The sequence below is a fragment of the Winslowiella sp. 2C04 genome, assembly GCF_050037805.1.
In the GTDB taxonomy this organism is placed as follows: domain Bacteria; phylum Pseudomonadota; class Gammaproteobacteria; order Enterobacterales; family Enterobacteriaceae; genus Erwinia; species Erwinia toletana_A.
Genome location: NZ_CP188300.1, coordinates 3682672 through 3798014 on the forward strand (window position 1 = coordinate 3682672; position 115343 = coordinate 3798014).

105 protein-coding genes, 4 tRNA genes, 3 rRNA genes and 1 pseudogene (2 of these 113 only partly in view) are annotated in these 115343 nt (G+C 52.0%); 34 read left to right on the plus strand and 79 right to left on the minus strand.

Annotated features, from left to right (window positions below; genetic code table 11):
* The 6 genes and pseudogenes from ACP3TC_RS16720 to ACP3TC_RS16745 form a co-directional block, all read left to right on the plus strand.
* A protein-coding gene (locus tag ACP3TC_RS16720) for an AI-2E family transporter (RefSeq protein WP_313855986.1) crosses the window boundary here: on the plus strand, window positions 1-3 show its 3' end. Its footprint begins 1107 nt before the window's first position; only the last 3 of its 1110 coding nucleotides appear in the window; its start codon lies beyond the left edge, outside the window; the stop codon is at window positions 1-3.
* Window positions 4-215: 212 nt separating this feature from the next.
* A complete protein-coding gene (locus ACP3TC_RS16725) occupies window positions 216-578 on the plus strand; it encodes a GtrA family protein (RefSeq protein ID WP_426816867.1) in 363 nt (120 codons plus the stop codon).
* Window positions 575-1492, plus strand: coding sequence for a glycosyltransferase family 2 protein (locus ACP3TC_RS16730; protein ID WP_426816868.1), 918 nt, complete (start codon window positions 575-577; stop codon window positions 1490-1492). Before ACP3TC_RS16725 ends, ACP3TC_RS16730 begins: the two co-directional genes overlap by 4 nt.
* Window positions 1492-2913, plus strand: a complete 1422-nt coding sequence (locus ACP3TC_RS16735; protein WP_426816869.1) for a glucosyltransferase domain-containing protein — start codon at window positions 1492-1494, stop codon at window positions 2911-2913. Before ACP3TC_RS16730 ends, ACP3TC_RS16735 begins: the two co-directional genes overlap by 1 nt.
* Window positions 2914-3011: 98 nt before the next feature.
* Window positions 3012-3686, plus strand: coding sequence for an SDR family oxidoreductase (locus tag ACP3TC_RS16740; RefSeq protein ID WP_426816870.1), 675 nt, complete (start codon window positions 3012-3014; stop codon window positions 3684-3686).
* Between the two features lie 229 nt (window positions 3687-3915).
* Window positions 3916-4272, plus strand: a pseudogene (locus ACP3TC_RS16745) (type II toxin-antitoxin system death-on-curing family toxin).
* A 77-nt stretch (window positions 4273-4349) separates the two neighbouring features.
* On the opposite strand, the gene ACP3TC_RS16750 reads toward ACP3TC_RS16745, so the two are convergent.
* From ACP3TC_RS16750 to proB, 3 genes are read right to left on the minus strand one after another with little or no spacing between them, the layout of a single operon-like run.
* A complete protein-coding gene (locus ACP3TC_RS16750) occupies window positions 4350-4976 on the minus strand; it encodes a LysE family translocator (protein WP_426816871.1) in 627 nt (208 codons plus the stop codon).
* Window positions 4977-5002: 26 nt separating this feature from the next.
* Window positions 5003-6256: a glutamate-5-semialdehyde dehydrogenase gene (gene proA, locus ACP3TC_RS16755; protein WP_426816872.1), complete on the minus strand. Its 1254-nt coding sequence runs from the start codon at window positions 6254-6256 to the stop codon at window positions 5003-5005.
* Window positions 6257-6266: 10 nt separating this feature from the next.
* Entirely contained in the window at window positions 6267-7370 is a 1104-nt protein-coding gene (gene proB, locus ACP3TC_RS16760; protein ID WP_313857605.1) for a glutamate 5-kinase, read from the minus strand.
* A gap of 245 nt (window positions 7371-7615) precedes the next feature.
* Between proB and ACP3TC_RS16765 the strand changes: the two genes are divergently transcribed.
* Window positions 7616-8716 (plus strand): porin, encoded by a 1101-nt coding sequence (locus ACP3TC_RS16765; RefSeq protein ID WP_313855982.1) that lies wholly within the window; start codon window positions 7616-7618, stop codon window positions 8714-8716.
* Window positions 8717-8801: 85 nt separating this feature from the next.
* Here the strand turns inward: ACP3TC_RS16765 and crl are convergent, their stop codons facing one another.
* The 3 genes from crl to gpt form a co-directional block, all read right to left on the minus strand.
* Window positions 8802-9203, minus strand: coding sequence for a sigma factor-binding protein Crl (gene crl / locus ACP3TC_RS16770; RefSeq protein WP_313855981.1), 402 nt, complete (start codon window positions 9201-9203; stop codon window positions 8802-8804).
* Between the two features lie 57 nt (window positions 9204-9260).
* Window positions 9261-10508 carry an esterase FrsA gene (frsA, locus tag ACP3TC_RS16775; RefSeq protein ID WP_313855980.1) on the minus strand — a complete coding sequence of 416 codons (1248 nt, stop codon included), beginning with the start codon at window positions 10506-10508 and terminating at the stop codon, window positions 9261-9263.
* 133 nt (window positions 10509-10641) lie between these two features.
* The gene (gpt, locus tag ACP3TC_RS16780) at window positions 10642-11100 is read right to left on the minus strand and encodes a xanthine phosphoribosyltransferase (protein ID WP_313855979.1); all 459 of its coding nucleotides are present in this window, start codon (window positions 11098-11100) and stop codon (window positions 10642-10644) included.
* Between the two features lie 253 nt (window positions 11101-11353).
* Here gpt and pepD point away from each other — a divergent pair, with 253 nt between their 5' ends.
* The gene (gene pepD, locus ACP3TC_RS16785) at window positions 11354-12808 is read left to right on the plus strand and encodes a beta-Ala-His dipeptidase (protein ID WP_313855978.1); all 1455 of its coding nucleotides are present in this window, start codon (window positions 11354-11356) and stop codon (window positions 12806-12808) included.
* Window positions 12809-12844: 36 nt separating this feature from the next.
* Here the strand turns inward: pepD and ACP3TC_RS16790 are convergent, their stop codons facing one another.
* Both ACP3TC_RS16790 and dinB read right to left on the minus strand, forming a co-directional pair.
* The gene (locus ACP3TC_RS16790) at window positions 12845-14284 is read right to left on the minus strand and encodes a catalase (RefSeq protein ID WP_313855974.1); all 1440 of its coding nucleotides are present in this window, start codon (window positions 14282-14284) and stop codon (window positions 12845-12847) included.
* Window positions 14285-14459: 175 nt separating this feature from the next.
* Window positions 14460-15515, minus strand: a complete 1056-nt coding sequence (gene dinB / locus ACP3TC_RS16795) for a DNA polymerase IV (RefSeq protein ID WP_426816873.1) — start codon at window positions 15513-15515, stop codon at window positions 14460-14462.
* A 258-nt stretch (window positions 15516-15773) separates the two neighbouring features.
* On the opposite strand from dinB, the gene dpaA reads away from it, so the two are divergent.
* Window positions 15774-16514, plus strand: coding sequence for a peptidoglycan meso-diaminopimelic acid protein amidase (dpaA, locus tag ACP3TC_RS16800; RefSeq protein ID WP_313855971.1), 741 nt, complete (start codon window positions 15774-15776; stop codon window positions 16512-16514).
* Here dpaA and ACP3TC_RS16805 read toward each other — a convergent pair.
* Window positions 16485-17252, minus strand: coding sequence for a class II glutamine amidotransferase (locus ACP3TC_RS16805; protein WP_313855969.1), 768 nt, complete (start codon window positions 17250-17252; stop codon window positions 16485-16487). The genes dpaA and ACP3TC_RS16805 overlap by 30 nt on opposite strands.
* Window positions 17253-17305: 53 nt before the next feature.
* Entirely contained in the window at window positions 17306-17884 is a 579-nt protein-coding gene (lpcA, locus tag ACP3TC_RS16810) for a D-sedoheptulose 7-phosphate isomerase (RefSeq protein WP_313855968.1), read from the minus strand.
* 227 nt (window positions 17885-18111) lie between these two features.
* Here lpcA and fadE point away from each other — a divergent pair, with 227 nt between their 5' ends.
* On the plus strand, window positions 18112-20556 hold the full coding sequence (fadE, locus tag ACP3TC_RS16815) for an acyl-CoA dehydrogenase FadE (RefSeq protein WP_426816874.1): 2445 nt from the start codon (window positions 18112-18114) through the stop codon (window positions 20554-20556).
* A 53-nt stretch (window positions 20557-20609) separates the two neighbouring features.
* Here fadE and mtnK read toward each other — a convergent pair whose 3' ends face one another.
* Complete coding sequence (gene mtnK, locus ACP3TC_RS16820) at window positions 20610-21809, minus strand: S-methyl-5-thioribose kinase (protein WP_426816875.1); 1200 nt, start codon at window positions 21807-21809, stop codon at window positions 20610-20612.
* A 122-nt stretch (window positions 21810-21931) separates the two neighbouring features.
* Here mtnK and mtnA point away from each other — a divergent pair, with 122 nt between their 5' ends.
* Window positions 21932-22957, plus strand: coding sequence for an S-methyl-5-thioribose-1-phosphate isomerase (mtnA, locus tag ACP3TC_RS16825; RefSeq protein WP_313855963.1), 1026 nt, complete (start codon window positions 21932-21934; stop codon window positions 22955-22957).
* A gap of 36 nt (window positions 22958-22993) precedes the next feature.
* On the opposite strand, the gene ACP3TC_RS16830 is transcribed toward mtnA, so the two are convergent.
* From ACP3TC_RS16830 to ACP3TC_RS16870, 9 genes are all read right to left on the minus strand, one after another.
* The gene (locus tag ACP3TC_RS16830) at window positions 22994-23536 is read right to left on the minus strand and encodes a 1,2-dihydroxy-3-keto-5-methylthiopentene dioxygenase (RefSeq protein WP_313855962.1); all 543 of its coding nucleotides are present in this window, start codon (window positions 23534-23536) and stop codon (window positions 22994-22996) included.
* The gene (gene mtnC / locus ACP3TC_RS16835) at window positions 23533-24222 is read right to left on the minus strand and encodes an acireductone synthase (protein WP_426816876.1); all 690 of its coding nucleotides are present in this window, start codon (window positions 24220-24222) and stop codon (window positions 23533-23535) included. Before mtnC ends, ACP3TC_RS16830 begins: the two co-directional genes overlap by 4 nt.
* A complete protein-coding gene (locus ACP3TC_RS16840; RefSeq protein WP_426816877.1) occupies window positions 24219-24833 on the minus strand; it encodes a methylthioribulose 1-phosphate dehydratase in 615 nt (204 codons plus the stop codon). Before ACP3TC_RS16840 ends, mtnC begins: the two co-directional genes overlap by 4 nt.
* A gap of 132 nt (window positions 24834-24965) precedes the next feature.
* A complete protein-coding gene (locus ACP3TC_RS16845) occupies window positions 24966-26588 on the minus strand; it encodes a Wzy polymerase domain-containing protein (protein WP_426816878.1) in 1623 nt (540 codons plus the stop codon).
* 12 nt (window positions 26589-26600) lie between these two features.
* The gene (locus ACP3TC_RS16850) at window positions 26601-27128 is read right to left on the minus strand and encodes a fimbrial protein (RefSeq protein ID WP_426816879.1); all 528 of its coding nucleotides are present in this window, start codon (window positions 27126-27128) and stop codon (window positions 26601-26603) included.
* Between the two features lie 10 nt (window positions 27129-27138).
* Window positions 27139-28116 carry a fimbrial protein gene (locus ACP3TC_RS16855; RefSeq protein ID WP_313855953.1) on the minus strand — a complete coding sequence of 326 codons (978 nt, stop codon included), beginning with the start codon at window positions 28114-28116 and terminating at the stop codon, window positions 27139-27141.
* Window positions 28117-28128: 12 nt separating this feature from the next.
* Entirely contained in the window at window positions 28129-28875 is a 747-nt protein-coding gene (locus ACP3TC_RS16860; RefSeq protein WP_313857604.1) for a fimbrial biogenesis chaperone, read from the minus strand.
* 33 nt (window positions 28876-28908) lie between these two features.
* Window positions 28909-31404, minus strand: coding sequence for a fimbria/pilus outer membrane usher protein (locus ACP3TC_RS16865; protein ID WP_426816880.1), 2496 nt, complete (start codon window positions 31402-31404; stop codon window positions 28909-28911).
* A gap of 185 nt (window positions 31405-31589) precedes the next feature.
* Entirely contained in the window at window positions 31590-32099 is a 510-nt protein-coding gene (locus ACP3TC_RS16870; protein ID WP_426816881.1) for a fimbrial protein, read from the minus strand.
* A 1120-nt stretch (window positions 32100-33219) separates the two neighbouring features.
* Between ACP3TC_RS16870 and ACP3TC_RS16875 the strand changes: the two genes are divergently transcribed.
* Both ACP3TC_RS16875 and ACP3TC_RS16880 read left to right on the plus strand, forming a co-directional pair.
* The gene (locus ACP3TC_RS16875) at window positions 33220-34380 is read left to right on the plus strand and encodes a pyridoxal phosphate-dependent aminotransferase (RefSeq protein WP_313855950.1); all 1161 of its coding nucleotides are present in this window, start codon (window positions 33220-33222) and stop codon (window positions 34378-34380) included.
* On the plus strand, window positions 34368-35135 hold the full coding sequence (locus ACP3TC_RS16880) for an amidohydrolase (protein ID WP_313855949.1): 768 nt from the start codon (window positions 34368-34370) through the stop codon (window positions 35133-35135). The genes ACP3TC_RS16875 and ACP3TC_RS16880 overlap by 13 nt, the downstream gene beginning before the upstream one ends.
* Window positions 35136-35663: 528 nt before the next feature.
* Here the strand turns inward: ACP3TC_RS16880 and ACP3TC_RS16885 are convergent.
* From ACP3TC_RS16885 to hpxU, 10 genes are all read right to left on the minus strand, one after another.
* Window positions 35664-36989 (minus strand): nucleobase:cation symporter-2 family protein, encoded by a 1326-nt coding sequence (locus ACP3TC_RS16885; protein ID WP_426816882.1) that lies wholly within the window; start codon window positions 36987-36989, stop codon window positions 35664-35666.
* Window positions 36990-37089: 100 nt separating this feature from the next.
* The gene (uraH, locus tag ACP3TC_RS16890) at window positions 37090-37425 is read right to left on the minus strand and encodes a hydroxyisourate hydrolase (protein WP_426816883.1); all 336 of its coding nucleotides are present in this window, start codon (window positions 37423-37425) and stop codon (window positions 37090-37092) included.
* Complete coding sequence (gene uraD / locus ACP3TC_RS16895; RefSeq protein WP_426816884.1) at window positions 37422-37916, minus strand: 2-oxo-4-hydroxy-4-carboxy-5-ureidoimidazoline decarboxylase; 495 nt, start codon at window positions 37914-37916, stop codon at window positions 37422-37424. The genes uraH and uraD overlap by 4 nt, the downstream gene beginning before the upstream one ends.
* Complete coding sequence (gene hpxK, locus ACP3TC_RS16900; protein ID WP_313855941.1) at window positions 37913-39220, minus strand: allantoate amidohydrolase; 1308 nt, start codon at window positions 39218-39220, stop codon at window positions 37913-37915. The genes uraD and hpxK overlap by 4 nt, the downstream gene beginning before the upstream one ends.
* Window positions 39220-40458 (minus strand): pyridoxal-phosphate-dependent aminotransferase family protein, encoded by a 1239-nt coding sequence (locus ACP3TC_RS16905; protein ID WP_313855940.1) that lies wholly within the window; start codon window positions 40456-40458, stop codon window positions 39220-39222. The genes hpxK and ACP3TC_RS16905 overlap by 1 nt, the downstream gene beginning before the upstream one ends.
* Before the next feature lie 31 nt (window positions 40459-40489).
* Window positions 40490-41227, minus strand: coding sequence for an amino acid ABC transporter ATP-binding protein (locus ACP3TC_RS16910; RefSeq protein ID WP_426816885.1), 738 nt, complete (start codon window positions 41225-41227; stop codon window positions 40490-40492).
* Window positions 41208-41867, minus strand: a complete 660-nt coding sequence (locus ACP3TC_RS16915) for an amino acid ABC transporter permease (protein ID WP_426816886.1) — start codon at window positions 41865-41867, stop codon at window positions 41208-41210. Before ACP3TC_RS16915 ends, ACP3TC_RS16910 begins: the two co-directional genes overlap by 20 nt.
* Window positions 41864-42529 carry an amino acid ABC transporter permease gene (locus tag ACP3TC_RS16920; RefSeq protein ID WP_313855936.1) on the minus strand — a complete coding sequence of 222 codons (666 nt, stop codon included), beginning with the start codon at window positions 42527-42529 and terminating at the stop codon, window positions 41864-41866. The genes ACP3TC_RS16915 and ACP3TC_RS16920 overlap by 4 nt, the downstream gene beginning before the upstream one ends.
* A gap of 10 nt (window positions 42530-42539) precedes the next feature.
* Entirely contained in the window at window positions 42540-43325 is a 786-nt protein-coding gene (locus ACP3TC_RS16925; protein ID WP_313857602.1) for a transporter substrate-binding domain-containing protein, read from the minus strand.
* A gap of 193 nt (window positions 43326-43518) precedes the next feature.
* A complete protein-coding gene (gene hpxU, locus ACP3TC_RS16930) occupies window positions 43519-44358 on the minus strand; it encodes a MurR/RpiR family transcriptional regulator HpxU (protein ID WP_426816887.1) in 840 nt (279 codons plus the stop codon).
* A 140-nt stretch (window positions 44359-44498) separates the two neighbouring features.
* Here hpxU and ACP3TC_RS16935 point away from each other — a divergent pair, with 140 nt between their 5' ends.
* Genes ACP3TC_RS16935 through hpxZ form a run of 4 tightly spaced genes read left to right on the plus strand, consistent with a single transcriptional unit; the run spans window position 44499 to window position 48062 of the window.
* Window positions 44499-46085: a gamma-glutamyltransferase family protein gene (locus tag ACP3TC_RS16935; RefSeq protein ID WP_313855933.1), complete on the plus strand. Its 1587-nt coding sequence runs from the start codon at window positions 44499-44501 to the stop codon at window positions 46083-46085.
* A 9-nt stretch (window positions 46086-46094) separates the two neighbouring features.
* Entirely contained in the window at window positions 46095-46283 is a 189-nt protein-coding gene (hpxX, locus tag ACP3TC_RS16940; protein WP_426816888.1) for an oxalurate catabolism protein HpxX, read from the plus strand.
* Window positions 46280-47677: an AtzE family amidohydrolase gene (locus tag ACP3TC_RS16945; RefSeq protein ID WP_426816889.1), complete on the plus strand. Its 1398-nt coding sequence runs from the start codon at window positions 46280-46282 to the stop codon at window positions 47675-47677. Before hpxX ends, ACP3TC_RS16945 begins: the two co-directional genes overlap by 4 nt.
* 1 nt (window position 47678) lies before the next feature.
* Entirely contained in the window at window positions 47679-48062 is a 384-nt protein-coding gene (gene hpxZ / locus ACP3TC_RS16950) for an oxalurate catabolism protein HpxZ (protein WP_313855930.1), read from the plus strand.
* A gap of 65 nt (window positions 48063-48127) precedes the next feature.
* On the opposite strand, the gene puuE is transcribed toward hpxZ, so the two are convergent.
* Genes puuE through ACP3TC_RS16965 form a run of 3 tightly spaced genes read right to left on the minus strand, consistent with a single transcriptional unit; the run spans window position 48128 to window position 50573 of the window.
* Window positions 48128-49081, minus strand: coding sequence for an allantoinase PuuE (gene puuE / locus ACP3TC_RS16955; RefSeq protein ID WP_426816890.1), 954 nt, complete (start codon window positions 49079-49081; stop codon window positions 48128-48130).
* Window positions 49082-49116: 35 nt separating this feature from the next.
* On the minus strand, window positions 49117-49854 hold the full coding sequence (gene hpxA / locus ACP3TC_RS16960) for an allantoin racemase (protein ID WP_390902529.1): 738 nt from the start codon (window positions 49852-49854) through the stop codon (window positions 49117-49119).
* 2 nt (window positions 49855-49856) lie between these two features.
* Window positions 49857-50573 (minus strand): GntR family transcriptional regulator, encoded by a 717-nt coding sequence (locus tag ACP3TC_RS16965; protein WP_313855926.1) that lies wholly within the window; start codon window positions 50571-50573, stop codon window positions 49857-49859.
* 145 nt (window positions 50574-50718) lie between these two features.
* Between ACP3TC_RS16965 and ACP3TC_RS16970 the strand changes: the two genes are divergently transcribed.
* Complete coding sequence (locus tag ACP3TC_RS16970; protein ID WP_426816891.1) at window positions 50719-52209, plus strand: NCS1 family nucleobase:cation symporter-1; 1491 nt, start codon at window positions 50719-50721, stop codon at window positions 52207-52209.
* Between the two features lie 183 nt (window positions 52210-52392).
* Here the strand turns inward: ACP3TC_RS16970 and ACP3TC_RS16975 are convergent, their stop codons facing one another.
* Window positions 52393-55242 carry an autotransporter outer membrane beta-barrel domain-containing protein gene (locus ACP3TC_RS16975; RefSeq protein ID WP_426816892.1) on the minus strand — a complete coding sequence of 950 codons (2850 nt, stop codon included), beginning with the start codon at window positions 55240-55242 and terminating at the stop codon, window positions 52393-52395.
* 362 nt (window positions 55243-55604) lie between these two features.
* On the opposite strand from ACP3TC_RS16975, the gene ACP3TC_RS16980 reads away from it, so the two are divergent.
* Window positions 55605-55742, plus strand: a complete 138-nt coding sequence (locus ACP3TC_RS16980) for a hypothetical protein (protein WP_313855923.1) — start codon at window positions 55605-55607, stop codon at window positions 55740-55742.
* Window positions 55743-55817: 75 nt separating this feature from the next.
* Here the strand turns inward: ACP3TC_RS16980 and ACP3TC_RS16985 are convergent.
* A tRNA-Asp gene (locus ACP3TC_RS16985) sits at window positions 55818-55894 on the minus strand.
* A 134-nt stretch (window positions 55895-56028) separates the two neighbouring features.
* Complete coding sequence (gene dnaQ / locus ACP3TC_RS16990; protein WP_313855922.1) at window positions 56029-56760, minus strand: DNA polymerase III subunit epsilon; 732 nt, start codon at window positions 56758-56760, stop codon at window positions 56029-56031.
* Between dnaQ and rnhA the strand changes: the two genes are divergently transcribed.
* Window positions 56714-57280, plus strand: coding sequence for a ribonuclease HI (gene rnhA / locus ACP3TC_RS16995; protein WP_162231030.1), 567 nt, complete (start codon window positions 56714-56716; stop codon window positions 57278-57280). The two genes, dnaQ and rnhA, sit on opposite strands and share 47 nt — an antisense overlap.
* Here rnhA and ACP3TC_RS17000 read toward each other — a convergent pair.
* Window positions 57265-58002: a methyltransferase domain-containing protein gene (locus ACP3TC_RS17000; protein WP_313855920.1), complete on the minus strand. Its 738-nt coding sequence runs from the start codon at window positions 58000-58002 to the stop codon at window positions 57265-57267. The two genes, rnhA and ACP3TC_RS17000, sit on opposite strands and share 16 nt — an antisense overlap.
* A 42-nt stretch (window positions 58003-58044) precedes the next feature.
* Here ACP3TC_RS17000 and gloB point away from each other — a divergent pair, with 42 nt between their 5' ends.
* Together gloB and mltD are read left to right on the plus strand one after the other, a co-directional pair.
* On the plus strand, window positions 58045-58800 hold the full coding sequence (gloB, locus tag ACP3TC_RS17005; protein ID WP_426816893.1) for a hydroxyacylglutathione hydrolase: 756 nt from the start codon (window positions 58045-58047) through the stop codon (window positions 58798-58800).
* 70 nt (window positions 58801-58870) lie between these two features.
* Window positions 58871-60250: a murein transglycosylase D gene (mltD, locus tag ACP3TC_RS17010; RefSeq protein WP_313855917.1), complete on the plus strand. Its 1380-nt coding sequence runs from the start codon at window positions 58871-58873 to the stop codon at window positions 60248-60250.
* An 84-nt stretch (window positions 60251-60334) separates the two neighbouring features.
* On the opposite strand, the gene ACP3TC_RS17015 is transcribed toward mltD, so the two are convergent.
* From ACP3TC_RS17015 to gmhB, 16 genes are all read right to left on the minus strand, one after another.
* Window positions 60335-61102, minus strand: coding sequence for a class I SAM-dependent methyltransferase (locus tag ACP3TC_RS17015; RefSeq protein ID WP_313855915.1), 768 nt, complete (start codon window positions 61100-61102; stop codon window positions 60335-60337).
* A gap of 83 nt (window positions 61103-61185) precedes the next feature.
* Window positions 61186-61989, minus strand: a complete 804-nt coding sequence (locus ACP3TC_RS17020; protein WP_313855913.1) for an endonuclease/exonuclease/phosphatase family protein — start codon at window positions 61987-61989, stop codon at window positions 61186-61188.
* Window positions 61990-62152: 163 nt separating this feature from the next.
* Window positions 62153-63064: a tagatose-bisphosphate aldolase gene (locus ACP3TC_RS17025; protein ID WP_426816894.1), complete on the minus strand. Its 912-nt coding sequence runs from the start codon at window positions 63062-63064 to the stop codon at window positions 62153-62155.
* 42 nt (window positions 63065-63106) lie between these two features.
* Window positions 63107-63640: an AAA family ATPase gene (locus ACP3TC_RS17030; RefSeq protein WP_426816895.1), complete on the minus strand. Its 534-nt coding sequence runs from the start codon at window positions 63638-63640 to the stop codon at window positions 63107-63109.
* Complete coding sequence (locus ACP3TC_RS17035) at window positions 63637-64074, minus strand: PTS sugar transporter subunit IIA (protein WP_426816896.1); 438 nt, start codon at window positions 64072-64074, stop codon at window positions 63637-63639. Before ACP3TC_RS17035 ends, ACP3TC_RS17030 begins: the two co-directional genes overlap by 4 nt.
* A gap of 6 nt (window positions 64075-64080) precedes the next feature.
* Window positions 64081-64353, minus strand: a complete 273-nt coding sequence (locus ACP3TC_RS17040; RefSeq protein WP_313855909.1) for a hypothetical protein — start codon at window positions 64351-64353, stop codon at window positions 64081-64083.
* Window positions 64354-64415: 62 nt separating this feature from the next.
* Window positions 64416-65753 (minus strand): PTS sugar transporter subunit IIC, encoded by a 1338-nt coding sequence (locus tag ACP3TC_RS17045; protein WP_313855908.1) that lies wholly within the window; start codon window positions 65751-65753, stop codon window positions 64416-64418.
* Between the two features lie 14 nt (window positions 65754-65767).
* The gene (locus tag ACP3TC_RS17050) at window positions 65768-66058 is read right to left on the minus strand and encodes a PTS sugar transporter subunit IIB (RefSeq protein WP_313855907.1); all 291 of its coding nucleotides are present in this window, start codon (window positions 66056-66058) and stop codon (window positions 65768-65770) included.
* A 9-nt stretch (window positions 66059-66067) separates the two neighbouring features.
* The gene (locus tag ACP3TC_RS17055; protein ID WP_313855905.1) at window positions 66068-67048 is read right to left on the minus strand and encodes a 6-phosphofructokinase; all 981 of its coding nucleotides are present in this window, start codon (window positions 67046-67048) and stop codon (window positions 66068-66070) included.
* Between the two features lie 550 nt (window positions 67049-67598).
* A tRNA-Asp gene (locus ACP3TC_RS17060) sits at window positions 67599-67675 on the minus strand.
* Window positions 67676-67761: 86 nt separating this feature from the next.
* Window positions 67762-67877: ribosomal RNA gene (gene rrf, locus ACP3TC_RS17065) — 5S ribosomal RNA — on the minus strand.
* Between the two features lie 140 nt (window positions 67878-68017).
* Window positions 68018-70926: ribosomal RNA gene (locus ACP3TC_RS17070) — 23S ribosomal RNA — on the minus strand.
* Window positions 70927-71121: 195 nt separating this feature from the next.
* A tRNA-Ala gene (locus ACP3TC_RS17075) sits at window positions 71122-71197 on the minus strand.
* Between the two features lie 150 nt (window positions 71198-71347).
* A tRNA-Ile gene (locus ACP3TC_RS17080) sits at window positions 71348-71424 on the minus strand.
* Window positions 71425-71498: 74 nt separating this feature from the next.
* Window positions 71499-73041 (minus strand): 16S ribosomal RNA (locus tag ACP3TC_RS17085).
* Together the 16S, 23S and 5S rRNA genes with 3 tRNA genes alongside form the textbook arrangement of a ribosomal RNA operon.
* 402 nt (window positions 73042-73443) lie before the next feature.
* The gene (gmhB, locus tag ACP3TC_RS17090) at window positions 73444-74004 is read right to left on the minus strand and encodes a D-glycero-beta-D-manno-heptose 1,7-bisphosphate 7-phosphatase (RefSeq protein ID WP_426816897.1); all 561 of its coding nucleotides are present in this window, start codon (window positions 74002-74004) and stop codon (window positions 73444-73446) included.
* Between the two features lie 191 nt (window positions 74005-74195).
* Here gmhB and metN point away from each other — a divergent pair, with 191 nt between their 5' ends.
* The 6 genes from metN (at window position 74196) to proS (ending at window position 79812) form a co-directional block, all read left to right on the plus strand.
* Complete coding sequence (gene metN / locus ACP3TC_RS17095) at window positions 74196-75227, plus strand: methionine ABC transporter ATP-binding protein MetN (protein WP_313855903.1); 1032 nt, start codon at window positions 74196-74198, stop codon at window positions 75225-75227.
* A complete protein-coding gene (locus ACP3TC_RS17100) occupies window positions 75220-75873 on the plus strand; it encodes a methionine ABC transporter permease MetI (protein WP_313855902.1) in 654 nt (217 codons plus the stop codon). Before metN ends, ACP3TC_RS17100 begins: the two co-directional genes overlap by 8 nt.
* Before the next feature lie 35 nt (window positions 75874-75908).
* Entirely contained in the window at window positions 75909-76724 is an 816-nt protein-coding gene (locus ACP3TC_RS17105) for a MetQ/NlpA family lipoprotein (protein WP_313855901.1), read from the plus strand.
* Window positions 76725-76874: 150 nt separating this feature from the next.
* Entirely contained in the window at window positions 76875-77282 is a 408-nt protein-coding gene (rcsF, locus tag ACP3TC_RS17110; protein WP_426816898.1) for an Rcs stress response system protein RcsF, read from the plus strand.
* Window positions 77279-77986 carry a tRNA (N6-threonylcarbamoyladenosine(37)-N6)-methyltransferase TrmO gene (gene tsaA / locus ACP3TC_RS17115; protein WP_313855897.1) on the plus strand — a complete coding sequence of 236 codons (708 nt, stop codon included), beginning with the start codon at window positions 77279-77281 and terminating at the stop codon, window positions 77984-77986. The genes rcsF and tsaA overlap by 4 nt, the downstream gene beginning before the upstream one ends.
* A 107-nt stretch (window positions 77987-78093) precedes the next feature.
* Window positions 78094-79812 carry a proline--tRNA ligase gene (proS, locus tag ACP3TC_RS17120; RefSeq protein WP_426816899.1) on the plus strand — a complete coding sequence of 573 codons (1719 nt, stop codon included), beginning with the start codon at window positions 78094-78096 and terminating at the stop codon, window positions 79810-79812.
* Between the two features lie 52 nt (window positions 79813-79864).
* On the opposite strand, the gene arfB is transcribed toward proS, so the two are convergent.
* Window positions 79865-80281, minus strand: a complete 417-nt coding sequence (arfB, locus tag ACP3TC_RS17125) for an alternative ribosome rescue aminoacyl-tRNA hydrolase ArfB (protein WP_313855894.1) — start codon at window positions 80279-80281, stop codon at window positions 79865-79867.
* Window positions 80278-80832, minus strand: coding sequence for a YaeQ family protein (locus ACP3TC_RS17130; protein WP_313855893.1), 555 nt, complete (start codon window positions 80830-80832; stop codon window positions 80278-80280). The genes arfB and ACP3TC_RS17130 overlap by 4 nt, the downstream gene beginning before the upstream one ends.
* Before the next feature lie 135 nt (window positions 80833-80967).
* On the opposite strand from ACP3TC_RS17130, the gene ACP3TC_RS17135 reads away from it, so the two are divergent.
* Complete coding sequence (locus ACP3TC_RS17135) at window positions 80968-81168, plus strand: YaeP family protein (protein WP_313855892.1); 201 nt, start codon at window positions 80968-80970, stop codon at window positions 81166-81168.
* A complete protein-coding gene (gene rof, locus ACP3TC_RS17140) occupies window positions 81155-81418 on the plus strand; it encodes a Rho-binding antiterminator (protein WP_313855891.1) in 264 nt (87 codons plus the stop codon). Before ACP3TC_RS17135 ends, rof begins: the two co-directional genes overlap by 14 nt.
* Window positions 81419-81452: 34 nt before the next feature.
* On the opposite strand, the gene ACP3TC_RS17145 is transcribed toward rof, so the two are convergent.
* From ACP3TC_RS17145 to rpsB, 22 genes are all read right to left on the minus strand, one after another.
* Complete coding sequence (locus tag ACP3TC_RS17145) at window positions 81453-81767, minus strand: c-type cytochrome (protein WP_426816900.1); 315 nt, start codon at window positions 81765-81767, stop codon at window positions 81453-81455.
* Window positions 81764-83080 (minus strand): tRNA lysidine(34) synthetase TilS, encoded by a 1317-nt coding sequence (gene tilS / locus ACP3TC_RS17150; protein ID WP_426816901.1) that lies wholly within the window; start codon window positions 83078-83080, stop codon window positions 81764-81766. The genes ACP3TC_RS17145 and tilS overlap by 4 nt, the downstream gene beginning before the upstream one ends.
* 47 nt (window positions 83081-83127) lie before the next feature.
* Entirely contained in the window at window positions 83128-83517 is a 390-nt protein-coding gene (locus ACP3TC_RS17155) for a VOC family protein (RefSeq protein WP_426816902.1), read from the minus strand.
* A gap of 65 nt (window positions 83518-83582) precedes the next feature.
* Window positions 83583-85742 carry a lysine decarboxylase LdcC gene (locus tag ACP3TC_RS17160; RefSeq protein ID WP_313855885.1) on the minus strand — a complete coding sequence of 720 codons (2160 nt, stop codon included), beginning with the start codon at window positions 85740-85742 and terminating at the stop codon, window positions 83583-83585.
* 138 nt (window positions 85743-85880) lie between these two features.
* Window positions 85881-87008 carry an ABC transporter substrate-binding protein gene (locus tag ACP3TC_RS17165; protein WP_426816903.1) on the minus strand — a complete coding sequence of 376 codons (1128 nt, stop codon included), beginning with the start codon at window positions 87006-87008 and terminating at the stop codon, window positions 85881-85883.
* 241 nt (window positions 87009-87249) lie between these two features.
* Window positions 87250-88209 (minus strand): acetyl-CoA carboxylase carboxyl transferase subunit alpha, encoded by a 960-nt coding sequence (gene accA / locus ACP3TC_RS17170; protein ID WP_313855883.1) that lies wholly within the window; start codon window positions 88207-88209, stop codon window positions 87250-87252.
* A gap of 12 nt (window positions 88210-88221) precedes the next feature.
* A complete protein-coding gene (dnaE, locus tag ACP3TC_RS17175) occupies window positions 88222-91704 on the minus strand; it encodes a DNA polymerase III subunit alpha (RefSeq protein ID WP_313855882.1) in 3483 nt (1160 codons plus the stop codon).
* Between the two features lie 106 nt (window positions 91705-91810).
* Window positions 91811-92422, minus strand: a complete 612-nt coding sequence (gene rnhB, locus ACP3TC_RS17180) for a ribonuclease HII (protein ID WP_426816904.1) — start codon at window positions 92420-92422, stop codon at window positions 91811-91813.
* Window positions 92415-93563, minus strand: a complete 1149-nt coding sequence (gene lpxB / locus ACP3TC_RS17185) for a lipid-A-disaccharide synthase (protein ID WP_426816905.1) — start codon at window positions 93561-93563, stop codon at window positions 92415-92417. Before lpxB ends, rnhB begins: the two co-directional genes overlap by 8 nt.
* 3 nt (window positions 93564-93566) lie before the next feature.
* Window positions 93567-94355 (minus strand): acyl-ACP--UDP-N-acetylglucosamine O-acyltransferase, encoded by a 789-nt coding sequence (lpxA, locus tag ACP3TC_RS17190; RefSeq protein ID WP_313855877.1) that lies wholly within the window; start codon window positions 94353-94355, stop codon window positions 93567-93569.
* A gap of 3 nt (window positions 94356-94358) precedes the next feature.
* On the minus strand, window positions 94359-94814 hold the full coding sequence (gene fabZ, locus ACP3TC_RS17195; protein ID WP_007893924.1) for a 3-hydroxyacyl-ACP dehydratase FabZ: 456 nt from the start codon (window positions 94812-94814) through the stop codon (window positions 94359-94361).
* Between the two features lie 157 nt (window positions 94815-94971).
* A complete protein-coding gene (lpxD, locus tag ACP3TC_RS17200) occupies window positions 94972-95994 on the minus strand; it encodes a UDP-3-O-(3-hydroxymyristoyl)glucosamine N-acyltransferase (protein ID WP_313855875.1) in 1023 nt (340 codons plus the stop codon).
* 3 nt (window positions 95995-95997) lie between these two features.
* Complete coding sequence (gene skp, locus ACP3TC_RS17205) at window positions 95998-96495, minus strand: molecular chaperone Skp (RefSeq protein WP_313855873.1); 498 nt, start codon at window positions 96493-96495, stop codon at window positions 95998-96000.
* Between the two features lie 119 nt (window positions 96496-96614).
* Window positions 96615-99020, minus strand: a complete 2406-nt coding sequence (gene bamA / locus ACP3TC_RS17210) for an outer membrane protein assembly factor BamA (protein ID WP_313855870.1) — start codon at window positions 99018-99020, stop codon at window positions 96615-96617.
* Between the two features lie 54 nt (window positions 99021-99074).
* Window positions 99075-100424, minus strand: coding sequence for a sigma E protease regulator RseP (rseP, locus tag ACP3TC_RS17215; protein ID WP_313855867.1), 1350 nt, complete (start codon window positions 100422-100424; stop codon window positions 99075-99077).
* A 14-nt stretch (window positions 100425-100438) separates the two neighbouring features.
* Window positions 100439-101296, minus strand: a complete 858-nt coding sequence (gene cdsA / locus ACP3TC_RS17220) for a phosphatidate cytidylyltransferase (protein ID WP_426816906.1) — start codon at window positions 101294-101296, stop codon at window positions 100439-100441.
* An 18-nt stretch (window positions 101297-101314) separates the two neighbouring features.
* Window positions 101315-102067, minus strand: coding sequence for a (2E,6E)-farnesyl-diphosphate-specific ditrans,polycis-undecaprenyl-diphosphate synthase (gene ispU, locus ACP3TC_RS17225; RefSeq protein WP_313855863.1), 753 nt, complete (start codon window positions 102065-102067; stop codon window positions 101315-101317).
* A gap of 186 nt (window positions 102068-102253) precedes the next feature.
* Window positions 102254-103456: a 1-deoxy-D-xylulose-5-phosphate reductoisomerase gene (gene ispC / locus ACP3TC_RS17230; protein ID WP_426816907.1), complete on the minus strand. Its 1203-nt coding sequence runs from the start codon at window positions 103454-103456 to the stop codon at window positions 102254-102256.
* 159 nt (window positions 103457-103615) lie between these two features.
* Window positions 103616-104173 carry a ribosome recycling factor gene (frr, locus tag ACP3TC_RS17235; RefSeq protein WP_313855861.1) on the minus strand — a complete coding sequence of 186 codons (558 nt, stop codon included), beginning with the start codon at window positions 104171-104173 and terminating at the stop codon, window positions 103616-103618.
* A gap of 187 nt (window positions 104174-104360) precedes the next feature.
* Complete coding sequence (gene pyrH / locus ACP3TC_RS17240; protein ID WP_313855860.1) at window positions 104361-105086, minus strand: UMP kinase; 726 nt, start codon at window positions 105084-105086, stop codon at window positions 104361-104363.
* A 220-nt stretch (window positions 105087-105306) separates the two neighbouring features.
* Window positions 105307-106155 carry a translation elongation factor Ts gene (tsf, locus tag ACP3TC_RS17245; RefSeq protein WP_313855859.1) on the minus strand — a complete coding sequence of 283 codons (849 nt, stop codon included), beginning with the start codon at window positions 106153-106155 and terminating at the stop codon, window positions 105307-105309.
* 222 nt (window positions 106156-106377) lie between these two features.
* Window positions 106378-107103, minus strand: a complete 726-nt coding sequence (gene rpsB, locus ACP3TC_RS17250) for a 30S ribosomal protein S2 (RefSeq protein ID WP_313855858.1) — start codon at window positions 107101-107103, stop codon at window positions 106378-106380.
* Between the two features lie 380 nt (window positions 107104-107483).
* On the opposite strand from rpsB, the gene map reads away from it, so the two are divergent.
* From map to ACP3TC_RS17270, 4 genes are all read left to right on the plus strand, one after another.
* On the plus strand, window positions 107484-108278 hold the full coding sequence (gene map, locus ACP3TC_RS17255) for a type I methionyl aminopeptidase (protein WP_313855857.1): 795 nt from the start codon (window positions 107484-107486) through the stop codon (window positions 108276-108278).
* 106 nt (window positions 108279-108384) lie between these two features.
* Window positions 108385-111039: a bifunctional uridylyltransferase/uridylyl-removing protein GlnD gene (gene glnD, locus ACP3TC_RS17260; RefSeq protein WP_426816908.1), complete on the plus strand. Its 2655-nt coding sequence runs from the start codon at window positions 108385-108387 to the stop codon at window positions 111037-111039.
* 117 nt (window positions 111040-111156) lie between these two features.
* Window positions 111157-111981: a 2,3,4,5-tetrahydropyridine-2,6-dicarboxylate N-succinyltransferase gene (gene dapD / locus ACP3TC_RS17265; protein WP_313855854.1), complete on the plus strand. Its 825-nt coding sequence runs from the start codon at window positions 111157-111159 to the stop codon at window positions 111979-111981.
* A 341-nt stretch (window positions 111982-112322) separates the two neighbouring features.
* Window positions 112323-112715 (plus strand): DUF3461 family protein, encoded by a 393-nt coding sequence (locus ACP3TC_RS17270; protein ID WP_313855852.1) that lies wholly within the window; start codon window positions 112323-112325, stop codon window positions 112713-112715.
* 54 nt (window positions 112716-112769) lie between these two features.
* Here ACP3TC_RS17270 and ACP3TC_RS17275 read toward each other — a convergent pair whose 3' ends face one another.
* Window positions 112770-113927, minus strand: coding sequence for a CdaR family transcriptional regulator (locus ACP3TC_RS17275; protein WP_313855851.1), 1158 nt, complete (start codon window positions 113925-113927; stop codon window positions 112770-112772).
* Window positions 113928-114113: 186 nt separating this feature from the next.
* Window positions 114114-115343: the 3' portion of a serine endoprotease DegP gene (gene degP, locus ACP3TC_RS17280; RefSeq protein WP_313855849.1), read on the minus strand. Its footprint extends 216 nt past the window's final position; only the last 1230 of its 1446 coding nucleotides appear in the window; the start codon falls outside the window, past its right edge — the gene reads right to left on this strand; the stop codon is at window positions 114114-114116.

A 115343-nucleotide genomic window follows, 5' to 3' on the forward strand; every position in this document is an offset into this window, starting at 1 on the left:
TAAATTGAGAATTTAAATAATTAGCGTTAAAAATCGGCCTTTAACCGGGCCAATTTTTATAAATATATTGCGCATTTTATCTGCACTAAGCCAAGATCAGCGTTAGCCGTAACAAGATGACAAGCCCCTCTCACCAGGCTAACTTAGCCCAGCGTGTCGATAAACGATGTCCAAGATGATAGACTTCAGTTTTCCAGAAACCATTGTTTCAAATAATGTTAAAACTATTTGTCCGATATACTTCGATAGGCGTTCTAAACACGCTGTTGCATTGGCTGATTTTTGCAGTATGTCTCTATGGCTTTCATACAAATCAAGCGCTGGCAAATCTCGCCGGGTTTGTCGTAGCTGTCAGTTTCAGTTTCTTCGCTAATGCCAAATTCACATTTAATTCATCAACAACTACCATACGTTACGTCATGTACATTGGGTTCATGGGAGCGTTAAGTGCTACCGTGGGCTGGACGGCTGATAAGTGCGCCTTGCCGCCACTGGTTACTCTGGTTACCTTTTCCGCTATCAGTCTGGTATGTGGTTTCATCTACTCAAAGTTAATTGTCTTTAGGAATGCGAAATGAAAATTTCTCTGGTCGTTCCGGTTTTTAATGAGGAAGACGCGATACCCATTTTTTATAAAACGGTTCGGGAATTTGAAGAGTTAAAGCAACATGATGTGGAGATCGTCTTCGTTAATGATGGCAGTAAAGATGCGACAGAGTCCATTATTAATGCACTGGCTGTTTCAGATCCCTGTGTGGTTCCTCTTTCATTTACGCGCAACTTTGGCAAAGAGCCTGCGTTGTTTGCCGGGCTTTCTCACGCAACCGGTGACGCGGTCATCCCAATTGATGTTGACTTGCAAGACCCCATAGCAGTGATTCCACGCTTGGTTGAGAAGTGGCAGGCGGGTGCAGATATCGTGCTGGCCAAACGCTCTGACCGTACAACTGATGGAAGACTAAAGCGTAAAACTGCAGAGTGGTTTTACCGGCTGCATAATAAAATCAGCAATCCGAAAATCGAAGAGAATGTTGGTGACTTTCGTCTTATGTCCCGGCAGGTGATAGAGAATATTAAGCTTATGCCGGAGCGTAACCTTTTTATGAAAGGCGTGCTGTCCTGGGTAGGTGGAAATACTGAGGTCGTTGAGTATACCCGCGCAGAACGTGTTGCCGGCAACACAAAATTCAATGGCTGGAAACTGTGGAATCTTGCGCTGGAAGGGATCACTAGCTTCTCAACATTTCCACTTCGTGTGTGGACTTATATTGGCATGTTCGTCGCCGGGCTATCGTTCATGTATGGTGTATGGATGATTTTAGATACTCTGGCGTTCGGCAATCCGGTGCGAGGCTATCCGTCTCTTATTGTATCGGTTTTGTTTCTCGGCGGCATTCAACTTATTGGTATCGGTGTGCTGGGAGAGTATATTGGCAGAATTTATATAGAGATAAAGCAAAGGCCGCGTTACATCCTTAAGGAAAATAAATAATGATTAGGATAGATAAGAAAGAAATTATCATTTATTTCAGCCTGGCAATGTTGTTCTTTATGCCATTATTGATGGCAGGTGTATATTACAGAGACGATCTGGACAGAGCCACGACGGGAATTTTCGGCTGGGGCGTTTTAGGTAGACCCCTTGCCGATCTTATTCTGGCATTTATGGCATCGTCATCACATCGTGCCGTAGATATATTTCCTTATTCCATTATTTATTCCTCTATATGTATAGCACTGGCTTGCATTATGCTCGGGATTTATTTAGCAAGAAATAATGTCAAACATTATCTGCTGATATCAGCAATGCTTATTTTCAATCCTTTTTTCTTACAAAATATCGCGTATCGATTTGATAGTCTAGGTATGTCAGCTGCGTTAAGTTTGGCAGTTTTTGCTTTTGCTTATACTGAAAAAGGTAAAATCAAGTCTTTTTTCATTCCTGTTGCGGCACTGGTTGCCTCACTCAGTACATACCAGACATGTTCAAATATTTTTATCGCTTTAGTAGCATTAGAAGTATTGATCCTGTCAAAAAATAGCACTTTTAAAAAAATAGCATGTAATCTGTCATTCAGATCGTTGCAGTACGTGGCATCCTATATTGCTTATATGACTATAGTGGCTCCCTTTTTTGGTGGCAGCAATGCCAGAGCAGAATTAATTTCAGTACATGACTTTCCATTACTCTTTGCGAACCTTTCAAAAATGAACTCATTTATCATGAGTTATTTTGAAGGTGTTACGTTATGGTACTATCTTTTGCCTGCGTTAATCGCCATAGTAGGTTTTATTGTTGCAGGAAAAAGGAATAATTCAATCGCAGTTTCTGTGATATCTTTATTTTTGTCTGCGTTTATTTTCTATGTATCACTACTTGGGCCTGCCATTTTATTGAAATTACCGCCAATTTCGCCTCGTTCGTTTGTTGGATTTGGTATTTCAGGTGTTATTTTAGCCTTTATGATTTCATCCTCTTTTGCTAAAGCAAAGTGGATAATTTCTCTTCCTGTAATAGCGTCACTCTCTTTCAGCGCACAAATTGGTAATGCAATGAATCTGCAGCGAGAGTACGAGAAAAATGTATTGTCATCAATTAGTAACGATTTATTAAATCGCACTGAGATTAAAAGCGTAAGATTTGTTGGAACAATCAATTACAGTCCTATGACATACAGTATTGTCAAAAACCGAAAAATTTTTGATCCTTTTATCAGCAGGGCATCTGAATGGTTAGCGGCGTTTCAGCTCAACGAAATGGGCATCAGGAATGTTGATCTTGGCTATGGCAAAGACCGTGAAAACCGAAAAGCTCTGGAAGGAATGAAAGAAAACCGTGTAACGGAGAACTCCAATTACTCAGTTTATATAAAAGACGCCACAGCAATAGTCGTCCTCGGCGATGAGCGCTGATGTCATCAGAAAGCAATAGAACTCGATCGGTTTATCCCGACGGTAAAATAAGCTCTATGCTTACTGATTACCCATCCCATTAATCAACTGGAGTCTGCATGGCACACACAAAAAATGCTCTGATTATCGGCGCTTCACGTGGTATCGGGTTAGGCCTGGCGAACACGCTGGCTGAACGCGGCTGGCAGGTCAGCGCTACAACCCGTAACAGCATTTCTGAATGTCACGCCGCCATCAACTGGCTGACGCTGGATATCAACGATGCAGCTCAGCTCAGTAGCGTTAAGCAGACGCTGGGCGACAGCCAGTTTGAGGTCATTTTTATTAATGCTGGCGTATTCGGTCCGGATCATCAGAACTTACTCCAGACCAGTGATGAAGCGCTTTTTTCCCTGTTTGTCACCAATACCTTTTCTCCACTGCGCTGCGCTGCAGAACTGCTGCCGCTGTTAGCGCCGGATAGCGGGATTCTGGCTCTGATGTCTTCGCAGCTTGCCAGCCTGAATGAAAATCCGTCCGCCACTTATCCGCTCTACTCCGCCAGTAAAGGCGCGCTGAATATGCTGTCACGCGAGCTGAGTAAGAGTACCGAACAGCAAGGTCAGACGCTGCTGTGCGTGCATCCGGGATGGGTACAGACGGATATGGGCGGAGCCGAAGCCACTCTGACCATCAGTGAAAGTGTCAATGGCATAGCCGACCAGCTGGATAGCTGGCGCGGTAAAGGCGGCCATCATTTTATCGATTATGCCGGTAAGCAGCTTGCCTGGTAGTGTACCAACAGACTGTGCTTTAGTTGTTCAGTAGGTACACCTCTGATGTACATGTAATATGTACATCAGAGGCCATCATGAAGGAGATTAACTTCAGCGAACCCCGCCGGAGGCATTCATCCGCAGTGATTATTAGCGCCAGTGAATTCATGGGTGGCAAACTGCCAAAATGGACCAAGAGTTTGCCGATATAATGAACATGCAGGGTGATCAGAGCGTTAGCTGATCAATAATTATCAGATTTATTTCAGCGGACGAAATGAATGCATTTCATGATCGAATCATGAGTATGACTCCCGATATAGGGGCTGCCAGATACAGCACGTGCAGAAGCATTGACTTATCGGGTGCTTAATCAGCATATTTGTGATGATGTTAACGATATTTTTAAACTGGCGGCAATCCATCTACTGACGATTTCACGTGGTCATATTCTCAATGATGGTAATAAACTACCGCTCTGTTTATTAGCTTACTATTCCTGCGTCGTAATACTATTCAAATTGCCAGTTGCGACTCGCTGGTCGATTTGACGGTTCAGGCGGCAGCAGGAAACGTGAGTAAAGAGACGATTAGCCATGTTTAGCAGTCACTTACTAAAAAGATAACTAATTTATGCGTGTCACTTTGTTTTAATCAATGTGGAACTGTCGCTGACTAACCTTATCTTCTTACATCAATCATCATTCTTACCGCCAGCCCGGCCAATACCGTTGCCATTAACCCGCGCTGCACCCGTTGCCATAATGGGCGGCGAGCAAGAAACACCGCGATGGAACCGGCGGTAAAAATTATTGCGGCGTTAACCAGCATACTGATAACGATCTGGCTAGAGCCCAGCATCAGCGATTGTGCCAATACATTGCCCTGCGACGGGTCGATAAACTGTGGAAGCAGCGAGAGATAAAGTACGGCGGCCTTTGGATTCAGTAGGTTAGTAATTAGGCCCATGGTAAACAGCTTACGCGGACTGTCGGGCCTGAGGGTGCGCAGTTGAAAAGGCGAGGTTCCACTGCGTAGCGATTGCCAGGCCAGCCACAGCAGGTAAAGCGCGCCGGCGATGCGTAATGCGTCATAGGCCAGTGGCACCGCCATCACCAGCGCGGTAATGCCGAGCGCAGCGCACAGCATATAAAATACAAAGCCGAGCGCCACGCCAGCCAGCGAGATCAATCCAGCCTTACGCCCCTGACAAATAGAGCGCGACAGCAGATAAATCATATTTGGCCCGGGCGTCAGCACCAGGCCAAGGGCGATAGCAGCAAAAGGTAACCATTGGCTTAGCGTCATTCGTTTTTCCCTGCCAGCGCTGAAAATTATCCGCGAATCGTATCGTCGCCGTAAGCAATCCATTTGTAGGTGGTCAGTGCTTCCAGCCCCATCGGGCCACGCGCATGCAGTTTCTGCGTGCTGACCGCCACTTCCGCGCCTAAACCAAACTGGCCGCCGTCGGTGAACCGGGTGCTGGCATTCACATACACCGCCGATGAATCGACCTGTTTTACGAAGCGATCGGCGTTCTGGATGCTGCGAGTCAGAATCGCGTCAGAGTGCTGGGTGCCATGTTCGCGGATATGCGCAATAGCCTCATCCATATCTGCGACAACTTTGACGTTAAGATCCAGCGACAGCCACTCGTCGTTGTAGTCGGCATCTTTTACCGCCACCACCTCTGCCGGGCCAGCCTGCAAAGTGGCAATGGATTTTTCGTCGGCGTGCAGTTTAATGCCCTCTTCCGCCATCCGGCGGCTGAGTGCTGGCAGAAAATCAGCCGCAATCGCCTGGTCAATAAGCAGCGTTTCCACCGAGTTACAGGCGCTCGGGCGCTGTTTCTTGGCGTTAACGATCACTTTCATCGCCGCATCCCGCTCAATCGATTGATCGACAAAGATATGGCAGACGCCGATGCCGCCGGTAATCACCGGAATAGTCGACTGTTCGCGACACAGTTTATGCAGCCCGGCTCCGCCGCGTGGGATTAACATGTCGACATAGCGATCGAGTTTCAGCAGTTGATTAACCAGTTCGCGATCCGGGCTTTCAATTGCCTGTACCGCACCCGCCGGTAAGCCATGCTGTTGCAGCGCGCGCTGGATTACCCGCACCGTGGCGGCGTTGGTTCGATAAGTCTCTTTACCGCCGCGCAAAATCACCGCGTTACCGGTTTTCAGGCACAGTGACGCCACATCGACAGTAACGTTAGGACGCGCTTCATAGATCACACCAACCACACCCAGCGACACGCGACGGCGTTCAATGCGCAGGCCGCTGTCCAGCTGGCCGCCATCGATCAGTTCGCCGACCGGATCGGCCAGATTGCATACCTGACGCACATCATCAGCAATTCCTTTCAATCGTGGCGCATTGAGCATCAGGCGATCCAGCAGCGCCTCGCTCATGCCATTCTGCCGCGCATCGGCGAGGTCCAGTTCATTCGCCGCCAGAATTTCAGCACTCTGCGCCTCAAGGCTATCGGCGATAGTCAGCAGTACCTGATTTTTCTGCACGGTGGATAATACCGAAAGTTGGTAAGAGGCGGCTTTCGCGGCTTTACCCATTGCTTCAAGCATCGAAAACTCCTTAACTGACAATCATATCGTCACGGTGCACAGCAACCGGACCGTATTCGTAACCGAGAATTTCACTGATCTGCTGGCTGTGATGTCCGGCAATCATGCGCATCGCGTCGCTGTTATAGCGCGAGACGCCGTGGGCCACATCGCGACCCTGCAAGTTACGGATGCGGATCACTTCACCACGCGAAAAGTTGCCGTCGACCTGGCGAATGCCTTTCGGCAGCAGCGAACTGCCGCGCTCCAGCATCGCCGACAGCGCACCGTCATCAATCACGATTTCACCGGCCGGTGGCGCACCAAAGATCCAGCGTTTACGGTTTTCCAGCGGAGTTTCCAGCGCGTGGAACCGGGTACCGACCGGCTTGCCGGCAATCACATCGCCAATCACTCCCGGACGGCTGCCAGCGGCAATAATCACATCAATACCGGCGCGACAAGCCACATCGGCGGCCTGTAATTTGGTCGCCATGCCTCCGGTACCCAGCCCGGATACGCTGTCACCGGCGATGGTGCGCAACGCATCATCAATGCCGTGCACATCGCTAATCAGTTCAGCCTGTGGATTATTGCGCGGATCGGCGGTAAACAGTCCTGGCTGGTCAGTTAACAGCAGCAGTTTATCGGCTCCGCCCAGCATTGCCGCCAGCGCCGACAAATTGTCGTTATCGCCCACTTTAATTTCAGCGGTCGCGACCGCATCGTTTTCATTGATAACCGGAACGATATGGTTATCCAGCAGCGCACGCAGGGTATCGCGCGCATTGAGAAAGCGCTCGCGATCTTCAAGGTCGGCACGCGTCAGCAGCATCTGCCCGATATGAATGCCATAAATCGAGAACAGCTGTTCCCACAGCTGAATCAACCGGCTCTGCCCTACCGCCGCCAGTAACTGCTTGGAGGCAATCGTCGGCGGCAGTTCAGGATAGCCGAGGTGTTCACGCCCGGCGGCCATCGCGCCAGACGTAACGATTACAATACGATGGCCCGCTGCATGCTGCTGTGCGCATTGGCGAACCAACTCAACAATATGTGCCCGATTCAGTCGGCGTGAACCGCCGGTCAGGACGCTGGTACCCAGTTTTACCACCAGGGTCTGGCTGCCGCTCATCATTTCCTGCCATTGCTATAAAAAGAGTGCAAAGAAACGTTTTAACAGGTGTAACGCGTGATGCCAACAGCCAGCGGTGGAAAAGCACAATTTAGCGCGCTGAAGCCCTGGACCATAAATTCGCCATTAACAAGAAACCAGCAAAAACGTCATAAAACTTTCACCGCTTACAGGTAAAACGTTCCTGCGTTTACAAGAGCCTACGCGGCAAAAAATTTATTTTACCTATTCGGGATGTTGATTAAATGAAGAACAGCGCTTTGGCAATTCTCACAGCAGCACTGGCCCTGACGACCACAGCACAGGCGGCGGAAGTTTATAATAAAGACGGCAATAAACTCGACTTCTACGGCAAAGTGAAAGCCATGCATTATATGAGCGATACCGCGAGCAATGACGGAGATAAGTCATACGTGCGTATCGGCTTTAAAGGCCAGACGCAGATTAACGACCTGATGACGGGTTATGGTCAGTGGGAATACCACATGCCGGCCAGCAATGCCGAAAGCGAGGGCACTGCCGGAACCAAAACCCGTCTTGGCTTCGCCGGCCTGAAGTTTGGTGACTACGGCTCTTTTGACTACGGTCGCAACTACGGCCTGATTTACGACGTCGAAGCCTTTACCGATATGATGCCGGAATTCGGCGCCACCGGTTACACCCGCGCCGACAACTATATGCTCAGCCGAACTAACGGCGTGGCAACTTACCGCAATAACAACTTCTTTGGGCTGGTCGACGGGCTGAAATTCGCCCTGCAGTATCAGGGCAAAAATGAGAGCAGCAGCCGCGCGGCCTCAAGTTCTAATGGCGACGGTATGTCAGCATCACTCGGCTATCAGTTGCTGGATGGCCTGACGCTGAACGGCGCGCTCTCCTCCTCCAACCGCACCCAGGCGCAGAAAGCAGCGGCCTATGGCACCGGTGATAAAGCTGAAGCATGGGCCACCGGCCTGAAATATGACAATAACGGTGTCTATCTTGCGGCGACCTGGGCGGAAACGCGTAATATGTCACCGATTAGCGGTACTGCACAGATTGCCGGCAGCGATGTGCGCGTCAGCGGCTATGCCAATAAACTGCAGAATATCGAGTTAGTCGCGCAATATCAGTTTGATTTTGGTTTACGTCCGTCGCTGGCTTATGTGCAGACCAAGGCGAAAGATATCGAAAATGGTATCGGTGATGCAGATATTTATAAGTTTGCTGACGTCGGCGCGACCTACTACCTCAACAAAAATATGTCGCTGTTTGTTGATTACAAAATCAACCTGATGGATAAAGACAATAAGCTGGCGCAAAACACTGACGACATTGTTGCTGTCGGTATGACTTACCAGTTCTGATTAATCCGCAGCAAAAAAAAGGCCGCTCACGCTGTGAACGGCCTTTCTTGTTTATTCAGTTTTACTCGTCAGTCAAACGGCGAAATCAGGCGGTCAGTTTTACCGGCTGATCGTTGAAATGCTCCGCCGGAACTAATCCCAGCTCCATGCCGGCCAAGAGCTCTTTCAGACGTTCATGGAAGTTGCGCAGCGTCTCTTCCAGTTTCTGATTGTTCTCTTTACCTTTGATTGCCGTCGGCTTCCAGTTACCTTCTTTATCGAACAGGCCAAAATGGTATTCATAGGTAAAGCGATCGGATTGCGCTTCTAACTCCATCCACCAGCCCCAGAACTCACGCTCTTCAGGTGCGGGTTTAACATTGACGCAAACTGCCAGACAGTCGAAGAAAAAGCGATCGTTATCGCATTTATTCTCGCGGATATACGGACCCAGAGCAGCAAAACGTTTCATTAGTCGGCTTTTCGGGTGTCCACTCGGTAACGTCATGGTTTAAACCTCCATTGGTGAAGCGACAGTTTTAGCAAACTGTTGAATAATAGCAACTCACTTCTCTAAATGCCTGGCCAGCCAGTCACAAATTTGTTGCAGCGCCGCGTCGAAGTTCTTCATAACCGGAGAGAAAGTGATCGGCAACAGTTTTCCATCAGCGGAAGAACTGACAATCAAGCGTGAGTCCTCGACCGGGCTAAACGGATCGTTTTCCCAATAGCCGGACAGCATCGGCGTCGGCGTGCGATGCCCCAGCAGCCCCTGAGTTTTTAACGAGTAGCGGCTCAGTTCAGTGCGCAACGAAGAGTCACCGGCGTTACCCATACCAAGACGACTGGCGAGCATATCCATGTACATATCCGGCACCGCATCCTGACGCTGCGCATCGGTCAGCAGACTATGCACCACCGGACCAAGACAAGCCACCGCGCGCAGTCGCGACGATTCAAGATAGGCTAACCGTACCGCCACATTGGCACCAAAGCGATAACCAAAAACCGCCACCCGGGTATGATCGACCCAGGGAACATTTTCCAGGCCACGCAGCACGTGCTGATGCAGGAAACTGGTGTCATGCGTCAGCTTACATTTTGCCGAAAAGCCAACCGACGGCATATCCAGCGTCAGCATCGCGATGCCGCGCGGGGCAAGATAGTCATGGAAAAACCGATAATAATCAGTTTGTAAGGTATCGAGGCCGCCACACATAATCACCGTCGGATACGGGGCAGGGATCTGCTTCGGCATATGCAAAAATCCGGTAACCGCACTGGCGCCAGGAATAGCAAATTCCAGCTCTTTCAGCTCGCCCGCCAGCCGCGGCGTCGCCTCTTCATAAGCGCGGTTAGCCATGATTTGCGCCTGTTCGGCCAGCTCATCGCCTTTAATATGTGGATAGGCGGCAATGCTGTACAGGTTGGCAGCATGCAACCAGCACTCACCTGCTTCGGCGTCATCTTCGGCCTCAATCGCTTTTTGCTGCCACATCGCCGCCTGCTTTGACCACTCGTAAATCCAGTTGCCGCCGCGATAACCAATCACCGTATCGAGATGCCTCTCGTTGGTATGCTCCACATCACTGACGGCAATGCGCGCCAGCACTTCACTGATCTCCTGTAACGGCAAACCGCGCCATGCCCACATCAGGCGGTTAATCATGCGATACCAGCCAGCATGGCTTTCACCATCCAGCGTCGAATGCACATCTGATGTAGGGTGATGACGGCGTTTCACCAGCGAGGAGGTTTCAGGATGCTTAAAGCGCGGCTTGAACAGTTCTTCACTGAGATTTTTCGAAGTCATGGTGACACTTTCCTTCCTGCACGGCGTGACGGAAGTCCAGTTTAGCCTGGTGACAGTCAACACGCGACAGGCATAAACAACAACGCCCGGTAAAACCGGGCGTTGTTTTAATGTGGATCATTAAAGCAGAGGATTAACCTTTAACGATTGGCGGGATGTACATCACGCCCATATCCCACGGCTGCTCGATCCAGGTATCTTGCGGAATGTCGACCACATAATCGTCAACCAGCGGACGACCGGCTGGTTTTGCGAAGATGGTAACAAAGCGCGCTTTTGGATACATATCACGGATTGCCTGCGCGGTGCCGCCGGTATCGACCAGGTCGTCAATCACGATAAAGCCTTCGCCATCGCCTTCTGCGCGTTTCAGCACTTTCATTTCGCGCTGATTATCGTGGTCATAGCTGGAGATACATACGGTATCAACGTAACGGATGTTCAGTTCACGGGCTAACAGGGATGCAGGAACCAGACCGCCGCGGCTGACCGCGATGATGCCTTTCCATTGTTCCACAGGAAGCAGGCGCTGAGCCAGTTTACGGGCATGGATCTGTAACATGTCCCAGGTAACGACGTATTTTTCGCTCATAAAAGGAATCCCGGCCAACTATCTTGGCTTAAAAAGTATGCAGTGGGAAAAGGTTGCGCGAGATTATAAGGATCTGGAGCACTAAAAACCAGCACCTGTGCAGCTGGTTGGAGCTTTTTGCCGCGCCTGATTACGCAAGCCCCGGTAAACGGTGGTATTCTCTGGCATATCACGTCAGATTCGCTGACGGCGATCTTTTACTGGAAACTTTGCGACGCACCGGTTAACCGGTTGCCGAAACAGGAGACTTATCGTGTCTGAACTGTCTCAACTATCACCACAGCCGCTGTGGGATATTTTTGCCAAAATCTGCTCTATTCCTCATCCCTCTTATCATGAAGAAGCGCTGGCCGAACATATTCTGTCCTGGGCCAAAGAGAAAGGCTTCTGGGTTGACCGCGATAAAGTGGGCAATATTCTGATCCGTAAACCGGCCACGCCGGGAATGGAAAACCGCAAGCCGGTGGCGTTACAGGCGCACCTGGATATGGTGCCGCAGAAAAATAACGACACGGTACACGACTTCACCAAAGATCCGATCCAGCCATGGGTTGATGGCGAGTGGGTGAAAGCGCGCGGTACTACGCTGGGTGCAGATAACGGCATCGGAATGGCCTCTGCGCTGGCGGTGCTGGCCGATGACAGCGTCGAGCATGGTCCACTGGAAGTGCTGCTGACCATGACTGAAGAAGCCGGCATGGACGGTGCATTTGGTCTGCAGGCTGGCTGGCTGCAAGCCGATATCCTGATCAATACCGATTCCGAAGAGGAAGGTGAAATCTATATGGGCTGCGCAGGCGGCATCGATTTCATTACCACTCTGCCGGTTGAGCGTGAAGCTATTCCGGCCGGCTACGAGACGCTGAAGCTGACGGTAAAAGGTCTGAAAGGTGGTCACTCAGGTTGCGATATTCATGTCGGCCTCGGTAACGCCAACAAACTGCTGGCGCGTTTTCTGGCTACTCAGAAAGCGCTGGATCTGCGTCTTATCGACTTCACCGGCGGCACGCTGCGTAACGCGATTCCGCGTGAAGCCTTTGCCACACTGGCAGTGGCAGCAGATCAAGTCGATGCGCTGAAAGCGGCGGCAACCGGCTTCCTCGCCACGCTGCAAAATGAACTGAGCGCCAAAGAGAAGAATGTTAATGTGCTGATTGAACCGCTGGCCAGCGAATCTCAGGCGCTGACCAACAGCAGCCGTGACCGTTTCCTTGCGCTGCTGAACAGCACGCCAAACGGCGTAATCCGTAATTCCGACGTGATGAAAGGCGTGGTGGAAACTTCGCTGAACCTCGGCGTGGTATCAATCAATGATAACGAAGCTGAAATCATCTGTTTGATTCGCTCGCTGATCGACAGCGGCAAAGATTACGTGGTGGAAATGCTGACTTCACTTGGTGAACTGGCCGGTGCGAAAACGGCACCAAAAGGCGGTTATCCGGGCTGGCAGCCTGATGCCAGCTCGCCAGTGATGGCGCTGGTGCGTGAAACCTATGAGAAGCTGTTTAACCGCACGCCTAACATTCAGGTGATTCACGCCGGTCTGGAGTGTGGCCTGTTTAAGAAGCCTTACCCGGAAATGGATATGGTTTCTATTGGCCCGACAATCACCGGTCCGCATTCGCCGGATGAGCAAGTGCATATCGAAAGCGTTGGCCTGTACTGGACGCTGCTGACCGAACTGCTGCGCGTAATCCCTGCGAAGTAATGAAAACTGCGGGCGGCGAAAACGCCGCCCTGTAGATTATTTCAGCTGACTTAACGCCTGCTCGACACCCGCTCCGTAGGCCTCATCGACCTGTCTGAACAGCGCAATCTGGCGTTGTTGAATAAACTCCGGCACCTGACTCAGTTCACCCGCGATACGCTGGAACATACGCTGATGCTCCTCATCGCTCAGCAGATTGAACAACGCGCGTGGCTGCGAGAAGTAGTCTTCATCTTCGCGATGATTCCAGTGATCGGCAGCACCTTCCAGCGACAGTGGTGGTTCACTAAAGTCCGGCTGCTCCTGAAAGACGTTAAAGCTGTTTGGCTCATAAGTGGCGCCATTACCGCTGTTACCGTCAATGCGCATTGCGCCATCACGATGGTAATTATGGAACGGGCAGCGCGGTGCATTGACCGGAATCTGATGATGATTCACCCCTAAACGGTAACGATGCGCATCACCATAAGAGAACAGGCGACCCTGCAACATGCGGTCTGGAGAGAAACCAATGCCCGGCACCACATTTGCCGGACTCATTGCCACCTGCTCAACCTCAGCAAAGTAGTTTTCCGGATTACGGTTCAGCTCAAACTCACCCACTTCAATCAACGGATAATCACCGTGCGGCCATACTTTGGTCAGATCAAAAGGATTGTACGGCGTTTGCGAAGCTTCGGCTTCCGGCATCACCTGAATATAAAACTTCCAGCGCGGGAAATTACCGGCTTCGATAGCGTCATACAGATCGCGTTGTGAACTTTCACGGTCTTTACCGATTAACTGCTCGGCTTCATCGTCCATCAGGTTCTGAATGCCTTGCTGACATTTCATATGGAATTTAACCCAGAAGCGTTCCTGCCGATCGTTGATAAAGCTGTAGGTGTGGCTACCGAAACCGTGGACATGACGATAAGAGCTCGGCAATCCGCGATCGCTGGCGTCGATGGTCAGCTGATGCAGCGATTCAGGCAGTTGAGAGAAGAAATCCCATTTATACGTCGGGTTACGCAAGTTGGTGCGTGGATCGCGTTTTACCACGTGATTCAGATCGGGGAATTTCAGCGGATCGCGCAGATAAAATACCGGGGTATTATTCCCGACCAGATCCCAGTTACCTTCTTCCGTATAGAATTTCAGTGAGAAGCCACGAATATCTCGCTCTGCATCAGCACCGCCGCGTTCACCCGCAACGGTTGAAAAACGGATAAACAGGTCGGTTTTTTTACCAATATCAGAGAAAATTTTTGCGCGGGTAAAGCGGGTAATATCATGAGTGACGGTAAAGGTGCCATAAGCGCCGGAACCTTTCGCATGCATACGACGCTCAGGAATCACTTCGCGGTCAAAGTGTGCCAGCTTTTCCAGAAACCAAACGTCCTGTAACAGCATTGGGCCGCGACGTCCGGCGGTCATCGAATTATTATTATCGGCAACCGGTGCGCCTGCAGCGGTGGTGAGGCCTTTTTTGCTCATTGCGGTTTCTCTCTTCTGAATGAAATGGAGAACGGTTTACATAAAGTAATCCTGATAATTAATAGAATTGCTAAGTATCAATACTATTGTCGGCTCTGACCTTGATCTCTGGCAATCTGGCAAAAACTATCACTGCTATTTATGAAATGGATACTGAAAGGGATTGCCTTTAATCTTACAACCCCAGTAACATCTGACGCTCCAGCTGCGGATCAAGTAAAGTGACATGCACGCCCACCAGCCGCACGCCACGTCCACCGCGGCGTTCGTCCCAGGTTTTTTTTGCCAGACCGATAAGATCATCTTTATTCAGAACCGGCCAGACATGCTCCTGGGTGGTCAGCTGAAAATCACTGAATTTCAGTTTAATGCCCTGCCGCGCAATATGTCGATCCGGTTTAATCGCCGTCAGCCGACGCTCCAGCTCTTCGTACAGATAATCGAGGATCTTCAGACAGGCTTCCCAGCTGTGAATATCTTCCGAAAGGGTGCGCTCAACCCCCAGCGACTTACGCTCGCGCTCGGTAATCACTTCGCGATCGTCAATCCCGTTACTGCGCTCCCACAGTACCCGACCAAATTTACCAAAACGTTTGAGCAGCATCGCCAGGTCGCTTTTTTGCACATCAGCGCAGCTGTAAAGCCCCTGCTCTTCCAGTTTCTTTGCCGTCACTTTCCCCACGCCGGGAATTTTAACCAGCGGCAAGGTCTGTAAAAATGCCGGCATCTGTTCCGGAGTAATCACAAACTGGCCATTGGGCTTATTTAAATCCGAAGCGATTTTGGCAAGGAATTTAATCGGCGCGATGCCGGCCGAAGCGGTGAGATTAAGCTCACGCTCAATACTCTGCCGAATTTCCCGCGCCATTAAGGTGGCAGAGCCGTGACAATGCTCACTGTCGGTGACATCCAGGTACGCCTCATCCAGCGACAACGGCTCGATTAATGAAGTGTAACGCGAGAAGATTTCACGAATATGGCTGGAAGCGGCTTTATAAGCGTCAAAGCGGCCAGGAACAACTTTCAGATGCGGGCAGAGTTTCAGCGCCATCGCGGTAGACATGGCGCTGTGGACGCCGTATTTACGTGCCGGATAATTGGCCGTGCTGATAACACCGCGCTGTTTCTGGCTACCGCCAATGGCAATCGGGATATCACGCAAAGCAGGATTGTCGCGCATTTCGACCGCAGCGAAAAAGCAGTCCATATCAACGTGAATGATTTTACGCATATCCCTCCTCCGGCATCACTGTATAAGTATACAGTCAAAAAAACAGGATTCAAGTGGGTAAGATAACCATTCAATTGGCCGAAATACCCGCCGTAAAGGGGATAAGTCTCACAGCTGGCGGGATTATTCTCAGTCAGCATCTTGATAAAAAAATAGACAATGTTAATGTTGCGCAGCGAAAGCGGATTTTTCCGATAATGCATGTACCAGACGTCGCCAGACGTCGCACTTCAAACCCTCTATTTCAAGGGAAAACGAATGGGCAAAATCGCACTGCTGTTTGCGATGATTTTTATGCCAGCCGTCAGCATGGCCACCGTATCTGAACCTGTTCAGCCGTTGGCTCCGGTAAGCAAAGAGTTAAAGAAACAATTAATCGGTACGCCGGTTTATCTGCAAATCTTCAAAGAAGAGCGGATGCTGGAACTGTACGGAAAAATCGGCAACGAATATCGCCTGCTGGATAGCTATCGCATCTGTAATTTTTCCGGCGGGCTGGGCCCAAAGCAGCGTCAGGGCGATTTTAAAAGCCCGGAAGGTTTCTACACCGTTACCCAGCGCCAGTTAAAACCGGACAGTCGATTTTATCGCGCCATCAATATCGGTTTTCCTAATGAGTACGATCGTCAGCAGGGCTATGACGGTAAATATCTGATGATTCATGGTGATTGCGTGTCAGTCGGCTGCTATGCCATGACAAACGCCTATATGGATGAGATCTTTACTTACGTCAATGCGGCACTGCGAAACGGTCAGTCAGAGATTAGCGTCAGTATTTATCCATTCCGCATGACGGAAAGTAATATGCAGCGCCATCGCAACTCATACTTTGCTGCGTTCTGGAAGCAGTTGCAGCCGGGATATGCCTATTTTGTTGAGCATCGCCAGCCGCCCAACGTCAGCGTAAACTCTGGCAAATATGTGCTGAATGGCAGCCCGATAATTAGCGACCCGTCAGCACCATCTGGATCATTCTTCGCGCTCACCAAGACAAAATAGCACCCACTCTCCGGGTTCAATTTTGTTCCAGGTTTCATTGCCGGTTAGCGGCTGTGTCGCGATCACTGTGACCACGTCATTTGGCGTGGTCTGCTTCTGAAAATCAATTTCCACATCCTGATCGAGCAATTTGGCTTTGCCAAACGGCGCACGACGGGTGATCCAGAACAGATTGGTCGAGCAGAACGCCATCAGATAACGCCCATCCGACAGCAGCATATTAAATACGCCTTTCTCGCGCAGTTCCGCCGCCAGTTCAGCAATATAACGAAATACCGCCGGCCAGTTACCCGGCGTACGCGGATAACGGCTGGTCAGCTTATGCAGCAGCCAGCAGAATGCCTTCTCACTGTCGGTCTCACCAATCGGACGGAACTGACCGGTTTCCAGCCCGCGATAGCCTTTCAGTTGACCATTATGGGCATAGGTCCAGTTGCGCCCCCACACCTCACGAGTAAACGGATGGGTATTTTCCAACGAGACTTCACCGCGGTTAGCCTGACGAATATGCGCCACTACCGAGTGTGATTTAATTGGATAGTCCTGCACCAGCCGCGCAATCGGCGAATTATAACTCGGCTGCGGATCTTTAAATGTGCGGCACCCTTTACCTTCGTAAAAGGTAATTCCCCAACCGTCTTTATGCGGCCCGGTCCCCCCACCACGTTGCACCAGGCCGGTAAAGCTAAAGCAGATGTCCGTTGGGACGTTTGCGCTCATCCCGAGCAGTTCGCACATAGTGATGACCTCGAAATCAGTAAATTCCCCCGCATGCGGGGGAAAGGCGTGGCTTACTTGACCATCTCTTTTTCAATTAACAGAATCAGGATATGAATCACTTTAATGTGAATTTCCTGAATACGGTCAGCATAGCCGAAATGCGGCACGCGAATCTCCACGTCTGCTGATCCAGCCATTTTACCGCCGTCTTTGCCGGTCAGGGTGATCACTTTCATCCCCTGCGCCCGTGCCGCTTCAATCGCTTTGATCACGTTCGCAGAGTTACCGGAAGTAGAAATACCCAGCAGCACATCACCGCTGCGGCCTACCGCTTCAATATAACGTGAGAACACGTGATCATAACCGAAGTCATTGCTGACGCAGGAGATATGACTGACGTCAGAAATGGCAATCCCCGGGTAGCCCGGACGGTTGTCACGATAACGGCCGGTCAGCTCTTCCGCGAAGTGCATTGCATCGCAATGTGAACCGCCGTTACCGCAGGAGAGCACTTTGCCACCGGCTTTAAAGGAGTCAGCCAGCAGCACCGCTGCACGCTGAATGGCATGGATGTTGGCATCGTCGCTCAGAAATTTATTAAGGGTATCGGCGGCTTCATTTAGCTCTGAACGAATAATATCCTGGTACATAGGGATGTCCTTTGGAGGAAAGAGAGTCAGCGCCAAGTTTACCGGAATGGGGGGTAAGCGAAAAGCATCGCGCAGCACTAGCGGCAGCTTTGACTTTTGATGCGGCCGGAGTGTGAGCCAGGTTGTAATTATTATGTAAACACATTGCTAACAAACCTTATCTGCTCTAAACCTGTAGTAACGGTTTCAACAGGTCAGACCTCTTACTACTTACGGAGCGGTTCATTATGATGGTTCTCAGTATTATCGCGACGATTGTGCTGACAGGCGCACTCTTCTATCACCGCGTAAATCTGATGCTCAGTAGCCTGATTCTACTGGTGTGGACGGCGGCTATGGCGATGTTATCACTCTGGACGCCATGGCTACTGGTGCCACTGGTACTTATCCTGCTGCCGTTTAATCTGCTGTCGGTACGCCGGGCGATGTTCTCTAAACCGATGCTGCAAACTTTTCAGAAAGTCATGCCACCCATGTCGCGCACTGAAAAAGAAGCCATTGATGCCGGTACCACCTGGTGGGAAGGCGATCTGTTTCGCGGCAATCCTGACTGGGAAAAACTGCACAATTATCCGCAGCCGCGCCTGACGGAAGCCGAGCAGGCATTCCTTGATGGTCCGGTAGCCGAAGCCTGCCGTATGGCCAATGACTTTCAGATCACCCATGAGATGGCCGATCTGCCGCCGGAGCTGTGGGCGTATCTGAAAGAGCATCGCTTCTTCGCCATGATCATCAAAAAAGAGTATGGCGGACTGGAATTTTCCGCTTACGCCCAGGCGCAGGTACTGCAAAAACTGGCCGGGATATCGGGTATTCTGGCGATTACCGTTGGCGTGCCGAACTCACTCGGCCCGGGCGAATTGCTGCAGCATTACGGTACTGAAGAGCAGAAAGATCACTATCTGCCACGGCTGGCGCGCGGTCAGGAGATTCCATGCTTTGCCCTGACCAGCCCGGAAGCGGGCTCCGATGCCGGCGCGATTCCCGATACCGGCGTGGTCTGCATGGGCGACTGGCAGGGCCAACAGGTGCTGGGCATGCGCCTGACCTGGAACAAGCGCTATATTACGCTGGCACCTATTGCTACCGTGCTGGGATTGGCGTTCAAACTGTCGGATCCGCAACACCTGCTGGGTGACAGCGAAGAGCTGGGCATTACCTGTGCGCTGATTCCGACCAGCACGCCGGGTGTGGAAATTGGCCGTCGCCACTTCCCGCTTAACGTGCCGTTCCAGAACGGTCCGACGCAGGGCCGGGATATTTTCGTTCCGATCGATTACATCATCGGTGGGCCAAAAATGGCCGGCCAGGGCTGGCGCATGCTGGTGGAATGCCTGTCCGTCGGTCGCGGTATTACCCTGCCCTCCAACTCAACCGGTAGCGTAAAAACTATCGCGCTGGCAATAGGTGCTTACGCGCATATTCGTCGTCAGTTCAAACTGCCCATCGGCAAAATGGAAGGGATTGAAGAGCCATTAGCGCGCATCGCCGGTAATGCTTACGTGATGGACGCGGCGGCATCGCTGATTACTTATGGCATCGTGCTGGGAGAAAAACCGGCGGTGCTGTCGGCGATTGTTAAATATCACTGTACTCATCGCGGTCAGCGCGCCATTGTCGATGCCATGGATATTGCCGGTGGCAAAGGCATTATGCTCGGCAGCGGTAATTTCCTCGCCCGCGCTTATCAGGGCGCACCGATTGCGATTACCGTTGAAGGTGCCAATATCCTGACCCGCAGTATGATTATCTTTGGCCAGGGGGCGATTCGCTGTCATCCGTATGTATTGCAGGAAATGGCGGCGGCGCAGAGCAATGACGTTAATGCTTTTGATCGCGCGCTGTTCAGCCATATTGGTCACGTTGGCAGTAATAAAATGCGCAGCCTGTGGCTGGGCCTGACCGGCGGGCGCACCAGTAAAACGCCGACCCGCGACGCCACCCGCCGTTACTATCAGCATCTGAACCGCATCAGCGCCAACCTTGCGTTGCTGTCGGATATATCGATGTCGGTGCTGGGCGGCAGTCTGAAACGTCGTGAACGAATTTCGGCGCGACTGGGCGATATTCTCAGCCAGCTGTATCTGGCTTCGGCGGCGCTGAAACGCTATGAAGATGAAGGTCGCAACGAAGCGGATCTGCCGCTGGTGCACTGGGGCGTGCAGGATGCACTGAATCAGGCAGAGATCGCCATTGATGACTTGCTGCGCAACTTCCCGAATCGTCTGGTGGCTGGCGTGCTGCGCGTGGTGATTTTCCCGACCGGCCGTCACTGTCGCGCCCCGTCTGATCGTCTCGATCATAAACTGGCGCGAATTCTGCAACTGCCGTCGGCGACACGCAGCCGTTTAGGTCGGGGTCAGTATCTGACGCCAGGTGAAAATAACCCGGCAGGTCAGCTGGAAGAGGCGTTGCAGGATGTGATGGCGGCAGAAGTGATTCACGACCGCCTGTGCAAACAGCTGAAGAAAAATCTGTCGTTTACCCGGCTGGATAAACTGGCAACACGTGGTTTGCAGGAAGGCTGGATCAATGAACAGGAAGCGCAAACGCTGAATCGTGCGGAGCAGAGCCGTCTGCGCTCGATTAACGTCGATGACTTTGACGCCGAAGCGCTGGCGACTCAGCCGCTAAAGGAAGAAAAACCGGCGAGAAAGATTGAGGCGGCGTAAATACTCCTCCAGGGCGGCGTTCCCGCCGCCCGTTTTAATTATATGTACCCCAATCAACCGTTCTGACGAATCCGGGCAATCAGTGCATCAATATCCTGCACGTGAGGTGCCGCCAGAATCAGCGTTTTACCTAAGCTAATCGCATGACGTAAACACTCTTCACGCATCGGCTGGTGATCGATATTCTTGATATCCGCCACTTGAGAGATACCAACGGTACGACGAATCAGTTCAGTACCACAAAATCCAATCGTGTCCTGCAATACCTTCTGCAAAAACGCCTCGGCATAGCCCGGATACGCCAGAGCCTGGTCGCGAGTTTTCTCTGCCGCCAGCGCGAGGAAACGTGCGGTAAATGCCTGCCACACTTCACGCACATCGGCTAAGCGCTGTTCGCGACCCGCCGCCGCTTCACGCGCAGCCAGCAGGCCCGGCAACGCGCAGTAGTTAATTAGCAGATTGCCCAACGCAGTGCCTACGTCAAAGCCAATCGGGCCATAGAAACCAAATTCAGCATCAATCGCTTTCAGGCTATCCTGCGTAACAAAGATCGAGCCGCTGTGGATATCACCGTGCAGCAGCGCTTCCGCCTGCGACAGAAAACGATGTTTTAGCCCGGCGACGGCTATTCTCAGCTCGGCATCATCCCGCAGCGTGGCAACATACTCCTCCAGCGATGGCGGATAAGCATTACGTTCATGCACCTGATAGGGATCGTTAAAGAACAGATCCTCAGTCATTTCGCACAGCTCGGGATTGGTAAACCGGATCACATCGGCTTTTTTGGCGTGCGGGTGCTGGAAGAAATCAGAAGTGTGGAACAATGTCTGCGCCAGATATTCACCCAGCTGTTTTGCCGCCTGCGGATAATAACCGCCTTTGACCAACTCACCGCGCCAGATGGCATGATCAGAGAGATCTTCCATCACCATAACCGCGAGATCGGTATCGAAATGGAGAATTTTGACGGTGTGCTGCGGACAGAAACTACCGTGCACCTGCAACGTTTCCGCTTCCAACCGCGCACGGTCCAGCGTCAGCGGCCAGGATTCGCCTACGCAGCGCACATAAGGCAGCGCCTGCTTAACGATAATCCGGCTCTGCCCTGCGTTATCGAAAATCTTGAACACCAGGTTAAGGTTACCATCGCCAATTTCCTGTGCGTCCACCAGCGAAGCGGGATCGCTCAGACCGCCAAATTGTCGGGCATATTCCACAGCATCGGTGGCAGTGAACGTACGGTATTGCGACATTGCCTTCTTCCTCTCAACACTTTTTATACTTTTATAATCAGAACAAGCCGTTCAGACGTCTATACATCCGCTTTGCATGTTGGCACAATATGCAGCATTAACGCAACAGGGATTTAAATCACATGCAGACACTCAGCACTACCAGCTTACAAGTCCGTGACAATCAGCTTTGGATCCTTGACCAACAGGCGCTGCCGCAACAAAAGATCTGGTGCCCGACGCCCGACGTTGCCACGCTGGTCGGCCATATCAAGGCGCTGCGCGTACGTGGCGCTCCGCTGATCGGCCTGTCTGCCAGCCTGCTGCTGGCTTTGCTGGCAGAAGGTGGCATGCCACAAAACCAGCTGGCAGACGCGCTGGAAGTGCTGCGTGCATCACGGCCGACGGCGGTGAACCTGATGAATAATCTTGATCGTATGAAACAGGCGCTGGCGCAGAAGAATTTCGTTACTGCCCTGAGCTTTGAAGCATTACGCCTGGTGGAAGAGGATAAAGCGCTGTGCAACAGCATCGCCGAGGCCGGTAACGCGCTGATTAAATCCGGCAGCCGCCTGCTGACGCACTGCAATACCGGCGGATTAGCCACTGCTGGTGTCGGCACGGCGTTAGGCGTGATTGCGCTTGCCCATCAGCAGGGCAAAGTGGCAAATGTCTGGGTCGATGAAACCCGTCCGCTGTTACAGGGCGGCCGTCTTACCGCCTGGGAACTGGGTGAGCTGGGGGTGCCTTATCAGCTGATTTGTGATTCGATGGCGGCCAGCCTGATGGCGCAACAACAGGTTGATGCTGTCTGGGTCGGTGCCGACCGCATTGCCGCTAACGGCGATGTGGCGAATAAGATAGGCACTTACAGTCTGGCGGTGCTGGCGCACTATCACCGCATTCCGTTCTATGTCGCGGCACCGCATACCACGCTCGACAGCCAGTGCCCTGACGGCGCGGCGATTCCCATTGAGCAGCGTGATGCGCGTGAAGTTACCGGCGTCGCTGGCAGCTTTGGTGATGTGCAGTGGGCACCAGAAAATGCCAGCGTCTATAACCCGGCGTTTGACGTCACGCCTGCGGCGCTGATTAGCGGCTGGATACTGGATACCGGTGTGGTGACGCCAGCGCAGGTTACTGACGGAATCTTTCAGCCGCGCGGTTAGCCAGCGGCACGGGCGGCGAAAATGCCGCCCGAAATATTAAGGCAGGCGTGGATAGGCGTCAGCAATATTGTCGCCGGTAAAATTAGCGATCCAGCCTTCGGCATTATCGAAAATACGAATCGCGGTAAAGTGCGGCGAGGAACCCATATCAAACCAGTGCGGCGTTCCGGCCGGCACCGAGATCAGATCGTTCTTCTCACACAGGATCTGATAGATCTTACCGTCGAGATGCAGACAGAACAGCCCCGCCCCCTCAACAAAAAAACGCACTTCATCTTCGCCATGGGTATGCTCGGAAAGAAACTTGGTGCGCAGCACCTCTTTCTGCGGGTTATCCGCACGCATACTGATCACATCCCAACTCTGATAGCCCTTTTCAGCCACCAGCCGATCGATCGCATGCTGATAAGCATTGATCACCGTTTCTGCATCGGGATTTTCACCCAGATCGCGATCGGCTTCCCAGCGCTCGAAGCGCACTTCTTTGGCGTTCAGCTGCTGGCGAATTTCTTCAGCATCAGTACTGTGCCACACCGGCTGCGTGGCTTCGGTATCGGTGAATATAGTCAGTGCACTCATAAGGAAAACAGCTCCAGGTTGATCTGATCAAAACGGTTTACCTGACGATGGATGCTCTCTGCATCCGCCTCGCCGCGAATTAACTGCACGGTGTGCCAGCCTGCCTGCTGTGCGGCATCCAGTTCCTGATGGATATCGGATAAGAACAGCAGTTCACTGGCGGGAAGATCGATCTGGCTGGCGATATTACGATAGGCGTCGACTTCGCGCTTAGCACCAACATGGGTATCGAAATAGCCGCTGAATAGCGAAGTAATATCACCTTCGTCGCTATATCCAAATAACAATTTCTGCGCAGCAACCGAACCGGATGAATAAACGTAAAGTGCAATGCCCTGTGATTGCCACTGTTTAATGGCGGGCAGGACGTCCGGATAGAGATGGCCTTTAAAATCGCCATTCAGATAGCCCTCACGCCAGATCATCCCCTGCAGCGCTTTCAGCGCGGTGGATTTACGATCTTCATCCATAAAGGAAAACAGCGTCTCAGTTAGCTGCTTGATGCTGGCTTCGGGCTGAGCAATCTCCTGACGCAGATCGTTTAACGTGCTGCTGACTGCTGGCTGTTGCTGGTTCTGCACAATAAAGCTTTGCAGATGCTGACGGGCATAAGGAAACAGTACGTTATGGACAAAGCGAATATCGCTGGTCGTGCCTTCAATATCGGTGACAATCGCACGAATCATTTGGCCTCCAGCAGACGGCGTTGCATCTCACATAAGAACAGGAACTCCAGCCCTTCAAGATGGCGCTTAGCCTCGTTGACGTCTTTGCCCCAGCAGGTCAAACCGTGGCCGCGCAGCAGAAAGCCGTAGCGCAGCGGATTGTTCTGGGCAAACTGCTCAATACGTTTTGCCAGCCCATCAATATCCTGATCGTTATCGAACAGTGCAATCGAGACGCTGTCGAGATGTGACTGCTGACCGGCAAGCGTTTTTTGCATTTCATAGCCCTGTAGCACCAGCGCCGCGCCCTTCTCAACCCGTGACAGCACGGTAGAATTGACGGTATGGGTATGCAAAACCGCCCCGGCCTCAGGAAACAGGCGATAAATCAAAGTATGCAGGCCGGTTTCCGCCGACGGCTTACGCCCGGATGGTACCCGGTTATTGGCGATTTCAACCTGAATAAAATCATCGCGGGTCAGACTGCCTTTGTCCTTGCCCGATTCACTGAGTAAACAGCTGCTTTCATCCTGGCGAACAGACATATTGCCACCGGTTGCCGGTGCCCAGCCCTTGGCACCGATCCAGTGACAGGCCTCAACCAGCTGGTCTAATTGCGCTAAAACCGTCATACCTTTCCTTATTTTTCAGGGAGTTGCGGTAGTATACTTTTGATATTTAGACGTCTAAGCGTCTTGATTGCCAAATACTAACATCGGGCTTTGATGAAATGAAGCGAGAAAAAGCGATGTCGCTTAACCGTGTTACCAGAAACGACTGTCTTGCGGATATAATTTCTGAGCCTGCCGCTTTAACTGCGCGGCGCGTGTTAACTGATTCAACACTCTACTGACCTGAATTAAGTTAAAGTAGGTATTGGCATCGGGCCGCACGCGGATTTCATTCTCCGCCCAACGCTGATACCCCTGCAAAATCTCAGGATCCTGAGTTTGCGAGTAATTCATCATCTGGTGAAGCTGAACATCAAAGTCGTAACGAGCTTGCCAGGGGGTTGGAGTCATCACCTTTGACATGGCGTCAAACTGCTGCAAACCCGTTTTTTCTACTGCGGTAATAATTAATGAGCTGTGCAAACCGTTCAGCATATACAGCATTAACAACGCGGCGATGGCACCGATCCCAATGCGCAGAAGCGGCTGGATTTGCAATGGCATCTCATTTTGACGGCGAACATCACACACCCGCAGCAGCAACAATAGCATTACAGCATGAGCGGCAGACTGATACAGCGGATATTCCAACATCATATGCAGCAAAATCGGCAGCGTTGCCAGCCATACTCCCGGGCGAAGCAAGCGAGCACGCATACGACGCAGCAATAACCAGCCGCCCCAAGTGATGACGGCAATCCCTGTCAGGCTTAACAGGCCACCTTCAACTCCCCAATACAGCAACTCATTGTGCGGATGGGAGACGCTCTCAATATTGTAATTAATATTGAAATGATTAATAAAATCATGCTCAAAGTGCCCATAGCCCCATCCCAGCCATGGACGCTCAGCAATCATCCGCAGTGCTTCCTGCCAGTAAATTAGCCGGTACAGCACTGGCGCTGCTGAAGTCACTTCACGCGCGGCACCATTAAGCAGCATCAGTACCACACCGCAGAGCACGCCGCTGGCGATCAGCGCCAGGGCATACATCATGCGGCGTGGGTGACTACGCCACAATATGATCAACTGCAAGGGTGTCAGTAAGATTGCTGCCAGCAACCCTACGCGTGAGAGAATCATCATTAAAAGCAGCGGCGCCAGTACCAGCACGCCAGCAATTAATCCCTGACTGATGCGGCCTTTGGTTTGCCTGCGCCCCAGCAAACAGAGCGCCAGCGCCAGGCCGGATGCCATAAAACTGGCCATCACATTAACCTGCTGGAAAATACCGTAGGGCCGGGTATAGTTCGTATCAAATCCCATCCAGCTGCCACTGTAATTTTGCAGCAGAATATATTGTACCAGCCCTAAAATAGCTTCAATGAAAACGGCTGTCAGAAGCAATAAAAGCAGCCGCTGACGCCAGCGATGATCGAGCGGAATTTGCAACAAAGCAAAGTAGAACAATATACCGCTCAGTAATCCCAGCTGGCGCGGCATCACTTCGCTAAGCCACGGTTCTGCACTCCACAGCGCGGGCAACAGCAAAATCACCCCGCCAACTAACAAAGCGGAAAATAGCCGCGAAGAGAATAGAGGGGAACCAGAGAATCGCATGGTAATTATTATCACCAGCATCATCACTATGATTCCAACCATATTCCAGGGCAGATAAAAACCGCTACCACCACGATTCGGCCAGTGGATATGCATAGCAATCAATAAATACCCTGCCAGAATACAACCTGTCACTCGCGTAATGTTTACTGTCACCGAAAACTATCCCTAATTATAACTAAGCTCAAAGTTAGCCACTGAACTAAATGCCCCTGCCGTCACCGTTTTATCGCGAATAGCGTCCGGATGCCCGATCACATTCGCGGAAAATGAGAGGATAGTTTCACCGGTCTGTAACCCGATCGGAGCTGTGGCAGTTCCCAGATTCAGCGCGGCATTATTTTCGTCAGACAATGCCAGTGCCACACCATTATCGCCTTTATTAATTATTAGTTTTCCGGGCAAAACAGGATCTTCCGTACCGGTAAATGTGACATTAACCGATTGTCTTACATTGGTGGAACAACCAGTAAGTTTAATCTCGAACGGTATTTGCGCAGTGTGACCATCGCGATAAATAATTTTATCGACCACCGAGCCGATGTTCACTTTCTGAGCCTGCGACGCAGGATCGATATTACAGGGAGTGGCGACAACGCTACCGCTAAAGTCTATCTGTAGATCGGCGGCAAATGCAGCCGGCGAAAGAACAGTTCCCATGTTGAACAGGATCGCGCTAATCAATAAATGTTTCATCCTGGCTCCATTACAGATAGTTAATTCGCAAGATTAGGCTCTTACTAAAATCACCTTCCTGACCATCTGCTGTCGCTTCTAACACCGCAGAATAATTCTTGGACACAGAATCACGCCCCGTCATATCGGCAAAAGGCTGAAACTGATTATATTCAATCCACTTTGGATTGCTGTTATCACGGATGCGCATAACCGAACCGTTATCCATATTCAGACCGGTAGCATCCAGCAGGCTGCCATTGACTACAGTGAAGTCGGCATCCAGTTGAAAATCTTCAGAGCAACTGTTTTTGCTGATGCTCAGGTTAAAATCTTTCCGAACGATTTCCCCTTTACCTGCCGCCCAAACTGGCAAGGTGCCAAAATTCACGCCTGAGGGATTATCCAGATTGATTGATACCGCGCATTGAATAACCTCAATTTTCGTCATGCCGGTTAAAAAGAAGCTGTAGTTCTTACCCGGTTGATTATTAATTCCATATTCACCATCCAACTGTAAAGCTTGCACCCTGTCTGTGGTAACGGGGTTGATAGTTCCGCTTTTTTCAAGATAAATTTGAAATCTGATAGTCGCGGTCGTCCAATTGTCCTTATTGGCATATATATCTGTTCGCTTCTTATTATTATTAATCCCCAAATCGGCACCGTTATATATAATCCCCATCTTAATCCCGGGCGCGAAAACAGGCTGGTTCGGCGTTGGATAAAAATAGACATATTCCGCAGGAACATTTTCGTATGCCTTACAAACCACGGTACGGGTCCTCTCTTCAGAGGTCCATAACCGGCTGCCGACTGGCAAGGTAGCCGGTACCTTCAGCGTACCTATATCCACAACTTCTTCCGTTGTACCACCAGGCACATTCATATAGCATTCCAGTGCCTGCGTTTTAAAACTGACACCCAGAAAACACAGTAGAATAAATATCAGCCGCCCTGTGCCCCAGTCAGATTTAATTTTGTTTATTCTCAAGCCAGAAATTCCCATAAGTTTATCCTTTTACTTTTTACTGGCTGGCGTAACGCGGCAAAGTTGGTTACTGCAGGTAAAATGTAACTGCGGGTAACCACCATGATCGTTGATATAACTCACCGTAAAGCTGCTAAGCTTTAAATTGGGTAGCGCCAGGGTTTCTGATGAGTTCGGCGCTATCATTAGCGCTTTAAATTCATCAACCTTTTCCCCTTCCGACTTTTTGGTTGTTTGCTTCATATTAAGCAACGTGACGTAAAACGGTGTCGGATTTTCCACAATCAAACCTGTACTGGTCTGGCGGAATACCAGCTTCTCCTGCCACACTGCATCTTTCGCTGCCACAATCGCTTTTGGTCGATAGAACACTTTAATTTTGGTCTGTAGTGCCAGCTGTAAAGAATTGGGCTGCTCACTTTTTGGCGGTATTTCTCGCAGATTAAAATAGAACAGCGACTCACGATCCTGCGGCAATTGGCTGGCCTCAGGGAGCTGAGTTATCCGCACCACGCTACTTTCACCCGGCTCAACGCGCTGAATAGGCGGCAGAACCATCAATGGGCCGTCAATGGACTGTAACTGAGCATCATCCAGCCACGCCTGGGCAAGGAAAGGATATTGTTTATTCTCATTGGTAATATTTATACTGATAGACTTCTGATCGCTAACATATATAACGCGGGTACGATCCAACGTAATAGCTGCGCTGGCATGTGGAATCACAGTTCCCCACAGCAAGCCTGCGGCGATTAAATTGAGGTTTACCGACTTCATCATACAATTTGACTCCCACGGGTGTGATTTCATTTAAAGTGCATTACAGGGCAGTAACAGCCGGGTAAGAGGCTTTTCGCTTGCAGGCAGGCTAAGGGTGCATTGCGGTTGGCCCTGCCAGAAAAGTGTCAGTTTCTCTCCGGGCTTGATGCCGGTCAGATACGCCACGCCTTTTTCGTTGACTAACGCCGCCTCGCGGCCTTTTGCTGTCATTATTGTGGCGCCAAATGGCGGCTCACTGCCGTCGTCCAGGCGAATGGTGGCAAGCACTTTATATCCCTGAACCACTTCAAAGTGACGGTAGCCAATCGCCCCCTCGGTCAACGTGCTTTGCACTACCGCACGGGTTGCTTCAACATCATCACTCAACTGGTTGACATCAATACGTGTATCAACGTTGTAGTAGCTGCTGACGTCAGAGATCACCGCCAGACCATAACGATTGCTGTACGCGCGCCCATTATTAATCGGTACGCCGGCGACACCATCGGTATCCAGCATCAATCGGCTGCCGCCATTACCGCTATTCTGATGAGCAGCAATGCCGTGTCGGGTGGCCGTTACGCCGCCCCGCAGGGTCGCGCCCAGCGAGGTATAACTATCCTGTTGCCAGCCAACATTGGCATTCAATGTGCCGGAAGGTGCAGAGTGGGAGTACCAGGCGCTCGACATGAGCTTGCCCGTCTGATTGTGGCCGGCCCGCAGCTGCCAGCTGTTATTTAAGTCGCTGAAATCATCCACGGAAGCACTCTGGGTAATTTCATTATTGTTGGTCTGAAGGCTATAACCGATACGTCGATGATCGCCCAGCGGCAGCGTAACGTTTAACATTGCGCTGTCGTCAGTACGCCCCTGATAATCACTGCGATAAGCGGATAACGATGCGCTGATGCCACTAATTCCCGCCAGATTGAACATTCTGCTGGCAGAAAGCCCGTAACGATTGACCGAGCGGGAATCCCAGTAAGTCTGGTGCGAATAACTCAGATAAACCGTTATTGCCTGTGCACTGTCATCTGCCATAAACGTTTTATTGGCAGTGAGGGTATAAAGCTCTTTATCCTGGCGCGTAAACATTTCGTCACGGTAATTTGCCTGCAAAAACTGCTGCATATTCATAAAATTACGTTGCGAAAATCGATAACCAGCAAACGTGATCTGGCTGTTTAATTCTTCAAAACGTTTGGCATAATTCAGACGAAATGATTTGCCAGTGGCTACAGGGGCATTTGGCAAACGTGCATAAGACTGAGTCACATCTGCTGATAACGCACCAAACACATTTAAATCACGCCCCAGGCCTAATGAGGCAGCGTTATAGTCGCCGCCAATCAATGCTCCACCAAACAGCGACCAGGCATTCGTTATCCCCCAGGAAAAATCACTGGAGGAAAAAATCGGCCCGCGAAGTTGATGATCAGGCGTGGAAGGCTGGCCCAGCGCCACGTTATAACGCACATAGCCGGGACGCGTCAGGTAAGGAATGGTCGCTGTATCAATCTGAAAACTGGATATTGAGCCATCTTGTTCTTCTACTTTAACCTCGAGCCGCCCTTGTACCGAACTGCTCAGATCCTGAATCACAAAAGGGCCTGCCGGCACGGTGGTTTCATACAAGGTACGTCCCTGTTGTGAGACGGTCACTTTGGCATTGCTTCTCGCGATACCACGCACTTCGGGTGCATAGCCGCGCAGCTTTGGCGGCAACATCCGTTCATCGCTGGCGACACTCGCCCCGGTGTAACGGAAGCTGTCGAAAACCGCTGAGTTGAGATACGCCTCTCCAACCATCACTTTTGCCGCGTACTCAGGCAAAGCGCGCCAGGCATAAACCTGAGTCAGTGATGAATCCGTATTGCGCTGGCTGCCCTGACGTTGAAGACTGGCCTGATAGTCAGCTCGTAGCCGCCACGGGCCGGCATTACTGCCCAGCGTACCGTAGCTGGTAAGGCTATCCGCGGTAATACTGCTGTCCTGCTGGCGGCTGGTTAACGCATTGATATTGTAATCCAGCAGAATACCCGGCAGACCGTTATCCCACTGCTCTGGTGGCGTCCAGTTCGAGTCGGAATATTTCATCCATGCCTGGGGTACGGTTATCTCCAGCACACCGCGACCAATGCGGTTGGATACCGTAATTCCGGGCAGTGCGCTGATATCAGCACAAGCGTCGTTGTACCAAAGCGTAATTTGTTTAGCCGCTTCCGGCTTCAGTGCCATTTGCTTAATCAGGTCTGGTGGCAGACAGACCCGCGGTTGCCCTGGGTTGTTTGCATCAGTTAAGTACTGAATTGTGCGTTGAGGGAACGTTTGTTGATTTATTTTAATTTCCAGCAAATAACTGCCGGGTAAAACTGAATGCGGCTCGGAAAAACGAGAAAGATCTACTTTGCTACGTTTTCCTGTCGCCAGCACTTCAGTATTAAATTCAGTAACGGAGTAAACAGGAAAACCGCTAAATGCTGAACTTAAAACAATCAGATTTACTATTCTTCGCTTGCGAAAAAAAAACATAATGAACTCAGTCATTCTAAATCCATGAACATCATTAAAAGTCCGTTTCCGTCAGAAAGAATCACAAAGCAGTTAAGGGAAAACTTAAATAAAGTAATTTACTTTATTCATTAACTTCTCCTGCCCGCGATTAATCTGGCTAAGTTCGTTCTCGCCAATCAGAAATAATGAGGATGCCAGTATGACATCCTCATTAAATTTTACTGGTAAGCGACTTCGAAGTTCACAGTACTATTAAAGCGTCCTGGAACCACAGCGGCTGAAGCATTGCTGTGTTTGAGTGAGGCATTAAATGTCAGCGTGGCATTACCATTGCCCAGATTGAGCGGAGCGGTAGCAGTATGCGGTTTAATATCCTTACCAGCTGGGTCAACCAGTCTGATACCCGCGCCGCTTGCGGTACCATTCAGAGCAAATAAATTGGCATTGGCTGGATCGGCCAGTCCATTAAAGGTAAAGGTAATTTGATCATTGGTGGTGTTAACATCACAACCCTGCAGTTCGATGTTAAAAGGCTGCGGCGTGGATTCTCCAACAGTGGTCAGCACCCTGTTACTGACCTGACCCATCGCAATAGTCTGGTCGGTCGTTCCTGGAGAAATACTGCATGGCGCATTAACAATATCGCCCTCGAAAGTCACAGTGCCACTTCCCTGACCAGCTGCATAAGCAACAGAAGAGGTAACCAGAGTCATTGCTGTTGCCAGCATAATTGCATTCAATTTCATTTTTTAAATTTCCTTATTTAATAATAGCCATTACATTGCTTATCGCCCTGACTTTCCAAACTACAGAAATCCAGACGCAAAACATCGGGCTTATTAATAGCCAATGTTATAAGTAATATTTGAGTTTCCATTTCACAGAACGATTATATTGAAGTATCTAAACCCACAATCATATTTTCATCATGATTGACGGGGCGTCATATTCACACACTTGCTTCGCGAGGCAAAGAAAAAAAATCACACAAGCACATAAAAATAATAATAACCCCCACCTCACTACTCGATACAACATAAAACACCAACCAAAATAAAAATAACAGCCATAAAATCTATAAATAGCAAATAACTAAAAACATAGTATCGCAAAATGATTATTACTGTAAATTTAACACCATAATCGCGCATTGTTCAGAAAAATAAATGAAGCCTCAACAGCGTGTATTTAACAATAATAATGTCATCTGCCTTCCGCATAAAGATTTACTTTACCCAATCAAATAAGGGAGTTAGAGATCACCCATAAAAAATTAAATGTCATTGCGATCTTTTTTTTCTGATTATTCTCCCCTGACATTCATCAGAACAGGACTCTACTGTTCTTAATCCTTTAACATCATTAGGTAATAACATAAGAGTAAAATCAGAAGGTTTAAACTATAACTATTAACCTGGCGCACTCAATGCAAAAGGAAGTCAGTTATTAATTATCCTGCTATGCATTAAATTATTCATTAAAAGCTGGAAAACCACTCATTCCTGATAAAGATGAGGGTATCTCGCTGGAAATAACTGGATAAAGGGTAAGTTGCCCTGATAGAGAAAACACTTCAAACATACTGCACTAACGAATTAATTTAATGTTATTCCTAAAAAATGATGTTTTCTCCTGTCATTTAACCCTGACACGCCATCAAAACCTATCGGATTAGTACTAACTTAAGTCGATCCCCCTTAGACGCGGTTTTATAGGGCTAAGGATAATCCCTCAGAATCGGCTTTGCCGTTGTCCCGCTAACCTGAGGCGTCAGGCCAATTCACTATGCTATAGTGGCAATAATCCAGCTTTAACCTCACAGACATCAGCCCGAAAGGTCAACCAGCCATGAGTCAGACACCCTTGATTCCCGAAAGCAAACTTCCGGCACTCGGCACCACTATTTTCTCGCAAATGAGCGCACTGGCGCAGCAGTATCAGGCGATTAACCTGTCGCAGGGTTTTCCGGATTTTGACGGCCCACGTTTTTTGCAGGAGCGGCTGGCATATCATGTCAGCCAGGGCGCCAACCAGTATGCGCCGATGACGGGTGTGCAGCCGCTGCGTGAAGCCATTGCTGATAAAACCGCTGAGCTTTATGGCCACAAGCCTGACGCCAACAGCGATATCACCGTCACCGCCGGAGCGACGGAAGCATTGTATGCCGCGATTACCGCGCTGGTGCGGCCAGGTGATGAAGTGATCTGCTTCGATCCGAGCTACGACAGCTATGCACCTGCGGTGACGCTGGCCGGCGGCGTGATGAAGCGCATCGCGCTGCAACCACCGGGATTCAAGGTTGACTGGCAACAGTTTGCCTCACTGCTGTCGGAGCGTACACGGCTGGTCATCCTCAATACGCCGCATAATCCTTCCGCCAGCGTCTGGCTGAAAAGCGATTTTGCCGCGCTGTGGGAAGCGATTGCTGAGCAGGAAATTTATGTGCTGAGTGATGAAGTGTACGAGCACATCTGTTTTGCCGCAGAGGGCCACGTCAGCGTGCTGGCGCATCCCCAGCTGCGTCAGCGGGCGGTTGCCGTCTCTTCATTCGGTAAAACCTTCCATATGACCGGCTGGAAAGTCGGTTATTGCGTGGCACCAGCGGCGATCAGTGCAGAAATTCGTAAAGTGCATCAATATCTGACCTTTGCAGTCAATACTCCAGCTCAACTGGCCATCGCCGATATGCTGCGTGCTGAGCCGGAACACTATCGTGAGCTGCCGGCGTTCTACCGTGCGCGGCGTGACCGTTTTGTGCAGGCGCTGGCTGACAGCCGCCTGGAGATCCTGCCATGCGAAGGTACCTATTTCTTGCTGGCCGATTACAGCGCCATTTCCGATCTTGATGACGTCAGTTTCTGCCAGTGGCTGACAAAAGAAGTTGGCGTGGCCGCGATTCCGCTGTCGGTATTCTGCGCTGATGAATTCCCTCATAAACTGATCCGCCTGTGCTTCGCCAAACAGGAAGCCACGCTGGACGCTGCTGCGGAGCGACTGTGTCAACTCTAAAACTCACGCTACTGCAACAGCCGCTGGTGTGGATGGATGGCGAAGCGAATTTGCGCCACTTCGCCAGCCTGCTGGCGGATATTAAGCAACGCGACCTGATTATTCTGCCGGAGATGTTTACCACCGGTTTCGCCATGGAAGCGGCGCAGCGTTCACTGCCTCAGGCACGCGTGCTTGAGTGGTTACAGGCGCAGGCTAAGTCGACCCATGCAATGGTTGGTGGCAGTGCAGCAATTCAGACTGCAACAGGGGCGGTTAACCGTTTTATGCTGGTTGAGCCTAATGGCACGCTGCACAGCTATGATAAGCGTCATCTGTTTCGTATGGCGGATGAACATCATCACTATCAGGCTGGCGATCGTCGTATGATTGTTGAATGGCGCGGCTGGCGTATTTTGCCACAGATCTGCTACGACCTGCGTTTTCCGGTGTTCTCACGTAATCAAAATGATTATGACCTGGCGCTGTATGTTGCCAACTGGCCAGCCGCACGCGCGTTACACTGGCAGTCACTGCTGCTGGCGCGTGCTATTGAGAATCAGGCGTATATTGCGGGTTGTAATCGAACCGGTAGTGACGGTAATCATCATCAGTACAGCGGTGACAGCCGCATCATCAGTCCGCAGGGTGAACTGCTGGCGACTGCTGAGCCTCATCAGCCCGCGCGACTGGATGCAGAGCTGTCACTGGAAAATTTGCGTGAATATCGTGAAAAGTTTCCAGCCTGGCGCGATGCCGATGCCTTTCGTTTATAGCTGAATTAATTGGCAGGGAGCGTGCTCCCTGCACATTAGTTATTATTTTAAAGCCTACTGCATCTGCCCTGGTTATACGGTAATCAATAGCACAGCAGCTGCCCAAAGGGGGGGGAGGACCGCTGAAGTGTATTTTCCATAAATAATAATGAATCACACTAAATATAAGGCTTATAGTTTATTACCATATTATATCACCGCGTGCTTTCCATTATTTCTTCCGCTGGTTTGGCCTGAATAACTTTTGCTACCGGGCAATTATGTCAACAAATTCGCCTGATGCAAATCAGCGATCCCCTTCTGTTAGCGGTACAGGCAACTAAGATAAATTATTATATCCACCTTAGTTTTCAATCAGAAAAGTGTCAGAGTGCCAGAAAAGGCCAGTAATAATGGACAGCAATTGGGGATAATAAAGCGATAAATTCCATATAGTGGAAAAATAGACTGAGATTTATTTAGCCATAACTATAACGGAGATGCGTAATGATCGGGGGAAAATTGATTTTTCGCCCCGGACAGTGTTAATTAAGAGCGTATGCTGATGGTCTCGCCGCGTTTCAGGCAGTTAAACAGGATATTCAGGCTGACAGAAACCAGGCAAGCGGCGCTGATGCCGGAATGTAATAACGTGCGCACCCACCCCGGAAACTGGTCATAAAATGCTGGCATCACGATAGGGATCATACCGAAGGCGATTGAGGTAGCGACAATGACCAGGTTCATATTATCTTTATAGTCGACTTTTGCCAGAGTACGAATACCACTGGCGGCCACGGTGCCAAACAGCACCACTCCAGCCCCACCCAGTACCGGCATCGGAATACAGGCCACCACCCGCCCCAGAACCGGCAGCAGACCAAGGATCACTAAAATAACTCCACCCGCCGCCACGACATAGCGGCTCTTGATACCGGTCATCGCCACCAGTCCGATATTCTGTGCAAAAGCGCTCTGCGGGAAAGAGTTAAACAGCGGCGCCAGCGCGCTGGTCAGCATGTCGGCGCGAAGCCCACTGGCTATCCGCTTACCATCGATATCGGTTTCGACAATTTCGCTGACGGCAATTAATCCGGCTGTGGTTTCGGTTAATAACACCAGCACGATCAGCAGCATCGACAGAATAGCGGCGAGATCAAATACCGGCAGGCCAAAACTCATCACGCCAGGCAGCGCGACAAAATCCCCCTGCATCACCGCCGAGAAATCGGTTTTGCCGCTGATAACCGCAAACAGCGTACCCACCAGCATCGCCAGTAATATCGCCAGCCGTTTTAGTCCGCCATTGCCGAGCTTATTCAGCAGCAGGATCACCGCCAGCGTCAGCGCCGCCAGGCCAATATTGGACGGTGCGCCCCAGTCGGCAGCTTTCGCATTGCCGCCCATCGCCCAACGCGCCGCAACCGGCATTAACGACAGGCCAATAATGGTGATCACCGTACCGGTCACCACCGGCGGAAAAAAACGAATGATATGGGCGAAGAACGGCGCAATCAGTAAGCCAATCAGCGAAGAAGCTATCACCGCACCAAATACCACCGGCAGCCCGCCGCCGCCGCTGACAATCGTCACCATGGTCGCCACACCGGCAAAAGAGACACCCTGCACCAGCGGCAGCCGCGAACCAAAGCCAGGCAGACCTAACGCTTGCAGCAGGGTGGCAAAGCCACTGACAAACAGCGCGGCGGTTACCAGCATGCCAATCTCGCTGGCATGCAGGCCAGCGGCGGAGCCAATGATCAGTGGCGGCGCAATAATGCCTCCGTACATGGTCAATACGTGTTGCAGTCCCCAGGCAAAAGTTTTTCCTGCCGGGTAACGCGTGTCTTCAGGCCTGACGGGAGTGAGACTCATGGTGGATGACCTCAACATAACTGTAGGGGAGCGTTTCCGACTCCCGTTGCGATGATTAGCACGCGCGGCGAGAATGCCACCGCTGGACTGATAATCGATTTCAGGAACCGCGATAAGTGGACCACGACCACGGTGAAATCAGAAACGGCAGATGGTAGTGGTTGCCGCTTGCCGGGATAACGAAATCAATTTGCGCGCTGATATACAACGCATCACGCCCGCTGGCGGTGAAGTAGTTGCCGATTGCCGCCGTCAGCCGATAATGCCCCGCGGCCAGTGGCTCAGGCGTTAACGCATTAATGCGTCCATCGCTGTCGGTCTGTCCCTGCGCCAGAGACTGCCAGCCGTCTGCGCACTGTTTCTCCAGCAAAATGGCCACGCCGCTGGCTGGTTTGCCGAGCGCAGTATCAAGGACGTGTGTGGTAATCGTGCTCATTGGAAAATCTCCCGAAGACGCAGCTGAGTGATTTCTCGCAGCTGGATTAGCGCTTCCTGCTGCTCCTGCAAGGGTTCATTCGCCAGTCGACGCTGCAGTTCTGCCAGCATCTGCTCGCCAGTACGCCCTTTGGCACGAATCAGAAACACCTGACCAAAGCGCTGTTCATAGGCGGCATTACCGCTGCGCAACGCCTGTTGCAGTTGCAGATTGTGATGATTGACCGATGACTGCTCCTGGCGAGACAGCGCGGCCTCTTTGCCTTCGCCTTTGGCACGCTCGCCAATGCGAGGATGGGCCGAAAGTGCCTCAAGCAGGTCGGCGCTGTTCCAGCGGCTGGCAAGCGCATCGGCATAATCCAGTAACGCATCCAGTGAAGCATAAGGACGAGCGGCCAGCAGTGCGCTGCTCCAGCCGGGAATCGCGACGCAGTGGGCGATTGCGGCGTGGGCATCGGCGGCGTTAAATTGGTTAAATTGGTCGAGTGTCATCTGTTCTCCTGATGCAAATTTCCGGCACTGGCGCGGAGAACATCGCCTTGACAGGCCACATTGTGAACCACTTGCAGATAGGCCTGGACCGCTTTGGCAACATCACTGCTGGTAACCGATTCTGCCGGATGGTGGCTGATACCGCGATCGCAACGCACAAACAGCATGCCGACCGGCCAGCGTTCGGCTATCGCAATCGCATCGTGCCCGGCTCCGCTCGGCAGCGATAAACTGCGGCCCTGCACCTGCGTTACCGCCTGGGTTATTGTCGACTGCAGCCCAGCGTCGCAGCGGGTAGCGCCAATACGGTAATACTCTTCGGCATGAAACTTTAGCCCACGACGCAGCGCAATAGCCTCCGCCTGCGTCAGCAGAGCAGACAGCAGTTCCGCCAGCGGCTGGTCTTCCGGCCCGCGCACATCCAGCGTCAGATCAACCTCACCCGGAATAACATTGACCGCGCCAGGCGAGCACTGCAGGCTACCGACGGTCGCCACCAGCTGCGGATGATGTTCTGGCGTGCTGGTTTCGATATACAGCATCCACTCGGCGGCGGCGGCCAGCGCATCTTTGCGCTGATTCATCGGCACGGTGCCGGCGTGACCCGCTTCGCCAGTAAAGCGGCAGTTTAGCCGGCGCGCACCGTTAATGGCGGTGACCACACCTAATGCCAGATCGGCTTGTTCCAGACATGGCCCCTGCTCAATGTGCAGCTCCAGATAGGCAACGATTGCATTCACATCACGCGCCGCTTGCGAAATATTCGCAGCATTCAGCCCGACATCAGCCAGCGCTTCAGCCACGGTAATACTGTTGCCGTCCGGATGTGACACCCAGCTTTGCGGCCAGCTGCCGGTGATGCCACGACTGCCGAGCAGGGTAATGCCAAAGCGCGTGCCCTCTTCATCACCAAAACCGACAATCTCAATCGCCAGCGGTAAACGCAGCTGGTGTTGATGCAGATACTGAACGGTTTCGATGGCGGTCAGCACGCCAAGCATGCCGTCGTAACGGCCAGCATTACGCACCGTATCAAGATGCGAGCCCAGCAGCAGCGCGGGGGCGCCGGCTTCCGCCGCTTCGTAACGACCGCAAATATTGCCGACGCTGTCCTGCCAGACCTGCATGCCCGCTGCCTTCATCCACTCACCCACCAGCGCGTTGGCACGCATATGCTCCGGCGACAGGTAGACGCGCGTTAGCTTACCGGTGCTCTCGCTGATTTCGGCCAACGCATCGCAGCGCGCCATTACCCGACTGGCCGCCAGCCCGGCGTCGCTTGCATTCATCAGGCAGTCACTCATCAGCGGCTCCCGTTACTGTAGCTATCCCATGCTGCCTGCATTGCCGCACCCTGGGTGGTGTTAAAGCCGAGGTGATTCAGCACCGCTTCCAGCGCCGCCAGCGTTTGCAATACGCAATCCTTGCGCGCGTTATAACCCATGGTGCCGATGCGCCACACTTTACCCACCAGCGGACCAAACGAAGTGCCGATCTCAATGCCGAAATCTTCCAGCATCAGCTTACGAGCCAGATCGCCATTCACCCCTTGTGGAATGACTACGCCCAGCACGTTATTCATCTTGTGCGACAGATCGCCAAAGGTTTCCAGCCCCATGCCCTGAATACCGGCCAGCATCGCATCACCATGCAATTTATGGCGGGCAATACCGTTATCCAGCCCTTCCTGCAGGATTAATCGTGCACACTCACGGGCGCCGAACAGCGCGGTGGTGGCTTCGGTATGGTGATTAAGACGTTCCGGCCCCCAGTAATCCATGATCATGCCGAGATCAAAATAGTTGGACCAGATCATCTCATCGTCGCCATTCTGATGGTCGGCGGTGCGGATCCCCTCCTCGACGCATTTACGTTTGCGGATCACCGCTTCCATCTGCGGACTGAGGGTGATCGGCGAGGTGCCCGACGGGCCACCCAGACATTTCTGCATTCCGGCCGATACCGCATCCAGCCCCCAGGCATCGGTTTCCAGCGGATTACCACCGAATGATGCGGTGGCATCGGTATAAAACAGCACGTCATATTTGCGGCAGATCTCACCGAGATTTTCCAGCGGCTGCAGCATGGTAGTTGAGGTATCACCCTGCACTGTCAGCAGCAGACGCGGGCGCACGCGCTTAATCGCATCTTCAATCTGATCCGGGGTAAACACTTCTCCCCACGGAACTTCGATGGTGTGCACTTCCGCGCGGCAGCGGCGGGCAATTTCACACAGCAGATGGCCAAAACGGCCAAATACCGGCACCAGCACCTTGTCACCTGGCCGGATCGCCGACAGCAGAATCGCTTCGATACCGGCACGCGAAGTCCCATCAATCAGCAGCGTCCATGGGTTCTCGGTGCGGAATACCGCGCGATACAGCGCCATCACTTCATTCATATAGTGAGTCATCGCCGGGTCATACTGGCCAATCAGTTGGCTCGACATCGCACGCAGCACGCGGGGATCGGCATTGATCGGGCCTGGCCCCATCAGCAGTCGCTGTGGCGGATTGATTTGTGGGTAGTGAGTGATGTCCATATTAGGTTCCTTATTGAATGTTCCTGATGCGTTAGCTCAGACCGCGCACCGAGGAGATAAACTGTTTTAATTCGGCTGTCTGTGGATCAGCGAAAACCTTACGGCTGTCGCCCTGCTCCCATACCCGCCCCTGGTGCATAAACACCACGCGATCGCCGACTTCGCGGGCAAAATTCATTTCGTGCGTGACCAGAATCAGCGTCATGCCCTCTTTCGCCAGCTGCTCCAGCACCTTAAGCACTTCACCGACCAGTTCAGGATCCAGCGCGGAGGTAATTTCATCACACAGCAGTACCTTCGGCGTCATCGCCAGCGCCCGGGCAATCGCCACTCGCTGCTGCTGACCACCGGATAAATTGGCCGGGTAGTAATCGATACGGTCGCCAAGACCGACCTTTTCCAGCATCTGCACCGCCAGCTGGCGACACTCGTCCGGGCGCTTTTTCAGTACCCGACGCGGCGCCAGCATCACGTTTTCCAGTGCGGTCATATGCGGAAACAGGTTAAAACTCTGGAATACCATGCCGACTGAACGGCTGATTTCGCGCGCCTGCGAATCCCGGTCGCTAATGGTGATGCCACCCAGCTTGATGCTGCCTTCCTGATAACCTTCCAGCCCGTTGATGCAGCGCAGCAGCGTGCTTTTACCTGAACCACTACGGCCAATAATCGAGATCACCTCACCCATTTCGATATCCAGATCCACGCCTTTTAACACGTGGTTCTGCCCGTAATATTTCTGCACCTGATTAATGGTGATGAGCGGCATTAAATTTCTTCTCCAGATACTGGCTGTAGCGAGACAGCGGATAACACATCAGGAAGTAGCCCAGCGCCACCAACCCGAAGACTTTAAATGGCTGATACGTCACGTTGTTCAGGATGGTTCCGGCTTTGGTCAGCTCGATAAAACCGATAATCGACGCCAGCGCGGTGCCTTTAATCACCTGCACCGCAAAGCCGACGGTCGGCGCAATGCCAATTCGCACCGCCTGCGGCGCAATCACCCGAAACAGTGTCTGACCAAAACTCAGCCCGAGACAGCGCGAGGCTTCCCACTGACATTTTGGTAGCGCCTTAATGCTGCCGTACCAGATATCAAGCAGAAACGCGCTGGTATACAGCGTCAGTGCCAGCGAGGCGGCGGTCCACGGCGACACATCAATGCCAAACAGTGCCACACCAAAAAACGCCAGAAACAGCTGCATCAGCAGCGGCGTGCCCTGAAACAGTTCAACGTAGCCGCGAATAATACGCAGCGGCCAGCGGCGACCGGTTAAACGCACCAGCAGCAGCGGTATGGTCACCAGCGTGCCGCCAATAAAAGCTGTCAGTGACAGCAGGATGGTCCAGCGCGCTGCCAGCAGCAGATTGCGCAGGATGTCCCAGTCGGTAAAAGTGGTCATCATGGCTGCTCTCCAAACCATTTACGCCCTGCGGCCAGCAGTATCTGACGCATGGCAATCGACAGCGCCAGATACATCAGCGTGGCGACCAGGTAGACTTCAAAACTTAAAAAGGTCCGCGACTGAATCAGGTTCGCGGAAAAGGTCAGCTCTTCATAGGAGACCTGCGACACCACTGACGAGCCGAGCATCACGATAATGCACTGGCTGACCAGCGCCGGATAAATGCGTTTTAGCGACGGCGGCAGCACCACGCGAAAAAAAGTCTGCGAGCGGCTGAGGCCCAGAACGCGTCCGGCTTCCCACTGCCCTTTTGGCGTCACCTGAATGCCTGCGCGAATAATCTCGGTACTGTAGGCGCCAAGATTAATCAGCATCGCCAGCAGCGCGGCCTCGCCAGCGGTGAGTTTCACCCCCATATTCGGCAGGCCAAAAACGATAAAAAACAGCTGAACCACAAACGGGGTATTGCGAATCAGCTCTACGTACAGCCCCCAGATACGGCTCAGCCAGCAAGGTTTGCCGCTGCGCAGCGCCGCGCCGAAAATGCCCAGCCCAACGCCGCCGATAGTTGCCAGCACGGTGAGCTGGATGGTCACCCACAGACCGGACAGCAGTTCCGGCCAGTAGGGCCACAGCGCGGCAAAGTCGAGTTGTCCGATCATCTTCCCGTCCTTACGCGCCTAAGTTGGCTGGCAGAGGGGCTTTCAGCCACAGTTCCGACATGCCATTCAACGTCTTATCTGCTTCTGCCTGCTCAATCAGCGCGTTAATTTTCTCTTTCAGCGCCGGCTGGTTTTTACGCAGGCCGATAAAACACGGGGAATCCTTCAACATAAATTTCGCCACCGGCGCTTTATCCGCGTTCTGGCGTGAAATTGCGGCAACCACCAGGTTCCCGGTCGCGACATACTGCACCTGGCCAGAGAGATAAGCGGACAGCGTGGTATTGTTATCTTCGTAACGTTTAACCTGTGCCTGCTTCGGTGCCACTTCGCTTAACACCATATCTTCCACCGCGCCGCGGGTAACGCCGATCGACTTGCCGTTCAGCTCAGCAGCATCTTTCAGCGCGGTATCTTTCGGGCCAAACACCCCGAGGAAGAACGGTGCATAAGCGCGGGTGAAATCGATCACTCTTTCACGCTCAGCGTTTTTTCCCATGCTGGAGATCACCAGGTCGACTTTGTCAGTCTGCAAATACGGCACGCGGTTGGCACTGGTAACCGGTACCAGCTGCAACTTAAGTTTCATCTGCTTTGCGAGGTATTTCGCCATATCGATGTCGTAGCCCTGCGGCTGTAAATCAGTACCGACTGAACCAAACGGCGGGAAATCCTGCGGCACTGCTACGCGCAGTACGCCGCGTTTCTGGATGTCCTGCAACTGATCGGCCATTACCTGCGTGACCTGACTTAACATCAGCGCTGCGCCCATTGCCGCCATCAATACTTTTTTCATCATCATACCCCGGTTAGTTAATCATGAAACAAAAGATTCTTGTAAATGCATTCTGCAACTAATGTGCCAACGACGCAGCGACGGCAGGATTTAGCTAACCAGCAGATTTAGATGAAGAGTAAGTAAGGAAATACGCAGAAAAGCTAACGGAAGAATGAACCAAAAAGAGGCAAGGCACCAAAATGGTGCCCTGTTATCGTTGTTCCAGCTCGTCCATGTGCTGATAAAGGTCGGCAATCTGATGGATGCGCTGACGTCCCTGCGACAATAATTCGTGCAGCAAGGCGTTGGCCAGCAGGTTGACCACGCTCATCGCCGAACCGTAACTGTCGAAGGCGGAAACGCTGTCCAGCGAGGCGCACAGCTGCCAGCGGGACAGCGCAATTACACCCTGCGCCTGCGGTTCACATATCAGCAATACCGGAATATTATCCTGCTGTAATTGCTGCAGCATCGGCTTGATAATGCGCGGACGGCGGCGAAATGCCACCACCATCACCACATCCTGCGGCGTAATATCCACCAGCTCTTCCGCTAGTGTCTGCCCCGGCTGAGGTAGCAGATACACCTGCGAACGCGCCTGTATCAGCTGCTGACGCAGGTGCAATGCCACCGGATAGGCATTACGCAGGCCGACAATAAATATCCGCTTACCCTGCGCCAGGGCCTGCACAATTTCACCAAACTGTGTCGCATCAATACTGTTAACCCACTGCGTCAGATTGGCCATCTCCTGCTTATAGTGGCGGGCTAACAGCGTATTGCCCTGCACCGCATCACGATTATCGGTTAACGGCATGCCGCTCTGACGTAAAGTGCGCAGTTCATCACGCATATCTTTATATTTTTCATAGCCTAACCGTTTAAACAACCGGCTGACGGTGGCTTTCGATACCCCGCTGAGACGCGCCAGTTCCGCACTGTTATAGCTGATAAGATCGTCAAAATGATCAAAGACAAAGTCCGCAATGCGCTGCTCCTGCGGCGACAACTGCGGGTAATGGCTTTTCAGGCGTTCATCAAGCTGTTTCATGGCGATCTCTTGTAACTTTCGTTTCACTGAACATAGCATACTCCAAATCAGCCTCAGCGCCGCTGACGAAAAATTTGGAAAACTGGAACATCTCTTGCTTCACTGTAGCTCTCTGTTATCCGAAAAAAAAAGAGCCACAGATGATTCAAAGTAATATGGCCCCGCTGGGTATGGCGGTGGCACCTCACCATCTGGCGAGTGAAAGTGCACTGGCGGTGCTGCGCGAAGGCGGCAATGCCATTGAAGCAATGGTTGCCGCTGCCGCGACTATCGCCGTCGTTTACCCGCATATGAATGGCCTCGGCGGTGACGGCTTCTGGCTGATTATGCCACCCAAAGGCGAGCCGATAGCCATTGATGCCAGTGGCGCGGCCGGATCGCTGGCACACTTCGATTACTACAGCGATGAAAAAGTCATTCCGCATCGCGGTCCTAAAGCGGCGCTGACGGTGGCCGGTACCGTTAGCGGCTGGGCGGAAGCGCTGAAGCTGTCGAAAGAGCTGGGCGGTGCGCAACAGCCGGTTGCCCGACTGCTGGCCGATGCGATTCGCTATGCCGCCGACGGTATTCCGGTTACCCAGTCGCAGGCCTCGGCCACGCAGAGCAAATTGAGCGAACTGGTCAATCAACCGGGTTTTGCCCGCACCTTTTTGCCTGACGGTGAAGCACCACGCGCCGGCAGTCGTTTTACTCAGCCGGATCTGGCGAATACGCTTAGTGCGCTGACCCTCGACGGGCTGGACAGCTTCTACCGTGGCCCACTGGCCACTAAGCTGGCGCTGGAGATGTCGCGGCTCGGCATGCCGATCACGCTGGAAGATCTGCACAACCATCAGGCGAAGCGCCGTACGCCGCTGCGCGTTTCACATCAGCAGGGCGAAATCTACAATATGACGCCGCCGACTCAGGGACTGGTATCGCTGGCAATCCTTGGCATCACCGATCGGCTGAATATGGCCGAAGCCGATGATGCGCAAACCGTACATCGCATTGTTGAAGCCACCAAACTGGCATTCAGCCTGCGCGATCAATACATCACCGATCCGCGCCATATCACTGAAGAGATGCAGTCGCTGCTGGATGCCGATCGCCTCGCCACCATGGCGGCGCAAGTTGACGACGCTAAAGCCGCGCCGTGGGGAACCGGGCGCGGGCCGGGCGATACGGTGTGGATGGGGGTAATGGACAGCAGCGGGCTGGCGGTGTCATTTATTCAGAGTATCTATCACGAATTTGGCAGCGGTGTGGTGTTGCCGGATACCGGTATTACCTGGCAAAACCGTGGTGCGGCCTTTAGCCTGCAACCCGATCATCTGCTGGCACTGGCACCGGGAAAACAGCCTTTCCATACCCTTAATCCGGCGGCAGCCAGGCTGCATGATGGTCGCACGCTGGTGTATGGCTCAATGGGCGGCGACGGTCAGCCGCAAACTCAGGCGGCAATTTTTAATCGTCACGTGGTGCAGGGCTTACCGCTCCAGCAGGCGATCAGCGCACCGCGCTGGCTGCTGGGCCGCACCTGGGGGCAGGCATCCGACTCGTTGAAACTGGAGGGCCGCTTTTCCGCTGAAACCGTCGCTACCCTGCGCGCACTGGGCCATGAAGTGGAAATTCTGCCGGATTTCAGTGAAGCCGTCGGCCATGCGGGCGCCATTGTGCGGCATAACAACGGCATGCTGGAGGGGGCATTCGACCCACGCAGCAACGGCAGCGCTGCCGGTTTTTAACAGGAGAAGATGATGACGAGTACCTCTGACTGGGCCGCTTATCTGGCGCAAATGGAACAGCTGCTGGCGCTGGAACTGGACGATGCACGCCGTGCCGAGCTGCACAGCCAATTCAGTCGTATTGCCGCGATGTCGGCACCGCTGATGGCTTATCCCCTCGACGATCGACTGGAAGTGGCGGGAGTTTATCAGGCATGAATCTGGCAGAACTGAGCATTGCTCAACTCCAAAACGCGCTGACGAGCGGCGATCTCAGCGCGCGTGAAATTGCTCAACATACGCTGAGCGCAATTGAACAGCACAATCCGGCACTTAACGCCTGGACGGAAATCACCGCCGACCGCATGTGGCAGGAAGCCGATGTTATCGACAGGCAGCGCCGTAACGGTCAGCCGTTACCGCCACTGGCGGCGGTGCCGTATGCGGTTAAAAATCTGTTTGATGTCGCGGGTTACAGCACGCTGGCTGGAGCCAGCCTGTTCCGCGATCGCCCTGCGGCGCGAGAGGATGCCTGGGCAGTGAACAAACTGGCACAATCTGGCGCAATGCTTTCTGGCATGCTGAATATGGATGCCTACGCTTACGGTTTTACCACCGAAAATAGCCACTACGGTGCGACGCGCAATCCGCGTGATCTCACCCGGATCGCCGGAGGCTCGTCGGGTGGTTCAGCCGCAGCAGTGGCTGCCGGACTGGTGCATTTCTCGCTCGGCACGGATACTAATGGTTCAATCAGAGTCCCTGCCTCACTGTGTGGCGTTCTGGGGTTGAAACCGACCTTTGGCCGCCTGTCGCGCAGCGGCAGCCATCCGTTTGTTGCCAGCCTCGATCATATTGGCCCGTTTGCCCGCAGCACGGCAGACCTGGCATTGGTCTATGACGCCTTACAGGGTCACGATCCCGCTGATGCTTTCCAGGCCAATCAGCCGCCGCAACCGACACTGGCCGCACTGAACAAAGGGCTGGACGGATTGCGCTGCGGCGTGCTCGGCGGCTATTTCCAGCAGTGGTGTAATGACGATGCCCGCAGCGCAGTGGCGACGGCGGCACGCGCACTGAACGCCAGTGATGAGGTGACATTCGCCGATGCCGAAATCGCCCGCTCTTCCGCGTTTCTGATTAGCGCGTCGGAAGGCGGTAATCATTATCTACCGGCACTGCGTGCCACCCCGGAACGCTTTGAGCCACTATCACGCGAACGCCTGCTGGCTGGCGCCATGATCCCGGCCGCCTGGTATATTCAGGCCCAACGTTTCCGCCGTCATTTCCAGCAGCAGGTCCTGCCGCTGTTTGCACAATTTGATGTGCTGATTGCCCCCGCTACGCCCTGCAGCGCCACCACTATTGGCCAGGAGACGATGCATATCAACGGGACAGATCTGCCAACGCGTGCCAGCATGGGCATGCTGACGCAGCCGATCTCCTTCCTCGGCTTGCCGGTCACTACCGTACCGCTGCAAACCGCCGGGGGATTACCGATTGGTCTGCAGCTGATTGCCGCACCGTTTAAAGAAGAGATGGCTCTGCGCGCCGCACGTGCGCTGGAACAGCAGGGTCTGGTTATCGCAAAAGCCGCTACAGTGAGCAGATAAAATGAAGAGTGAAGAGATTAACCGTCCGGCGGTTGTCGCCGAAGTCACCGCGGCATTTTACCGTTATGAACAGGCGCTGGTTGGCAATGATACGGCAGTGCTGGATGAACTGTTCTGGCACGACGACCGCACCGTGCGGCTGGGTGCCGGTGAGAATTTATACGGGATTGAGCAGATCCGCGCTTTTCGCGCCGCGCGTCCCTCCGCCGGTCTGGATCGTCAGTTACGCAATACGGTCATCACCACCTTTGGTGAAGATTACGCGGTGTGCAGTACCGAATTTACCCGCGTGGGTAGCGACAAGATTGGTCGCCAGCAGCAGAGTTGGGTGAAGTTACCCGCTGGCTGGCGGATTGTGGCGGCACAGGTGAGTTTAATGACCTAACGAAGCTACCCGGGTCTTCACCGTAACGGGCGGCAAAAGGGTTAAGCCGCCCGTATAAGTTTCCGCTACGCCACCGGATGCGTTTTAATCCAGTGCTCAGCAATCTGCTGGCGGGTACAGATCCACACCTTCTCATGCTGCTGGATGTAATCGAGAAAGCGCTGTAACGCTCTGAATCGCCCAGGACGTCCCAACAAGCGGCAGTGCATACCGATAGACATCATTTTCGGTGCGCTCTCGCCCTCTTCATACAGCACGTCAAAGCTGTCTTTCAGATAGGTATAAAACTGCTCGGTGTTATTAAAGCCCTGCGGCGTCGCAAAGCGCATATCGTTCGTTTCCAGCGTGTAGGGAATGATCAGATGGGGTTTCACTGAACCGTCCTGACAGGTCACCTGCGTCCAGAACGGCAGATCGTCGCCATAATAGTCGCTGTCATAAGTAAAACCGCCCTGCTCAACCACCAGCCGCCGGGTGTTAGGACTGTCACGGCCGGTATACCAGCCAGTCGGCGCTTTACCGAACAAATCGGTTAACACATCAATCGCCTGCTGCATATGCTGGCGCTCGCTTTTGGCATCCATTGCCTGATAGTGGATCCAGCGCCAGCCGTGGCTGACCACATCGTAATCAGCCTGTTTGATGGCCTCGACGATTTCCGGGTGGCGCGCCAGCGCCATCGCCACGCCAAAAACACTCAGCGGCAAACCACGTTTCTGGAACTCATTATGAATACGCCAGAAGCCGGCGCGTGAGCCGTATTCATACAGCGAATCCATTGACATATGCCGTTCGGGATAGCTGGCCGCGCCAATAATATCTGATAAAAACTGCTCCGATCCGGCATCACCGTGCAGCACATTATTTTCCGCGCCCTCTTCATAATTGAGGACAAACTGCACCGCAATACGCGCCTCGCCCGGCCATGCCGCGTGCGGTGGCTTACCGGCATATCCTCGCAGGTCGCGCGGATAGTTTATATTGAAGCTATATTCTTTCTTTTCTACCGCATCATTCATTATCAGATTTCCTGTCGTCGAGCCGAATCATCCACTCAGTTAAGATGCTGAAAAGCACCGGTTGCGGCTTTTTTCCTCGGGTAGTCGAGGTCGCCATACTTGCTGGTTGATAACCCCAGCGCCACCAGCGATTCAACCATTTTTACCGCTGCGCCGACGCCATCGATAACCGGCAGTCCCAGCTCGTGCGTCAGCTCCTGCGCCAGCGTGGCCATACCGCCGCATCCCAGCACGATGGCACCACTGCCGTCTTCGCGTTTTGCCTGTATACAACGCGCGCGAACTTTCTCTTGTGCAATTCCGCTGCCATCTTCCAGCGCCAGCACCGGTAAATCGATCGCATGCAGCGCTGCGCAGTGATGTTCAAAGCCATACTGGCGCAATAAATGACGGGCAATCACCAGCGTGCGCGGTAAGGTGGTGACGATCGAGAAGCGTGTGGCGACCAGCGTTGCCATATGCATTGCGGCTTCCGCAATACCCACCACCGGCCCACAGGCCAGTTCACGTGCAGCCAACAGCCCCGGATCGCCGAAGCAGGCAATCACATGGCCACTGACGCCCTGTTCACGCCCCAGTTTGATCTGTTCCAGCACGCCAACCGTGGCAATCGCTTCATCGAAATGGCCCTCAATCGAAGGCAGCCCGTGCGAAGGAGACACCGCAACAATTTCAGTATTGGCAGCCGCTACCGCACGCGCCGCCACGGCAATGGTTTCCGTCATTGCCAGGCTGGTATTGGGGTTAATCACCTGAATAATCTGTTTTTGCATCATTAACGCGCCCCCTGCGCAGTAAAAAGGCGGACGAAGTCCGGTAAAGTTTCACCACTGCGTTCAAAGTGCAGGCTTGCCACAATATGGGCGAAATGTTGCTGTAAAGCCTCGGTTAGCGGCTGAAGCGCTCTTTTACGCAGCAGATCAACCAGTTTCTGATGATCGTTACAGCGGCATCCTTGCTGCCAGGGCGCACCGTATGCGGCGACCACTAAAGACGAACGCTGGGTCAGTCGCGTCACCATTTCGGCCAGCACCTGATTGCCGGAAATGGCCTGCAACTGAATATGAAAAGCCGCCGAAAGGCGAATAGCCGCCGGGCCATCATGATCCTCATGTGCCTGCTGCTCCTGGTGTATCAGCTTTTCCAGTGCCGCCAGGTGAGGTGGCTGACAATGCTCCAGCACGAAGGGCAAATTGGCACACTCAATAATTGAGCGACTGCGAAAGATATCCTGCGCCTCTTCGACCGTCGGCGTCGCCACCTGTGCACCACGTTTGGGCGTCAGGGTGATCATTTGCACCGCCGCGAGGCGTTGCAGCACTTTGCGAATCCCGGTGCGACTGACGCCAAACACCTCCGACAGCGCCTCTTCCGGTAATTTGCTGCCTGGCGGCAGCTGATGCTCAACAATCGCCGTCATCAATGCCTGATAGATCGGCTCATCTTTATCATTCAGGTCTGAAGCGGTTTTCAGGCCGTTTTCACTCTTCATTACCGACTCCGGTTAATGTCATTGAATACAGGAATCGTATACATGAAATACAATTGTTGTATACAACAAATCAATTTCTGGCCTGATTCCTGCAATGCCTCATTAACGCAGTTTGTTATTGAATGAATTGAGAGGAGCAGGTTTCATGCCAAATAGTCAACGTGTTAACCCGGCGTCGGCAACCGAAGCCCACGCCAGCTACAGTCCACGGCTGTGTAACGAGGATCTGGCCCCGACGCGCAATCAGAGCTGGAGCTGGTACAACATCTTTTCCTTCTGGATGTCGGATGTACACAGTATGGGAGGCTATGTGGTCGCCGCCAGCTTCTTCACTCTTGGGCTGGCCAGCTGGCAGGTACTGCTTTGTCTGCTGGTCGGCATTTGTATCGTCCAGCTTTGTGCCAATCTGGTGGCGAAACCGAGTCAGATGGCTGGCGTACCCTATGCGGTGATTTGTCGGCAGGCATTTGGCGTATTTGGCGCCAATATTCCGGCGGTGATTCGCGGCCTGATCGCGTTTGCCTGGTACGGCATTCAGACCTGGCTGGCGGCCAATGCGCTGATGCTGGTGCTGCTGAAGTTCTGGCCAGCGCTGACGCCAATGACCCAAAGCGCCTGGCTCGGGCTGTCGCAACTTGGCTGGATCTGCTTTGGCATTATGTGGCTGCTACAGGCGATGGTGTTCTGGCATGGAATGAACGCGATTAAACGCTTTATCGATGTCGCCGGCCCGGCGGTGTATGTGGTGATGGTGGCACTGGCGGGCTGGATTGTGTACCAGACTGGCTTCGAGGGTATCTCCTTTACGCTGGCGAGCAAGCAACTGAGCATCGGCGAACAGAGTTGGCAAATGCTGACCGCTACGGCACTGGTGGTCTCTTACTTCTCCGGCCCGCTGCTTAACTTTGGTGACTTCGCGCGCTACGGCAAAAGCATGGGTGAAATTCGCCGCGGTAACCGCTGGGGGTTACCGTTTAACTTCCTGCTGTTTTCGCTGGTGACGGTCGTGATTGTCTCGGGAACTCAGTCACTGTTTGGCAAAATGATCACCGATCCTATCGAAACCGTCAGTATGGTGGGTAACGATCTGGCAGTGGCAATTGGCCTGCTGACAATGATCACTGCCACCATCGGCATTAACATCGTGGCGAATTTCGTCTCTCCGGCTTTTGATTTCTCAAACTGTTCGCCGCAGAAAATCAGCTTCCGTACCGGCGGCATGATTGCGGCGGTCGGTTCGGTACTGTTGACCCCGTGGAACCTGTTCCAGTCACCTGAGCTGATTCACTACACGCTGGACGTGCTGGGGGCGTTTATCGGGCCGCTGTTTGGAATTTTGCTGGTAGATTTCTATCTGATTAAGCGCGGAACCATTTCGACAGATGACCTGTTTGATGCGACGCCAAAAGGCAAATATTGGTATCGCGGAGGCTTTAACCCGAAAGCGATTGCGGCGCTGCTGCCGGCGGTGGCTATTGGCCTGGCGATCAGCTTTACGCCATCGCTGCATGCAGTCGCCAACTTTAGCTGGTTTATTGGCGTGCTGTTAAGCGGGATTTGCTATCGCTGGATTGCACGTGATGAACGTGCGCCGGTATCGGGCTTAGGCGCTAAGATGATATTGCAGAAGGACTGAAACGACGAAAGCCTGATTCATTTCTGAATCAGGCCTTTTGAATGTTGGCGGAACGAACTTCTGTGTGAAACAGGGGGCGCATAACGAAGATAAACGCCACTGCCCCCGTTAACAAAAGACGTCCGCAGAAGTCTTGGGTAAGCGACCGTTTTGCTTATGCATAAATGGCCGCTTTACGGTGTATCAGAAGCTATATTTGACTCCCAGCATGGCGGCATTATCGCTATAGCCTTTGTCGCCAATGCGGGTTCCAACATTACCCCAGATATTCAGATTGTTGGTGACGGTTCCCTCAACGCCCACGCGGACTTCTCCCATATTACGCGCACCAGCCTGATTAACCGTGCGATCATCCATCCGGGCAGCAAAGGTTTCCGTATTATGTATCCAGTTCGCCTCAATAAAAGGCTGGAACAAACGATCGCGCTGCGCATCCTGGCTGGCGCGGCCGCTCAGGTAAGTTTTTACCCCTAACCGGGTCTGCACATTACCATCGCCTTCGCTTTTTACCTGCGTGCCATTCATTTCAGTATGATTTTTGGCTTTTACACCCATCCACATAATCTGTGCCTGAGGCTGAACATACCAGCTTCGTTCAGTACCAGTGGACGGTGTAAAGTCACGAATTTTTAACGTATAACCGGTTTCAACGGAGGCCGTGATACCTCTGGAATGATAGTATTCCGAGGACAATCCATCGCCTTTAACCGAGTTGTCGAACCAGTTATATTGGAGCCATGTATCAACGTACATGCCGGTTTTAGTTTGCGCATCGGCATACCAGGTACTGTACAGCCCTGCGCTATAACCATTAACGCTGCCTTTGGAGCCATAGCCGGTCAGCGAAGAGTGCGTTCTGCTTTTGCTGTTCGCGTAGCCCACCATAGCGCCTAGGCTCAGACTGTCTGAACCGTTGAGCGTCCATTTTCCAAGATTGCCCCCTAACTGCAGAACATAACGGTTACTTTGCGTTTTCAGCTGACCCGAACCGCTGCGCCAGCGATTATGTCCCCCTTCATTGCGCATCCACAACGAGGTGGTTTTTTGTTCGCCGGTAAGCAGATCGCGATAATGCGTTTCGCCACTGCGATCTTCAAGCCGCGTGTTGAACAAAGTATTTGCGGCCGCAATATTCGCAATGTAGCTGCCGGCCTCCGGACGCTCCCGGCTCACTGACGGCGCAGGATCTACCGGCGGGGTAGACGGTTCGCTCGGTTTTTCCGGTTCCACCGGCGTAGTCGGGTCAGCAGGATCCGTCGGGTTGCTCGGTTCAACAGGATCTGTCGGGGCCGGGGTGCTCGGATCAACAGGGTCTGTCGGGGCAACCGGCGTGTTGTCTTTGCTGGTCAAATACCAGTTACCGCTGTTATTAGCCGCTTTTACCAGAGAGTAATCATAAGCCCCGGCGACAATCCTTCCCCCCTGAGTAAATTGCGCGTCAGAGATGCCGTCGACGGTAATAACATTAAGTCCCTCAATGGTTTGCGCGCCATGACCGCCAATATTGTTAATATAAACGGCGCTTTCACCCGCGGCGTTTCCGGCTATGTGAAGCTTGTCAGTTGTCGAGCTATCGTCGTTGAGCACGCTATTCATCATAATCTGTGAACCGCTGTAGCCCGTATAATTGCCATTGATGGTCAGCGTATTGCCAACGCTGCGCTCGGATGAGGCTAATGAGAGTAACCCGTAATTAGCGATATCGCCGTTAAGCGTGCTATGTACCGGGTCATCATTTTGGCTAACGAGCTGTATACGACCACGGTTAGTAATATCGCCAGTGATATCAGAGCCGTTATAAAAACTGACACGACCAGATTCTTCGTTGATAAATTCACTATTCTGAATATCGATACTGCTGTTTTCACTAATCAGCATCTCCGCGCTGTTAGTCACATCCATACTGGCTTTATTGGTGCCGTTCAGAGTAATGGTGCCGGTGTTTTCTACGGCCCCACCGGTTATAACTACGTTGCTGAGCGTAAGTGCACCGGCATTTTCCATCCTGGTGTCCGTCATATTTACGGTAGCATCAGACAATAAGAAATCACCGTCGTTATTGACAGTTGAATTATCAAGATTAATGTCGCCAGCGAGGTCGAAAGTGCCACTATTTTTGATTGTTGAACCGGTCAGATTCAGAATGCTGGTACCGTAGATGTTGCCCTGATTATTCACATCAGAGCCACTTAAATCTATATCCCCGGAAAGATTGAATTGGCCATCATTATTGAGCGTGATGTTCTGCGCGGTTGTCCCGACAGTATCGGCGCAAACGCTGCTATTGCAGTCACCGATAGTAAATGTCGCATCCGCCCCATTGTTAATTACTGAGTCGGAGATATTATTGCCGAGCGCCGTCAGGGATGCACCGTTAAGGTTGTCGATCGTTACGCCGACGGCATTGTTGTGATAGATATCCATACGCGAGCTGTCGTTGATCAAACCAGCGCCGTTTACCGCATTACCGTCAATAACCATCGTGCTCTGATTTTTGTTGGTTATAGTCGCATCATTCGCATAGTTATTTTTCAATAAAATAAAGGCGTTATCATTGTCAATGATGGCCCCGGAAGCGCTGTTACTGTCGACCAAAAGCGTCGCCCCGTCAGTGGCCGCCAGAGAGATATAGTTCGCGTTATTTTTATAAAAAACGATGGTGGTATTACTGCCGCCGGCAGAAATCGCAGAGCGGTCCTCAGGCGTAGAGATTAAGTTATTTCCCTCGAAGTTGTAGGCCTGAGGCGAAGTAATGCTTTCAGCATTAAAATTATCTCTGTAACTGGATGCCTCCTCGCCAATGGTGCTGTAAACAGGAATCGGGTTTTGCACCGTGCTATTTGGACCAATTAACGAACCGTTTTCATAATCGATATAGGGATTGGTATCATTAAATTTGTCAGGATAATTAAAACCCGTATTATCCGCGTCAGGCGTTTCATTTCCGTATCCATCCAGATCGGCAGCGACTGTGGTAGAAACATAAAAACTGGAAATGATAAATAGCGTTAATATATTTTTCCTAAACTTCATACATAATTCCTTTACGCTGATTCTAAGAAATAAAATTGTCAAACAGTAATATTATTGCGATATTTTAACTACTTACGTACGATGCCCAGTGAGCAATTTTCTTCAAACTTAGCAGCGCAAGTGCACGCCAATATGCAGTGGCTTTGTCGATATTATTAAGCTGTGAAATTTTCCAGCACTAGTTATTATTCAGGTGTTTCTTCATAAAAATGTAATGCGGCTTTGCTGTTACGACATGGTGGGAGATAAAATTAATGGTGCAGTGCCAGTAAAAATATACCCACTGGCCGGGTAATCTAGCACAATACCCACACAAACACCATGGCAAAGTTCTTTCAGAGGGACATAGCTTACGGTCAGCGGTGGATGGTGGCCTCGCGATCAGCTTTACGCCATCGCTGCATGCGATCGCCAACTTTAGCGGGTTTATTGGCGTGCTGTTAAGCGGGATTTGCTATCGCTGGATTGTGCGTGATGAACGTGCGCCGGTATCGGGCTGAGGCGCTAAGATGATATTGCAGAAGGACTAAAACGACGAAAGCCTGATTCATTTCTGAATCAGGCTTTCTGAATGTTGGCGGAACGGACGGGGCTCGAACCCGCGACCCCCTGCGTGACAGGCAGGTATTCTAACCAACTGAACTACCGCTCCGCGCTTTGTTCCCCGTCGGGAACGAGGCGAATATTAATGGCACCGCAATTTTCCGTCAACGCTTTTTAGCAGATAACTATTCGTTTGGTGGTTTTTTCATCGTTGCGCTGCTTTTTTAGCGCATTATGAGACACTTATGCCCGCCACAGGCAGCTGCCGCCCTTCTTCATCACTAAATCCAGCCGCTGTTCATGCGCCATCACTTCTTCATCACTGGCTTGCAACACGCGCAGTGCCGAAAGTGGGCGCGCAATACGCTGAATACTTTCGCTGCCATCGGCTTCCTGGCGCTCGCCTTCCTGCGAAAATGACAGCGAGGTCTGGCCGCCGGTCATTATCAGGAACACGTCAGCAAGGATCTCGGCATCGAGCAGTGCGCCGTGCAGCGTTCGTTTACTGTTATCGATGTCGTAGCGCGAGCAGAGCGCATCCAGGCTGTTACGCTTGCCAGGGAACATCTTGCGCGCCATCAACAGGCTATCGGTCACCTGACAGAAGGTATCGGTTTTCGGGATGTCACGCTTCAGCTTGCTGAATTCGTAATCCATAAAGCCGATATCAAACGACGCATTATGAATCACCAGTTCCGCGCCGCGGATATACTCGAGAAACTCGTCGGCAATTTCACTGAAGGTTGGCTTGTCGGCAAGAAACTCATCGGCAATACCGTGAACGCCAAATGCTTCCGGGTCCACCAGCCGATCTGGCTTTAAATACATATGGAAATTGTTGCCGGTCAGGCGGCGATTGACCACCTCGACAGCACCGATTTCAATAATACGGTGACCTTCATAGTGAACACCGATCATGTTCATACCGGTGGTTTCCGTATCGAGTACGATCTGGCGTGTAATTGCTGTGCTCATAGGGCTCGTTTATGTCAGACTTGGCGTTTTGTCAGAGGGAAGTTTACCAGAGATGCGTAAACAGGTAGAAATTTTCACCGACGGTTCCTGCCTCGGTAATCCAGGTCCCGGCGGTTACGGCGCGATTTTGCGCTATGGGCAGCATGAAAAAACTTTCAGCGCCGGCTATCACCTGACCACCAACAATCGTATGGAAATGATGGCTGCGATTGTCGCGCTGGAGGCATTAACCCAGCCGTGCACCGTTACGCTCAGCACTGACAGTCAGTATGTGCGCCAGGGCATTACCAGCTGGATTCATAACTGGAAAAAGCGTGGCTGGAAAACCGCCGATAAAAAACCGGTTAAAAATGTCGATCTGTGGAAACGGCTCGACAGCGCGTTAAGCCACCATGATATCAAATGGGAATGGGTTAAAGGCCACGCCGGGCATCCGGAAAATGAACGCTGCGACGAGCTGGCCCGTAGCGCAGCCGGTAGCCCGGCATTTGACGATGTCGGTTATCAGCAGGAGTCGTGATCTTTGCTGTCACGAAACTGTCGGGTGGTGGCAGAGACCGCGGGCCGGAGATGCGCTTTGCTGGTCTGCTTTTTCGCTGGCGTCATGGTTAGCGGAAAGGTTCGCTTGCGGGCCACCACAATATTCAGACAGCCAAGAGCCGGTAAGTGTGCGCTGATCATTTTCCCCCCCTGTCGGTTCCACGGCACCACCTGAAATCGGGTGCGGTGTATCACTTCATAGTTCAGCAGACTCAACCAGTCCAGCAGGCGCATCTGGCTAAACATGCGCCCGCTCCACGGCGCACGACGATGTAATCCCGGAATAGCTTTACCGATCCCCAACAGGCTGAACGGATTGAAACCGCTGATAATCATCCAGCCATCATCAATTAATATCCGATCAACTTCGCGTAAAATGCAGTGCGGATCGCTGCTCCATGCCAGCGTATGCGCCAGTAAGCAGGCATCAACCGATTTTGACTCAAACGGCAGGCGCATCGGATCGGCAATCACCTGTAACCGCTCCCCCTGCTTGCCGACATTCACCTGATGTGAAATCGCGCAGGACTGGGTATCAATTTCAGCACTGAGGTTGCCAATTTTTAGCAGATGAAAGCCATACAGCTTAGCGAGGCAAGGCTGCAAATGATGTGAAAGCGCGTCACGAAAATAGTCGCCCCAGGGCATATCCGCCCAGGAGTCTGGCGCATTAAGAATTTGGCGTGTTTTAGCGGGCTTCATGCTTTACCATCTTCATTCCTTTACGGCCTTCGAGAGGTGTCTATGAATCTTACCAGCATTCCCGCACTCCAGGACAACTACATCTGGACGCTAAATGATGAAAGCGGTCACTGCCTGATTGTTGACCCGGGCGAAGCGGCTCCGGTTATCGCAGCGGTACAACAAAATCACTGGCAGCCGGTAGCCATTTTGCTCACTCACCACCACCACGATCACGTTGGCGGCGTAAAAAAACTTCTCGAAATCTGGCCTCAACTGGTGGTGTATGGCCCGCAGGAGACACAAGATAAAGGAGCTACCAACATTGTTGGTGAGGGAGATCGCTTCACTATTTTGGGACGCGAATTTAGCGTGATTTTTACCCCGGGCCATACTTTAGGACATATCTCATATTTCAGTTCGCCTTACCTTTTCTGTGGCGACACGATGTTTTCTGGCGGTTGCGGACGGCTATTCGAAGGTTCACCAGAGCAAATGTTCAATTCTTTTCAGAAACTTAGCAAATTACCTGACGACACACTGGTTTGCTGCGCACATGAATATACATTATCCAATTTGAAGTTTGCGCAGGCGATTTTGCCAACAGATAGTGAAATTGCACGCTATTGCCAGCAAATTAAGGAGTTACGCGCCGAAAATCGCATTACATTGCCAACAAAACTGGCTCTGGAGCGTAAAATTAATTTATTTTTAAGAACAGAAGACACTGATTTGCAAGAAGTTTTAGGTTTTGATTGTGCTCCACAACCTCAGTGGCAGGTATTTGCGCGTTTACGCGAGTTGAAAGACGGTTTTTGATATTCTGGTTGTGTTGTGCAGACTGACCACGTATGATTGCTCGTCTTTTAAGCAAACTATTGACACACACATGAAGGCTAAAGCGATATTACTCGCCTCAGTCTTGCTGGTGGGTTGCCAGGCGTCAAGGCATGATGCCAACATCCCAGAACAGCATGCACAGAGTCTGTCTTCGGCAGGTCAAGGTGAAAACGGAAAGTACTCAGATCGGATGTTGTCTCCGCGTTGGCAGGATGATGGAACCCGCCTCGCAGAAGACCAGGATCTTTGGAATTTCATTAGTGACGAGCTGAAGATGGAGGTTCCGGAAAATTCCCGGATCCGTGACCAAAAACAGAAGTACCTGAAGAACAAGAGCTATCTCCACGATGTAACATTACGGGCAGAGCCGTATATGTACTGGATTGTCGAGCAGATTAAAAAACGTAATATGCCGATGGAACTGGTACTGCTACCCATAGTGGAGAGCGCTTTTGACCCCCACGCTACGTCATCCGCCAATGCCGCAGGCATCTGGCAGATTGTTCCGGCTACGGGGCGTAATTATGGTTTGAAACAAAACCAGTGGTATGACGGTCGACGTGACATCGTCGCATCTACCAAGGTTGCGCTGGATATGATGGAGCGCCTTAACGACATGTTTGGCGGCGACTGGTTACTGACCGTTGCAGCCTATAACAGTGGTGAAGGCCGCGTTATGAAAGCGGTAAAACAGAATAAAGCGCGCGGGAAACCGACCGACTTCTGGAATTTATCGTTACCACGCGAAACCACGGTCTATGTGCCGAAAATGCTGGCTTTGGGTGAAATCCTGAAGAACAGTAAGCGTTACGGTATCAAACTGCCGACCCCGAACGAAAGCCGTGCATTGGCACGTGTGGAAGTAGGACAGCAGATTGAACTGACACAGGCTGCCGAGATGGCAGGCATGTCACTGAACAAGCTGAAAAGCTTCAATACGGGTTACAAACGTGGAACAACAGCGCCAAACGGTCCCCATTATATTATGGTGCCAAAGTCGAATGTTGCCACATTGCGTAACTCACTGGCGACAGGTGACATCGCTGCGGTTCAACCCACCCTGGTGGCGGATAACAGCAGCAATGTCGGTGGCTACAAGGTTCGTTCCGGCGACACCTTATCTGGCATCGCGAAGCGACTGGGCGTTTCGGTAAAAGATTTGCAGCGCGCGAACAATTTGCGCGGCGCAAATATTAAACCGGGCCAGACGTTAAGCACAGGCAGTAGCAAAGGCACCGAACTGGCTAATAACAGCAGTATCACTTATCAGGTACGGAAAGGGGATTCCCTTAGCAGCATTGCTAAACGTCACGGCGTTAACGCCAAAGATGTGATGCGCTGGAATACTGTACTCAGTGATGCGAAAAACATTCAGCCCGGCGATAAGCTGACGCTGTTTGTTAAAAACAGCAACACGCCTGATAGCTAAATTGTTCCGTTATACCCAATAAAAAGCCACTCAACCGAGTGGCTTTTTTGTGCCTGACTTCAGGCGCGCACGCTGTAAACATCCCTACGGCTTATAAGCTTCGATAAAAATAATATCAGAACTGAAGCTGCCATCATCTTCTAAAGCATAATAGCGCTTCACTTCGTCGGAGGCAGATTGTTGATAAGCGCGTATGGCGGCAACCAGCGTTTCAGGCGTGCGCATCCGCGCAATCCAACTGGAGAACTCCAGCTGCAAACGATCCTGCAGAATACCAGCGATCGCCAGACCGGCTTCAGTGAACATCGTCAGCCATTCACCCGGAGAGTAGTTGCGTACATGAGAGGTGTCGCGCAGTGCTTCTGTCGTTTGCAGCCAGATATCAAGTACCGCGCTACCGGGCGCACTGACATCCATAAAAATTACCCTGCCACCCGGTTTCAGCACTCGCTTCGTTTCCCGCAGTGCCTGGCCGACATCATGCCAGTGATGCGCAGAGTAACGGCTAATCACAATATCGAACTCGCCGTCGGCAAATGGTAATGATTCGGCATATCCCTGCTGAGTAGTCAGATGTGCTAAACCACGCTCCTGCGCCGCTTGAGTTACCACATCCAGCATTTGTGAAGAAAGGTCATAAGCCACCACCTCCTTTACCTGCTCAGCGGCGATAAAGCTGGCATGCCCGGCTCCGCATCCCAGGTCAAGCACCCGCGCCTGTGGGGTGGCTGACAGGCGCTCAGCCAGCCGCTGCAGGTCACGGCCACTGGCATGCACCGCACTGCTCAGGTATGCACTGGCACGTTCGCCAAACTGTTTCTCAACGTTATTGTGGTGACTTTGCGTTGCCATATCTCTGTTTCCTCTGTTTTTGGTTTGTTCTAAAAACAGGGCAGACGTGACCGGCCTGCCCTGACGGCAGGCCCGAATCATCCTCAGAGAAGCTCAGGCTTGCCGGGATGGAATTCAACGAGTAGCGGATTATGATCGGATGCGCGGGTTACCAGGACGGAAGCCTCTGCGACATTCATTCCACGGTAGAAAACAAAATCGAGTGGCCGGCCAAAGGCTTTGCGCCGGTGATCGTCGGTAAAACGAACTTCTCGCAGCGTCATCTCGCGGGCAAAACGATACAACGCATTCATACGCTGACGGCTCCAGGCGTTAAAATCACCGGCCATAATCACCGGCCCTTTATGATGCAGGATCTGCTCACCAATTGGGCCCAGCTGTTTACTATAGACATCAACACCAAAACTAAAGTTAACCGCATGGATATTCACCACCATCAGCATTTCCCCTGTGGGCAATGGATAGGCGGTAACCAGCGCGGACTTTGACAGCCGCAGCAACGGTTCGCGCTCACGCAGCGGGCAGCAGTAGATTGGATGTGCCGCGGCCAGCGTCATTACGCCAGAGGGATGCTGGGGCAGAACAAAAGCGGGAACCTGATCGGCAGCGAGATAATGGGTGGTGGCAAACTGTACCAGTTCCGGCGTAGTTTGTGCTTCCTGCAACAGCACCAAATGTGCGTCTTTACCAAAGTTTTGCAGTACCGATAACCAGTCGGCGCGCTGCTGTTTAAAAATATTCCACACCAGCACGCGCAGCCGGTTATTGGTCGGTAACGGCTCACCGGGCGGGAGTGCCTGACCTACATGCAGCATTGCGCCCGGCGGAAAAATTCGCTCCGCTGGCTGGCCTGCAACGTATCTCATGGCATAGGTTTTCTTCCGCACTTTCTCGCCTGTCCCCGTAATCACTGCTGAGTGTTCTGTCCTGTCTTTCAGTTATAGGGGCTTTAAGACGCAGTTTCAATGAGCACGGCTAATTTCATGGCAACTAAGAGTAAACAAATGCAAAAATAGCCTGACCACGGCAGGTCAGGCTCACATCCACGAATCAGGCGCTAATCCGCTGTTGCCTGTATTTTATCAACAGCTGCTGGATATCCCGTAAGCGGGATACTGCAATCGAAGAGAGCTTCTCACGGGAAACCTCGCGGTCAAGAGAGATACAGTCTTTCCATAGTGAACGACCGGCGATCACCCCTGAAGCACCATTGCTGAGCGAAATATCCACCTGTTTCAGGAACGTGCTGTGATCGACCCCGGCAGACAGCACCGCCCAGGGAATATCACCACAAATTTCCGTCACTCTGGCGCAGGCTTCTTCAGTTCCTGGATAAGGGATTTTCAATACCTTGGCTCCACAGTCGATACAGGCCTGGCAACCATCCTGAATCAGCTGTGGAATCTTGCGCTGGTACTCTTCCTTACTTTCGTTTTCCAGAGGATAGGTCAGGAACTCCACCACCAGGAACAGATCTTCACGGGCAAAATCGGCAATCACATCGCGCAGTGTCTGTAAGTTAGCGCTGTTAGCCTCAGGCGTATCTGTGCGCAAATAGATCATAATCTTGCCGCCGGTGGCTCCCAACTCGCGCACCTTACGCGCATTAATGCCTTCCACCATTTTAGAGATACGATACCCTTGTGGCGAAGTATCCCAGCCGGAAGCATCAAGACCAACCAGCAGCCCGGTATTACGCGGCACTACTCCTTCATCAATAATGCCAGGCACCGCACAAATCGGATCAACCAATACGCAGCCCGCTTCGGCGGCCAGATATTGGGTAATATCGTATTTAGTATGCCCCAGGATCTCATTACTGATCCCAGCTTGTTCTTCCGGCGTTGCCGCTAACAGCGTGCGCATGCCACCACGTTGATCGCAGGCTACAACCATCATTGAACCTGTAGCATCGCAAATCATTTGATAACCACGACGTTCTGCTGTTGTCATTTTGTTCATTAGTTAACTCCTCATACAGAGATAATTTATGGAAAATCAGAATTAATTAAGACGGTTTTTTATCCATGCAATCAGATTTTCATCGTTACACTCTTTATCCTGATCAAGGGTGTAGACGTCACCGAATGCCATCGGCAGTGCTTCTTTCGCCAGTGAAATTAGTTCTGGAATATATTCTTCACCCGGATGTCCTTTTAAACGGCAACCACAACGATTTTTATAACGTTGCGCAACCCGCTCAGGTGAGATCTTATTCCAGACTTCCAGTACGCGCTGGCAGCCACTGATCGCTAAATAATCTTCTAATATCGTTTTTTCCCGAAAGCCAAACCAGGCATCCATCACAAATACCGAATCAGGCGGGGAGCTCTTAACGATATTGAACATCGCTTCATAAGCGGCATAGCCAAGTTTTCGATTTAATTTCCTGTCAATAATCTCGGAAAACTGAACCATAAAAGGCTCTTTAATTTCATCGATACTTAGCACAGGAAAATTAAAGTGAGCAGCCAGTTTATTGGCAACAGAACTTTTACCTGATGCCGGTATACCATTAACTAAAATCAGTATTTTCATAGTAACCCAAGAATTTCATCAATTGTTGTGGCTCGTCTGATTTGCGATAACGTTTCCTCCTGCTCCAGAAGGCCGACTATCGAAGCAATTCCCTCAGTTATATGGGAGTCGCTATTAGCACCACCAAACATGACGATAATATCCACAGGATCGCTACCATTAATTGACATCGGTCTGGTGAGCGTCACCATACTGAAACAATCGCTGATTACTCCACACTCGGGTCTGGCATGAGGAATAGCAATACCTTCATCAAAAACATAGTAAGCGCCATATTCGATAGTGTTATTAATTACGGCCTGTGGATAGTCGGGAGTGATAAAGCCACCACTAATTAATGGCTTTGCTGCTTGCTGAATAACATCACCCCATGAGTCGGCGTCCATTCCGACCTGAATTGTCTTGTTCTGTGAAAGGAACGCTTTAATACTCATATCACCTCATATATTTCTGCGTATGATATTCCTTAGCTCATCCATTTTGACGAACAGGTCATCAACCCGATTACGGTATTGTTTATTAGCTGAATAGACCTTTACTGCTTGATTGTATTTCACCATTAATGTCTTCTGAATCATATTATCAGCAGGGTTATGCTGTAAGCCTGACTCAAGCTGAATTAATTCAGCTGAAATTAATTCCGCTTCATGATTGTTATCCTGCTCTGCTGCGGAATTTTCGGGATTAAACAGCTGCTTTAACTTTGCAAACATAAATCCTCCTCATATCTTTATCAAATTTTCCTGCTGGCAATATCCGTCAGTAATATGAAAAATTATTTACTTAGCTTTCGATTAGAGAACCAGACAATCAGTATTACGAAGGCAATAAACCCGATAACAAATGGCCAGTCATTCTGGAAAGCATGACCGAGAACCAGTCCGGTTCCGATAACATCAGAATCACTAAAGGTGACGCCTTTAAAACCGAAGGTTTCCAGTAACGGAACCAGCATTGCTGGTAACAAGGTGATAAAGAGTCCATGCACCACGCCACCAATAATCGCCCCTTTACGTCCTCCCATCGCATTACCAAATACTCCGGCCGCTCCGCCAGCGAAGAAGTTAGTCAGCAGTCCGGGCAGAATCATCGCGAGACCGAACATCGGGAACACAATCATGCCGATAATCGAACCAACAGTGGTGGCAAGGAAACCAACAATCACCGCGTTAGGTGCATAAGGGAACAGCACCGGGCAATCGAGCGCAGGTTTAGCATTTGGGACCAGCCGCATCGCAATTCCTCTGAACGCCGGTACCAACTCGTTGAGCAGTAAACGTACGCCGCTATAGAGAACAAATACTCCGGCAACAAACTGCATCGACTGCATAAATGAATACATGATGTAGTTGGTTTCGCCCGAGAATTGCGCAATATATTCCGGTCCGGCAAAAATAGCAGGAATGATATACATTGGCACCATAATGACCGCCATTGATAAATAGGTATCCTGCAAGAACTTGAAGTTATCCGGCAGTTCCAGATCTTCAGTCGAACGGGAGTTCTTACCAATGGCGCGAGCGACAGCCGCCTGAACCAGATAGCCGATGGTGCAGAAGTGCCCAAGGGCAACATCATCAGAATCGGTGATCTTGCGAACGATAGGCTGGGCAATGGCTGGCATTAATACCGCCATAATGCCCCCGAAGATGCCGCCGGTAAGAATCAGCGTTGCACCTGTCAGCCCGGCCTTATAGCCAATCACCGTGCCGATGGTCGCCATCCACAACAATGCCTGACCGGTGAGAAAGATATATTTGAACGGAGTAATACGCGCAATAATGATGTTAACAGCAAAAATCACCAGTAACGTCAGTGCGACCTCTGATCCAAGCTCACGATTTGCCACTCCGGCAATTGCCGCCACATCCGTGATGTATCCCTGCATACCAAAACCACTGGTAAAGATATCGTTCAGGAATGTTAAGGCCGCGACGATGATATTAATACCGGCCATCATGATCAAAAAACCAAGCAGAGTTTTAAAAGTCCCCTCTACCGTTTTACCGACAGATTTTTTTTGCAGGATAAGACCCAGCATAGCGATTAAAGCAATAAGTATTGAAGCCTGGCCGAGAAAGTCTTTCACGATAAAATGAATAATTGCGTCCACTTACCACCTCATTGTCAGTTTGAATTCATATAAGCGAGGATTTTTTCTTCTATTTCTTTTTTATCAGTGAGTTTATTTAATATGATTACCCTTCTTTTCTCTTCTTCACTCGCATCTGATGTCAGAATATCGGCGAACATTTTTTGGGTAAGAATAATGTCATATTTATAGGATGATGCTTCTGATACCGTGGTGTGATCGATATCAGCATCAATACATAATTTTTGTAAAACAGATTTTGCGCTCATTTCAATAGCAAAACTAGAGCCCAGACCACAACCACACACGCAGAGTACTTTAAGCATATTCACACCTCAGATAAGGTTATTTACTTTAGCCAGTTTGTAGAGATTGCTCTCTTTGTTCACTAAACGTTTGTCGGAATTTTCAAGGTCGATCGGTATTGCTTTATTATTATTATTAATAACAATAATCTTATTCGTCAGACCGCTATTAATACACCTGACCACTTCTTCTGCCAGAATAGCGCCTTGTATAATCTCTTCGCCGGTCGGCGTGCCGTTACGTAGACCATAGCCAAGAATGGTTTTTCTGATTCTGATACCAATCTTATGCTCAAGTTTGCCTATCATGGTATCGATCGCACCCTGAAAGCCGGGAGTATACTCTTTGGTATATCCTTCAGAGCATAAGATAATCACGCTATTCTGGCTGTCGATTTTACGTTTAATCCTGTCAGCCAAAACATCAATATCCCATGGTGATTCGGGGATCAACGCTATGTCTGAATTACTTTTTAGTGCAGCCTGTAAAGTCAGTTCACCACAGTAACCGCCCAATAATTCAATCATAAATATACGCCCCGGCAAGCCACGTCCGGTATTGCGTAGTTTCTCCACTTCGCTGATAACCTGCTCACACGCAGTGGAAAATCCAATCGTATAACTATTGCCGATAATGTCATTGTCAATTGTCATGCCGACGCCGTAGCAGTTCACACCATAATTACTCAGTACTTTTAAAAACTGAAAAGATCCATCTCCTCCGGCCATAATCAAACAATCTAACTTTTTTTGACGGATATTTTTGACGATTTTTTCATAGTCAGATTTTTTACACTTATCTTCTTTACGGCCGGAGGATATTAACGGTACAGAAGAGATTGATAAATCCACCAGGTCCCGGCGTGATATCTCTTTGCAGCGGTTAGCGATCAGGCCATTAATACCGCCATCAAAAACTACAATTTCAGATTCTGTCATTCTGTTAATCTGAAACAGAAAGTTATTCATCCCACTGACATCACCACCACTTAAAACTAATCCTATTTTCATGGCAGACCTCAGATAATCACTCAGCGTTTAATGTGTGAATGATGTTAAAGATGCCATAATTAATTTTTTTGAACCTTGTCACATTTATGAAACGAATTCGTTCACTGGCAGGGATTGACAGCGTTTAAATTGATTTAATTTTGTGATTCAAATCACTTATTTTGGCGCTATATTTCGACTATCTTTCTGTAACCACATGTTTTATAAGATAATTATTTGTGTGATCGATATCCCGTCTTTCAGGTAATCGCTGATGAATAATCTCTTACTGATTATGTGATTGCTTTCACATTAATCAGAGCACGGATATCGATTTATTTGCTGCCAGCTTAGAACTTATAATCCGGATTTTATTGTGAGTAATACGACTTGAGTGGTTTAACCACCGCGATTGCAGAAGTGGGGATAAGTTAATATGGGGAATTTAATGGAGTGAAATGGATTCTGAACAGTCATCAAGTGGGCTAAAACCGTCTGACTTTGGCAATAATAGTTGTTTTCTGTGCATACGAAAAAGCCCTGAGCTTATGCTCAGGGCTATCGTAATAAGTGGCGGAACGGACGGGGCTCGAACCCGCGACCCCCTGCGTGACAGGCAGGTATTCTAACCAACTGAACTACCGCTCCACCGATTCTGTACTGATTCCAGACTTATCGTCTGACTTCAGGTGTTTCTCTCACTTCCGCGTTACGGGAAATGGTACTAATTTGATGCCTGGCAGTTCCCTACTCTCGCATGGGGAGACCCCACACTACCATCGGCGCTACGGCGTTTCACTTCTGAGTTCGGCATGGGGTCAGGTGGGACCACCGCGCTAAAGCCGCCAGGCAAATTCTTTGTGCGTGAAACGAATCTTTTGCGCTTAACCAGCACAAAATCTTTCGTTTCTGCAAATTCTTTAATCCGTATGAACAAGCTGAAATTGATGGTTCTCTCACACACAACCACCAAAACACTTCTGGCGTTGTAAGGTTAAGCCTCACGGGTCATTAGTACCGGTTAGCTCAACGCATCGCTGCGCTTACACACCCGGCCTATCAACGTCGTAGTCTTCAACGTCCCTTCAGGACCCTCAAGGAGTCAGGGAGAATTCATCTCGAGGCAAGTTTCGCGCTTAGATGCTTTCAGCGCTTATCTTTTCCGCATTTAGCTACCGGGCAATGCCATTGGCATGACAACCCGAACACCAGTGATGCGTCCACTCCGGTCCTCTCGTACTAGGAGCAGCCCCTCTCAATTCTCCAGCGCCCACGGCAGATAGGGACCGAACTGTCTCACGACGTTCTAAACCCAGCTCGCGTACCACTTTAAACGGCGAACAGCCGTACCCTTGGGACCTACTTCAGCCCCAGGATGTGATGAGCCGACATCGAGGTGCCAAACACCGCCGTCGATATGAACTCTTGGGCGGTATCAGCCTGTTATCCCCGGAGTACCTTTTATCCGTTGAGCGATGGCCCTTCCATTCAGAACCACCGGATCACTATGACCTGCTTTCGCACCTGCTCGAGCCGTCACTCTCGCAGTCAAGCCAGCTTATGCCATTGCACTAACCTCACGATGTCCGACCGTGATTAGCTGACCTTCGTGCTCCTCCGTTACTCTTTAGGAGGAGACCGCCCCAGTCAAACTACCCACCAGACACTGTCCCCACGCCGGATTACGGCGCCAGGTTAGAACATCAAACATTAAAGGGTGGTATTTCAAGGTTGGCTCCACGCAGACTGGCGTCCACGCTTCAAAGCCTCCCACCTATCCTACACATCAAGGCTCAATGTTCAGTGTCAAGCTGTAGTAAAGGTTCACGGGGTCTTTCCGTCTTGCCGCGGGTACACTGCATCTTCACAGCGAGTTCAATTTCACTGAGTCTCGGGTGGAGACAGCCTGGCCATCATTACGCCATTCGTGCAGGTCGGAACTTACCCGACAAGGAATTTCGCTACCTTAGGACCGTTATAGTTACGGCCGCCGTTTACCGGGGCTTCGATCAAGAGCTTCTCCTTGCGGATAACCCCATCAATTAACCTTCCGGCACCGGGCAGGCGTCACACCGTATACGTCCACTTTCGTGTTTGCACAGTGCTGTGTTTTTAATAAACAGTTGCAGCCAGCTGGTATCTTCGACTGGCTTCAGCTCCGGGAGCAAGTCCCTTCACCTACGCGCCAGCGTGCCTTCTCCCGAAGTTACGGCACCATTTTGCCTAGTTCCTTCACCCGAGTTCTCTCAAGCGCCTTGGTATTCTCTACCTGACCACCTGTGTCGGTTTGGGGTACGATTTCGTGTTACCTGGAGCTTAGAGGCTTTTCCTGGAAGCATGGCATCAGTTACTTCACCACCGTGGTGGCTCGTCATCACGCCTCAGCCTTAGAGCATTCCGGATTTGCCTGGAATGCAAGCCTACACGCTTAAACCGGGACAACCGTCGCCCGGATAACCTAGCCTTCTCCGTCCCCCCTTCGCAGTAACACCAAGTACAGGAATATTAACCTGTTTCCCATCGACTACGCTTTTCAGCCTCGCCTTAGGGGTCGACTCACCCTGCCCCGATTAACGTTGGACAGGAACCCTTGGTCTTCCGGCGAGCGGGCTTTTCACCCGCTTTATCGTTACTTATGTCAGCATTCGCACTTCTGATACCTCCAGCAGACCTCACAGTCCACCTTCGACGGCTTACAGAACGCTCCCCTACCCAACAACACATAGTGTCGCTGCCGCAGCTTCGGTGCATGGTTTAGCCCCGTTACATCTTCCGCGCAGGCCGACTCGACCAGTGAGCTATTACGCTTTCTTTAAATGATGGCTGCTTCTAAGCCAACATCCTGGCTGTCTGTGCCTTCCCACATCGTTTCCCACTTAACCATGACTTTGGGACCTTAGCTGGCGGTCTGGGTTGTTTCCCTCTTCACGACGGACGTTAGCACCCGCCGTGTGTCTCCCGTGATAACATTCTCCGGTATTCGCAGTTTGCATCGGGTTGGTAAGCCGGGATGGCCCCCTAGCCGAAACAGTGCTCTACCCCCGGAGATGAGTTCACGAGGCGCTACCTAAATAGCTTTCGGGGAGAACCAGCTATCTCCCGGTTTGATTGGCCTTTCACCCCCAGCCACAAGTCATCCGCTAATTTTTCAACATTAGTCGGTTCGGTCCTCCAGTTAGTGTTACCCAACCTTCAACCTGCCCATGGCTAGATCACCGGGTTTCGGGTCTATACCCTGCAACTTAACGCCCAGTTAAGACTCGGTTTCCCTGCGGCTCCCCTATACGGTTAACCTTGCTACAGAATATAAGTCGCTGACCCATTATACAAAAGGTACGCAGTCACCCTGATAAATCAAGGCTCCCACTGCTTGTACGTACACGGTTTCAGGTTCTGTTTCACTCCCCTCGCCGGGGTTCTTTTCGCCTTTCCCTCACGGTACTGGTTCACTATCGGTCAGTCAGGAGTATTTAGCCTTGGAGGATGGTCCCCCCATATTCAGACAGGATGTCACGTGTCCCGCCCTACTCATCGAACTCACAACAAGTGCAGCTTCGTGTACGGGGCTATCACCCTGTATCGCGCCACTTTCCAGAGGCTTCCACTGCTGCACAAACTGATTCAGGTTCTGGGCTGTTCCCCGTTCGCTCGCCGCTACTGGGGGAATCTCGGTTGATTTCTTTTCCTCTGGGTACTTAGATGTTTCAGTTCCCCAGGTTCGCCTCATTAAGCTATGTATTCACTTAATGATAATGCAACGGATTGCATTGGGTTTCCCCATTCGGGTATCGACGGTTGTAGCGCCTCATATCGGCTTACCGTCGCTTATCGCAGATTAGCACGCCCTTCATCGCCTCTGACTGCCAGGGCATCCACCGTGTACGCTTAGTCGCTTAACCTCACAACCCACAAGTGTTTCCACTGCGGTTGCAAGCATTTGAGAGACTCGAACACATCGCGATTCATTTCTTATTACGGAGAAATGAGACGACGCGTCGTTTCAATTTTCAGCTTGTTCCGGATTGTTAAAGAGCATAATACTTCGCAGCACACCGTTGCCGGTTTGCTCTGAAGTATTTTTTGAGTAAACAGTATGGTGGAGCTAAGCGGGATCGAACCGCTGACCTCCTGCGTGCAAGGCAGGCGCTCTCCCAGCTGAGCTATAGCCCCATACAGTTACTGCAGAGACCATCTACTACCACTCACCAGGAGTCACATCTCTCTTTTGAAGAAATGCTAATTCGTTCTCAGGCAAGGCGTGCGGGAGGGAAGTTTACTTCGGTAAACGACCGACTGCATAACGCAGCATGAGAAGGAATTTGGTAGGCCTGAGTGGACTTGAACCACCGACCTCACCCTTATCAGGGGTGCGCTCTAACCACCTGAGCTACAAGCCTGTAGAGGTTTTTTCTGCTCGTTACTTTTTCATCAGACAATCTGTGTGGGCACTACGCGGGTATCTTCACATAGGTAAGGAGGTGATCCAACCGCAGGTTCCCCTACGGTTACCTTGTTACGACTTCACCCCAGTCATGAATCACAAAGTGGTAAGCGCCCTCCCGAAGGTTAAGCTACCTACTTCTTTTGCAACCCACTCCCATGGTGTGACGGGCGGTGTGTACAAGGCCCGGGAACGTATTCACCGTAGCATTCTGATCTACGATTACTAGCGATTCCGACTTCACGGAGTCGAGTTGCAGACTCCGATCCGGACTACGACGCACTTTATGAGGTCCGCTTGCTCTCGCGAGGTCGCTTCTCTTTGTATGCGCCATTGTAGCACGTGTGTAGCCCTGGCCGTAAGGGCCATGATGACTTGACGTCATCCCCACCTTCCTCCGGTTTATCACCGGCAGTCTCCTTTGAGTTCCCGACATTACTCGCTGGCAACAAAGGATAAGGGTTGCGCTCGTTGCGGGACTTAACCCAACATTTCACAACACGAGCTGACGACAGCCATGCAGCACCTGTCTCACGGTTCCCGAAGGCACTAAGGCATCTCTGCCAAATTCCGTGGATGTCAAGGCCAGGTAAGGTTCTTCGCGTTGCATCGAATTAAACCACATGCTCCACCGCTTGTGCGGGCCCCCGTCAATTCATTTGAGTTTTAACCTTGCGGCCGTACTCCCCAGGCGGTCGACTTAACGCGTTAGCTCCGGAAGCCACGCCTCAAGGGCACAACCTCCAAGTCGACATCGTTTACGGCGTGGACTACCAGGGTATCTAATCCTGTTTGCTCCCCACGCTTTCGCACCTGAGCGTCAGTCTTCGTCCAGGGGGCCGCCTTCGCCACCGGTATTCCTCCAGATCTCTACGCATTTCACCGCTACACCTGGAATTCTACCCCCCTCTACGAGACTCAAGCTTGCCAGTTTCAAATGCAGTTCCCAGGTTGAGCCCGGGGATTTCACATCTGACTTAACAAACCGCCTGCGTGCGCTTTACGCCCAGTAATTCCGATTAACGCTTGCACCCTCCGTATTACCGCGGCTGCTGGCACGGAGTTAGCCGGTGCTTCTTCTGCGGGTAACGTCAATGACGAAGGTTATTAACCCTCACCCCTTCCTCCCCGCTGAAAGTACTTTACAACCCGAAGGCCTTCTTCATACACGCGGCATGGCTGCATCAGGCTTGCGCCCATTGTGCAATATTCCCCACTGCTGCCTCCCGTAGGAGTCTGGACCGTGTCTCAGTTCCAGTGTGGCTGGTCATCCTCTCAGACCAGCTAGGGATCGTCGCCTAGGTGAGCCGTTACCCCACCTACTAGCTAATCCCATCTGGGTTCATCCGATGGTGTGAGGCCCGAAGGTCCCCCACTTTGGTCTTGCGACGTTATGCGGTATTAGCTACCGTTTCCAGTAGTTATCCCCCTCCATCGGGCAGATCCCCAGACATTACTCACCCGTCCGCCACTCGTCACCCAGGGAGCAAGCTCCCCTGTGCTACCGTTCGACTTGCATGTGTTAGGCCTGCCGCCAGCGTTCAATCTGAGCCATGATCAAACTCTTCAATTAAAAAGCTTGATGCTCAAAGAATTAAAACTGTTATTCGTAATGAATATAGTAGTCACTCTTGAGACTTGATATTTCAAATTTTTTCCATCCGAGGATGGTTTGCGATATCAACCCTGCGAGTGCCCACACAGATTGTCTGATAAATTGTTAAAGAGCAGTGCAATCAGCGATTTGGCTTGCTGTTGCGAGGTGGCGTATATTACGCTTTCCTCCTTCAGAGTCAACCTCTTTTTCAGAAGTTTTTCTCCGGCGGTTCAGAACTTCCTGAACCTCTCAACACCGTGGCTGGTAAGCCGTTGTTCCGTGTCGATGGAGGCGCATTATAGGGACGCCGCCGGGGATAGCAAGCACAAATCTCAACTTTTTTACTGGTTGCCGCAACTTCGTACGAAATGCTGTTTTTTAACCCTGTTTAATGCGTTCAGGCAGCTCTGCAAGGCTATTAATCACCCAATCCGCCTCTGCTTCACCTTCAGCGGTGACGGGCTTTCCGCTACGAACCAGTATCTTTTTACCTACTCCGGCCGCTTTACCTGCCAGTAAGTCATCAATTTTATCACCTACTATATAGGAAGACGCCAAATCGATATTGAGCTCTTGCTGTGCTGAGAGCAGCATACCCGGTTGCGGTTTACGGCAATCGCAACTTTGACGATACGTTTCTTCTATAGCTTCCGGATGATGAGGGCAGAAATAGATGCCATCGAGATCAACTTCACGGTCGGCCAGTGACCAGTCCATCCACTCGGTCAGTTGCATAAACTGATCTTCGCTAAACTTACCGCGAGCGATACCCGACTGGTTAGTGACCAGTACCAGAGCGAAGCCCATTTTTTTCAGTTCACGCATGGCGTCGATTACGCCATCAATAAACTGGAAATCATCGATTTCATGGACATAGCCGTGATCGACATTTATGGTGCCGTCACGATCGAGGAAAATTGCGGGTACAAGCTCTGCCACGTAGAAACTCCTGCTACTAAATTTGCTGCACAGTATCGCATGATTGCAATAAAAGAGAGAATCTCAGTTTGAATGACTTCGATTGATTTAGACGTCTGGATGCCTTAACATCCGATCAAATTTCGCGGTTGCGATGATTGACACCAGACAAGTACCACGGACAACTTTTCACCACGATAATAAATAGATCAATGATAAAACTTTCAAATATCACAAAAGTGTTCCAGCAGGGTTCACGCACCATTACAGCGCTGTCTGACGTCAGCCTGCACGTGCCTGCCGGACAAATATATGGCGTTATCGGCGCATCAGGTGCCGGTAAAAGTACACTCATCCGCTGCGTTAACCTCCTCGAACGTCCTACTTCCGGTAGCGTTCTGGTAGACGGCCAGGAGCTGACTCAGTTATCAGAAAGCCAGCTGACTCAGGCGCGCCGGCAGATTGGCATGATTTTTCAGCATTTTAACCTGCTGAACTCTCGTACCGTGGCTGGTAATATCGCCCTGCCGCTGGAGCTGGGTAATCTGTCGCGCGAGCAGATCAAAAAACGGGTCACTGAATTACTGGAGCTGGTTGGCCTTTCAGAGAAAAGAGATGTCTGGCCTGCCAATCTGTCCGGTGGTCAGAAACAGCGTGTGGCAATTGCCCGTGCGCTGGCCAGTAATCCTAAAGTACTGCTATGCGATGAAGCCACCAGCGCGCTTGATCCGGCCACAACCCGTTCGATTCTGGAACTGCTGAAAGACATTAACCGTCGTCTTGGCATCACTATTCTGCTGATCACCCATGAAATGGATGTGGTAAAGCGCATCTGCGATCAGGTTGCAGTGATCAGTAATGGCGAGTTAATAGAAAAAGACAGCGTCAGTGAAGTGTTCTCTCATCCGAAAACCCCTCTGGCACAGCAGTTTATTCAGTCGACACTGCATCTTGATATTCCTCAGGATTATCTTGATCGCCTGACGCCTGAAGCCAAAACTGATAGCGTACCTTTATTACGCCTCGAGTTTACCGGTAAATCGGTTGATGCGCCTTTGCTCTCAGAAGCCGCTCGCCGTTTTAACGTTAATAACAATATTATCAGCGCGCAGATGGACTACGCCGGGGGCGTAAAGTTCGGCATTATGCTGGCTGAAATGGACGGTAACGACGCGGACACCCAGGCCGCCATCGCGTTCCTGAAAGAACATCACGTGAAAGTTGAGGTATTAGGTTATGTCTGAGGCAATGATGTGGTTACTGGGCCGGGGCATTTGGGAAACCCTGATGATGACCTTTGTCTCCGGCTTTTTCGGTTTTGTGATTGGCCTGCCGTTCGGCGTACTGCTGTATGTGACTCGCCCGGGCCAGATCATGGAGAATGGCAAGCTGTACCGCGTGCTTTCTGCGCTGGTTAACATCTTCCGTTCGATTCCTTTTATTATCCTGCTGGTATGGATGATTCCCTTTACCCGCATGGTGGTTGGCACCTCTATCGGCCTGCAGGCGGCCATCGTGCCACTGACCGTGGGCGCAGCGCCATTTATCGCCCGTATGGTGGAGAATGCCCTGCTGGAACTGCCAACCGGCCTGATCGAAGCCTCACGTGCAATGGGCGCTACGCCGTTACAGATTATCCGTAAAGTGCTGCTGCCTGAAGCGCTGCCGGGTCTGGTTAATGCTGCCACCATCACGCTGATTACCCTGGTTGGTTACTCGGCAATGGGCGGTGCAGTCGGTGCCGGTGGTCTTGGCCAGATTGGTTATCAGTACGGTTATATCGGATACAACGCAACAGTAATGAATACGGTATTAGTATTGTTGGTGATTTTGGTGTATTTGATTCAGTTCTGTGGTGATCGCATTGTTCGCGCCGTCACCCATAAATAAACAAGCAACATTAATTTCATTTTGAAGGAAAGGATATGTCTTTTAAATTTAAAACTCTTGCCGCTGTGGGTGCGCTGATCGGTTCACTGGCGTTGGTTGGATGCGGTCAGGAAGAGAAAGATCCTAACCATATTAAAGTGGGTGTGATTGTTGGTGCAGAGCAGCAGGTTGCTGAAATTGCCCAAAAAGTCGCTAAAGAGAAGTATGGCCTTGACGTTGAGCTGGTGACCTTCAACGACTACGTACTGCCAAACGAAGCGTTGAGTAAAGGGGATATTGACCTTAACGCTTTCCAGCACAAACCTTATCTCGATCAGCAGATTAAAGATCGCGGTTACAAGCTGGTGCCGGTAGGTAATAGCTTTGTTTATCCTATTGCTGGTTACTCCAAGAAAATTAAATCTCTGGATGAGCTGAAAGACGGTGCGCAGGTCGCGATTCCTAACGATCCGACTAATCTTGGTCGTACCCTGCTGTTACTGCAGCAACAGGGCCTGATCAAACTGAAAGACGGTGTTGGTCTGCTGCCAACCGTACTGGACGTGACTGAGAACCCGAAAAAACTGAAGTTGGTTGAGCTGGAAGCTCCTCAGCTGCCTCGTTCTCTGGACGATCAGCAGATTGCGCTGGCGGTCATCAACACCACTTATGCCAGCCAGATTGGCCTGACCCCCGCTAAAGACGGCATCTTCGTAGAAGATAAAGATTCTCCTTACGTTAACCTGCTGGTTGCACGCGAAGATAATAAAGACGCGGAAAACGTGAAGAAATTTGTCCAGGCGTATCAGTCGGACGAAGTCTATGAAGCCGCTAACAAAATCTTTAACGGTGGCGCAGTTAAAGGCTGGTAATTCTACCGCCTGATTGCTCCCTGACAGAGGGCGACGGCAACGTCGCCCTTTTTTTTACTGGTAATACCTGCCTCATCCCGCTTGATTGCTTGTCATTTCAACCATAGCTTGCTTCAATAACGCCTCTTTCAAAAACATGAGGATGGTCCCATGCGTGTTCTACCGCTCTGTTTGTTAGCGCTGTCGCTGACAGGGTGTTCAATGCTGCACAAATCTCCAGAACCGGTTAGCGGCTCAACCACGCAATCGACGCAGTCTGAACCGGTGCGCGCCAAACCCGCTCCTCGTCCAGCGCCAGTAAAACTGTATACCAATGCTGAGGACCTGGTCAGCAAGCCGTTCCGTGATTTAGGCGAAGTATCCGCCGATGACTGCCAAAGCAGTAATCAGGACTCACCTGCCAATATCAATACGGCGCGTAAAAGAATGCAGATTCGTGCGTCGGGTATGAAAGCCAACGCGGTTCTGCTGCACAAGTGTGAAATTGTCACCGGTGCGCCAGGCTGTTATCGTCAGGCGATTTGTCAGGGTTCAGCGCTGAAAGTTTCCGATCAATGAGCCAATTTTCCTTCGAGCAAATCGGTGTAATCCGCTCCCCCTGGAAGGAAAAATTTGCGGTTCCCCGCCAGCCCGGCCTGATTCAGGACGGCGGCGGCGAACTGCATTTGCTGGCGCCTTATAATCAAGCGGAAGCGGTGCGCGGTCTCGAAGCCTTCAGCCATTTGTGGTTACTGTTTATTTTTCACCAGACGATGGAAGGTGGCTGGCGTCCGACCGTGAGACCTCCACGGCTTGGCGGTAATGCCCGAATGGGAGTATTTGCCACCCGCTCGACTTTTCGTCCAAACCCGATTGGCATGTCGCTGGTCGAACTGCTTGATATCCGCTGTGATAAAAACAGCGTGATTCTCAAGCTTGGCAGCCTCGACCTGGTCGATGGCACGCCTGTTGTCGATATTAAGCCCTATTTACCCTTTGCCGAGGCGCTGCCCGATGCGCGCGCAGGTTTTGCCCAGCACGCGCCGCCTGCCGATATGCCGGTAAGTTTTTCGCCTGCGGCGCAGGCACAAATCGCGCAACAACAGCAGCATTATCCTCAACTTGAGCGCTTTATTACTCAGGTGCTGGCACAGGATCCGCGACCAGCTTACCGTAAAGGTGAAGAGCCCGATCGTGAATATGCCGCCTGGCTGCTGGCATTTAATGTGCGCTGGCGCATCACCGCGTTGGGAACTGAGGTCATTGCCGTCGATCCACGCTAATTTATTGCCCTCTCTCTTTTGAGGATTCAGACACGCTGGTACACTAGCCACCAGCGTTTCAGGCAGTTTTTTTCGATAGTTTTCCGTTTAATTGGAACCGTAACAACATGCGTACTACTCAATACCTGCTCTCCACTCAGAAAGAGACCCCTGCCGATGCGGAAGTGATCAGCCACCAGCTGATGCTGCGCGCCGGGATGATCCGCAAGCTGGCATCCGGTTTATATACCTGGTTGCCCACCGGTTTGCGCGTACTGAAAAAAGTCGAAAACATCGTGCGCGACGAAATGAATAACGCCGGTGCCATTGAGATCTCTATGCCGGTGGTGCAACCCGCCGACTTATGGCAGGAGAGCGGTCGTTGGGAGCAGTATGGTCCTGAGCTGCTGCGTTTTGTCGATCGTGGCGAACGCCCTTTTGTGCTCGGTCCTACTCACGAAGAGGTGGTGACTGACCTGATTCGTAACGAGCTTAGCTCTTATAAGCAGCTACCGTTGAATCTGTTCCAGATCCAGACCAAATTCCGTGACGAAGTGCGTCCACGTTTCGGCGTAATGCGCTCACGTGAGTTTGTGATGAAAGATGCCTACTCTTTCCACACCTCGCAGGAATCTCTTCAGGAAACCTATGAAGTGATGTACCGCGCCTACAGCCAGAGCTTCAGCCGTATGGGTCTCGATTTCCGCGCGGTGCAGGCGGATACCGGTTCGATTGGTGGTAGCGCGTCTCACGAATTCCAGGTACTGGCACAGAGCGGCGAAGACGATATCGTGTTCTCTACCGAGTCAGAGTTCGCGGCCAATATCGAACTGGCTGAAGCGGTTGCGCCACAGGGCGAGCGTCCGGCAGCGGGCGAAGCGCTGCGCGAGATCGACACACCTGATGCTAAAACCATCGCCGCGCTGGTTGAGCAGTTTAATCTGCCAATTGAAAAAACCGTGAAAACCCTGCTGGTAAAAGCAACCAAAGAGAGCGGTCACACGCTGGTTGCGCTGCTGGTACGTGGCGATCATGAGCTGAACGAAATCAAAGCAGAGAAGATTGATATCGTTGCCGCACCTTTAACATTTGCCAGCGAAGAAGAAATTCGTACCGCTGTCGGTGCCGGTCCTGGCTCACTCGGTCCGGTCGGTCTGAAATTACCGGTCATTGCTGACCGTACCGTGGCGAAAATGAGTGATTTCAGCGCCGGCGCCAACGTTGACGGCAAGCATTTTGTCGGCATCAACTGGCTGCGCGATCTGCCAGAAGCGCAGGTTGCAGATATCCGTAACGTGGTAGAAGGTGATGCCAGCCCGGATGGTAAAGGTACTCTGTTGATCAAACGCGGTATCGAAGTTGGTCATATCTTCCAGCTGGGCACCAAGTACTCTGAAGCGATGAAAGCCTCAGTACAGGGTGAAGACGGACGTAACCAGATTCTGACCATGGGTTGTTACGGTATCGGTATCACCCGTATCGTGGCGGCAGCCATTGAGCAGAACCATGATGAGCGCGGCATTATCTGGCCAGCGGCGCTGGCACCGTTCCAGGTGGCAATTCTGCCAATGAACATGCACAAATCTTTCCGCGTAAAAGAAGTGGCGGAAGAGCTGTACAACACGCTGCGTGGCAAAGGCATCGAGGTGATTCTGGACGACCGTAAAGAGCGTCCGGGCGTGATGTTTGCCGATATGGAACTGATTGGCGTGCCGCACACCATCGTGATTGGCGATCGTAACCTCGACAGCGAAGAGATTGAGTACAAAGCGCGTCGTGAAGGTGAGAAACGCATGATCAAAACCAGCGAGATCGTTGATTTCCTCGTGGCTGAGCTGGCGAAATAATCTTCCCCACGGGCGGCGTTCTGGTATCGCCGCCCGTTCTCCACATTATTCTTTAGTCGCCGCGAACCTTCCCGCGCAACGACTTTGTCGACGCTTTACGTGCTTTACCTTCCAGACGGCGTTTTTTCGATGCCAGCGTCGGACGCGTGGCTCGCCGCGTTTTTTCCACCACGGTTAACTCATTAATCAGGTTTTCCAGTCGCTTTAGCGCAGCCTCACGGTTTAACTCCTGGCTGCGATGCTCCTGCGCCTTGATGATCACCACCCCATCCGGCGTGATCAGATGATGGCTGGCCGCCAGCAACCGCTGTTTATAAAACTCAGGCAGCGACGATGCGTGGATATCAAAGCGTAAGTGAATCGCCGTGGAACTCTTATTAACATGCTGCCCACCCGCGCCCTGCGCGCGAATGGCGGTAAGCTCAATTTCTGCATCACTGATGGTAGCGTTGCGTGACAACACAATCATGGCGCTTTGCCGTCAATCAGCCAGTCGGTAAAACGCACTTCCAGATGGTTTTGCTCATCAGAAAGCCAGATAGTGCCGTCCTGTAACGTGGCCTGTAGCGTCATATTGCGCGCGGCAAAAGCGACAAGTGCGCTGAGCTGCTGATCGTCAATATATCGCACCGTCAGGTTAGACTGTTGCGAAAGCTTAGTCTGATGCTGCTGCCACCAGACCTGCGCCGCTCGCGAGTTATAACAATATAAATAAACATTTGCCGAGCGGTTGCAGGCTTTTTTGATGCGCTTCTCTTCCGGCAAGCCTAAATCAATCCACTCTTCAATACCGTTATGGTCGTTCATCCGCCAGATTTCCGGCTCATCTTCGGCGCTGAGCCCACGGGTAAACTGCAGACGCTCACTGGCATGGCATAGCCAGGCCAGCAGACGCAGCATCAGTCGCTCTTCCGTTTCGGATGGATGACGCGCCAGCGTCAGGCTGCTGTCGATGAATACGTTGCGATCCATATCCGCGACATTGACGTTAGCTTTGTAAATCGTTGCTTTAAGTGCCATGGGATCCCTTATTAGTCAGATAGCGCATTGTAACGCGCTGCGACAGCAAATCACCCTGCCGTGGGCTGATTTCACGTAAAAGCCTGTGCTATAGTCGCTTATGAGCCAGAGAGTTATGCTCTGAAGGAGGTGCATGTGCAAAAGTATTGTGAATTAGTTCGCCGCAAATATGCCGAAATTGGCAGTGGCGATCTGGGATACGTGCCGGACGCGATAGGCTGTGCGTTAAAAGCACTGGACGAGATAGCGGCAAATAGTGAGCTAAACTCTTCTGTCAGGGAACAAGCGGCTTATGCTGCTGCAAACTTATTGGTGAGCGATTATGTTGACGAATGAAGCGTACAAACCGATCAATTGTGATGATTACGACAACCTTGAACTCGCCTGCCAAAACCACTGGATGCTGACGCTGGAACTGAAAAACGGCGATCAACTGAGCGCGAAGGCCAAAGATATGGTTTCGCGCAAAAACGTTGAGTATCTGGCGATAGACCAGGCTGGCGAACAGCGCGAACTGCGACTGGATCATATTGCCAGCTTTAGCCACCCAGAGTTGGGAGTGGTTGTGGTCAGCGAGTCTGACTAACCCTGCGGGCGGAATTTATTCCGCCCCTGTCATTTTACGGCTGCTGACTGCCATAGTAAGCCGCCAGATCGTCGATATCCTGCTCGCTTAATCCCGCCACAAACGCCCTCATCACTTCCGCCTGTCCACCACTGCGATCGCCTTTTTTATACGCCCGCAGCGCCTGCGCCAGATAAGCAGCATGCTGCCCGGCCAGAATGGGATAAAGCTCTGGTTTCGCTTTTCCCTGCGCGCCATGGCATGCCGCACAGGCTGCCGATTTCTGCTGACCGGCATTCACATCGCCATCGGCCAATGCCGGCACGCTGACTGACGCCAGTATCAGTGCCAAAACTAACTTGTTCATCATTGCTCTCTATTATTATATTGCTGCCAGCTGACTCGCCAGTCAGGCTGATGCTCTGCGCTTCCGGCGCGGGTGACAAATACTCCAAGAGCGGCAATCAGCTGCTCGCCATAAAACAGCAGCGGCGTCTGCTCACGCTGCCATACCGGAATGGCAAACTCCTGCCACAGTTTTTTGATCGCACGTCCACCGGCGCGCCCGACAATATGCACCTCGCCACGGGCATAAAAACGGATAGTCACGGCTTCATCGGCAAGCGGCTGGCGCAGCGCGATACCCTGCGGATCAACCGCCACCGTACCCAGCTGATGCGGCAGCTGTAGCGGTTGCCACGGACGTTGCCAGACCACCACCGTGTCACGTAATGATGGCCGCATTGGCAGCCAGTAAATTGCCTGCCGATAACGCCGAATTTCATGATCGCCCAGCTGTATGCGCGGTGCCGCATCTTCACGACTGTTAATGACTTCACGCCAGATTCGCTGTAGCGCATCGCGCGACGGCATCAGACCGCCCTGCCCGGCAATCCAGCGGCGTAACAGCGCACAGCGCCGTGGCTCGCTCAGCGATTGCAGCGGTTCAATGTGCAGCGAGCCGTCCGGCTGAATCAGCGTCGCCAGTGATTCAGCCAGCAATTCATCCAGTAACTGCTCCTGCTCACCACAAAGTGCGGCGCTACGCGCAGTCGCGGCGGCAAAATGCGGCCAGCGCTGATTCAGCAATGGCAGCACCTGCTGACGCAGAAAGTTACGATCGTAACGCGTGTCCTGGTTACTCTCGTCTTCAATCCAGCTCAGCTGATGTTGTTCAGCCCACTGCTCCAGCTGTTGACGACTTTGCGCCAGCAACGGCCTCAGCAACGGATTTTCCCCCAGCCACAGCTGTGCAGGCATCGCTGCTAATCCGGCCGGGCCACTGCCGCGCTTTAATGCCAGCAGCAATGTTTCACACTGATCGTCAAGATGCTGCGCGCTCAGCAATGCTTCACCAGGCTGCAAGTGACGACGGAAAGCCGCATAGCGCGCGGCACGTGCCGCTGCTTCAACGCCTTTTTCGCGGGCGTCTACCGTTACCTGCTCGATAATCAGCGGCAACTGCCAGCGGTCACACTGTTGCTGACAATGCTGGCTCCACCGATCGGCATTAGGACTCAGGCCGTGGTGGATGTGAATGGCGCGCAGTTGCCAGCCGGGAGAAGTGTTAGCCAGCTGTACCAGCAGATGCAGTAATACCGTCGAATCCAGCCCACCGCTGTAGGCCACCAGCAGGCGCTGATGCCCGGCAAGCTGGGCGTTAATACTGTCAAGCAGTGGCATAGCGATGGTGACAACCTCAGAGAAACCGATGTAAATAAGCGGCTATTCTACGCCTGATACAGTTCCAGCGGCAAACCATCAGGGTCGTTAAAAAAGGTAAAGCGTTTACCGGTCAGCGGATCAACGCGCAGCGGTTCGCAGTTCACCCCGTTAGCGGCCAGAAACGTAAACGCGGTTTCGATATCATCGACGCTGAATGCGAGGTGGCGCAGGCCACAGGCTTCAGGGTGACTGACGCGCGCCGGTGGCTGCGGAAAGGAGAACAGCTCAAGGGTATATTGCCCGTTAAGTGCCAGGTCCCCCTTCCACGAGTGGCGCGCGGCACGATAATCTTCCGCGATCAGCGTAAAACCGAGAATATCGCAGTAGAACGCCTTGCTGCGTGCGTAGTCAGTGGCAATGATAGCAATATGATGAACCTGCTTCAGACCCAGCATCTGTACTCCTTAATTAATCCATGTTGCCAGCACCTTACCTGCGCACGATGCTGGCAACAAGGGGACTAATTCCGGAACTCTTCCGGAAGCTCAGTTTTCAACACCCGAACGCGATAACTTCCGTCTTCAGTCAGCGTTGCGCCATGAATATCGGTTTCAAAACCCGGATAGTGTTCGCCAATGGTGCAGAGCATTAGCAGAAAGTCGAGCACCGGGCGGCTGGCCTCGGTGATCATTTCCCCTGGCATCACCAGCGGTACGCCAGGCGGATACGGCAGGATCATATTGGCGGAAACCCGCCCTGGCAGCTCGCTGATATCGACCGTTTCCACGTTACCTTTTACCTGCTGCTGAAACATCTGATGCGGCGTCATTTTCATTTCCGGCAGCACATCAAAAGCCTGCAGCATCAGGCGCGGTAAATCGTGCTGACGAATCAGCGTATGGATGCCCTGCGCCAGCGTCTGGATGCGCATATTGCGGTAAAAGTCAGGATCTTCGGCATACAGGTCCGGCAGCATATTCTTCACCCGCAGATTAAGATCGTAGCTGCGTTTAAACTCGGTCAACCCGCGCAGCAGACTCATCGCTTTGGTTTTATCGATGCCAATACTGAACAGAAACAGCAAATTATAAGGCCCGGTTTTCTCAACCACTACGCCGCGTTCATCAAGAAATTTCGCCACCAGCGCGGCAGGAATGCCTTCATCGGCCATTACGCCCTGCTCGTTCATGCCCGGTGTCAGAATCGTCACTTTAATCGGGTCGAGATACATATGGTCGCGATCGGCATCGGTAAAGCCGTGCCAGTCGTCACCCGGCTCAATCGGCCAGCACTCGGCTTCATCCACCGCTTCCGGTTGCCAGATATCGAAGAACCAGCCATCACACTCCTCGCGCAGGCGCTGCACCTCGCGGCGAAAATGCAGCGCGCGCTCTACCGAGCGGTTAATCAGCCGTTTGCCAGGATTTCCACGTAACATGGCCGCCGCCGTTTCTATTGAGGCGACAATCGAGTAGTTGGGCGACGTAGTGGTATGCATCATGTAGGCTTCGTTAAAGGTCTGCTCGTCGTAATCGCCTTTAATATGAATCAGCGAAGCCTGCGAGAATGCCGCCAGCAGTTTGTGCGTCGACTGAGTTTCATAAATCACTTTTCCCGGCGTGCGCTCCCCACTCATGCCACTTTTTCCGGCATAAATTGGATGAAAATTGGTATAGGGCACCCAGGCCGAGTCAAAATGAATCGACGGCACATCCAGCGTTTCTTTGATGTACTGGGTGTTATACAGCAGGCCATCGTAAGTGGAGTTGGTGATTACCGCGTGCACCGGCCAGCTGGCATGCTCAGTTTGCGCCACTTTTAACGCAATGCTCTCTTTGGTGAACTCATGTTTGGGAATGCCGCCGAGAATGCCCAGCGGGTTACGCGTTGGCTTCAGCCAGATCGGCACCAGATCGCTCATCATCAATAAATGAGTCAGTGATTTATGGCAATTACGATCGATTAAAACCGTACTGCCTGCCGCTGCCGCATACATGCCGACTATTTTGTTGGAGGTCGAGGTGCCGTTAGTCACCATGTAACTTTGTTCAGCGCCAAAGGTGCGCGCCACATACTCTTCAGCCTCCAGATGCGGGCCGGTGTGATCGAGCAGCGAACCCAGCTCGGTCACCGAGATAGAAATATCCGCTTTCAGCGTATTGGCACCAAAGAAATCGTAGAAAAGCGTCCCGACCGGGCTTTTCTGAAATGCAGTACCTGCCATATGGCCGGGAGTACAAAAGGTATATTTACCCTCTTTCACATAGGTAAACAGCGCACGGGTTAATGGCGGGGTAATCGCATCAATATACTCATTGGTGTACTGACGAATGCGTTGCGCGATTTCATCCGCTGCATTCAGCGCATATTCAAAGAACCACAGCGCCATACGCATTTCATTAATACTGACGTCAAGCTGCGAGTGAGTATTGATAAAAGCATACAGCGGCAAATATTCATTCAGTTGATTGATTTCGCTGCACAGGTCAAGACTGTACTCATCCCAGTCAAAAATAACGCCACAAATACGCGGATTATGCTCAATCAGCTTAAGCAGATCGTCGGCATTTTTCGGATAGATCAGCTGGAATCCCTGCGTGGTTAACGCGTCGTGAAGCTCGCGGATTGGCTGGTCTTTATAAAAAACCTCATGCGGCCCCATAATCGCGATGATATTCAATGCACACCTCCTGGTGAAATTAATGCAATGAATAAGCATAGCGGATCAGGTTAGTCAGATGACTGATTTAAGGCAGATAAAGCGTAGCGGGCTGTAAGCGGGTGTTGCGGGCTGGCATCATCACCAGCCCGCTGAAACTTATTTCGCTGGCAGGGTCACCCAGTAGCCTGGCTGATAATCTACTGGCAGGAAACGCTGATGGAAGGTGCGGAAAGTCGCATCCGGATCGATATCTTTAAACAGCTCAGGATGCATCCATTTAGCCAGCGCCTGTATCGCAACAAACTGATACGGGCTGTCATAAAACTGATGCCAGATAGCGTGGGCATTACCATTGCTGGCAACCGGTAGCGTTTTAAATGCCGAACGCTGCATCAGCGCCTGCAAGCGCTGGCGTGCGACCGTCAAATCAGCCCCCGGCCCTACGCCAACCCAACCATTGGCGGTGTTGTAGTTTTTCCAGTTGGCACCGGTTACTACCACTACATCAGGGCGCGCGCTGATAATCTGCTCCGGATTCAGCGTACCAAAGGTGCCAGGAATCAGATTTTTAGCGATATTATCACCACCCGCCACTTCAACCATGCGGCCAAAGTTTTCATTGCCGAACGACATGCAGCACTCATCATCGTAACCACCGGCACGGTCAATCATCACTTTAGGTCGTGGGCCGTGGTAATCCTTCAGGCGATTAATCACCAGGTCGATCTGCTGCTGGCGAAAATCGATAATCTCTTTGGCCCGCTCGGGTTTGTTCAACAGCTGGCCGAGGATATGAATACTTTTTTCGGCATTTTCAAACGGCTTTTCACGAAAGTCGATAAACACCACCGGAATGCCCAGACGGTCCAGTTTTTCGATTAACTTACCCTCATCGATAGCGGCTTTCGATTCGAGATTCATCAGCACCAGATCGGGTTTCAGCGTCAGCGCCTGCTCAACATTAAAACTGCCATCTTTTGCGCCGCCAAACGTCGGCAGCGCAGTGATTTGCGGATATTTTTTGGCATAGATTTGATAGCTGTCGAAGTCGGCCTTAGGCAAATCATCACGCCAGCCGACGACGCGTTTAAACGGCGCATCGGTATCGAAGGCTGCCAGCAGATAGATCTGACGTCCTTCGCCTAAAATAACGCGTTTAACTTCGGATTTGATTTCAACTTTGCGCCCGCTGACGTCCTCAACAATAAAGGGGGCGGCCAGCACGTTGTGCGTTAACGCCAGCGCGCCAATTAACAGCGTGATTCGATTCCACAGGTATTTCATTATTAACCCCGAAAAGACAATGATTATTATTATCAACAGCAGCGTCTGCATACTATCCGCAGTTAATTAGCTGAGCAATAAGTTTATCGGGGTGACTATATGAATGAGGAACCAGATTGCAGAGAGGGCATTCTGTGCCGCCATACCATGGCGGAAAATAAAAATGGGGGAAACGACTTAGCTGGTAAGTCATTTCCCCCACTCTGGCTTGCTCCCCATCAAAGGGGAAAAAGCTTATGGCTTATGCGTAACCGTAGCTCATCAGGCGCTGATAACGACGGTTCAGCAGCTCCTCTGTGCTCAGCACGTCAAGATCGGCCAGATCTTCCAGCAGCTGCGCTTTCAGTGACTCTGCAACAGCAAGCGGATTGCGGTGTGCAGCACCCAGCGGTTCCGGGATTACCGTGTCGATCAGTTTCAGCTCTTTCAGACGCGGGGCAATAATTCCCATCGCTTCAGCAGCCAGTGGGGCTTTATCGGCACTTTTCCACAGGATCGACGCACAGCCTTCCGGTGAAATCACTGAATAGGTGCTGTACTGCAACATATTCACTTTGTCGCCAACACCGATTGCGAGTGCGCCACCGGACCCCCCCTCACCGATAACGGTACAGATGACCGGCACTTTCAGACCTGACATTTCACGCAGATTACGTGCAATGGCTTCAGACTGACCGCGCTCTTCTGCACCGACGCCAGGGTAAGCACCTGGGGTATCGATAAACGTGATGATCGGCATCTTGAAACGCTCAGCCATCTCCATCAGGCGCAGCGCTTTGCGATAGCCTTCTGGTGCCGGCATGCCGAAGTTGCGACGAATTTTCTCTTTGGTTTCGCGGCCTTTCTGATGACCAATGATCATCACCGGACGACCGTCCAGACGAGCAATACCGCCAACAATCGCTTTATCATCGGCGTAAGCGCGATCGCCTGCCAACTCGTCAAAGTCGGTAAACACGTTACGGACATAGTCCAGCGTGTAGGGACGCAGCGGATGACGCGCTAACTGCGCGATCTGCCAGGCACCCAAATCTGAGAAGATCTTACGTGTCAGCTCAACGCTTTTCTCGCGCAGACGGTGCACTTCTTCATCCAGATTAATATCCAGTTTTTCATCCTGACGGCTAACCGCAGTAAGCGAATCAATCTTCGCTTCCAGTTCTGCGATTGGCTGTTCGAAATCCAGGTAATTAAGACTCATAATATTCCTGTTTTAGTCAAACTCCAGTTCCACCTGCTCCGATCCTATCAACGAACGTAGATCGTTAAGTAAACGATCGCTGGGCGATACACGCCACGCTGCACCGAAGCGCAGCTTCGCCCGCGCATCCTCTCTCTGATAGTAGAGATGTACCGGAATGGTTCCCGAACGATGGGGTTCCAGGGATTGACGGAGACGGTTCAAAAGCTGGTCATCAATTTGCCTGTCCGTCAGCGAGATAGCAAGCCCGCGTGCATATTTTTCGCGTGCTTCGTCGATGTCCATCAGTTCACGGGCGGTCATCTTAAGGCCACCACTGAAGTCATCAAAGCTGACTTGTCCGCTGACGATCAGGATACGGTCTTTCTCCAGCAGCTGCTGGTACTTATCTAACGCATCTGTGAACAACATCACTTCCAGCCGACCAGAACGGTCGTCCAGCGTGCAGATGCCAATACGGTTACCGCGTTTTGTTACCATTACGCGGGCCGCCACCACCAGACCGGCAGCCGTGGTGATCTTACCACGATCGGTCGGGTGCATGTCTTTCAGGCGCGTACCACCAACATAGCGCTCAATTTCTTTCAGGTACTGATTGATCGGATGGCCGGTGAGATAAAGCCCTAACGTTTCGCGCTCACCGTCCAGCTGAATCTGTTCCGGCCACGGCGTGACGTCGGAATAGGATTTCTCCACCTGCTCCGGCGCCTCGGCCAGCACGCCAAACATATCAGCCTGGCCGATAGCTTCGGCTTTGGCGTGCTGATCGGCAGCTTTCAGCGCATCGCCCAGCGCGCTCATCAGCGCAGCACGGTGCGGCCCCAGGCGATCGAACGCCCCGGACATGATCAACTTTTCCAGCACCCGACGGTTAATTTTTTTAGTATCAGTGCGCGCGCAGAGATCAAACAGCTCGCGGAAATAGCCGCCTTCATTACGCGCTTCGAGGATCGCCTCGATCGGACCTTCACCCACACCTTTGATCGCGCCAATACCGTAAACAATCTCGCCGTCATTATTGACGTGGAAATGATACAGGCCCGAGTTAATATCCGGCGGCAGAATTTTTAGGCCCATGCGCCAGCACTCGTCCACCAGCGACACCACTTTTTCGGTGTTATCCATATCGGCGGTCATTACCGCCGCCATAAATTCAGCCGGATAGTGCGCTTTCAGCCACAGCGTCTGGTAAGAGACTAAAGCATACGCGGCGGAGTGCGACTTGTTGAAGCCATAACCGGCGAACTTCTCTACCAGATCGAAGATTTTAACCGACAGTTCGCCATCAATGCCGCGAGATTTCGCTCCGTCCTCGAAGCCACCGCGCTGTTTGGCCATCTCGACCGGATTCTTTTTACCCATTGCGCGACGCAGCATATCCGCGCCGCCAAGGCTGTATCCGGCCAGCACCTGCGCAATCTGCATAACCTGTTCCTGATACAGGATGATGCCGTAGGTTGGCTCCAGTACCGGCTTCAGTGACTCATGCTGCCACTGAATATCCGGGTAGGAAATCTCTTCGCGACCATGCTTACGGTCTATAAAGTTATCTACCATTCCCGACTGCAGCGGACCAGGGCGGAAGAGTGCCACCAGAGCGATCATATCTTCAAAGCAGTCAGGCTTCAGGCGTTTGATCAGATCTTTCATGCCGCGCGATTCAAGCTGGAAGACCGCAGTGGTTTCCGAGCGCTGTAGCATGTCGAAGCTTTTCTTGTCATCCAGCGGGATGGCAGCGATATCAATCGGCGGCTCACCCTGCTTCTCACGGCGGGCATTGATCATTTTCAATGCCCAGTCGATGATGGTCAGGGTACGCAGACCAAGGAAGTCAAACTTCACCAGCCCGGCATACTCGACGTCATTTTTATCGAACTGGGTAACCGGATGATTACCGTTTTCATCGCAGTACAGCGGTGCAAAATCGGTAATTTGCGTCGGTGCGATCACCACACCACCGGCGTGCTTACCGGCGTTACGCGTTACCCCTTCCAGCTTACGCGCCATATCAATCAGCGCTTTAACCTCTTCATCCGCCTCATAGATTTCCGGCAACTGCGGTTCAGCGGCGAAGGCTTTTTCCAGCGTCATGCCCGGATCGGGCGGCACCAGTTTCGAAATACGATCGACAAAACCGTAAGGGTGCCCCAGTACACGACCGACGTCGCGGATTACCGCTTTCGCCGCCATAGTACCAAAGGTAATAATCTGCGATACCGCCTGGCGACCATACATCTCGGCCACGTGCTCAATCACCTGATCGCGCTTTTCCATACAGAAGTCGACGTCAAAGTCAGGCATCGACACACGCTCCGGGTTAAGGAAGCGTTCGAACAGCAGATCAAACTCCAGCGGATCGAGGTCGGTAATTTTTAAGGCGTACGCCACCAGTGAACCAGCACCGGAACCACGACCAGGGCCAACCGGCACGCCGTTGTCCTTCGACCACTGGATAAACTCCATAACGATCAGAAAGTAACCGGGGAAGCCCATCTGGTTGATAACTTTCAGTTCGATATCGAGGCGGTCATCATATTCCACGCGTTTTTCAGCGCGTACTTGCGGATCCGGGAACAGGAATTCCAGACGCTCTTCCAGACCTTCTTTAGATTTCAGTACCAGGAAATCTTCGGTGGTCATCTCGCCGGTCGGGAATTGCGGCAAGAAGTATTCGCCCAGACGAATGGTGACGTTACAACGCTTAGCAATTTCTACGCTGTTTTCCAGCGCTTCCGGAATGTCCGAGAACAGCTCGCACATCTCCTCTTCGCTGCGCAAATATTGCTGAGGACTGTAGTTACGCGGACGTTTGGGATCGTCGAGGGTAAAACCATCGTGGATCGCCACGCGGATTTCATGCGCATCGAAGTCTTCTGCATTAATAAAGCAGACTTCATTAGTCGCCACCACCGGAATACCTTCAGCAATTGCCAGCTCAACGGCGGCATGCAGGTAGCTCTCTTCATCCGGGCGGCCGGTGCGGATCAGTTCCAGATAGTAGCGATTCGGAAAGTGTTGCTGATAAAACTCCAGGCACTGCGACACCAACGCCGGATTACCGCGCAGCAGGCTTTTACCCACATCACCACGGCGGCCACCGGATAACAGTATCAATCCTTCCTGCAGATCGGCCAGCCAGTCACGATCGATAATCGGCCCGGCCACGCCATAACCACGCTGATAGGCGCGGGAAATCAGTAATGTCAGATTCTGATAACCGGTGTTGTTGGCGGCCAGCACGGTAATATGGGTCAGCTCATCGCCCATCAGCTCGCTGGACACCATAAAGTCGGCACCAATAATCGGTTTAACCCCGGCACCATGTGCCGCACCGTAGAACTTCACCAGACCGCACAGGTTGGTGTAGTCAGTAATCGCGACAGCAGGCATGCCGAGCGCCGCCGTTTTTTTCACCAACGGAGCGGTTTTGGCGAGTCCATCAATCATGGAGTAATCGCTATGAACGCGCAGGTGAATAAAACGAGGTTCAGCCATAAATCTTTCCAGCTCCGGTTAATGCTTAAATCGGGTAATTTGAGTCGTTGCGCCACGGGCGGCTAAAAACGCCGCCGCTACATGTTTGTAGAGGAGCCGCTATTGGCTACCGTGTATTTCTGACTTCTGCATCCAGCAGCGCATTACGCACCGGCGCAAAACTGCGGCGGTGGTGCACGGTGGCACCGTGTTGCGTCAGTTTTTCCATATGCAGCGCGGTCGGATAACCTTTGTGCTGAGCAAAACCATACTGCGGAAATTCCACATCCAGCTCGGCCATCTCGCGGTCACGCGTCACTTTGGCAATGATTGAGGCAGCACTGATTTCAGCGACCAGGCTGTCGCCTTTCACCACGGCCATCGCCGGCATCGGCAATGCCGGACAGCGGTTACCGTCAATCAGCACGTAATCCGGCACCAGTGAAAGACCCGCCACCGCACGCTGCATCGCCAGCATGGTGGCATGCAGGATATTAAGCTGGTCGATCTCTTCCGGCTCGGCGCGGCCTAAACTCCACGCCAGCGCGTTGGCTTTAATCTCATCGTACAATGCCAGCCGACGCTTTTCTGACAGCTTTTTCGAATCGGCTAAACCGACGATCGGCCTGGCCGGATCGAGGATCACCGCAGCGGTGACTACAGCGCCAACCAGCGGGCCGCGCCCCACTTCATCAACACCGGCGATACGGTGCGCCAGTGGATAAATAAACTCAGACATTGGCCAACTCCAGCACGGCTTCTGCCGCTTGTTGGTCCGCATTCCAGCGGATTTGATGATGCAGCTCGTGGAAGGTCGCCAGCAGCGCATCACGCTTTTCACCGCCAGACAGCAACGGCTCCAGCGCTGCAGCCAGTTTCTCTGGCTGACACTCATCCTGCAGCAGTTCAGGTACCAGCTCACGCCCGGCCAGCAAATTCGGCAACGAGACATAATCGGTTTTCACCAGCCGTTCGGCCAGCCAGAAAGTCACCGGCTTCATGCGATAGCCTACTACCATCGGGCATTTCGCCAGCATACACTCCAGCGCCGCAGTACCCGATGCCAGCAGAGCAGCATCGCTGGCAACCATAGCTTCACGGCCATGACCATCCAGCAAATGCATCGGCAAGTCCGGGGCCACTTCCGCTTTGATACGCTCGAACTGTTCGCGACGCTTAGCATTCACCAGCGGCACCACAATTTCCAGATCCGGCCACTTAGTACGCAGTAACTGCGCGGTTTTCAGGAAATCGGCGCTAAGCATCTCCACTTCCGCCCCGCGACTGCCTGGCAGCAGCGCCAGACAACGTGCATCCTCGCGTATACCCAGCGTCTGACGTGCGGCCAGTTTATCCGGCTGCAACGGCATCGCATCGGCCATGGTATGGCCAATAAAGCGGCAAGGAACATTAAAACGGTCATAAAACGCTTTTTCAAATGGCAGAAATGCCAGCACCAGGTCGGTTGATCTGCCGATTTTGAAAACCCGTTTTTGTCGCCACGCCCAGACTGACGGGCTGACGTAATGAATAGTGCGGATTCCGCGCTGCTTTAGCCGCCCTTCAAGGGTGATGTTAAAGTCAGGCGCATCGATGCCGACAAACACATCAGGCCGCAATGCGCTAAAGCGCCGGGTCAGATCGCGACGGATCTTTAGCAGACGGCGCAGACGCCCTACCACCTCGACGATGCCCATCACCGCCAGCTCTTCCATTTCATACCAGGCTTCACAGCCTTCCGCCTGCATCAACGGGCCAGCCACGCCGACGAAATGGGCGTCAGGATGTTTTTCTTTCAGCGCGCGGATCAATCCGGCACCAAGAATATCGCCGGAGGTTTCTCCGGCGACAAGGGCAATCGTTAAAGGACGCTTTAGCATGAGTTAACGAATCAGACCTCGCGTTGAACGCGCAAAGAAATCGTAGAAGGGCTGCACTTCAGGATGCGCCTGCGCAATCTCAGCAATTTCAGGCTTCACTTCATCCAACGTGCGGCCACTGCGATACAGCAGTTTGTAGGCATTACGAATCGCGTGCAGCGCTTCTTTACTGAAGCCACGGCGTTTAAGCCCTTCGATGTTGATACCATAAGGGGTTGCGTGGTTACCCTGCGCAATCACAAATGGCGGTACATCCTGGGCCACACCGGAACAACCGCCGACCATCACGTGTGCACCGATGATGCAGAACTGATGAACCGCCGTCATGCCGCCGATAATCGCAAAATCATCGACTGTGACATGGCCACCGAGCGTAGCATTATTGGCAAAAATACAGCGGTTACCGACCACGCAGTCATGCGCGATGTGCGCATTGATCATCAGCAGGTTATCGCTGCCAATTTTCGTGACGTCACCGCCCTGAGTGGTTCCACGGTGGATAGTGACGCTCTCGCGAATGCGGTTGCGATCGCCAATTTCCACACGCGTCGGTTCACCGGCATATTTGAGATCCTGATTTACTTCACCGATCGAAGCAAACTGGTAGATCTCATTATCTTTGCCAATGCGCGTGTGGCCATTAATCACCACATGCGATTTCAGTACGGTGCCTTCACCAATCTCAACGTTAGCGCCAATAAAGCAAAATGGGCCAATATGAACGCGAGCGCCAATAACGGCACCCTCTTCAACAATTGAACTCGGATGGATTACGGCGGTTTGGTCTATCACGGATTATGCCTCCCGGCTGCGGGCACACATCATTGTTGCTTCGCAGACAATTTTACCGTCAACGGTTGCCACGCCTTTAAAACGCGTCAGACCACGGCGGGTTTTTTCGAACGTGACTTCCATGATCATCTGATCGCCAGGTACCACAGGGCGTTTGAAGCGTGCTTCGTCGATGCCTGCAAAATAGTACAGTTCGCCAGGTTCCAGTTTACCAACGCTTTTAAACGCCAGAATACCGGTCGCCTGCGCCATCGCTTCCAGAATCAATACGCCCGGAAAAATCGGCTTGCCAGGGAAATGCCCCTGGAAAAACGGTTCATTGACAGATACGTTCTTCACAGCACGCAGATACTTGTGCTCTTCAAAATCCAGTACGCGATCTACCAGCAAAAAAGGATAACGGTGCGGCAGCAGCTCTAAAATCTCTTCAATCTTCAGAGTATGAGTTTCAGTAGTCAAAATACTCTTCCTGTCCTAAAAAAAATCTGATGGCATCAATAACACGGCCTGCAACGATCAGAATCGTCCGCAGGCCGCAAATTCAGTTTCCGTGCGCGTAGCTTTCCCTGCTTAGCATGTTTTAATTATGAAAGCCGGTCAGACGCGGGATGTTTGCTTAGTCTTTGTCGACTTTGCGCTCGATGGCTTTTAAGCGTTTGCTTATTTCATCGATGTTCATCACCAACGCCGCAGTTTTGCGCCAGGTTTTGTTGGGTTGCAGCGGAATTCCTGAAGAGTATACCCCAGGTTCAGTGATTGGTCGCATCACCATTCCCATACCAGTGACCGTAACTTTGTCACAAATTTCCATGTGACCATTAATTACGCTTGCGCCACCAATCATACAGTAGCGCCCGATAGTCAGGCTGCCCGCCATGATAACGCCACCCGCAACTGCGGTATTGTCGCCAATCACAACGTTATGTGCAATCTGGCACTGGTTATCAATGATAACACCATTGCCGATTTGAGTGTTATCCAACGCACCACGGTCGATAGTGGTACAGGCACCTATCTCTACCCGATCGCCGATGATCACGGTGCCAAGCTGGGGGATTTTAACCCAATTGCCGCGATCGTTAGCGTATCCGAAGCCATCTGCGCCAATCACCGTCCCCGACTGGATCAGGCATTGTTCACCGATGCGTACTTCGTGATAGACAGAAACATTGGCCCAAAGCCGTGTGCCAGCACCGATGCGGGTGTTTTTACCGATAAAACAGCCGGCACCAATCACCACATTGTCACCCAGCTCAACGCCGGATTCGATGACCGCATTTGCGCCCACTGAGACGTTGTTACCGAGCTTCGCAGCAGTATCAATAACCGCGCTCGGTGCAATATTACTGGCCGGTTGCGGCGTGGTATCCAACAGTTGCGCCATACGGGCATAAGTCAGATACGGATTCTTTACGATCAGCGCGGCGCTTTGGCACCACTCCAGATCCGCTTCCGTCAGCACCACGGCTGAAGCCTGGCAGGTTGCGAGCTGCTCGCGGTAGCGGCTGTTTGCTAAAAAAGTGATCTGACCGTTTTGGGCGGATTGCATAGAAGCAATGCCGGAGATGGCGATATCGCCATCTCCGTGCAATTCTGCATCCAACTGCTGGGCTAAATCAGCCAGTCGAATTGAAGACATGTCTTATTTAACCTGTTTCAGTACATCAGCAGTGATGTCTTTGGAATTAGAGGCATACGCAACCGCGTTTGCATCGATAACAACGTCGTAACCTTCGCTGTCAGCCACTTTCTTCACTGCATCCTGAATACGGCTCAGGATTTTGTTACGTTCTTCACTCTGACGGCGACGGTTATCCTGCTCGAAAGCCTGAGCTTTCGTGGAGAACGCTTCGCGCTGCGTCATAATGTCTTTTTCCATGCGGCTGCGATCGCTGGCCTTCATGGTTGAACCGTCACGCTGCAGACGCTGCATTTTAGTTTGCAGATCACGCTCCTGGTTCTGTAGTTCGCTTGCGCGGCCTTTAAATTCATTTTCAAGCTGTTTCGCAACTGTCGCACGCTGCGGTAACTGTTGGAAAATGCTGGAAACGTTTACCACTGCAATTTTGTCAGCAGCCTGAGCGCCAGCTGAAACAGCTAAAGCAAGACCCAGACCTGCGGCACACAACAACTTTTTCACTATAAACTCCTTACCATCACCGTTCGTGTCACAGACACATGTTTTGCGTGACATCGGCAGCAACGAGGCTGCCGTGTGACAACGCGATACTCACTTGAGTCGCTTCCATGCGCAGGAAGTTACCAGGTTTTACCAATGTTAAACTGGAACTGCTCTGCTTTATCTCCCTCATACTTTTTAACCGGCTGCGCGTAGGAGAACACCAGCGGGCCGAGTGGAGACATCCACTGCAGCGCCAGACCGGCAGACACACGTACGTTGTTAGGCTTGCTGTAATCCGGCACGCCTGCAGCGCGAGTCTCGGCGGTATTTTCCCAGTTGGTATCCCAAACGGTACCGGCATCGACGAACAGCGATGTACGCACCGAGTTAGAATACTTCTCACTGAGGAATGGCGTTGGCGTAATCAGCTCCATGCTGGCGACTGCCATCGCGTTACCACCAACCGCATCGTCAGAGTTACAAATCGGCTGAGAGCCGGAACAGGTTGACGAGTTGTTATTGTAGTAGGCCGCTTTCGGACCGATGTTGTTCGAACGGAAACCACGCACGGTGCTGGAACCACCGGCATAGAAGTTTTCGTAGAACGGCAATTCTTTACCGCTTAAGCCATCACCGTAGCCCAGACGACCACGACCTAACAGTACCCAGGTACGATCGTCGTTGATCGGCATGTACTGCTGGCTGTCCAGCGTCACTTTATAGAAGCTGTTGTCAGAACCAGGGATAGTGACTTTACCATTCAGGTTTGTACGGTTACCTGAAGTCGGGAAGAATCCACGGTCCAGGTTGTTATACGTCCAGCCATAGTTAAAGGTGAAGTCATCAGCCGAGTATTCACTGCGCTGGGTTCGGTTAGGGTTCTCGCCAACAGAGTCCAGATAACGCCACATCGCGATTTGCGGTTGCATATCGGACAGGTCGTTATGCACGTAACCTAAACCAACACGCAGGGTGTTGTTTTCGTTAATCGGGAAGCCCAGCGTACCGTCAACACCATAACTGGTGTTGGTATAGTCAGACAGGTCCGCGTTATCCGCTTTAAAGTCGTTGTAGAAGATGCGGCCACCAAGGCTGACACCATCAACGGTAAAGTACGGATCGGTCAGAGAGAACTCAGCATAGGTCTGGTAATCGTTCTTGGTACCGCTGATACCCACGGTATTACCGGTACCCAGCCAGTTTTCCTGCTGAACACCCACCTGGAAGCTGACGCCACTTTCCGTACCGTAACCGACACCGAAGTTAAAGGTACCGGTGTTACGTTCTTTAACTTTGTATACCACATCGACCTGATCCGGTGAGCCCGGGACACGCTGGGTGTCGGTTTCGACGGTTTCAAAATAGCCGGTACGGTTCAGACGCTCTTTACCCTGCTCAACCAGGTCACTGCCCAGCCATGCGCCTTCCATCTGGCGCATTTCGCGACGCAGAACGGAATCTTTCGACGTATCGTTACCTTCGAAACGCACTTTACGCACGTAGTAGCGGTTGCCCGCATCAACGTTAACGTGCAGCTTAACGGTTTTATCAGCGTCGTTAATTTCTGGCTGAGTCACCACGCGTGGATAGGCATAGCCATAACGACCCAACATTTTCTTGATGTCGTCTTCCATACGGGTCACTTTCGCGCCGTTGTACAGCTCACCTGGATTGATTTTGGTCATGCTCTCAATTTCAGCTGAGTGACCTGCCAGGTTACCGTTCACCACCACGCCAGAAAGCTTGTACTGATCGCCTTCAGTAATGTTGATGGTGATATAAATGCCTTTTTTATCCGGCGTCAGGCTGACCTGAGTCGAATCGATATTAAAGCGTGCATAACCGCGATCCAGATAGAAGCTGCGCAGGGTCTCAAGGTCACCGGCCAGTTTCTGTTTCTGGTATTTACGATCGCCAACCACGTTCCACCACGGCACCTCGTCGCGCAGCTGGAAGCGGGAGATCAGCTCTTCAGAGCTGAACGCCTTATTGCCTACCACGTTGATCTGCTGAATCTTGGCAGAAACACCTTCGGTGAATACCAGTTTCAGATCGACACGGTTACGCGGCAACGGCGTAACGACAGCTTTTACGCTGGCGCTGTATTTACCCACGCTGTAGTAGAAATCCTCCAGACCTTTCTCGATAGTCGAGATAGTGGTGCGGTCCAGTGCTTCGCCAACGCGCACACCAGAGGCTTCCAGGTTCTGCTTAAGCATGTCTTCTTTCACCGCTTTGTTACCGGAGAAAGTGATGCTGGCAATGGTCGGACGTTCTTTAACCTGCACGATCAGCGTAGTGCCGTCACGCAGGACCTGAACGTCTTCGAAGTTTCCGGTCGCAAACAGGGAGCGAATGGTATTACTGATGTCATCGTCAGACACCGTATCCCCTACGCGCACAGGCATGCTAAGCAAGGCCGCACCGACGGCAACTCGCTGCAGCCCTTCGAAATGAATGTCCTGCACTACGAACCCGTCTGCACCGTATACGGTGGCGCTGCTAAACAGCAGCGACGCTATGAGCAACTTTTTCATCGCCATCGTTGTTATGCGTTCTTCCTAACACATCCCGAGCCTGCATGCGCCTTGCGGCGGCTACAAGCGAGAGAAATCATTGAATAGTGCAAGCCCCATTAACAGCACCAGCAAAATCGAGCCGATACGATAACTGAAGTCCTGAACTCGCTCGGACACCGGTCCTCCTTTGATCTTTTCGATCGCCAGAAAGAGCAGATGACCACCATCTAAAACCGGTAATGGGAACAGGTTGATAATCCCGAGGTTCACGCTAATTAACGCGAGGAACATCAGATAATAGATCACACCGTACTCAGCTGACATCCCGGCACCCTGCGCGATCGAAATCGGCCCGCTCAGATTATTCAGCTTAACATCACCGGTTATCAGCTTGCCAAGCATGCCGACCGTCAGCTTCATCAGTTGCCAGGTTTTATCCGTGGCCTGACCAATTGCCGCAAACGGACCATACTGACGCACCGTTTTATATTCGTCCGGCAGTGGAACAATGCGCGGGATTACCCCAGCAAAACCTTCAGCACTGTTATCCGGCTTAGCTTCAGGGGTCAGCGTCAATCGGACCACTTCACCCTGGCGCTCCACGTCTAAAGCAATGTCTTTACCCGGATTATTACGTACCTGAGTAACAAAACTCTGCCATTGCTCTAACAGCTGACCATCGACTTTAACGATCCTGTCGCCAGCTTGCAAACCTGCCTCACTTGCAGGTGAGCCAGACTGCACTTCTGCCAGCACAGATTCTATCTCTGGCCCACGTGGACGAATCCCCAGTGACACCACCGGATCTTGCTTATCAGGCTCGAATTGCCAGTTACGCAAATTGAGCTTTTTTTCCGTTGATTGCGATGAGCCAAACGGCGCAACACTAACGGTGGTTTCCTCGTCGCCGATTTTTGCCACCAGCGCCATTCGAACCGCATCCCAATCAGGCGTTTCGATACCGTCTACTGCTTTTAGTTCCATACCTGGCGCAATTTGCGCCTCTGCCGCTACCGAACCGCTTACTATTTCACCAACCACCGGGCGAACGCCAGGTACGCCGTGAATAAATACCAGCCAGTAAGCAAAGATAGCGAAAATAAAGTTAGCCAGTGGGCCAGCGGCAATAATAGATGCACGCTGCAGCACGGTTTTGTTATTGAAGGATTGATGGCGCAACTCAGGCGGCACGCTTTCGACGCGCTCGTCAAGCATCTTAACGTAGCCACCCAACGGGATCAGCGCAATCACATACTCGGTGCCCTGCTTATCACGGCGACGCCACAGCGCCTTACCGAAGCCAACAGAAAAGCGCTCAACTTTTACGCCACAGCGACGGGCGACCCAGAAGTGGCCGAACTCGTGGACGGTAATCAACACGCCCAGCGCAACGATAAAGGCAGCCAGGCTCCAGAGTATGCTCAACATAGCAATTGCGTCCCTTAAAGGTTCCTGAAAACCAGCAACAGCAGACAGGCAAATACCGGCACTGCGGCCGTCAGACTGTCGATACGGTCAAGAATGCCACCGTGACCCGGAATCAGATTTCCGCTGTCTTTAATCCCTGCTTCGCGTTTAAACATACTTTCTGTCAGGTCGCCCAGTACCGATGCTAACGCCGCGGTGACTGAACAGATTAACAAGGTGCCCGGCTGGACAGCCAGCGGTGCCCACATGCCAAACAGCCATGAGATCAGCGCTGACGTCAGTAATCCACCAAAGAAGCCTTCCCAGGTTTTACCTGGCGACACTTTGGGTGCCAGCTTGTGTTTGCCAAACAGGCGGCCAAACATATAGGCGCCTGAATCTGCACCCCAAACCAGAAACATCACATACAGTAGCCACCAGGCACCTGCATAATGATCGACATCATAATGATACTGGCGTAATGCCAGCATGCCCCAGAAGAAAGGCACAATCGTCAGGACACCAAACACTAATCGCAGAATGCGCGACTGACGCCACAGCGCCGCGGAGGCCGGATAAAACAGCACTAATCCCAGCGCCACAATCCACCAGCCGAGCGACGCCCACAGCCAGAAACTGATTTGAGGTAACTGCACAGAGTGCTGATACACCGGAAGCGTCAGCATCATTAAGGCGAGCAGCAGGCCGCAAAGCACGGCCAGCCAGATACGTTGAGTACGGGATGCAAAGCCCGCGAACTGGCCCCATTCCCATGCGGCCAGCATGCATACCACCAGAGTGGTAATCATGAAGCCCAGCGGCGGCAGCAAGAACAATGCGGCAATCACCACCGGAATCAGTATGAACGCTGTAATCAAGCGAGACTTCAGCAAAGGTTACCCCCAGTGCGCTCAGGCGCTACCAGGTGCTGCGCCGCCAAACCGACGCTCTCGATGTGAGAAAGCATTCATTGCACCTTCAAAAACTTGTTCATCAAAATCAGGCCAAAGAACATCAGTAAAGTAAAACTCTGCGTAGGCCACTTGCCACAGCAGGAAGTTACTGATGCGATGTTCTCCCCCGGTCCTTATTACCAGATCCACTGGCGCCAGCTTGCTAAGACAAAGATGCTTCTCCAGGGTCTCTTCCTCGATCTGATCGGGACGAAGTAATCCTTCCTGCACCTGTTCAGCAATTTGTCTTACGCCATGGATAATATCCCAACGGCCGCCATAATTCGCGGCAATGTTGAGCGTTAGTCCATTATTTTGTTGAGTAAGTTCCTCAGCACGGCGAATACGCTCTTGTAAGCGTAAATTAAAGCGACTGATGTCACCAATAATTCGCAAACGAACATTATGCTTATGCAGACTTTTAACTTCGCTGTCGAGCGCCCAAACGAAAAGCTCCATCAACGCCATCACTTCCTGCGGCGGACGGTTCCAGTTTTCGCTACTAAAGGCATAAAGCGTGAGCGCATCGAGCTTGTTGCTCACGGCAAAGCTTACGGCGCGACGAACCGATTTCACTCCCGCTTTATGACCAGAGATACGCAATTTGCCTTGATTCTTTGCCCAGCGACCGTTGCCATCCATGATGATGGCCACGTGGTGGGGGCCAGCCCCGAGCTGGTCATCGGCTTGTAATTGATTTTCGGACGACATAACGCGTAATTATTTCCTTTAATCAGAAATACAACGGTTTCTGAATACCTTGCACGCTGGCGCAAAAAAGCCGTGTTTTACACGGCTCTCACTGCCGTTATCGCAGGTCGTAACTGCCAAACGGAAGTCGCTGACTATACCATTTCCGGCTTCAGCTAACAAATGGCGACGCCGCAAAACGTTGAATTAACGCCGGGCAGTAAAGCGAGGTAGCAACTCGGCTGCCGCAACACGCGCCAGTTTGTCGATCTCAATCACCGCCTCAACGCTCTGCGGCTCCTGACAGGAAAGCGACGCCAGTACCGCGTTGTTCAGTGCGGCAATATCGGTGAAGCGAATCTCTGTATTCAGGAACGCTGCAACAGCGACTTCATTTGCCGCATTCAGTGCAGTGGTCGCAGACTGTCCAGCTTCACAGGCATCCATCGCCAGTTTCAGGCAGGGATAGCGAGTAAAATCTGGCTCGGCGAAAGTGAGTGCTCCCATACGCGTGAAGTCCAGCGGTGTTACACCGGCGCTGACGCGTTGCGGCCAGGCCATCGCATGGGCAATTGGCGTGCGCATATCTGGTGAACCCAATTGAGCTATCACACTGCCGTCACGGTAACGGACCATGGAGTGAATGACCGACTGTGGGTGCAAAATCACTTCCATCTGGGCATCAGTGGCGTTAAACAGCCAGCGGGCTTCAATGTATTCCAAACCTTTATTCATCATGGTGGCCGAATCAACGGAGATTTTACGCCCCATCGACCAGTTCGGATGTGCACACGCCTGATCCGGCGTTACGCTGTCAAGCGCGGCCAGCGGCGTTTCCCGAAACGGACCACCCGATCCCGTGAGGATAATGCTGTCGATGCCATTTTCCCCGAGATCAGCGTAACCTAACTGCTGCTGGATGGAAGCAGGCAAACTCTGAAAAATGGCATTGTGTTCGCTATCAATCGGCAACAATTGGGCGCTGGCGTGACGAACCTCATCCATAAACAGTCGACCACAGGTGACCAGCGACTCTTTATTGGCTAACAGGATGGTTTTACCAGCGCGAATGGCGGCGAGAGTGGGTAACAGACCGGCAGCGCCGACGATGGCCGCCATCACCTGATCGACCTCATCCAGCGCGGCCAGCTCGCAGGCTGCCTGTTCACCGGCGAACACCTCGGTAGCGACATTCAGCTGCTGTAAACGCTGGCGTAGCGCCTGAGCGGAAGCTTCATCAGACATCGCCGCATAAGCGGGACGAAAAACCTGACACTGCTCGGCCATCAGCTCGACATTGCGTCCGGCAACCAGCGCCTTCACGGCAAACAAATGGGGATTTTCACGCACCACTGCCAGGGTGCTGGTGCCGATTGAACCGGTCGAGCCGAGGATGGTCAATTGCTTCATAAGGCTGCTCTGTTATACCCAATATCATTCCATGCAGAGCGGTGGCGCGCGTGGCGATGATCCGCATGAACTATAATAATCAAAATGCAAAACGCCGCCAGACCCACCATTCTGTCTGAACGGGAATCTGTACGGCGTTTCAACGGTGCATGACGGGAATCAGAATTCCATCAGCTCCGCTTCTTTTTCGGCCAGCGCTGTATCAATTTTCTTGATATAGACGTCAGTCATTTTCTGAATATCATCCTGTGAACGACGCTCTTCGTCTTCACTGATCTCTTTGTCTTTCAGCAGCGCTTTCACTTTGTCGTTAGCATCACGACGCACGTTACGCACTGAAACACGACCCTGCTCGGCTTCACCACGCACGACCTTGATCAGGTCTTTACGACGCTCTTCAGTCAGTGCTGGCAGTGGAACACGGATATCAGTTCCAGCTGAACTTGGGTTCAGACCTAAATCTGAGGTCATAATCGCTTTCTCAACGGCCTGACTTAAAGAGCGGTCAAACACGTTAATTTTCAACGTACGTGAATCTTCAACGGTCACGTTGGCGAGCTGACGCAGCGGAGTAGCAGCACCGTAGTACTCAACCATAATTCCGTCGAGAATGCTCGGTGACGCACGGCCGGTGCGAATTTTGCTGATATGGTTTTTGAATGCGTCCAGGCATTTTTCCATGCGCTGGTCTGCATCTTTTCTGATGTCGTTAATCACGTTGGAACCCTTGGATTCTGGTTACCAGGCAGGCCTTAGTCAGCTAAGACCCGTTAAATAATCGTCGATAGAGCTATCATACTTCGGTTTGCCAGGCGTTAGCAGCAACCCGAACTATTTTGGCAAACATCCTGAACGGAGCGTATCGCACCGACAGAATATACCCTATTTTACGCTGTGACTGATATTAATGCGTAATCAGCGTGCCTTCTTTTTCACCCATCACCACGCGACGCAGTGCACCCGGCTTGTTCATATTGAACACACGGATAGGCAGCGAGTGGTCGCGTGCCAGAGTAAATGCCGCCAAATCCATCACTTTCAGTTCACGCTCCAGCACATCCTGATAAGTCAGTTGATCGTGCAGAACGGCTTCCGGGTTCTTCACCGGATCGGCAGAATAAACGCCGTCAACTTTAGTGGCTTTCAGTACCACGTCGGCTTCGATTTCGATGCCGCGCAGGCAAGCTGCAGAGTCAGTGGTAAAGAATGGATTACCGGTACCGGCAGAGAAGATCACTACGCGATTGTTACGTAATAAACTGATAGCTTCAGCCCAGCTGTAGTTGTCACACACGCCATTCAGTGGAATCGCTGACATCAGGCGCGCATTGACATAGGCACGGTGCAACGCATCACGCATTGCAAGGCCGTTCATCACGGTTGCCAGCATTCCCATATGGTCGCCAACAACACGGTTCATGCCAGCCTGTGCCAGACCGGCACCACGGAACAGGTTACCACCGCCGATTACCACGCCCACCTGAATGCCGAGCTCGACCAGCTCTTTAACTTCTTGCGCCATTCGATCAAGTACGCTTGCATCGATACCGAAACCTTCAGCACCTTGCAGTGCTTCACCGCTCAGTTTAAGCAGGATACGTTGATATACAGGTTTTGCATTGGTAGCCATGGTCTTTTTTCCTGGAAGCTATCATCAAATTGGAAGAGGTAAATCTGATGTATCATCCGCTTAGCCAGATAAAAATGCTATTGGGATGAGACTGAAAATACGTGGTGCTAAACATCACCAGATAAAACTTATTTTGCCCTTCGTCCGGGGTGATGCCGCAAGGCGTCAGGGACGACGGGCAAAAAAAGAACCGCCATCTGGCGGTTCTTAATAACCATGATTACTGCTTGGACATGGCCGCAACTTCTGCTGCGAAGTCGTTTTCAACTTTCTCGATGCCTTCGCCCACTTCAAAGCGGATGAAGTTAACCACGGAAGCACCTTTTTCTTTCAGTGCCTGACCAACGGTTTTGCTTGGATCGATAACGAAAGGCTGACCAGTCAGAGAAACTTCGCCGGTGAATTTCTTCATGCGGCCTTCAACCATTTTCTCTGCGATTTCTTTTGGTTTGCCAGACTGCATAGCGATGTCCAGCTGAACCTGGTACTCTTTCTCAACCACGTCAGCAGACACGTCTTCTGGGTTAACAAACTCAGGCTTGCTTGCTGCAACGTGCATTGCAACCTGCTTGATCAGGTCTTCATCAGCGCCTTTAGCAGAAACCAGTACGCCGATACGTGCGCCGTGCAGGTAGCTACCCAGCTGCTCGCCTTCCAGTACAGCAACACGACGGATGTTGATGTTCTCACCGATTTTAGCAACCAGTGCAACGCGCTCTTCTTCGAACTGCGCTTTCAGAACTTCAATATCAGTGATGCGGTCAGCTGTTGCTGCGTCCAGAACTTTGTCAGCAAACGCCTGGAAACCAGCATCTTTTGCGACGAAGTCGGTCTGGCAGTTGACTTCCAGAATCACCGCGTAGTCGCCAACGATTTTGGTTTTGATCACGCCATCAGCTGCAACGTTGCCCGCTTTTTTAGCAGCTTTGATTGCGCCAGACTTACGCATGTTTTCGATCGCCAGCTCGATGTCGCCATTCGCTTCGGTCAGCGATTTTTTGCAATCCATCATGCCCGCGCCAGTACGCTCGCGCAGTTCTTTTACCAATGCAGCGGTAATATCAGCCATTCTAAATTCCTCGGTTAACTGTGAACCTGCTGCGTACACAAGGTAGCAACAGTGTTTAATTCGCAGGAGATTTACTCCGCCTCGCCCAATCTGACGCCCGGCAAGGCAGACTTAAAACAATAAAGGGGCCTTGAGGGGCCCCTTACAGATCACTATCTGACTATACCAGACACCCTTGCGGGTGCTTTTTGGTATTAAGGGCTCGATTAAGAGCTAGCCTTATTACTCAGCTTCAGCGAAGGTTTCTTCAGCTTGCTGAGCCAGATCCTGAGAACGACCTTCACGCACAGTGGTAGCCACTGCGGTCAGGTACAGACTTACAGCACGGATCGCATCGTCGTTACCAGGGATAACGAAATCAACGCCATCCGGATCAGAGTTAGTATCAACGATAGCAAATACCGGAATACCCAGGTTGTTTGCTTCTTTGATTGCGATGTGTTCGTGGTCAGCATCAACAACAAACAGTGCGTCTGGCAGGCCGCCCATGTCTTTGATACCGCCCAGGCTGTTTTCCAGCTTGGCCAGTTCACGACCACGCATCAGTGCTTCTTTCTTGGTCAGCTTCTCGAAAGTACCGTCCTGAGACTGAGTTTCCAGATCTTTCAGACGTTTGATGGACTGACGAACGGTTTTCCAGTTGGTCAGCATACCACCCAACCAGCGATGGTTAACGAAGAACTGGTCGCAGCTCAGAGCAGCATCTTTTACCGCTTCGCTTGCAGCGCGCTTAGTACCAACGATCAGGATCTTACCTTTACGGGCAGAGATCTTGTTCAGTTCAGCCAGAGCGTCGTTGAACATTGGTACAGTTTTTTCAAGGTTGATGATGTGAACTTTGTTACGTGCACCGAAGATGAATGGCTTCATTTTCGGGTTCCAGTAACGGGTCTGGTGACCGAAGTGAACACCAGCCTTGAGCATGTCGCGCATGGAAACAGTTGCCATGATTACCTCTATATAGATTATTTGGGGTTGGGCCTCCACGTATCCCATACAACCGACCCTGAACAGCGATAACGCTCTTCGCAGGCACCCCGGCGTATGTGTCGATACGTGTGTGTTATTTACACATAATGAGATTTATGCGTTTCTCGTACAACAGACATCATCGTACATAGAATCGTCGGCGCGCTTTATACCACAATCCAGCCCCTGACGCCAATAAATGTTGTCAGCGCTGGCGCGCCACAAACTGCATTTGGCAGCGCCTGGGCAGGCTGTTAACATTACAGTACTAAGGTCATGCAGCGCGCTGGTGCACGCCAGAATTACGCAGCGCAGCCTATATTATTGTCGAAAATGACGACATTCGCGGAAAAAATTTAATGGCTATTTCAATAAAAACCCCTGAAGAAATCGAAAAGATGCGCGTTGCAGGCCGTCTGGCAGCCGAAGTGCTGGAAATGATTGAGCCGCACGTCAAACCGGGTGTCACCACCGCTGAATTGGATCGTATTTGCCACGATCATATCGTAAACAAACAGCAGGCGGTGTCTGCCTGCCTCGGCTATCACGGCTTCCCGAAATCAGTCTGTATCTCGGTTAACGAAGTGGTGTGCCACGGCATTCCAAGCGACGACAAAATCCTGCGCGATGGCGATATCGTCAATATCGACGTTACCGTGATCAAAGATGAGTATCATGGCGATACCTCGAAGATGTTTATCGTCGGCAAACCCACTATACAGGGCGAACGTCTGTGCCGCGTGACCCAGGAGAGCCTGTACCTGTCACTGCGGATGGTGAAGCCCGGTATTCGCCTGCGCACGCTTGGTCGTGAAATTCAGAAGTTTGTCGAAGCGCAAGATTTCTCAGTAGTACGCGAATACTGTGGGCACGGCATCGGCAAAGGCTTCCATGAAGAGCCTCAGGTGCTGCACTACGATGCGGATGATGGCGGCGTAGTACTGCAGGCGGGTATGACTTTCACCATCGAACCGATGGTCAATGCCGGTGATTACCGTATTCGCAGCATGAAAGATGGCTGGACGGTAAAAACTAAAGATCGCAGCTTGTCCGCACAGTACGAGCATACTATTGTGGTGACAGAAAACGGCTGTGAAATTTTAACCCTGCGCAAAGATGACACCATCGAACAAGTGTTAGTGAATGAAGGCTGAGTGGTCTTTCATTTCCCAGCGTTAACGAAGGCCGGCTCTGTAGCCGGCTTTTTTATGTCTGAAACCGCAGGCCGTGTGCCGTTGACATCACCAGGAGAGAGCGCAGATGAGTAATAGCGTGACGGAAAAATTAAATTTCGGACTGTCAGACTCCCCCGCCTGCTGGGATGATGAGCAACTTACCCGCGAGATACTGAAACAGCATCTGGATGCCTTTCAGCAGCAGCTGGCTGACGCCTTTGACGCCGGTGAAAATGCGGAAGATTTAATCGATGCCCGCACCCTGTTTATCGATCGTCTGCTACGTCGGCTTTGGCGTTTTTACGGTTTCGAATCGATGTCCGATATTGCACTGGTTGCCGTCGGCGGCTATGGCCGCGGCGAGCTGCACCCACTCTCTGATATTGATGTGCTGATTCTTAGCCGCAAGCCGCTGTCTGAAGAGGCGGCACTGCGCACCGGCGAGCTGCTGACGCTGATGTGGGATCTGAAGCTGGAAGTGGGCCACAGCGTGCGCACGCTGGAAGAGTGCCTGCTGGAAGGGCTTTCCGATCTGACGGTCGCGACCAACCTGATCGAATCGCGCATGCTAATCGGTGATGTCGCGCTTTTCCTTGAATTGCAAAAGAATGTATTCAGCGACGGATTCTGGCCTTCTTCCTGCTTCTTCGCGGCCAAAATTGAAGAGCAAAAAGAGCGCCACAAACGCTATCACGGCACCAGTTATAACCTGGAGCCGGACATCAAAAGCAGCCCCGGCGGCCTGCGTGATATCCACACTTTACTGTGGGTCGCCCGACGTCATTTTGGTGCCACTTCGCTGGATGAAATGGTCGGTTTTGGTTTTTTAACCGAGGCCGAACGCAACGAGTTAAATGAGTGTCAGAGTTTGCTGTGGCGCATACGCTTTGCGCTGCACCTGACATTACCGCGCTATGACAATCGTCTGCTGTTCGACCGCCAGCTGAATGTTGCTCAACGACTGAACTATCAGGGTGAAGGCAACGAGCCGGTAGAGCGCATGATGAAAGATTTCTATCGCGTCACCCGCCGCATCAGTGAGCTGAATCAGATGCTGTTGCAGCTGTTTGACGAAGCGATTCTGGCACTCGGGCCGGATGAAAAACCACGGGCGATTGATGATGACTTCCAGCTGCGCGGCACCCTCATCGATCTGCGTGATGAGACGCTGTTTGAGCGCCAGCCGGAAGCGATTATGCGCATGTTTTACAATATGGTGCGTAATCAGAACATAAGCGGTATCTATTCGACCACGCTACGCCAGTTGCGCCATGCGCGCCGTCATCTGAAAGAGCCACTCTGTACCATTCCCGAGGCGCGAAAACTGTTTCTCGCCATTTTGCGCCATCCCGGCGCGGTCAGCCGGGCGCTGTTGCCAATGCATCGTCACAGCGTGCTGTGGGCCTATATGCCGCAGTGGAGCAATATTGTCGGCCAGATGCAGTTTGATCTGTTCCACGCGTACACCGTTGATGAACACACCATTCGCGTGCTGCAAAAGCTGGAAAGCTTTGCCGACGAGACTACCCGTCCGCGACATCCGCTGTGCGTTGAGCTCTGGCCGCGCCTGCCGCAACTTGAGCTGCTGCTGATGGCCGCACTGTTTCACGATATCGCCAAAGGACGTGGCGGCGACCACTCGATTTTGGGCGCGCAGGATGCGCTCGAATTTGCCGAAATGCACGGCCTGAACTCGCGTGAAACTCAGCTGGTCGCCTGGCTGGTTCGTCACCACTTATTGATGTCCGTCACCGCACAGCGCCGTGATATCCAGGATCCGACCGTTATCCAGCAGTTTGCCGAGGTGATGCAGAATGAAAATCGCCTGCGTTATCTGGTGTGCCTGACCGTGGCGGATATCTGCGCAACCAATGAAAACCTGTGGAACAGCTGGAAACAGAGCCTGTTGCGTGAACTGTTTTTCGCCACTGAGAAACAGCTGCGCCGCGGTATGGAAAACAGCCCGGACCTGCGCGAACGGGTGCGTCATCACCGTTTACAGGCGCTGGCGCTGCTGCGGATGGATAATATTGACGAAGAGGCGCTGCATCAGATTTGGGGCCGCTGTCGTGCCGACTACTTCCTGCGTCATACGCCGAATCAGCTGGCCTGGCATGCGCGCCATCTGATGAATCACGATCTGAAAAAACCGCTGGTATTGGTCAGCCCACAAGCCACGCGCGGCGGCACAGAAATCTTTATCTGGAGCCCGGACCGCCCTTACCTGTTTGCGGCGGTCGCCGGTGAGCTGGACCGCCGTAACCTCAGCGTGCACGATGCGCAGATCTTTACCAGCCGTGACGGTATGGCGATGGATACCTTTATCGTGCTGGAGCCGGATGGCAGCCCGCTGTCGCCGGATCGCCACCTGATGATCAGCCAGGCGCTGGAACAGGCGATTACGCAGACCCGCTGGGTACCGCCGCGCACCCGCCGTCAGCCTGCCAGGCTGAAACACTTTAACGTCGATACCGCGGTTAATTTCCTGCCGACCCATACCGATCGCCGAACCTATCTTGAACTGATCGCGCTCGATCAGCCTGGCCTGCTGGCACGCGTGGGTGAAGTCTTCTCCGATTTGGGCGTGTCGCTGCATGGCGCGAGGATCAGCACCATCGGTGAGCGGGTTGAGGATTTATTTATTCTGGCAAACAGCGATCGTCGCGCACTTGATGCCGAATTGCGCGATGTATTGCAACAACGGTTGACAGAGGCACTTAATCCAAACGATAAAGTGTGACGAAGATTTGTTTTTTACCCTCAGCAGGGGCGGCGTTTTGCCGTCCGTGCCTTAAACAGGTATTGGGAGCTCACCACGGCTTCCCTGCGAATTAATTGATACAGGAAAAGTAACTTAATGCAACAATTACAGAGTGTTATTGAAGCGGCGTTCGAGCGCCGTGCCGACATTACGCCAGCTAACGCTGATACCGCCACTCGCGAAGCCGTCAATCAGGTTATCAGCCTGCTGGACAGCGGTGCGCTGCGCGTTGCTGAAAAAATCGACGGTCAGTGGGTTACGCACCAGTGGCTGAAGAAAGCGGTACTGCTGTCGTTCCGCATCAATGACAATCAGGTGATTGATGGCGCTGAAAGCCGTTTTTACGACAAAGTACCGATGAAATTTGCTGACTACGACGATGCCCGCTTCAAAAAAGAAGGCTTCCGTGTCGTGCCGCCTGCTGCGGTGCGTCAGGGCGCATTTATCGCGCGTAACACCGTACTGATGCCTTCTTATGTCAACATCGGCGCATATGTTGATGAAGGCTCAATGGTAGATACCTGGGCAACCGTTGGCTCTTGCGCGCAGATCGGTAAAAACGTTCACCTGTCCGGCGGCGTGGGCATCGGTGGTGTACTGGAGCCATTGCAGGCTAACCCAACCATCATCGAAGATAACTGCTTTATCGGCGCGCGCTCTGAAATCGTTGAAGGGGTGATTGTTGAAGAAGGCTCGGTGATCTCAATGGGCGTCTACATCGGCCAGAGCACCAAAATCTACGATCGCGAAACTGGCGAAGTGCATTACGGTCGCGTACCCGCTGGTTCCGTGGTTGTTTCCGGTAACCTGCCATCGAAAGACGGCCGCTACAGCCTGTACTGTGCGGTGATCGTCAAGAAAGTCGACGCGAAAACGCTTGGCAAAACCGGCATCAACGAACTGCTGCGCACCATCGACTAAGTTTGACTGTTACGGACCACCGCCGTGGTCCGTAATCTTATCTTTACACTTCCCCGTCTCAAAACCTGTTTCGCGTGATGAATTAACAGGTGATCTTGCTCACATTTCAAGCGATAATCCGCGCCAGTTAATGAGCACTCTTTCGATAACTGTTTCTGCCGTTTCGACCATTACGACTATATTGATCGCATGAGTACGAGACGAATGAGCTAAGTGAAGACAAGGCGTAAGCGCGCAGCAACCGCAGTGGACTGAAGTCCATGAGGATTGCGAGCACTGCACAACGCAGTATTCACGACGCGCAGCCGGATCGACACCAACTTATAAAGGAAACTATTGTTATGTATGATAATTTGAAAAGTCTGGGCATCGCCAACCCTGAAGATATTGACCGTTACAGCCTGCGTCAGGAAGCCAATAACGACATCCTGAAAATCTATTTCCGTAAAGACAAAGGTGAGTTTTTCGCCAAGAGCGTGAAGTTTAAATATCCGCGTCAGCGTAAAGCAGTGGTCGGTGACAGCCTGGGCCAGGGCTACAAAGAAATTATGGAAATCAGCCCTAACCTGCGTTATGTGATCGACGAGCTCGATCAGATTTGTCAGCGTGACCAGGTTGAAGTCGATCTAAAACGTAAGATCCTTGACGATCTGCGTCATCTGGAAAGTGTGGTCTCAAACAAGATCACCGAGATCGAATCTGACCTCGAAAAGCTTACCCGTAACGGTCGTTGATTTGCTCCGCGGGCGGAATTCTCTCTGCCCGTTTCATGCCGTAATCGCCCCCGGTTACGGCTGCTCATCCAGTTGCAGCGCCACATACAGCAGCAGCCGGTCATCAAAGTTACTCAGATTCAGCCCGGTCAGCTCTGATATACGATTCAGACGATACTCCAGCGTATTTCGGTGGATAAACAGCGCTTTTGCCGTAGCCGATGGCTGCACGTTATGGCTGAACCAGGAAATCAGCGTGCGGCGCAGCAGGCCGTTATTATCCAGCGTTTTTAACCTCGCCAGTGGACGCGACAGTTCGTTGGCCTGCCAGCCACCGCGCAAACTATCCAGCAGCACCGGCAGCACCAGATCCTGATAGAAATAGCTGCGCTGATCGGGCATCCGTTGTTTACCCACTAACATCGTGGTGTGTGCCGTACGGTACGATCGCGCAATGCTGCCCTCACCGGTAAAATAGTTGCCTAATGCGATGCGGATGCGCAAATGACCACTCTCTTTCATACGTGACAACAGCTGCTCAACCCGCCGCCGGTGATCTTCCTGATCGTAGCGGCCGTGAGCATTCAGCGCCGGTTTCAGTACCACCATTTCGGTGAGTGAAACAATCGCAATCAGATTATCGCGCTCCGGCGTGGTCAGCAGCGTTTGGAGCTGCTGTAACTCGGACATCGCGCTATCGACGCCGAGCTGGCCGCTGTCAACTTCTACCACCGCCACCACGCGCGGCTGCTGAAGGTCAATCCCCAACCGCTGTGCCCAGTCCATCAGGGCTGGCGACAGGGTCTCACTGCGTATCAGATTAAGCACCAGCTCTTCACGCAGGCGGCTGTCCTGAGCCAGCATATGCAGTAAGCGTGCTTGCTCCAGCATCATCTCTGCGGTCATACAAACCAGTTCACCATAGTGACGTAACGCCTGCGGATCGCCGGTCAGGCCAATCACCCCGACAATGTCGCCGTCGATGCGCAGCGGCAGGTTAATTCCCGGCCGTACGCCATGCAGATGTTTCGCCACTGCATCATCGATGTCCACCACGCGCGCCTGCGAGAGCGCCAGCAAGGCTCCCTCGTGCATTTCCCCAATGCGTTCACGATCGCCGCTGCCGACGATACGACCGCGTGCATCCATCACATTGACATTGCTGTCAATAATTTTCATGGTGCGTGCAACGATCTCCTGGGCCAGACGTGCATCCAGATGATAGGTGGCCATCAAACACTCCTGCAAAGCATAGGGATAATCAGCATAGCCGGGAGAATGGCGCGAAACATTGTGCAGATGCACAGAGCAGGGCAGCAGTTGCGAAAATTGCGGTGGGTATCACAAATGAGGCAGAAAAAGCGGGGAATAAGAGCAGAAAGATCGTGCCGGTGCACAAGGCACCGGCACGAACAGGGTTTACTGCATAACCAGATAGATAGAAGCATCACCACGCTGAATATTCAGCGCCAGTACCGAAGGCTTGCTGTCAAGGATCTTACGTAATTCACCCAGATTGGCTACCGCCTGCTGATTAACGCCAAGGATCACATCATCCTTTTTCAGGCCAACGCGCGCTGCCGCAGTACCCGGCTTCACGCTGTCAACTTTAACGCCTTTATGACCATCACCTTCGACATTGCTCAGGTCCGCACCTTCAATACCGGTATAAATAGTGCCGGAATCAACTTTAGTCTGCGTACTCTGCTGCAGTTCAACATTCACCGTTACCGTTTTGCCATCACGCAGTATGCCAAGTTCCATTTTTGAACCGACCGGCAGCGTACCGACCTGCGCACGCAGCGCCGAGAAGCTGGAGATTGGTTTTTTATTCAATGAAACAATCACATCACCCGCTTTAATACCGGCTTTGGCTGCGGATGAATTTGGCATTACCTGGCTGACGAAGGCACCACGCTGAGCGTCAACTTTCATCGCTTTCGCCAGCTCAGAGTTCAGTTCGGTGCCGAGAATGCCCAGCTCACCACGTTTCACCTGGCCATATTCCACCATCTGTGACGTCAGGTTTTTCACCATATTACTTGGGATGGCAAACCCAATACCGATATTGCCGCCGTCCGGCGCAAGGATCGCGGTATTAATTCCGATCAGCTCACCGTTCAGATTAACCAGCGCACCGCCGGAGTTACCCCGGTTGATCGCCGCATCGGTCTGGATAAAGTTCTCGTAGTTTTCGACATTCAGGCCGCTACGACCCAGCGCCGACACGATACCGGAAGTCACGGTTTCACCCAGACCGTACGGGTTACCAATCGCCACGGTATAATCGCCAACCCGCAGGTCGTCGGAGTCCGCCATTTTGATTGCCGTCAGGTTTTTAAAGTCCTGCAGTTGAATCAGCGCGATATCCGAACGCGGATCTTTACCGATCACTTTGGCTTCATATTTGCGCCCGTCACTGATTTGCACCTGAATTTTAGTCGCGTTATCCACTACGTGATTGTTGGTCACCACATAGCCTTTCGCTGCGTCAATGACTACGCCGGAGCCAAGTGAGCGGAATTTCTCTTGCTGTGCGTTGCCACCACTCTGCCCGCCCTGGCCATTCTGTCCACCATCCTGACACATAGGTGAACCCTGGAAAGGTGAACCGTCCTGGCAAAACGGTGAGTTCCCGCCAAAGAACTG

What these genes read in the sequence shown, in the direction of transcription:
- ACP3TC_RS16725 (WP_426816867.1), top strand. Translation starts at nt 216, where the DNA reads ATGTTAAAACTATTTGTCCGATATACTTCGATAGGCGTTCTAAACACG.
- ACP3TC_RS16730 (WP_426816868.1), top strand. Translation starts at nt 575, where the DNA reads ATGAAAATTTCTCTGGTCGTTCCGGTTTTTAATGAGGAAGACGCGATA.
- ACP3TC_RS16735 (WP_426816869.1), top strand. Translation starts at nt 1,492, where the DNA reads ATGATTAGGATAGATAAGAAAGAAATTATCATTTATTTCAGCCTGGCA.
- ACP3TC_RS16740 (WP_426816870.1), top strand. Translation starts at nt 3,012, where the DNA reads ATGGCACACACAAAAAATGCTCTGATTATCGGCGCTTCACGTGGTATC.
- ACP3TC_RS16750 (WP_426816871.1), bottom strand. Translation starts at nt 4,976, where the DNA reads ATGACGCTAAGCCAATGGTTACCTTTTGCTGCTATCGCCCTTGGCCTG.
- proA (WP_426816872.1), bottom strand. Translation starts at nt 6,256, where the DNA reads ATGCTTGAAGCAATGGGTAAAGCCGCGAAAGCCGCCTCTTACCAACTT.
- proB (WP_313857605.1), bottom strand. Translation starts at nt 7,370, where the DNA reads ATGAGCGGCAGCCAGACCCTGGTGGTAAAACTGGGTACCAGCGTCCTG.
- ACP3TC_RS16765 (WP_313855982.1), top strand. Translation starts at nt 7,616, where the DNA reads ATGAAGAACAGCGCTTTGGCAATTCTCACAGCAGCACTGGCCCTGACG.
- crl (WP_313855981.1), bottom strand. Translation starts at nt 9,203, where the DNA reads ATGACGTTACCGAGTGGACACCCGAAAAGCCGACTAATGAAACGTTTT.
- frsA (WP_313855980.1), bottom strand. Translation starts at nt 10,508, where the DNA reads ATGACTTCGAAAAATCTCAGTGAAGAACTGTTCAAGCCGCGCTTTAAG.
- gpt (WP_313855979.1), bottom strand. Translation starts at nt 11,100, where the DNA reads ATGAGCGAAAAATACGTCGTTACCTGGGACATGTTACAGATCCATGCC.
- ACP3TC_RS16790 (WP_313855974.1), bottom strand. Translation starts at nt 14,284, where the DNA reads ATGAGCAAAAAAGGCCTCACCACCGCTGCAGGCGCACCGGTTGCCGAT.
- dinB (WP_426816873.1), bottom strand. Translation starts at nt 15,515, where the DNA reads ATGCGTAAAATCATTCACGTTGATATGGACTGCTTTTTCGCTGCGGTC.
- dpaA (WP_313855971.1), top strand. Translation starts at nt 15,774, where the DNA reads ATGGGCAAAATCGCACTGCTGTTTGCGATGATTTTTATGCCAGCCGTC.
- ACP3TC_RS16805 (WP_313855969.1), bottom strand. Translation starts at nt 17,252, where the DNA reads ATGTGCGAACTGCTCGGGATGAGCGCAAACGTCCCAACGGACATCTGC.
- lpcA (WP_313855968.1), bottom strand. Translation starts at nt 17,884, where the DNA reads ATGTACCAGGATATTATTCGTTCAGAGCTAAATGAAGCCGCCGATACC.
- fadE (WP_426816874.1), top strand. Translation starts at nt 18,112, where the DNA reads ATGATGGTTCTCAGTATTATCGCGACGATTGTGCTGACAGGCGCACTC.
- mtnK (WP_426816875.1), bottom strand. Translation starts at nt 21,809, where the DNA reads ATGTCGCAATACCGTACGTTCACTGCCACCGATGCTGTGGAATATGCC.
- mtnA (WP_313855963.1), top strand. Translation starts at nt 21,932, where the DNA reads ATGCAGACACTCAGCACTACCAGCTTACAAGTCCGTGACAATCAGCTT.
- ACP3TC_RS16830 (WP_313855962.1), bottom strand. Translation starts at nt 23,536, where the DNA reads ATGAGTGCACTGACTATATTCACCGATACCGAAGCCACGCAGCCGGTG.
- mtnC (WP_426816876.1), bottom strand. Translation starts at nt 24,222, where the DNA reads ATGATTCGTGCGATTGTCACCGATATTGAAGGCACGACCAGCGATATT.
- ACP3TC_RS16840 (WP_426816877.1), bottom strand. Translation starts at nt 24,833, where the DNA reads ATGACGGTTTTAGCGCAATTAGACCAGCTGGTTGAGGCCTGTCACTGG.
- ACP3TC_RS16850 (WP_426816879.1), bottom strand. Translation starts at nt 27,128, where the DNA reads ATGAAACATTTATTGATTAGCGCGATCCTGTTCAACATGGGAACTGTT.
- ACP3TC_RS16855 (WP_313855953.1), bottom strand. Translation starts at nt 28,116, where the DNA reads ATGGGAATTTCTGGCTTGAGAATAAACAAAATTAAATCTGACTGGGGC.
- ACP3TC_RS16860 (WP_313857604.1), bottom strand. Translation starts at nt 28,875, where the DNA reads ATGAAGTCGGTAAACCTCAATTTAATCGCCGCAGGCTTGCTGTGGGGA.
- ACP3TC_RS16865 (WP_426816880.1), bottom strand. Translation starts at nt 31,404, where the DNA reads ATGACTGAGTTCATTATGTTTTTTTTTCGCAAGCGAAGAATAGTAAAT.
- ACP3TC_RS16870 (WP_426816881.1), bottom strand. Translation starts at nt 32,099, where the DNA reads ATGCTGGCAACAGCAATGACTCTGGTTACCTCTTCTGTTGCTTATGCA.
- ACP3TC_RS16875 (WP_313855950.1), top strand. Translation starts at nt 33,220, where the DNA reads ATGAGTCAGACACCCTTGATTCCCGAAAGCAAACTTCCGGCACTCGGC.
- ACP3TC_RS16885 (WP_426816882.1), bottom strand. Translation starts at nt 36,989, where the DNA reads ATGAGTCTCACTCCCGTCAGGCCTGAAGACACGCGTTACCCGGCAGGA.
- uraH (WP_426816883.1), bottom strand. Translation starts at nt 37,425, where the DNA reads ATGAGCACGATTACCACACACGTCCTTGATACTGCGCTCGGCAAACCA.
- uraD (WP_426816884.1), bottom strand. Translation starts at nt 37,916, where the DNA reads ATGACACTCGACCAATTTAACCAATTTAACGCCGCCGATGCCCACGCC.
- hpxK (WP_313855941.1), bottom strand. Translation starts at nt 39,220, where the DNA reads ATGAGTGACTGCCTGATGAATGCAAGCGACGCCGGGCTGGCGGCCAGT.
- ACP3TC_RS16905 (WP_313855940.1), bottom strand. Translation starts at nt 40,458, where the DNA reads ATGGACATCACTCACTACCCACAAATCAATCCGCCACAGCGACTGCTG.
- ACP3TC_RS16910 (WP_426816885.1), bottom strand. Translation starts at nt 41,227, where the DNA reads ATGCCGCTCATCACCATTAATCAGGTGCAGAAATATTACGGGCAGAAC.
- ACP3TC_RS16915 (WP_426816886.1), bottom strand. Translation starts at nt 41,867, where the DNA reads ATGATGACCACTTTTACCGACTGGGACATCCTGCGCAATCTGCTGCTG.
- ACP3TC_RS16920 (WP_313855936.1), bottom strand. Translation starts at nt 42,529, where the DNA reads ATGATCGGACAACTCGACTTTGCCGCGCTGTGGCCCTACTGGCCGGAA.
- ACP3TC_RS16925 (WP_313857602.1), bottom strand. Translation starts at nt 43,325, where the DNA reads ATGAAAAAAGTATTGATGGCGGCAATGGGCGCAGCGCTGATGTTAAGT.
- hpxU (WP_426816887.1), bottom strand. Translation starts at nt 44,358, where the DNA reads ATGAAACAGCTTGATGAACGCCTGAAAAGCCATTACCCGCAGTTGTCG.
- ACP3TC_RS16935 (WP_313855933.1), top strand. Translation starts at nt 44,499, where the DNA reads ATGATTCAAAGTAATATGGCCCCGCTGGGTATGGCGGTGGCACCTCAC.
- hpxX (WP_426816888.1), top strand. Translation starts at nt 46,095, where the DNA reads ATGATGACGAGTACCTCTGACTGGGCCGCTTATCTGGCGCAAATGGAA.
- ACP3TC_RS16945 (WP_426816889.1), top strand. Translation starts at nt 46,280, where the DNA reads ATGAATCTGGCAGAACTGAGCATTGCTCAACTCCAAAACGCGCTGACG.
- hpxZ (WP_313855930.1), top strand. Translation starts at nt 47,679, where the DNA reads ATGAAGAGTGAAGAGATTAACCGTCCGGCGGTTGTCGCCGAAGTCACC.
- puuE (WP_426816890.1), bottom strand. Translation starts at nt 49,081, where the DNA reads ATGAATGATGCGGTAGAAAAGAAAGAATATAGCTTCAATATAAACTAT.
- hpxA (WP_390902529.1), bottom strand. Translation starts at nt 49,854, where the DNA reads ATGCAAAAACAGATTATTCAGGTGATTAACCCCAATACCAGCCTGGCA.
- ACP3TC_RS16965 (WP_313855926.1), bottom strand. Translation starts at nt 50,573, where the DNA reads ATGAAGAGTGAAAACGGCCTGAAAACCGCTTCAGACCTGAATGATAAA.
- ACP3TC_RS16970 (WP_426816891.1), top strand. Translation starts at nt 50,719, where the DNA reads ATGCCAAATAGTCAACGTGTTAACCCGGCGTCGGCAACCGAAGCCCAC.
- ACP3TC_RS16975 (WP_426816892.1), bottom strand. Translation starts at nt 55,242, where the DNA reads ATGAAGTTTAGGAAAAATATATTAACGCTATTTATCATTTCCAGTTTT.
- dnaQ (WP_313855922.1), bottom strand. Translation starts at nt 56,760, where the DNA reads ATGAGCACAGCAATTACACGCCAGATCGTACTCGATACGGAAACCACC.
- ACP3TC_RS17000 (WP_313855920.1), bottom strand. Translation starts at nt 58,002, where the DNA reads ATGAAGCCCGCTAAAACACGCCAAATTCTTAATGCGCCAGACTCCTGG.
- gloB (WP_426816893.1), top strand. Translation starts at nt 58,045, where the DNA reads ATGAATCTTACCAGCATTCCCGCACTCCAGGACAACTACATCTGGACG.
- mltD (WP_313855917.1), top strand. Translation starts at nt 58,871, where the DNA reads ATGAAGGCTAAAGCGATATTACTCGCCTCAGTCTTGCTGGTGGGTTGC.
- ACP3TC_RS17015 (WP_313855915.1), bottom strand. Translation starts at nt 61,102, where the DNA reads ATGGCAACGCAAAGTCACCACAATAACGTTGAGAAACAGTTTGGCGAA.
- ACP3TC_RS17025 (WP_426816894.1), bottom strand. Translation starts at nt 63,064, where the DNA reads ATGAACAAAATGACAACAGCAGAACGTCGTGGTTATCAAATGATTTGC.
- ACP3TC_RS17030 (WP_426816895.1), bottom strand. Translation starts at nt 63,640, where the DNA reads ATGAAAATACTGATTTTAGTTAATGGTATACCGGCATCAGGTAAAAGT.
- ACP3TC_RS17035 (WP_426816896.1), bottom strand. Translation starts at nt 64,074, where the DNA reads ATGAGTATTAAAGCGTTCCTTTCACAGAACAAGACAATTCAGGTCGGA.
- ACP3TC_RS17040 (WP_313855909.1), bottom strand. Translation starts at nt 64,353, where the DNA reads ATGTTTGCAAAGTTAAAGCAGCTGTTTAATCCCGAAAATTCCGCAGCA.
- ACP3TC_RS17050 (WP_313855907.1), bottom strand. Translation starts at nt 66,058, where the DNA reads ATGCTTAAAGTACTCTGCGTGTGTGGTTGTGGTCTGGGCTCTAGTTTT.
- ACP3TC_RS17055 (WP_313855905.1), bottom strand. Translation starts at nt 67,048, where the DNA reads ATGAAAATAGGATTAGTTTTAAGTGGTGGTGATGTCAGTGGGATGAAT.
- metN (WP_313855903.1), top strand. Translation starts at nt 74,196, where the DNA reads ATGATAAAACTTTCAAATATCACAAAAGTGTTCCAGCAGGGTTCACGC.
- ACP3TC_RS17100 (WP_313855902.1), top strand. Translation starts at nt 75,220, where the DNA reads ATGTCTGAGGCAATGATGTGGTTACTGGGCCGGGGCATTTGGGAAACC.
- ACP3TC_RS17105 (WP_313855901.1), top strand. Translation starts at nt 75,909, where the DNA reads ATGTCTTTTAAATTTAAAACTCTTGCCGCTGTGGGTGCGCTGATCGGT.
- rcsF (WP_426816898.1), top strand. Translation starts at nt 76,875, where the DNA reads ATGCGTGTTCTACCGCTCTGTTTGTTAGCGCTGTCGCTGACAGGGTGT.
- tsaA (WP_313855897.1), top strand. Translation starts at nt 77,279, where the DNA reads ATGAGCCAATTTTCCTTCGAGCAAATCGGTGTAATCCGCTCCCCCTGG.
- proS (WP_426816899.1), top strand. Translation starts at nt 78,094, where the DNA reads ATGCGTACTACTCAATACCTGCTCTCCACTCAGAAAGAGACCCCTGCC.
- arfB (WP_313855894.1), bottom strand. Translation starts at nt 80,281, where the DNA reads ATGATTGTGTTGTCACGCAACGCTACCATCAGTGATGCAGAAATTGAG.
- ACP3TC_RS17130 (WP_313855893.1), bottom strand. Translation starts at nt 80,832, where the DNA reads ATGGCACTTAAAGCAACGATTTACAAAGCTAACGTCAATGTCGCGGAT.
- rof (WP_313855891.1), top strand. Translation starts at nt 81,155, where the DNA reads ATGTTGACGAATGAAGCGTACAAACCGATCAATTGTGATGATTACGAC.
- ACP3TC_RS17145 (WP_426816900.1), bottom strand. Translation starts at nt 81,767, where the DNA reads ATGATGAACAAGTTAGTTTTGGCACTGATACTGGCGTCAGTCAGCGTG.
- tilS (WP_426816901.1), bottom strand. Translation starts at nt 83,080, where the DNA reads ATGCCACTGCTTGACAGTATTAACGCCCAGCTTGCCGGGCATCAGCGC.
- ACP3TC_RS17155 (WP_426816902.1), bottom strand. Translation starts at nt 83,517, where the DNA reads ATGCTGGGTCTGAAGCAGGTTCATCATATTGCTATCATTGCCACTGAC.
- ACP3TC_RS17165 (WP_426816903.1), bottom strand. Translation starts at nt 87,008, where the DNA reads ATGAAATACCTGTGGAATCGAATCACGCTGTTAATTGGCGCGCTGGCG.
- accA (WP_313855883.1), bottom strand. Translation starts at nt 88,209, where the DNA reads ATGAGTCTTAATTACCTGGATTTCGAACAGCCAATCGCAGAACTGGAA.
- dnaE (WP_313855882.1), bottom strand. Translation starts at nt 91,704, where the DNA reads ATGGCTGAACCTCGTTTTATTCACCTGCGCGTTCATAGCGATTACTCC.
- rnhB (WP_426816904.1), bottom strand. Translation starts at nt 92,422, where the DNA reads ATGTCTGAGTTTATTTATCCACTGGCGCACCGTATCGCCGGTGTTGAT.
- lpxB (WP_426816905.1), bottom strand. Translation starts at nt 93,563, where the DNA reads ATGCTAAAGCGTCCTTTAACGATTGCCCTTGTCGCCGGAGAAACCTCC.
- lpxD (WP_313855875.1), bottom strand. Translation starts at nt 95,994, where the DNA reads ATGTCTTCAATTCGACTGGCTGATTTAGCCCAGCAGTTGGATGCAGAA.
- bamA (WP_313855870.1), bottom strand. Translation starts at nt 99,020, where the DNA reads ATGGCGATGAAAAAGTTGCTCATAGCGTCGCTGCTGTTTAGCAGCGCC.
- rseP (WP_313855867.1), bottom strand. Translation starts at nt 100,424, where the DNA reads ATGTTGAGCATACTCTGGAGCCTGGCTGCCTTTATCGTTGCGCTGGGC.
- ispU (WP_313855863.1), bottom strand. Translation starts at nt 102,067, where the DNA reads ATGTCGTCCGAAAATCAATTACAAGCCGATGACCAGCTCGGGGCTGGC.
- ispC (WP_426816907.1), bottom strand. Translation starts at nt 103,456, where the DNA reads ATGAAGCAATTGACCATCCTCGGCTCGACCGGTTCAATCGGCACCAGC.
- pyrH (WP_313855860.1), bottom strand. Translation starts at nt 105,086, where the DNA reads ATGGCTACCAATGCAAAACCTGTATATCAACGTATCCTGCTTAAACTG.
- tsf (WP_313855859.1), bottom strand. Translation starts at nt 106,155, where the DNA reads ATGGCTGATATTACCGCTGCATTGGTAAAAGAACTGCGCGAGCGTACT.
- rpsB (WP_313855858.1), bottom strand. Translation starts at nt 107,103, where the DNA reads ATGGCAACTGTTTCCATGCGCGACATGCTCAAGGCTGGTGTTCACTTC.
- map (WP_313855857.1), top strand. Translation starts at nt 107,484, where the DNA reads ATGGCTATTTCAATAAAAACCCCTGAAGAAATCGAAAAGATGCGCGTT.
- glnD (WP_426816908.1), top strand. Translation starts at nt 108,385, where the DNA reads ATGAGTAATAGCGTGACGGAAAAATTAAATTTCGGACTGTCAGACTCC.
- dapD (WP_313855854.1), top strand. Translation starts at nt 111,157, where the DNA reads ATGCAACAATTACAGAGTGTTATTGAAGCGGCGTTCGAGCGCCGTGCC.
- ACP3TC_RS17270 (WP_313855852.1), top strand. Translation starts at nt 112,323, where the DNA reads ATGTATGATAATTTGAAAAGTCTGGGCATCGCCAACCCTGAAGATATT.
- ACP3TC_RS17275 (WP_313855851.1), bottom strand. Translation starts at nt 113,927, where the DNA reads ATGGCCACCTATCATCTGGATGCACGTCTGGCCCAGGAGATCGTTGCA.